113 protein-coding genes and 1 riboswitch (1 of these 114 cut by a window edge) are annotated in these 115,343 nt (G+C 38.3%); of the genes, 12 read left to right on the top strand and 101 right to left on the bottom strand.

The genetic code is table 11. The annotated features are described in order from the left end of the window. Positions 1-174 precede the first annotated feature (174 nt). Positions 175-1,116, bottom strand: coding sequence for an RNA polymerase sigma factor (locus tag HNR27_RS09880; protein ID WP_212921432.1), 942 nt, complete (start codon positions 1,114-1,116; stop codon positions 175-177). Between the two features lie 246 nt (positions 1,117-1,362). On the opposite strand from HNR27_RS09880, the gene HNR27_RS09875 reads away from it, so the two are divergent. Continuing rightward, entirely contained in the window at positions 1,363-2,628 is a 1,266-nt protein-coding gene (locus tag HNR27_RS09875) for a DUF418 domain-containing protein (RefSeq protein WP_212921433.1), read from the top strand. Positions 2,629-2,761: 133 nt separating this feature from the next. On the opposite strand, the gene HNR27_RS09870 is transcribed toward HNR27_RS09875, so the two are convergent. Genes HNR27_RS09870 through HNR27_RS09855 form a run of 4 tightly spaced genes read right to left on the bottom strand, consistent with a single transcriptional unit; the run spans position 2,762 to position 6,542 of the window. Continuing rightward, on the bottom strand, positions 2,762-3,961 hold the full coding sequence (locus HNR27_RS09870) for a M20 family metallopeptidase (protein WP_212921434.1): 1,200 nt from the start codon (positions 3,959-3,961) through the stop codon (positions 2,762-2,764). Between the two features lie 15 nt (positions 3,962-3,976). Beyond that, entirely contained in the window at positions 3,977-4,834 is an 858-nt protein-coding gene (locus HNR27_RS09865; protein ID WP_212921435.1) for a MetQ/NlpA family ABC transporter substrate-binding protein, read from the bottom strand. A gap of 30 nt (positions 4,835-4,864) precedes the next feature. Beyond that, positions 4,865-5,527, bottom strand: a complete 663-nt coding sequence (locus tag HNR27_RS09860; RefSeq protein WP_212921588.1) for a methionine ABC transporter permease — start codon at positions 5,525-5,527, stop codon at positions 4,865-4,867. After that, positions 5,517-6,542 carry a methionine ABC transporter ATP-binding protein gene (locus HNR27_RS09855; protein ID WP_212921436.1) on the bottom strand — a complete coding sequence of 342 codons (1,026 nt, stop codon included), beginning with the start codon at positions 6,540-6,542 and terminating at the stop codon, positions 5,517-5,519. The genes HNR27_RS09860 and HNR27_RS09855 overlap by 11 nt, the downstream gene beginning before the upstream one ends. Positions 6,543-6,687: 145 nt before the next feature. After that, positions 6,688-6,805: riboswitch (SAM riboswitch) on the bottom strand. Positions 6,806-7,070: 265 nt separating this feature from the next. Here HNR27_RS09855 and HNR27_RS09850 point away from each other — a divergent pair. After that, on the top strand, positions 7,071-7,688 hold the full coding sequence (locus HNR27_RS09850) for a hypothetical protein (RefSeq protein ID WP_212921437.1): 618 nt from the start codon (positions 7,071-7,073) through the stop codon (positions 7,686-7,688). A gap of 50 nt (positions 7,689-7,738) precedes the next feature. Then, positions 7,739-8,302: a DUF4256 domain-containing protein gene (locus tag HNR27_RS09845; RefSeq protein ID WP_212921438.1), complete on the top strand. Its 564-nt coding sequence runs from the start codon at positions 7,739-7,741 to the stop codon at positions 8,300-8,302. Positions 8,303-8,455: 153 nt separating this feature from the next. On the opposite strand, the gene HNR27_RS09840 is transcribed toward HNR27_RS09845, so the two are convergent. The 12 genes from HNR27_RS09840 to HNR27_RS09785 all read right to left on the bottom strand — a co-directional run bounded on the left by HNR27_RS09840 (position 8,456) and on the right by HNR27_RS09785 (position 18,470). Continuing rightward, positions 8,456-9,316 (bottom strand): hypothetical protein, encoded by an 861-nt coding sequence (locus HNR27_RS09840; protein WP_212921439.1) that lies wholly within the window; start codon positions 9,314-9,316, stop codon positions 8,456-8,458. Beyond that, positions 9,306-10,220 (bottom strand): WD40/YVTN/BNR-like repeat-containing protein, encoded by a 915-nt coding sequence (locus HNR27_RS09835; protein ID WP_212921440.1) that lies wholly within the window; start codon positions 10,218-10,220, stop codon positions 9,306-9,308. The genes HNR27_RS09840 and HNR27_RS09835 overlap by 11 nt, the downstream gene beginning before the upstream one ends. A 290-nt stretch (positions 10,221-10,510) precedes the next feature. Continuing rightward, complete coding sequence (locus HNR27_RS09830; RefSeq protein ID WP_212921441.1) at positions 10,511-11,500, bottom strand: tRNA dihydrouridine synthase; 990 nt, start codon at positions 11,498-11,500, stop codon at positions 10,511-10,513. A 570-nt stretch (positions 11,501-12,070) separates the two neighbouring features. Continuing rightward, positions 12,071-12,550 carry a GyrI-like domain-containing protein gene (locus tag HNR27_RS09825; protein ID WP_212921442.1) on the bottom strand — a complete coding sequence of 160 codons (480 nt, stop codon included), beginning with the start codon at positions 12,548-12,550 and terminating at the stop codon, positions 12,071-12,073. A 61-nt stretch (positions 12,551-12,611) separates the two neighbouring features. Then, positions 12,612-13,196: a GyrI-like domain-containing protein gene (locus HNR27_RS09820; protein WP_212921443.1), complete on the bottom strand. Its 585-nt coding sequence runs from the start codon at positions 13,194-13,196 to the stop codon at positions 12,612-12,614. Next, positions 13,189-14,544: a helix-turn-helix domain-containing protein gene (locus HNR27_RS09815; RefSeq protein WP_429339631.1), complete on the bottom strand. Its 1,356-nt coding sequence runs from the start codon at positions 14,542-14,544 to the stop codon at positions 13,189-13,191. Before HNR27_RS09815 ends, HNR27_RS09820 begins: the two co-directional genes overlap by 8 nt. Positions 14,545-14,890: 346 nt before the next feature. Further along, a complete protein-coding gene (locus tag HNR27_RS09810) occupies positions 14,891-15,265 on the bottom strand; it encodes a VOC family protein (protein WP_212921445.1) in 375 nt (124 codons plus the stop codon). Between the two features lie 90 nt (positions 15,266-15,355). Further along, positions 15,356-16,384: an RNA polymerase sigma factor gene (locus HNR27_RS09805; RefSeq protein WP_212921446.1), complete on the bottom strand. Its 1,029-nt coding sequence runs from the start codon at positions 16,382-16,384 to the stop codon at positions 15,356-15,358. A gap of 343 nt (positions 16,385-16,727) precedes the next feature. Then, positions 16,728-16,910, bottom strand: coding sequence for a hypothetical protein (locus HNR27_RS09800; RefSeq protein ID WP_429339630.1), 183 nt, complete (start codon positions 16,908-16,910; stop codon positions 16,728-16,730). A 268-nt stretch (positions 16,911-17,178) separates the two neighbouring features. Continuing rightward, positions 17,179-17,574 carry a hypothetical protein gene (locus HNR27_RS09795; protein ID WP_429339629.1) on the bottom strand — a complete coding sequence of 132 codons (396 nt, stop codon included), beginning with the start codon at positions 17,572-17,574 and terminating at the stop codon, positions 17,179-17,181. A gap of 144 nt (positions 17,575-17,718) precedes the next feature. Beyond that, positions 17,719-17,859 carry a hypothetical protein gene (locus HNR27_RS09790; protein ID WP_429339628.1) on the bottom strand — a complete coding sequence of 47 codons (141 nt, stop codon included), beginning with the start codon at positions 17,857-17,859 and terminating at the stop codon, positions 17,719-17,721. A 317-nt stretch (positions 17,860-18,176) separates the two neighbouring features. Then, a complete protein-coding gene (locus tag HNR27_RS09785) occupies positions 18,177-18,470 on the bottom strand; it encodes a hypothetical protein (RefSeq protein WP_429339627.1) in 294 nt (97 codons plus the stop codon). Between the two features lie 296 nt (positions 18,471-18,766). Here HNR27_RS09785 and HNR27_RS09780 point away from each other — a divergent pair, with 296 nt between their 5' ends. From HNR27_RS09780 to HNR27_RS09765, 4 genes are all read left to right on the top strand, one after another. Further along, positions 18,767-19,270 carry a helix-turn-helix domain-containing protein gene (locus tag HNR27_RS09780; protein ID WP_429339626.1) on the top strand — a complete coding sequence of 168 codons (504 nt, stop codon included), beginning with the start codon at positions 18,767-18,769 and terminating at the stop codon, positions 19,268-19,270. Between the two features lie 118 nt (positions 19,271-19,388). Then, positions 19,389-19,643 carry a hypothetical protein gene (locus tag HNR27_RS09775; protein WP_429339625.1) on the top strand — a complete coding sequence of 85 codons (255 nt, stop codon included), beginning with the start codon at positions 19,389-19,391 and terminating at the stop codon, positions 19,641-19,643. Between the two features lie 721 nt (positions 19,644-20,364). Beyond that, positions 20,365-20,970: a helix-turn-helix transcriptional regulator gene (locus HNR27_RS09770; protein WP_429339624.1), complete on the top strand. Its 606-nt coding sequence runs from the start codon at positions 20,365-20,367 to the stop codon at positions 20,968-20,970. Positions 20,971-21,372: 402 nt separating this feature from the next. After that, complete coding sequence (locus HNR27_RS09765) at positions 21,373-21,597, top strand: DUF2188 domain-containing protein (RefSeq protein ID WP_429339623.1); 225 nt, start codon at positions 21,373-21,375, stop codon at positions 21,595-21,597. Positions 21,598-21,719: 122 nt separating this feature from the next. On the opposite strand, the gene HNR27_RS09760 is transcribed toward HNR27_RS09765, so the two are convergent. The 42 genes from HNR27_RS09760 to HNR27_RS09555 form a co-directional block, all read right to left on the bottom strand. Further along, a complete protein-coding gene (locus HNR27_RS09760; RefSeq protein ID WP_429339622.1) occupies positions 21,720-21,857 on the bottom strand; it encodes a hypothetical protein in 138 nt (45 codons plus the stop codon). A gap of 116 nt (positions 21,858-21,973) precedes the next feature. Further along, positions 21,974-23,512 carry a zinc-ribbon domain-containing protein gene (locus tag HNR27_RS09755; RefSeq protein ID WP_429339621.1) on the bottom strand — a complete coding sequence of 513 codons (1,539 nt, stop codon included), beginning with the start codon at positions 23,510-23,512 and terminating at the stop codon, positions 21,974-21,976. Between the two features lie 12 nt (positions 23,513-23,524). After that, entirely contained in the window at positions 23,525-24,352 is an 828-nt protein-coding gene (locus HNR27_RS09750) for a hypothetical protein (protein WP_429339620.1), read from the bottom strand. A 544-nt stretch (positions 24,353-24,896) separates the two neighbouring features. Further along, complete coding sequence (locus HNR27_RS09745; RefSeq protein ID WP_429339619.1) at positions 24,897-25,625, bottom strand: hypothetical protein; 729 nt, start codon at positions 25,623-25,625, stop codon at positions 24,897-24,899. 112 nt (positions 25,626-25,737) lie between these two features. After that, on the bottom strand, positions 25,738-26,316 hold the full coding sequence (locus tag HNR27_RS09740) for a superinfection exclusion B family protein (RefSeq protein WP_053071878.1): 579 nt from the start codon (positions 26,314-26,316) through the stop codon (positions 25,738-25,740). Between the two features lie 902 nt (positions 26,317-27,218). After that, positions 27,219-27,725 (bottom strand): hypothetical protein, encoded by a 507-nt coding sequence (locus HNR27_RS09735; RefSeq protein ID WP_078110013.1) that lies wholly within the window; start codon positions 27,723-27,725, stop codon positions 27,219-27,221. Positions 27,726-27,858: 133 nt separating this feature from the next. After that, the gene (locus tag HNR27_RS09730; protein ID WP_262447305.1) at positions 27,859-29,646 is read right to left on the bottom strand and encodes a DUF262 domain-containing protein; all 1,788 of its coding nucleotides are present in this window, start codon (positions 29,644-29,646) and stop codon (positions 27,859-27,861) included. 3 nt (positions 29,647-29,649) lie between these two features. After that, positions 29,650-30,948, bottom strand: coding sequence for a DUF262 domain-containing protein (locus tag HNR27_RS09725; protein ID WP_262447306.1), 1,299 nt, complete (start codon positions 30,946-30,948; stop codon positions 29,650-29,652). 23 nt (positions 30,949-30,971) lie between these two features. After that, complete coding sequence (locus HNR27_RS09720) at positions 30,972-31,565, bottom strand: hypothetical protein (RefSeq protein ID WP_429339618.1); 594 nt, start codon at positions 31,563-31,565, stop codon at positions 30,972-30,974. 51 nt (positions 31,566-31,616) lie between these two features. Then, positions 31,617-32,822: a nucleotide exchange factor GrpE gene (locus tag HNR27_RS09715; RefSeq protein ID WP_429339617.1), complete on the bottom strand. Its 1,206-nt coding sequence runs from the start codon at positions 32,820-32,822 to the stop codon at positions 31,617-31,619. A gap of 114 nt (positions 32,823-32,936) precedes the next feature. Further along, positions 32,937-34,508 carry a recombinase family protein gene (locus HNR27_RS09710; protein ID WP_078110009.1) on the bottom strand — a complete coding sequence of 524 codons (1,572 nt, stop codon included), beginning with the start codon at positions 34,506-34,508 and terminating at the stop codon, positions 32,937-32,939. Between the two features lie 3 nt (positions 34,509-34,511). After that, positions 34,512-34,925, bottom strand: a complete 414-nt coding sequence (locus tag HNR27_RS09705) for a recombinase family protein (RefSeq protein ID WP_027625356.1) — start codon at positions 34,923-34,925, stop codon at positions 34,512-34,514. After that, positions 34,926-36,488: a recombinase family protein gene (locus tag HNR27_RS09700; protein WP_429339616.1), complete on the bottom strand. Its 1,563-nt coding sequence runs from the start codon at positions 36,486-36,488 to the stop codon at positions 34,926-34,928. Positions 36,489-36,549: 61 nt separating this feature from the next. Beyond that, on the bottom strand, positions 36,550-36,789 hold the full coding sequence (locus HNR27_RS09695) for an SHOCT domain-containing protein (protein WP_078110007.1): 240 nt from the start codon (positions 36,787-36,789) through the stop codon (positions 36,550-36,552). A gap of 178 nt (positions 36,790-36,967) precedes the next feature. After that, positions 36,968-37,669, bottom strand: a complete 702-nt coding sequence (locus HNR27_RS09690; RefSeq protein ID WP_429339615.1) for an N-acetylmuramoyl-L-alanine amidase — start codon at positions 37,667-37,669, stop codon at positions 36,968-36,970. A gap of 31 nt (positions 37,670-37,700) precedes the next feature. Further along, the gene (locus HNR27_RS09685) at positions 37,701-38,141 is read right to left on the bottom strand and encodes a phage holin family protein (RefSeq protein WP_027625352.1); all 441 of its coding nucleotides are present in this window, start codon (positions 38,139-38,141) and stop codon (positions 37,701-37,703) included. A gap of 75 nt (positions 38,142-38,216) precedes the next feature. After that, complete coding sequence (locus tag HNR27_RS09680) at positions 38,217-40,571, bottom strand: phage tail protein (RefSeq protein ID WP_429339614.1); 2,355 nt, start codon at positions 40,569-40,571, stop codon at positions 38,217-38,219. Positions 40,572-40,584: 13 nt separating this feature from the next. Then, complete coding sequence (locus HNR27_RS09675) at positions 40,585-41,088, bottom strand: hypothetical protein (protein WP_019155104.1); 504 nt, start codon at positions 41,086-41,088, stop codon at positions 40,585-40,587. Between the two features lie 15 nt (positions 41,089-41,103). Continuing rightward, positions 41,104-43,041: a siphovirus ReqiPepy6 Gp37-like family protein gene (locus HNR27_RS09670; RefSeq protein WP_100330410.1), complete on the bottom strand. Its 1,938-nt coding sequence runs from the start codon at positions 43,039-43,041 to the stop codon at positions 41,104-41,106. Between the two features lie 2 nt (positions 43,042-43,043). Next, on the bottom strand, positions 43,044-43,895 hold the full coding sequence (locus HNR27_RS09665; RefSeq protein WP_429339613.1) for a phage tail family protein: 852 nt from the start codon (positions 43,893-43,895) through the stop codon (positions 43,044-43,046). A 13-nt stretch (positions 43,896-43,908) separates the two neighbouring features. Further along, positions 43,909-46,329: a phage tail protein gene (locus HNR27_RS09660; protein WP_429339612.1), complete on the bottom strand. Its 2,421-nt coding sequence runs from the start codon at positions 46,327-46,329 to the stop codon at positions 43,909-43,911. Positions 46,330-46,343: 14 nt separating this feature from the next. After that, on the bottom strand, positions 46,344-46,484 hold the full coding sequence (locus HNR27_RS09655; RefSeq protein WP_000525096.1) for a hypothetical protein: 141 nt from the start codon (positions 46,482-46,484) through the stop codon (positions 46,344-46,346). A 47-nt stretch (positions 46,485-46,531) separates the two neighbouring features. Then, the gene (locus tag HNR27_RS09650; RefSeq protein WP_340773325.1) at positions 46,532-46,918 is read right to left on the bottom strand and encodes a hypothetical protein; all 387 of its coding nucleotides are present in this window, start codon (positions 46,916-46,918) and stop codon (positions 46,532-46,534) included. Positions 46,919-46,929: 11 nt separating this feature from the next. Further along, entirely contained in the window at positions 46,930-47,520 is a 591-nt protein-coding gene (locus HNR27_RS09645) for a major tail protein (protein WP_018664396.1), read from the bottom strand. Positions 47,521-47,523: 3 nt separating this feature from the next. Beyond that, complete coding sequence (locus HNR27_RS09640) at positions 47,524-47,790, bottom strand: hypothetical protein (RefSeq protein ID WP_429339611.1); 267 nt, start codon at positions 47,788-47,790, stop codon at positions 47,524-47,526. 53 nt (positions 47,791-47,843) lie between these two features. Then, positions 47,844-48,290, bottom strand: coding sequence for a major tail protein (locus tag HNR27_RS09635; protein ID WP_429339610.1), 447 nt, complete (start codon positions 48,288-48,290; stop codon positions 47,844-47,846). A gap of 3 nt (positions 48,291-48,293) precedes the next feature. Next, positions 48,294-48,635, bottom strand: coding sequence for a hypothetical protein (locus HNR27_RS09630; protein WP_042357479.1), 342 nt, complete (start codon positions 48,633-48,635; stop codon positions 48,294-48,296). After that, on the bottom strand, positions 48,632-49,063 hold the full coding sequence (locus HNR27_RS09625) for an HK97-gp10 family putative phage morphogenesis protein (RefSeq protein ID WP_036175034.1): 432 nt from the start codon (positions 49,061-49,063) through the stop codon (positions 48,632-48,634). Before HNR27_RS09625 ends, HNR27_RS09630 begins: the two co-directional genes overlap by 4 nt. 5 nt (positions 49,064-49,068) lie before the next feature. After that, positions 49,069-49,404: a phage head closure protein gene (locus tag HNR27_RS09620; protein ID WP_042357481.1), complete on the bottom strand. Its 336-nt coding sequence runs from the start codon at positions 49,402-49,404 to the stop codon at positions 49,069-49,071. A gap of 1 nt (position 49,405) precedes the next feature. Next, on the bottom strand, positions 49,406-49,705 hold the full coding sequence (locus HNR27_RS09615) for a head-tail connector protein (protein ID WP_425456156.1): 300 nt from the start codon (positions 49,703-49,705) through the stop codon (positions 49,406-49,408). Between the two features lie 47 nt (positions 49,706-49,752). Continuing rightward, positions 49,753-49,965, bottom strand: coding sequence for a head fiber protein (locus HNR27_RS09610; protein ID WP_027625342.1), 213 nt, complete (start codon positions 49,963-49,965; stop codon positions 49,753-49,755). Between the two features lie 12 nt (positions 49,966-49,977). Further along, the gene (locus HNR27_RS09605; RefSeq protein ID WP_042357485.1) at positions 49,978-51,171 is read right to left on the bottom strand and encodes a phage major capsid protein; all 1,194 of its coding nucleotides are present in this window, start codon (positions 51,169-51,171) and stop codon (positions 49,978-49,980) included. Between the two features lie 19 nt (positions 51,172-51,190). Further along, on the bottom strand, positions 51,191-51,880 hold the full coding sequence (locus tag HNR27_RS09600) for a head maturation protease, ClpP-related (RefSeq protein WP_429339609.1): 690 nt from the start codon (positions 51,878-51,880) through the stop codon (positions 51,191-51,193). After that, the gene (locus tag HNR27_RS09595) at positions 51,881-53,125 is read right to left on the bottom strand and encodes a phage portal protein (protein WP_429339608.1); all 1,245 of its coding nucleotides are present in this window, start codon (positions 53,123-53,125) and stop codon (positions 51,881-51,883) included. Between the two features lie 44 nt (positions 53,126-53,169). Then, positions 53,170-54,774, bottom strand: coding sequence for a terminase large subunit (locus HNR27_RS09590; RefSeq protein WP_147716704.1), 1,605 nt, complete (start codon positions 54,772-54,774; stop codon positions 53,170-53,172). Positions 54,775-54,863: 89 nt separating this feature from the next. Beyond that, entirely contained in the window at positions 54,864-55,052 is a 189-nt protein-coding gene (locus HNR27_RS09585) for a DUF5049 domain-containing protein (protein WP_015926203.1), read from the bottom strand. A gap of 23 nt (positions 55,053-55,075) precedes the next feature. Beyond that, entirely contained in the window at positions 55,076-55,303 is a 228-nt protein-coding gene (locus HNR27_RS09580) for a DUF4314 domain-containing protein (RefSeq protein ID WP_055742201.1), read from the bottom strand. After that, positions 55,300-55,992 carry a hypothetical protein gene (locus HNR27_RS09575; protein ID WP_015926205.1) on the bottom strand — a complete coding sequence of 231 codons (693 nt, stop codon included), beginning with the start codon at positions 55,990-55,992 and terminating at the stop codon, positions 55,300-55,302. Before HNR27_RS09575 ends, HNR27_RS09580 begins: the two co-directional genes overlap by 4 nt. An 89-nt stretch (positions 55,993-56,081) precedes the next feature. Beyond that, positions 56,082-57,338, bottom strand: coding sequence for a site-specific DNA-methyltransferase (locus HNR27_RS09570; RefSeq protein ID WP_429339607.1), 1,257 nt, complete (start codon positions 57,336-57,338; stop codon positions 56,082-56,084). Further along, the gene (gene metK / locus HNR27_RS09565; protein ID WP_148347959.1) at positions 57,319-58,494 is read right to left on the bottom strand and encodes a methionine adenosyltransferase; all 1,176 of its coding nucleotides are present in this window, start codon (positions 58,492-58,494) and stop codon (positions 57,319-57,321) included. Before metK ends, HNR27_RS09570 begins: the two co-directional genes overlap by 20 nt. 20 nt (positions 58,495-58,514) lie before the next feature. Further along, complete coding sequence (locus tag HNR27_RS09560; protein ID WP_042357509.1) at positions 58,515-59,066, bottom strand: P27 family phage terminase small subunit; 552 nt, start codon at positions 59,064-59,066, stop codon at positions 58,515-58,517. A gap of 111 nt (positions 59,067-59,177) precedes the next feature. Then, the gene (locus tag HNR27_RS09555; protein WP_027625333.1) at positions 59,178-59,537 is read right to left on the bottom strand and encodes an HNH endonuclease; all 360 of its coding nucleotides are present in this window, start codon (positions 59,535-59,537) and stop codon (positions 59,178-59,180) included. 284 nt (positions 59,538-59,821) lie between these two features. Here HNR27_RS09555 and HNR27_RS09550 point away from each other — a divergent pair, with 284 nt between their 5' ends. Further along, entirely contained in the window at positions 59,822-60,013 is a 192-nt protein-coding gene (locus HNR27_RS09550) for a helix-turn-helix transcriptional regulator (protein WP_027625332.1), read from the top strand. Further along, positions 60,006-60,581, top strand: coding sequence for a peptide deformylase (def, locus tag HNR27_RS09545; RefSeq protein WP_027625331.1), 576 nt, complete (start codon positions 60,006-60,008; stop codon positions 60,579-60,581). Before HNR27_RS09550 ends, def begins: the two co-directional genes overlap by 8 nt. Positions 60,582-60,772: 191 nt before the next feature. On the opposite strand, the gene HNR27_RS09540 is transcribed toward def, so the two are convergent. From HNR27_RS09540 to pcrB, 33 genes are all read right to left on the bottom strand, one after another. Then, on the bottom strand, positions 60,773-61,186 hold the full coding sequence (locus tag HNR27_RS09540) for a DUF1492 domain-containing protein (RefSeq protein WP_033826692.1): 414 nt from the start codon (positions 61,184-61,186) through the stop codon (positions 60,773-60,775). Next, entirely contained in the window at positions 61,183-61,404 is a 222-nt protein-coding gene (locus HNR27_RS09535) for a hypothetical protein (protein WP_239541324.1), read from the bottom strand. The genes HNR27_RS09540 and HNR27_RS09535 overlap by 4 nt, the downstream gene beginning before the upstream one ends. Continuing rightward, positions 61,401-62,762: an SNF2-related protein gene (locus tag HNR27_RS09530; protein ID WP_429339606.1), complete on the bottom strand. Its 1,362-nt coding sequence runs from the start codon at positions 62,760-62,762 to the stop codon at positions 61,401-61,403. Before HNR27_RS09530 ends, HNR27_RS09535 begins: the two co-directional genes overlap by 4 nt. Beyond that, a complete protein-coding gene (locus tag HNR27_RS09525; RefSeq protein WP_061129976.1) occupies positions 62,743-63,024 on the bottom strand; it encodes a VRR-NUC domain-containing protein in 282 nt (93 codons plus the stop codon). The genes HNR27_RS09530 and HNR27_RS09525 overlap by 20 nt, the downstream gene beginning before the upstream one ends. 219 nt (positions 63,025-63,243) lie before the next feature. Beyond that, on the bottom strand, positions 63,244-65,610 hold the full coding sequence (locus HNR27_RS09520) for a virulence-associated E family protein (RefSeq protein ID WP_429339605.1): 2,367 nt from the start codon (positions 65,608-65,610) through the stop codon (positions 63,244-63,246). Next, the gene (locus HNR27_RS09515; protein ID WP_429339604.1) at positions 65,607-66,041 is read right to left on the bottom strand and encodes a DUF7768 domain-containing protein; all 435 of its coding nucleotides are present in this window, start codon (positions 66,039-66,041) and stop codon (positions 65,607-65,609) included. The genes HNR27_RS09520 and HNR27_RS09515 overlap by 4 nt, the downstream gene beginning before the upstream one ends. Further along, positions 66,041-66,793 (bottom strand): phage antirepressor KilAC domain-containing protein, encoded by a 753-nt coding sequence (locus HNR27_RS09510; RefSeq protein ID WP_429339603.1) that lies wholly within the window; start codon positions 66,791-66,793, stop codon positions 66,041-66,043. The genes HNR27_RS09515 and HNR27_RS09510 overlap by 1 nt, the downstream gene beginning before the upstream one ends. A 92-nt stretch (positions 66,794-66,885) precedes the next feature. Next, positions 66,886-68,820, bottom strand: a complete 1,935-nt coding sequence (locus tag HNR27_RS09505) for a DNA polymerase (RefSeq protein WP_429339602.1) — start codon at positions 68,818-68,820, stop codon at positions 66,886-66,888. Positions 68,821-68,892: 72 nt separating this feature from the next. Further along, on the bottom strand, positions 68,893-69,441 hold the full coding sequence (locus HNR27_RS09500; RefSeq protein WP_429339601.1) for a DUF2815 family protein: 549 nt from the start codon (positions 69,439-69,441) through the stop codon (positions 68,893-68,895). Then, positions 69,434-70,582, bottom strand: a complete 1,149-nt coding sequence (locus HNR27_RS09495; RefSeq protein WP_429339600.1) for a DUF2800 domain-containing protein — start codon at positions 70,580-70,582, stop codon at positions 69,434-69,436. The genes HNR27_RS09500 and HNR27_RS09495 overlap by 8 nt, the downstream gene beginning before the upstream one ends. Continuing rightward, a complete protein-coding gene (locus tag HNR27_RS09490; RefSeq protein ID WP_429339599.1) occupies positions 70,575-70,898 on the bottom strand; it encodes an rRNA biogenesis protein rrp5 in 324 nt (107 codons plus the stop codon). Before HNR27_RS09490 ends, HNR27_RS09495 begins: the two co-directional genes overlap by 8 nt. Next, on the bottom strand, positions 70,873-71,091 hold the full coding sequence (locus HNR27_RS09485; protein ID WP_429339598.1) for a hypothetical protein: 219 nt from the start codon (positions 71,089-71,091) through the stop codon (positions 70,873-70,875). Before HNR27_RS09485 ends, HNR27_RS09490 begins: the two co-directional genes overlap by 26 nt. 47 nt (positions 71,092-71,138) lie before the next feature. Next, positions 71,139-71,663, bottom strand: coding sequence for an RNA polymerase sigma factor (locus tag HNR27_RS09480; protein ID WP_429339597.1), 525 nt, complete (start codon positions 71,661-71,663; stop codon positions 71,139-71,141). Between the two features lie 369 nt (positions 71,664-72,032). Beyond that, a complete protein-coding gene (locus HNR27_RS09475) occupies positions 72,033-73,619 on the bottom strand; it encodes an ImmA/IrrE family metallo-endopeptidase (RefSeq protein WP_429339596.1) in 1,587 nt (528 codons plus the stop codon). Further along, a complete protein-coding gene (locus HNR27_RS09470; protein WP_429339595.1) occupies positions 73,594-74,346 on the bottom strand; it encodes a M48 family metallopeptidase in 753 nt (250 codons plus the stop codon). Before HNR27_RS09470 ends, HNR27_RS09475 begins: the two co-directional genes overlap by 26 nt. Continuing rightward, the gene (locus HNR27_RS09465; RefSeq protein ID WP_429339594.1) at positions 74,339-77,464 is read right to left on the bottom strand and encodes a type I restriction endonuclease subunit R; all 3,126 of its coding nucleotides are present in this window, start codon (positions 77,462-77,464) and stop codon (positions 74,339-74,341) included. The genes HNR27_RS09470 and HNR27_RS09465 overlap by 8 nt, the downstream gene beginning before the upstream one ends. Before the next feature lie 13 nt (positions 77,465-77,477). Continuing rightward, positions 77,478-78,623 carry a restriction endonuclease subunit S gene (locus tag HNR27_RS09460; RefSeq protein WP_429339593.1) on the bottom strand — a complete coding sequence of 382 codons (1,146 nt, stop codon included), beginning with the start codon at positions 78,621-78,623 and terminating at the stop codon, positions 77,478-77,480. Beyond that, a complete protein-coding gene (locus tag HNR27_RS09455; protein ID WP_429339592.1) occupies positions 78,617-81,307 on the bottom strand; it encodes an N-6 DNA methylase in 2,691 nt (896 codons plus the stop codon). The genes HNR27_RS09460 and HNR27_RS09455 overlap by 7 nt, the downstream gene beginning before the upstream one ends. 20 nt (positions 81,308-81,327) lie before the next feature. After that, positions 81,328-81,540 carry a type II toxin-antitoxin system Phd/YefM family antitoxin gene (locus tag HNR27_RS09450; protein ID WP_220155756.1) on the bottom strand — a complete coding sequence of 71 codons (213 nt, stop codon included), beginning with the start codon at positions 81,538-81,540 and terminating at the stop codon, positions 81,328-81,330. Positions 81,541-81,892: 352 nt separating this feature from the next. Continuing rightward, positions 81,893-83,275, bottom strand: coding sequence for a 23S rRNA (uracil(1939)-C(5))-methyltransferase RlmD (gene rlmD, locus HNR27_RS09445; protein ID WP_429339591.1), 1,383 nt, complete (start codon positions 83,273-83,275; stop codon positions 81,893-81,895). Between the two features lie 90 nt (positions 83,276-83,365). After that, positions 83,366-84,277 carry a diacylglycerol kinase gene (locus HNR27_RS09440; RefSeq protein WP_212921456.1) on the bottom strand — a complete coding sequence of 304 codons (912 nt, stop codon included), beginning with the start codon at positions 84,275-84,277 and terminating at the stop codon, positions 83,366-83,368. Between the two features lie 314 nt (positions 84,278-84,591). Next, positions 84,592-86,604: a methyl-accepting chemotaxis protein gene (locus HNR27_RS09435; protein ID WP_244853602.1), complete on the bottom strand. Its 2,013-nt coding sequence runs from the start codon at positions 86,602-86,604 to the stop codon at positions 84,592-84,594. Positions 86,605-86,798: 194 nt separating this feature from the next. Then, a complete protein-coding gene (gatB, locus tag HNR27_RS09430) occupies positions 86,799-88,229 on the bottom strand; it encodes an Asp-tRNA(Asn)/Glu-tRNA(Gln) amidotransferase subunit GatB (protein WP_429339590.1) in 1,431 nt (476 codons plus the stop codon). Then, positions 88,229-89,695, bottom strand: a complete 1,467-nt coding sequence (gatA, locus tag HNR27_RS09425; RefSeq protein WP_212921459.1) for an Asp-tRNA(Asn)/Glu-tRNA(Gln) amidotransferase subunit GatA — start codon at positions 89,693-89,695, stop codon at positions 88,229-88,231. Before gatA ends, gatB begins: the two co-directional genes overlap by 1 nt. Before the next feature lie 12 nt (positions 89,696-89,707). Then, positions 89,708-89,998 carry an Asp-tRNA(Asn)/Glu-tRNA(Gln) amidotransferase subunit GatC gene (gene gatC, locus HNR27_RS09420; RefSeq protein ID WP_212921460.1) on the bottom strand — a complete coding sequence of 97 codons (291 nt, stop codon included), beginning with the start codon at positions 89,996-89,998 and terminating at the stop codon, positions 89,708-89,710. A 173-nt stretch (positions 89,999-90,171) separates the two neighbouring features. Continuing rightward, positions 90,172-91,710, bottom strand: coding sequence for a sodium/proline symporter PutP (gene putP, locus HNR27_RS09415; protein WP_429339589.1), 1,539 nt, complete (start codon positions 91,708-91,710; stop codon positions 90,172-90,174). Between the two features lie 324 nt (positions 91,711-92,034). Next, positions 92,035-92,187: a hypothetical protein gene (locus HNR27_RS09410; RefSeq protein ID WP_212921462.1), complete on the bottom strand. Its 153-nt coding sequence runs from the start codon at positions 92,185-92,187 to the stop codon at positions 92,035-92,037. Between the two features lie 13 nt (positions 92,188-92,200). Beyond that, a complete protein-coding gene (locus HNR27_RS09405) occupies positions 92,201-93,466 on the bottom strand; it encodes a helix-turn-helix domain-containing protein (RefSeq protein ID WP_212921463.1) in 1,266 nt (421 codons plus the stop codon). A 294-nt stretch (positions 93,467-93,760) separates the two neighbouring features. Continuing rightward, positions 93,761-95,308, bottom strand: coding sequence for an L-glutamate gamma-semialdehyde dehydrogenase (gene pruA, locus HNR27_RS09400; protein ID WP_212921464.1), 1,548 nt, complete (start codon positions 95,306-95,308; stop codon positions 93,761-93,763). Between the two features lie 240 nt (positions 95,309-95,548). After that, positions 95,549-96,667: a CamS family sex pheromone protein gene (locus HNR27_RS09395; RefSeq protein WP_212921465.1), complete on the bottom strand. Its 1,119-nt coding sequence runs from the start codon at positions 96,665-96,667 to the stop codon at positions 95,549-95,551. An 11-nt stretch (positions 96,668-96,678) separates the two neighbouring features. Then, positions 96,679-98,685: an NAD-dependent DNA ligase LigA gene (ligA, locus tag HNR27_RS09390; RefSeq protein ID WP_212921466.1), complete on the bottom strand. Its 2,007-nt coding sequence runs from the start codon at positions 98,683-98,685 to the stop codon at positions 96,679-96,681. Between the two features lie 13 nt (positions 98,686-98,698). Beyond that, positions 98,699-100,975 (bottom strand): DNA helicase PcrA, encoded by a 2,277-nt coding sequence (gene pcrA, locus HNR27_RS09385; protein WP_212921467.1) that lies wholly within the window; start codon positions 100,973-100,975, stop codon positions 98,699-98,701. 21 nt (positions 100,976-100,996) lie between these two features. After that, positions 100,997-101,674, bottom strand: a complete 678-nt coding sequence (gene pcrB / locus HNR27_RS09380; protein WP_212921590.1) for a heptaprenylglyceryl phosphate synthase — start codon at positions 101,672-101,674, stop codon at positions 100,997-100,999. Between the two features lie 425 nt (positions 101,675-102,099). Between pcrB and HNR27_RS09375 the strand changes: the two genes are divergently transcribed. Together HNR27_RS09375 and HNR27_RS09370 are read left to right on the top strand one after the other, a co-directional pair. Next, positions 102,100-102,972 (top strand): alpha-amylase family protein, encoded by an 873-nt coding sequence (locus HNR27_RS09375; protein WP_212921468.1) that lies wholly within the window; start codon positions 102,100-102,102, stop codon positions 102,970-102,972. A 25-nt stretch (positions 102,973-102,997) separates the two neighbouring features. Continuing rightward, positions 102,998-103,864: a DUF3307 domain-containing protein gene (locus HNR27_RS09370; RefSeq protein WP_212921469.1), complete on the top strand. Its 867-nt coding sequence runs from the start codon at positions 102,998-103,000 to the stop codon at positions 103,862-103,864. Between the two features lie 62 nt (positions 103,865-103,926). Here HNR27_RS09370 and HNR27_RS09365 read toward each other — a convergent pair whose 3' ends face one another. Genes HNR27_RS09365 through HNR27_RS09355 form a run of 3 tightly spaced genes read right to left on the bottom strand, consistent with a single transcriptional unit; the run spans position 103,927 to position 107,068 of the window. Next, the gene (locus HNR27_RS09365; protein ID WP_212921470.1) at positions 103,927-104,229 is read right to left on the bottom strand and encodes a YerC/YecD family TrpR-related protein; all 303 of its coding nucleotides are present in this window, start codon (positions 104,227-104,229) and stop codon (positions 103,927-103,929) included. Positions 104,230-104,247: 18 nt separating this feature from the next. Beyond that, the gene (locus HNR27_RS09360) at positions 104,248-105,288 is read right to left on the bottom strand and encodes a DUF3048 domain-containing protein (protein WP_212921471.1); all 1,041 of its coding nucleotides are present in this window, start codon (positions 105,286-105,288) and stop codon (positions 104,248-104,250) included. Between the two features lie 40 nt (positions 105,289-105,328). Further along, positions 105,329-107,068 carry an adenine deaminase C-terminal domain-containing protein gene (locus tag HNR27_RS09355; protein ID WP_429339588.1) on the bottom strand — a complete coding sequence of 580 codons (1,740 nt, stop codon included), beginning with the start codon at positions 107,066-107,068 and terminating at the stop codon, positions 105,329-105,331. A gap of 277 nt (positions 107,069-107,345) precedes the next feature. On the opposite strand from HNR27_RS09355, the gene HNR27_RS09350 reads away from it, so the two are divergent. Then, positions 107,346-107,810 (top strand): glycine zipper domain-containing protein, encoded by a 465-nt coding sequence (locus tag HNR27_RS09350; RefSeq protein ID WP_429339587.1) that lies wholly within the window; start codon positions 107,346-107,348, stop codon positions 107,808-107,810. A gap of 452 nt (positions 107,811-108,262) precedes the next feature. Here HNR27_RS09350 and purD read toward each other — a convergent pair whose 3' ends face one another. The 6 genes from purD to purL form a co-directional block, all read right to left on the bottom strand. Next, complete coding sequence (purD, locus tag HNR27_RS09345; RefSeq protein WP_429339586.1) at positions 108,263-109,522, bottom strand: phosphoribosylamine--glycine ligase; 1,260 nt, start codon at positions 109,520-109,522, stop codon at positions 108,263-108,265. An 11-nt stretch (positions 109,523-109,533) separates the two neighbouring features. Then, on the bottom strand, positions 109,534-111,066 hold the full coding sequence (gene purH / locus HNR27_RS09340) for a bifunctional phosphoribosylaminoimidazolecarboxamide formyltransferase/IMP cyclohydrolase (protein WP_429339585.1): 1,533 nt from the start codon (positions 111,064-111,066) through the stop codon (positions 109,534-109,536). A 68-nt stretch (positions 111,067-111,134) separates the two neighbouring features. Continuing rightward, positions 111,135-111,698: a phosphoribosylglycinamide formyltransferase gene (gene purN, locus HNR27_RS09335; RefSeq protein WP_429339584.1), complete on the bottom strand. Its 564-nt coding sequence runs from the start codon at positions 111,696-111,698 to the stop codon at positions 111,135-111,137. Continuing rightward, on the bottom strand, positions 111,691-112,713 hold the full coding sequence (gene purM / locus HNR27_RS09330) for a phosphoribosylformylglycinamidine cyclo-ligase (protein WP_429339583.1): 1,023 nt from the start codon (positions 112,711-112,713) through the stop codon (positions 111,691-111,693). Before purM ends, purN begins: the two co-directional genes overlap by 8 nt. Positions 112,714-112,726: 13 nt before the next feature. After that, positions 112,727-114,136, bottom strand: a complete 1,410-nt coding sequence (gene purF / locus HNR27_RS09325; RefSeq protein ID WP_429339582.1) for an amidophosphoribosyltransferase — start codon at positions 114,134-114,136, stop codon at positions 112,727-112,729. Continuing rightward, positions 114,121-115,343, bottom strand: partial view of a phosphoribosylformylglycinamidine synthase subunit PurL gene (purL, locus tag HNR27_RS09320; protein ID WP_429339645.1) — the 3' portion only. The gene runs 997 nt beyond the window's last position; 1,223 of the gene's 2,220 nt are visible here — the last part of the coding sequence; its start codon lies off the right edge, out of view; it ends in the stop codon at positions 114,121-114,123. Before purL ends, purF begins: the two co-directional genes overlap by 16 nt.

The raw sequence follows: 115,343 nt of genomic DNA, 5'->3' as shown, positions 1-115,343 counted from the left end.
AAGTAAATTGACCAAACTAAAAAACTGCACCAAAAATTTATTACTAACATTTTGGTGCAGTTAAAGACTTTGTTGTCGATTATTAAAAACGATATCAATTTAACAATATTTGAAACAATTAACTACAGCCTTATATAAGCAAGATGCTTCAGGGATTGAAATACCCCAAATCCTTTAAAAATCCTCTACCGGTTCTAAAGGCAGCCCTAGTTCTTTCGCCACATATTGCATAAACTCCCTACAGAAATAATAGCAATTCCATCTTGCAATTTTGTTCAATTCCCATTCCATTGTATTAACATCATACAGTATAGGACCTTGCTCTGTTTGCCTAATAAAAATAATGGCATGTTTACCAAATAGATTACAAGATTTCGCGTAAATATCATGTGATTTTGATACGTTGTTAGGATTAAGTGAGTATTTTATAATCGTCTCTTTTCCATACTCTTTACTGTTCATCTCAACAAAGCTAAATGTCGCTTGATCCAGTAACATATTAACAAGCCCAATATAATCCTTACGATTATAAGCATCTATAAATGCCTGAACAGATTCTGCATGAACATTAATAACATGTTCTTTCTTAAGCTCTGTGCCACTCTCTCTTGCCTCGTAAAGTCCCTTTCTAGCACGGTTTAGCAACCCATTTACAGCTCCTTCAGTACTTGCCAATAATTCTGCAACCTCTTTGGCTGTGAAGCGAAATGATTCCATAAGGATAAAGACAACTGCTTGTCGTGGGGTTAGATGATTTAATAAGGAATAAATTGCTTCATTTATTTCCAATGGATCTGCATATTCCTCACTCCATATTTCATCATTTAATTCCTCGTGCTTAAAACGCCCAGTTCTCCTACATTGATCCAGCCAATGGTTAGTAGCTACTCGAAATAGATATGCTTTTGTATTTAACTGTTGCTGGCGGTGAGATAGTGCTGATAGGGATGCAAATGCTTTTAATACCGTATCCTGAAGCAAATCCTCTGCATCCCATGGTGATCCAGTTAGCCGTAAACAATAGTTCCACAACTGTTTTCTATATGGCTGAACCAACTTCCAATACTTTCCCCATACATCAAGTGACTCTTCCCCAATTACTTGTAAATCCGTCATTACATCCACCTCCTACTTATATAACGAATGATAATGGCAAAATCATACGCAATCTGTACTTTTTTTAAAACACTCTATATCTTGCATTTTCCCAATTACAGTATTTATAAGTCAATAGAATGTCCTCTTTTCGTTTAAATAACACTAATTGAAACCTTTTCAATGCCTAAACGTATCTATTTATAGTACTAAATTGAACGATATAACAATCTACTAAAACATGAAAGAATAGAAGGTGTAAGTACATTGCAAGTAAATAATGCTAATAAAATTTCGCATCAACAAGATTTACAGAACAAACATTTATCTCCTATTGGATTAGGAAGCAGACTCAACCATATTGATAGTTTAAGAGGCTTTGCACTGCTAGGTATCCTGCTAGTTAATATGATTGCATTTCAATATGGCGTGGCTGGAATAGAAACAATCAAGACTGAATTATCGTCATTTGAAAGAGTGATTTATGACATTATCGAATGGTTATTCCAAGGTAGTTTTTATCCGGTCTTTTCCATTCTATTTGGGTTTGGTGCAGTTATCATGTGGGAAAGGGCCGAGGCGACTGGGCGCCCATTTAAACGAATCTTTTTCAGGAGAACCCTAATATTACTAGCAATTGGATATATACATTTACACTTTATCTGGGATGGAGATATTCTACTAACCTATGCGATAGCTGGTTTAGTTTTCACATTCTTCATTAAGAGACAGGCAATAACTGTTTTAATCTGGGCACTAGTCCTAGCATTTCTTATTAATGCACCTGGGCTAATACCAGCTGGAGATGAAGGAAACGAAATTAATCTATCATTATATAGTGAGTATGAGAAAGCTGTCTTAAGCGACGGATCCTATGCAGAAATCACAGCACATCGTTTTACGTCTAATCCATACGAAAAGGTTGATCTAGGATTTGAAATGGGATCACTTGAGCATCAGTTTTTTGCTAGCTTTCTTTCCATCCTTGATACGATCATGGTAACAACACAAGCCTTTATGTTGTTCCTCATAGGTGCTTTTATTGCCAAGAAAAAATGGCTGCACCATCTCACGGAAAACCGTCAGCTACTAAAACGTATCACGCTTATTTTCGTATTAGTTGGTTTAACGTTAAAGGGTAGCATGATTGTGACAGATAACTTAATGTTGGATTATTTCGGATATCTCCTTGGTGGGCCACTTGCAGCGATTGGGTATATCACGGGGTTCTCGTTACTATTTGCTAAGTATAAATCTAGCACCTTCATTCAAGGCTTCAATTCCATTGGAAGAATGGCATTAACCAACTATTTAACACATTCAATCGTGATGACAACGATCTTTTATGGATATGGTCTTGGCTTATTTGGGAAGCTTGGCATTTTAGTTGGAACATTAATGGCAATTGCTCTTATTGTAATTCAAATGTTCTTCAGTAGATGGTGGCTTTCACGTTTCCGTTTTGGTCCAATGGAATGGCTATGGCGTTCAGGAACGTATTTGAAGTTTCAGCCGATGAGGAAGAAAGCCTAATAGAAAAGAATTAAAGGTGGGTGCTAAGGAACAATTTCTTCAGTACAAAATAATAATCATTAATTTTAAGTCTACCGATATAAGGTATATGCTTCATATCGGTAGACTTAACCGTTTCTTGACCAATAATTACTTAGCTTTTCTCAGACAAGGATTTTTCGTATTCCTTTCTCACTCTGTGTAAGAGTTCGGCGTCTTTTAAGAGACGATAACCGGTTGATGCGAGAGCCTTTGCTCCCTTAATTAAAGCCTCGTCTCCAAGTGGTGACTTCGCCGCTTCTCTGAATTCGTTCGTATGTGCAATAAGATCATCTGGTCCAATTTTAATATGTGGGTGAGCAGTAGGAACCTCATAGCTTATATTCCCTGCATCGGTAGAACCTTTGCCACTTCGTTTTTCCGTATGAACAATTTCTCCAACCGCTTCTAATTCTTCTTTTATTACTGCATCTAATACGGAATTTAGGACGAAATCCTTCACCTCGTTTTGGAATCGCTCAATTTCTACTCTAGCTCCAGTTGCAAGTGCAGCCCCCTCTGCAATTGAGCGCACCTTTTCAGCTACTTCCTCTGTTTTACTCCAAGATTCAGCTCTTATGTAAAATCGAGCAGATGCATAGTCAGGAATGATGTTTGGAGCATCTCCACCATTGGTAATTATTCCATGGATACGTACATCTGTTGGAAGCTGCTGACGAAGTGCATTTATTCCATTAAACAATAGAATTACTGCGTCTAGTGCATTAATTCCTTGTTCCGGTGAACCTGAGGCATGTGCAGCTCTTCCAAAGAAATGAAAATCTAGTGGATCGACTGCTAGTGATTCAGTTGTTAAGGCTGTTTTTCCAGACGGGTGTATCATAAGCGCCACATCGATATCCTTTAAGTAGCCATGTTTAACAAAGCTTCCCTTAGCACTTCCATTCGGTCCTCCTTCTTCAGCTGGTGTTCCTAAGACAACGACACGTCCGCCTACTTCAGGAAGTGCTTTAGAAAGTGCAATTCCAGCAGCAACACTAGTTGTTCCAATAATGTTATGACCACATGCATGACCTAGACCTGGGAGTGCATCGTACTCAGCGAGGTATGCGACGGATGGACCAGGGATGCCACTATCCTTTACCGCATAAAAGGATGTCTCATGCCCTGCAACTGCCGTTTCAACCACAAAGCCTTCACTTTCTAAAAGTGCTACATGCTGTTCACAGGCAAAAAACTCTTGATTCCCTATTTCAGGTCTAGCGTGTATCGCCTGGCTAGTTTCAATATACTTCTGTCTGTTCGAATCAATCGATTCAACGATTAAATTAACACTACTTACACGTTTGCTCATCTTAACTACTCCTCCTTATAACCCTTCAAAAATTTTTAATAATTCTTCCTTGGTAATATCAATAACAATTGAGCCACCATTTGTGTCTATTTCTACGGCCTTTTCCACATCTTCCTCATGATATAATTCAACAATGCGCTGGAAAGTCTCATTGTCTTTATCCTCAGCTCGAGCAGCAAAAATGTTTACATATGGTATTGCATTTTCAGATGTACCATCTTCTAGAAAAATTGGATCTTTTACCGGATCAAAACCAGCTTGACCCGCTACCCCATTATTAATTACAGAAGCTGTAACATCAGGAAGAACCCTTGGTGTTTGTTGGGCTACGATTGGAAAAATATCTAAGTTCTTAGGATTCTCCACAATTTTTGATGGATCTCCAAACAGTCCAAAGTCAGCTGATAATTTAATTAATCCTGCAGATTCAAGTAGCTTCAATGCCCGTGCTTGGTTGGATGGGTCATCTGGAATTGCTATGCGTGCACCTTCTTCAATTTCGTTAATATCTTTAATTTTCTCTGAATAAATTCCCATTGGTGCAATAATAGTTGGACCAATCGGTAATAAGTCTACATTGTTTTCTTTATTAAATTGACTTAAGAATGCAATATGCTGGAAGGAATTAATATCAATATCTCCATCCGCCAATGCTTGGTTTGGAAGTGTGTAATCTGAGAACTCCACAAGCTCAATCTCAATCCCTTCTGCCTTTGCCTTCTTCTGAATCAGTGGCCATACTTCCCCATCTGTTCCTGTAACACCAATCTTAACAACTTTTGTTTTCTCGCCTTTTCCAGATGTATCACTACTACAAGCAGCTAGTGATACTACTGTGATAATCGCTAGTAAAAAAATGATTAATTTTTTCATCTTTTGTTCTCCTCGCTTTCTACCTGTTCCCTAACGTCTCATAATCTTTCTAGAAATAGTGTTACCAAGCCATTGTGCCAGCTGTACCAGTATGATTAGGATAATAACCGTAACAAGCATGACACTTCCATCAAAGCGCTGATAGCCATAGGTCATTGCAACATGGCCAAGACCTCCACCGCCAACTGTTCCCGCCATAGCTGAGAAGTCTATTAAACTAACTGTCACAAATGTTAAACCTAGAATTAGTGGGCCAAGTGCCTCTGGTATCAACACGGTATAAATAATTTGGAATGGACTTGCTCCCATCGCTTTGGCGGCTTCCACAACACCAGGGTCAATACTTACCAAGTTATTCTCTACAATCCGAGCAATCCCAAAAGAGGCGGCTATTGTCATCGGGAAAATCGCAGCCCAGGTTCCAATTGTTGTACCTACTACCAATCTAGTTAATGGGCTAATCGCGACTAAAAATATAATGAATGGAATTGGTCGAATGATATTTATGAAAATGTTCATGATTTGAAATACAAGCTGATTTTCTAAAATGTTCCCTTTTCGTGTTACGTATAGTAATAATCCAAAACCTATTCCTAGAATGGAGCCAAAGATTAGTGTCAAGATAACCATAAAGATTGTTTCACCTGTTGATTCCAAAATCCTTGGCCAAAATGTTGTCCAATCAACCCGCATCAAGTTCTACCTCCTCTACATCTACGATAGATTGCAGTTCTATCATTGCTGATTCAATCGCATCCGCATTGCCTTCAAAAGAAATTAGCAAATTACCAAATAACCTTTCCTGTAATTCACGTATGTAGCCATGTACAATATTGAAGTCGACACTGTATTTTTGCGTTATTTGTGAAAGGACGGGGGCATTTGTAATCTCTCCCTTGAAAGTGACACGATAAAGCCTCTTGCCACCCTTTTCCCTCCATTCCCTTAGTAATTTAGCAGAAGGTAAATCATTCTCTACGGATTTGATGAACCGCTTCGTTGTTGGGTGTTTGGGATTTGTAAATGTATCAAAGACAGAACCGACTTCAATGACTTCCCCTTCTTCCATGACGGCGACCCGGTCACAAATAGATTGAATAACATGCATTTCATGTGTAATTAATAAAACCGTTATTCCAAGTTCATGATTTACCTTTTTTAAAAGACGAAGAATATCACTTGTTGTATCCGGATCCAGTGCTGATGTTGCTTCATCACATATTAATATATCTGGTGACGTAGCAAGTGCCCGAGCAATCCCCACACGTTGCTTTTGACCACCAGAGAGCTGCTCTGGATAATCATTTGCTTTATCGGTAAGCCCAACAAAACTCAGTAGCTCCGAAACTCGCTCATTTATTTCTTTTTTAGGGATTCCGGCTAGCTTCAACGGATAAGCCACATTTCCCGCTACAGTACGTGAGGAAAACAAATTGAAGTTCTGAAAGATCATTCCTATTTTTCGCCGTAGCTTTCGTAGTTCTTTCTTAGGTAGTGTAGCAAGATCTACACCTTGGATCTGAATAGCCCCAGATGTTGGTTGCTCAAGCAGATTGACTAGCCGAAGTAATGTACTCTTTCCGGCACCACTAAAGCCAATAATGCCAAATATTTCTCCCTGCTCAATTGCAAGCGACACTCCTTTTACCGCATTCACCTCCCGCTTTCCGAGCCGGAATGTCTTAGAAGCGTTTTTAAATTCGATCATAGTCTGCTCCTCCTCGCAAATAGTTAATTCTCTGCAGCCAATAGTCGCAACCATCTAACTTCCCAGTATTCGAACGAAAAAAGCCTTCTAATTTCTCATCAAAAATAGAGAAATTAGAAGGCTTTATAAATTAAAACCATCTCCGTTCTCATCTTTCAAATGCAATATGGGTTGCATTTGTAGGATTTGGCACAGTGTTCATTTTCATGAATCTGTTGCCGAGACTTCATTGGGCCTATTCCCTCAATCTCTCTTGATAAGAAGTGATGTTACTATTTAATTGTTTGCAAGAATTATATATCACTATATTCCCAATTTGAAATACTGTCAATACCTTTTATTATTTTCTATACAATTAATTTTATTTTCATGATTATGACAGATTGAATTAATGTTATTCGAGCTTTATGTTAAAATTAATAAATAAACCCTACCAACCTTCCACTATAGTAGAAGGTTGGTAGGTAAATTTAAGATAAACAACTAGACCTTAAAAGGTTTAAACATCATGGAGGAATGATTTAACAAATGAAAAAACGAACTAAAATTCTATTATTCAACGCCACTTTCATTATTCTAGTAGGATGTGCAAATAATCCAACTAAAAACGAAACCGTTCATACAGAGGAAAGTATTCCATCAAGTACGGTAGGGGAAGCATACGGTAATGATTCTTCTGACACCTCCAATGTAGCGTCGATTGGTACAGATAGCAATACTTCTGAAAATGGGGACGTAAGTGGAGGTCATACGGAAGAAAACAACCCACTATCCGAATACTCTAATGAACAAATCGAATATGCAAGAGTTTGGTTACAGCTTGGTCCAAATCAAGAAATAGACAATTTATATGTCCAACATATACCAGCTGGAACACCTCTCAATCCTGATGATGAGACTAGTGCTAATTATCCTGTGGATGTTATTCAGTTGGCTGGTTCTCGATTAGTCGATGGTTCTGTAACGTATAGTGGGAATGGCGATGGAACGATCAATATTTACAATGTACCAATTCGCTGGGATGGCCAATATCCTGCTGGTGAAGACTTCTACACAGATATTATTAACAATACAAAGCTTGTTTATATTGATCCAGCTGAAGATGATAACATCGTTGAGCTAATAAGAAAGCAAATTATTAATTAAACCAAATATAAGCATACATAGATCAAATAGGTGATAAGGAGGAAGCGAATATGAGTAATAAAAAGATGTTGTCACTAGAACAGCAGGAAGGATTATTTAGAGTATTGAATGCTCGTTTTGAGAAACATAGGAATCGCCATGAAGATATAGAGTGGGAAAAAGTCCAAGCAAAGCTAGAAGCGAATCCTAGTAAAATGTGGTCCCTATTTGAAATGGAAAGAACTGGCGGTGAACCTGATGTTGTTGGTTATGATCAGGATAAGGACGAATACATTTTTTATGATTGTTCTGCTGAAAGTCCTAAAGGTCGCAGAAGTATTTGCTACGACAGAGAAGCACTGGAGGCTAGAAAAAAACATAAACCGGAAAACAGCGCTATGGACATGGCAACAGAAATGGGAATTGAACTCTTAACGGAAGACCAATATAGAAAGCTACAGAAACTTGGAAACTTCGATATGAAAACATCTAGCTGGATAAAAACACCTGCTGAAATTAGAAAGCTTGGCGGCGCACTTTTTTGTGATTATCGCTATGAACATGTCTTTGTCTATCACAATGGTGCGGATTCATACTATGGTGCTAGAGGGTTCCGTGGTTCATTAACCGTATAATTTAATAGATAGTCATATAAAGAAGAAACACTACAGGTGAGCTTAATTTCATTGTTTAGCTATCAAAGTTTTAGAGAAAGAATGAAATTCACAGTTGTATAAAGGGGGATGATTTAAGTTTAGCAATAGCTAAATAAATCATCCCCCTTGTACTTAATTGGAGTCAATATAATTAAGAATTATCGGCTGATTCTCCTCCATTGTCGCTTTGTATAAACTAATATTTCCAACAGTAGGTTTTGAAGCATCAGAGTGAACCTCAAAGTTTTCTTTTAATGCGATTGTCCATACTGCTTCATTATCTTTCTTTAGAACGATTGCTAGTGTACCAAATTGCTCCAAATTCTCCCATGAGAACAATTCAGATTCATTACCTACCGTAACATTTATTCCATCTGGACCACTTGTCACTGTGACATTATCTCCTTGCCAAACACCGTGTATCTCTGCTCCTACGTAATAATAGGATAATCCGCCCTTACGATCGCCATACGTCCCTACAAATTGTTGAATGTCACCATTTTTATCCTTATAGGTTAGAACTGCTATATCCTTAGCCAGCCACTTTACTTTATTGTTTCCATTTATCTTATTTTCCAAGACTTCTTTAGGACGAGCGAGAATACCATAATACGGGCGATAATAGATTGCTTCCCCACTTTGGACATTTTCCTTTACCGAGAATATTTTACTCAAGCTTGGTGATATGCTTGTTATATTTCTAATTTGTTGATTGCTATTTTCAAGTAGGACAATATTCGTAAGAAAGAAGATAACTCCAATACTAGCAATAATAACTTGATGGCTATTTTTCAGTTTAAGTAAAACTAGCAGCGCTACCGCTAAAAAAACGACAAATAAAAGATTAATCATATAAAATATACGGTTATCAATATACTCCACTTGATAGCGCACATGTAAAAAGAGGAATCCCATTTGTAAGCAAAAAAATCCGATTGCAATTAGAAAAAGCGTCCAGCCGACTATTTTTTTCCATTTTGCCCTATCCTTCATCCGGTTCTACCTCCTGCAAAAACTCCCATGTTAGACCATTATCCTTTGAAATAAATTTTCCTTTTACTAATCCACCTTCATAATCACCATTTGGCCCTTGATTTACTAGAACAGCCAGGTGGTCTTCCTCAATAAATGGAGCTTCCGCTTGAACAAACACTTTTCCGTACGGAGCGGGAATACTTAAACGAGCATGCCTCCAAACCTTTCCTCCATCCTGTGTCACATAGACATCTGGTGCTTCTGGATTAATGGTTCCATAGGATAGAAACCCTGTCTTCTCATCCACAAAGCTACCGAATGCAATCATCCTAGTAGTTGGAGGATCTTCAGTTTTCGTCCAGGTTTTACCACTATCGAAGGTTAGGAATACTGTTGAATACTCTTGAGACATTGTACGATCACCTGATACGATTACATATCCAAAGCTATCATTTAGAAACGCAATCTTTCGAAAACGAAGCTCTGGAAATTCCTCAGCTATTACACTATCTTGCCATGTATTCCCCTGATCAGTAGTATATTTCATGTTTAGCCCAACTTGCTTATATAGAAATGCTAAACGCTCTTCCGATAAAACATAGCTACCTTCAATCAATTCCTGTTTGTTCCCTTGATACTCTCCATTGAACAATAAATTTTTATCCACTGGGACTTTTATCCAATCCTTCCCCTTATTGTATGTAATAGTTAGTTCATCATTTTGTAAACTATAACTAATTGGGTCATCATTAACAGGTTGTAATGGCGTATTTTCTATCTCATTAGGTGTCTCTTCTTGGAGGTTATTTCGTAGATTTAGTTGTGGAAGCGTGTAGTTGTGTTCTAGATTCTGATAATAATATGTTCCTACGATGATTGCAGTTACCATAAGAACTGATAGTATTAAAAGGTAATTTCTCATGAATGGAACTCCTTTTTATTTCTATTTTCCTATATTTTGCTGGCTCTCTACAAATCTATAAAGTAACCATACTGGATTTATCTATCGATGATCCTAAGTGTCTTGCTCCCATCCATGTCAGATAACTATAGGATACTTTTTATTAACATTAATGTTATCACAAGCAGAAATAAGTTTACACACTTAATAAGAGAAATTCACAATGCTACAGCCCTTCAAAACAAATAGAAAAAGGGATTCAATTGAATCCCTTTTTCTAATACCTTTTTCAATTTTATACTAGCATTGAATTAAGAAATTTCCCCTGTTTCATGATTATTTTTAATCATAAAATTAGTAAGCATCTCACGAACTTCATCCGTTGACTCTGTCGCCATTAAATCATTTCGTAATTCACTTGCCCCTCTAAATCCCCGGACATATATCTTAAAGAAGCGACGTAGAGGTCTAAATGGACGTGGTTCATATTCTTTGGAATATTTATCATGTAAATCAAGCTGCAATCTTAAGAGATCTAGTAATTCCTCACTACTATGTTCTTTCTTCTCTTTTTCAAAGGCAAACGGATTTTTAAATACACCACGCCCAATCATAACACCATCTACACCATATTGATCAACAAGTTTTAGGCCAGTTTGACGGTCAGGAATATCGCCATTGATTGTCAAAAGTGTATCAGGTGCCACCTCATCCCGAAGCTTCTTAATCTCTGGAATGAGCTCCCAATGAGCATCAACATTACTCATTTCCTTTTTTGTACGCAAATGTATGGAAAGATTTACGATGTCTTGCTTCAATACATGTGTTAACCAGTCACGCCATTCGTCTACTTCCGTATAACCAAGTCTTGTCTTAACACTAACAGGCAATCCTCCCGCTTTTGCTGCTTGGATTAATTCTGCGGCAACCTCTGGACGCCGTATAAGACCACATCCCTTTCCTTTTGGTGCCACGTTTGGTGCAGGGCAGCCCATATTGATATCCAAACCCTTAAACCCTAATTCTGCCATCCCAATACTCATTTGGCGAAAATATTCGGGCTTGTCTCCCCAAATATGGGCAACAATCGGTTGTTCATCCTCTGTAAATGTTAAGCGCCCACGTACACTTTGCTGGCCATCTGGGTGACAATAGCTCTCCGTGTTTGTAAACTCTGTAAAAAACACATCTGGTCTCGCTGCTTCGCTAATTACATGACGAAAAACAACATCCGTCACATCTTCCATTGGTGCAAGTATAAAAAACGGTCGTGGTAAATCACGCCAAAAATTATCTGTCATAATTAAATTCCAATCCTCTCATTATGGGAATTATTACTTTTCCCAAAAATAAAAAAGCAAAGATATCTCTGCCTCTTACACTTATACCATGCTTAAGCACTTTTTATCAACTATCGTAAATTTGGAACATTTTACTTTTTAATAGAAAGAATGAAATGTTCCAAAGAAAATTGATAGTTAATGAAGGTAGATTGGAAAGAAAGGTTATATGGAAATGGTGATTATCTTAAATCTTGTCTCGCCTATTTCGTTACGATAATTAAGTCCATCTCATGCTATGGCTTATAGCTTTGGTTTTCCATACGTTGTTTTATGAAATATTTAAGGAGAGTATTCAGAATTTATAGTGGATAAACAAATATAAGAACTGATATTAATTACAAATGGAGAAGAACATTGTTAAACTATTGGCGCGATTGTGGAGTAAACGTAAATAACTATATTAAACAAATACTATCGCTATGCCTTCATGATTTGAAAGCAAAGAACTTTTTGAATAAGCCGCATTTCTCTACGGAAGAATGCGGCTTCGTGGCATCAATAATTAACATTTTTTTTACTCAGTACCGATTAGTAAATAGAATCACATAATTCCACTTGAACATCTTCAGGTGCATTTTCTAATCGATGATAAAATTCTAAACTCCAATTTTCACGTGCACGCTGTAAACCTTTGTCAGCTATCCATTGATGTAACTTCTCATAACTATTCATGATTGAGTAAATTGGTCCATTGTGCATGGTAGTAGCGTATCTTTGTGGTGGAACAGTAAGGGTAACCATATCATTAGGGATATCGCTATATTCAGATACTTGTACACAAACCCAGTAGCCATCTTGATCATCAGTTGATGCATCAACTACAAAAGCACCTACTTGCCTACCTGAATGTAATACGTTTTTAATTTCCGTAGTTCTTTCCTTAAGTAAAGCTGCTGCTTTTGAGATTTCTTCTTGATATTTATTTCCTTCACAAACGACACGAAATCCTACTAATCGGATTTCTCCTAATTCCTTAATTGCCTTTTCGTCAATACTATTCTTTGACATATAATAGACATCCCTTCTTCTTAATTTCTGTTATTTTTACTATTAAGCATACGTGCAACAGTTAATAAATCGAATTGTACAATACTACTTCAAGATCATCAGGGACGTTTTCATTGATTTCGAATTGTTGATAGAATTCAAGATTCCAACAATCATTGGCACTTTTTATTCTTTTACGAATCAACCATTCCTGCAACCTTTCGTGACTTTTCCTTATTAAGTGTTTATGTCCTTGGTGTAATGTAATTGCGTATTTTTGTGGAGGTACTGTTAATGAGACCATATCTTTAGGAATATCTTCGTATTTAGATACTTGAACACTAACCCAATAACCGTCTTTTTCCGATGGAAACTCCTCTACTATAAAAGCACCTATTTGCTTTCCAGAATTCAATACATGCTTAATCTCATCAGTTCTTCTATGTAGCAAATTGGCTGCTTTCGGTATTTCTTCTTGATATTTATCTCCTTCACATAAAACACGAAAACCTACTAATCGTATTTCTTCTAAATCCTTAATAAAATAGTTATGTTCGGTTTTCCTGTTTTCGCTTTTACCTAATAGAACCTTTAATGAACGTGGTTTTGGTTGGGGTTTAAAATCTTCAATAGGTAAGAGATTTTCAAGAGGTATCGCTTCACTCATACCATTTGCTCCTTTCTATTATAGGTATATAGCAACGAACTGTAATCTCTTTGTTTATGGAAGTGTGATATAGTGCAAACCACTGTCTTGAATCATCAATGATATATTTTTCTTCTGATACAATCCAACGATGGATGATTTCCAAAACTCCCATTAATGATCCGTAGGACTTCGTTTCAATTGTAGCGAATAATCCACCGCCCAACATCTTTTTATCAATAGTAGAATCGCTAATGCTATCAAGCCTTGACAAGGTGGTTATACCATATTCACACCAGTTTTCACGATCGTTTTCGTTTCCATAATTGTAGGATAAATATAACTGACAATTAGCAAAGTCAATTGGTAAATCTGTTTCTAACCATTTTGATAGAGTATTATCAGCATCCGCTTGGGCACTTTCCCCATAACTTTTACTATAAGCAACCCAAAATGGCTCTACCTCTTCTACTTTAGCCATCTCTGGTTTCAGCTGACGTTCTATTGGCAGATATAATTTCATACGTACAAGCTTTTTGTTAAAAGTAATGTACTCTTCTAGATAGGTGTGCGCCCCTTCTGTAAACTGACTTTTCGGTAGCCATTCAGAATACAGTCGATTCCATAATGAAATTATATTTTGTTCACATTCTGCTGATATTGATCCAACCGCATACAGCCCACCTTGAATATTTTTTATTTCCATTCCTTCTATTGAATCATAAATAGATTCTTCCACAGGAACCAGCATTTCATAGGCGAAAACCTCGGTGGAATATTCTGAATTCCCATGGTACTCCGAGTCTATATTCCGTCCAAAATATCTAATTTTCTTATTGTTCATATGCGATTTTTGTATTAAACTTTGAACAATATTAAATGCATCCTTTTCAATTCCTTCGATACAATTGGCTTTATGTTTATAGCTGAATACAGTCATATCCTTTAGACGGAGTACCTTGACATCCGGATATCTATCAAACAAATCGCGCCCCTCGAGGTAATTTACCTTTTCGAATAGATTAATATATTCAAAGCAATAATACATATCCGATTCTTTATATACCTTTGGCGTAACACCTACTATTTTTTTGAATGACTTCGAAAAAGATGCTTGTGATTCAAAACCACAGGCCAAAGCAATATCTAGGACTGTATTGTTAGAGTTTTTCAGATACTCTGAAGCAATGCTAATTCTTCTTTTACGCATGTAGTCTTTGACTGGAAGGCCAGTAAGAGAATAAAACATCCGATATAAATGTGGGAGTGACATTGAGGCTACCTTTGCTACTTCTTCTAATTCCACTTTGTCCTCCATATGTTCTTCTATAAAATCAATTGCTGCCTGAACACTTTCTATGTAATTCATTATTCACCGCCTTTCTAGAAAAAACATACGTTGGATAGATGATTAAGGAATTATTTCCTTACTGTTACTATAACAAACAATTAAATTATACTTTTGTCCATTTTTATCAAATTATAGTACACTCGTTCACGAATTTTAACAAAGATATCTAAATATTATTTTCCTCAGAGATTAACTCAGAAGAATTGTAAAATAATAAATCACAGTAAAGTAACCACCTTAAAAATATCCTCTGTTCCGATCATCGAACAAAGAAGGTACTCTCCTTAGTAAGAAAAGTACCTTCTAGTTAAAGAGATAATAGATAATGCCTTATTTTAAAATATCCACCTTTTCCATAAAGTAACTAACCATTACAAATCATTACAACATTTTTATCAGGATCACTAATATTAAAGAAAGCAAAATCATCAAATTCAATAATATCGGATTCTATTTGATAGCCTAACCCTATTATATATTCAAAGGACTTTTGAATGTCATCCGTATAAAAGTTAAACAGTGGATGTGGTGACGGACTTATTTTTTTAGTTGCGTCTAAAGGACCTGCATCCAAAGTAAGTCCAGTGTATTGATTCATTTGTAAATTATGAACTGGTCTTGAAACTTTTGTTAAGTCTATCTCTTGATTGAGCAATCGACTGTACCATTTGACAGACCTTTCTAAATCACTTACATGGACAAAAACTGTGTTCATCTTATTTCTAATTGGGCTATTCATCTTTTATCTCTCCTTGTATAGTTTATTAATCCCTTTTACGGAATCTATACTTATACAACGAATGAATTAATGAAAACCTTACATATGTTATTAAAAAATATGATAAAAATATTCTGCATTTAAATTTACCTTTAACTCTTTAGCAACCAATCTCATAATATCCCAAGAAAAACAGTAAAATTTCCAATATGTTATTTTATCATCTGCTGTCTCTATGTAATGAACGTTATTCAAGTAAAGCTGATTATCGTGTTTCATTTCTAATTCAATAACTACTGGGCGACCCCATAGCATTTTGTATTCAGATACAATAATATGTTGATTTTTTACAATCTCGTGCCAATCCTTTAGAGAGTTTTTCTTCGTTTCATCAGATCCCAATTCAATGCCAGAGTGAGTAATGTCAGTAACTATATTTTCATCTAATATAGATGAAATTAATTTTGGATCTTTTCTTCTAAACCCTTCCAGTAAAATTTCTATTGCTTTATTAAACGCAATATCCTTTGTGTTCGTTTTAACCTTTTGTGTTTCATTTTTCTCTCCTTTCCGCAGTTTTTCTCTTGCTCTACTTAAATTTGTGTGTATTGCTCCTTCAGTCGTTCCAATAATCTCTGCAACTTCTTTTCCTTTATATTTAAAAGCATCTGATAATATCAGTACAACATACTGCATAGGAGTAAGATTTGACACCAAGAAATCAATGTTTTCGAACAGTTGGAACTCACCTTCATAAGGCACATTCTTTAAAGATTCTTCATTACCTGAGAAACTTATGATTCTTTCTCTTCTTCTTTGATCTATATATAGGTTTGTTGCAATTTTAAATAAATATGATTTCGTTTTTACTGGCTGATATAATTTTGCTATTACTGAAAAGGACTTCAACAATGTATCTTGAACTAAATCTTCTGCATCCCAAGGATTACGCGTTAAACTATAACAATATCTCCACAAATCTGACCGATATGGTTCAATTTTTTCTTTAAAGTCCTTTTCTAAATTTCTTAAATTATCACTTAGATTATTTAGGTTATCGATTCTCAAATTTCTCACCTGCTTAGATATTAATTTTGTATCTCCATCTTTGAAAAAACTGCCCTGTTCGATTACGTACATGGTTTCACAACTCTTTTATATTAACATAAGAGTCTAAGTAAACTGATACTGATATAAAATCCAACCCGAATAGCTTACTATCAAAGATAAATACTTACTTTCATATAATACTACTTATAGTTCCTTTCAAAAAAAATTGATAAGAAAAAAGAACCGAGGAAGCATACCTGTGATACGTCCACGGTTCTTGATTGATTTCAGTAATGAAACAACTATTGAAAAGATATTGATTTATATTGTTAAAGCATAATTGAAAGAAAAACGATAAAGGTTACACTGTATCGGACTATTAATTAAGGTCATATTAAAACTAACAATAGATTTACAAAGGATTCTTTTTCGCTTATCTGTCCTTGTTCTTTGTTGATAGGACAAAAGCTATCAATGCAAAGCCACTAAAAATCGATGTTGGGATTCCATATCCTAATAGATATTCAGAGGTATAACCAGAGGTTAAAACGAAAATAAACATACCTATACTAATAAGAAAAATTATTAAAACAAACATAGAAATTCTATTAAGCATACTATTCCCCCATATCTTTTTATTTAGCATACACTGAATAATGTTTTATAGCAGGTACACTTTTCCCAATATAAGACTTTTTCCCCCATGCATACTAAAACAGTAATAAGGCCTTATTATTTTACTTAATTTTAAACAAGGTGGATTTACCCACAACATTAAATAAATATCTACATATAACGAAAGTTTGGTTGACAGATAAAACTTTTGTTGGAAGAAAAACAACTCATATTATAGAGTTGTTCTAAAAGATAGATGGTTTAAAAAGCTATTCATTCGTTAGCTCAAAAAACTCTCCATTAATTGTTAGATAAGCATCTTTATTTTCCATTAAATCCACTGCAGAATCCTTAGATATAAATACAACCGTTACTGACTTATCTTCATTTATTTCAACCGGAAAACTTAACCTCTTGCTCGTCTTCCAACCTTCTGGGGCTTGTATCATAGTATATTCCATCACTTCCACTTCAACATCTTGATAGACTGGCAATTCAACTAATTCAAGTGTCATAGAATCTTTTGGATGGATATTTAACACGAAATAGGATGTATCTCCTTCTTTATAAGTACCTGTTGAATACGAAAGTCGATCGAAGTCGATGTTATTGTTGCATCCTGCCAACATAGTTAACAACAAAACGAGAAAAATACTTTTACTCATTACCTTTCCCACCACTTCTTCTCACCCTCTTTTTCTTAGTCATAAACTCCCCCGTTAGCACTGCTCTTCATAGTTAGATATTAACATAATATTCAAAATAGAATAAACAAAAATAAAGACCATCACATTTGATGGTCCTTCATTTCACTTAAAACCAGCACTTCCTCGGTCCATTCCCGTTTCAACTTGAACCTTTCGTACAGCTTTAGCTTTATCCATTTTGTTTTGAAACACCTTCTCACCATAAAGACAACAATTACCTATCATTTCCTTAGTTATTTTCATCACTATAACCCCTTTTCTTAATATTCTACCTTTATGGTATCACAGAAACATGCAGCTGGATTTAGCAATTTAAAATGCTAAACACTGTGTTTAACTTCCCATAATCAAGGTTTACTGCGGAAAAACTTTAGATAATAAAGAAAAAAGTAGTTTGGTTAAGACCTTCGAGAGGTGCTATAGTTAGGATACTAACTAAATAAGAATGAACAATTTATGAATACCATTCAAAAGAAAAAGGAACGAAATTTAATAGATCCGTTCCTTTGTAAAAGTCAGCAAAGTAACTATTTTGGCTTAAAACTTCCCTATTTATCCCTTTATTCGAATTCTTTTCTTAGCTCTAACATCGCCTTTGTAACTGCACTAAAATCCTGTTCAAGGATATGGCATGGATAGCTTTCCTTTATCTCTTTATTCCTTCTGGCTTCTTCAAAGTTCCCATTTTCCCCATATTGCACAAATACTGTACAGGCCCTATGAATGTTATTTGGATCAGCCGTGTGCCAATGGACTGTCCCATAAAACACTCGATAGTATCTATTTTTTCCGTGTAATTCTCCATAACTTGAAGGTATTAATTTGTACCCCCATTCTTGTAATGCTTTTGTCATTTTTATCACCTCATCATCTAATTGGTTGGGTTAATCTTACATTGGAGAATACTATTATGTAAAACGGCATAACGACGCATTTTTCCTATTATATTCCTATTACGGTTATATTAATAACTCAGTTATTCTTCCATATTCATACGATTTCATTTTTCGGCTGTTATAAACCATGGAACTAATATTTGGACTTTAATCCCTCGCTAATTTGTTTATATTGAAAAGCTGAATTGAATAATGTCATAATCAAAGTAACAAATTTACAGGAGCTTTTATTCAAAAGGAGGGAAGTGTAGTACATGTATCTAACAGTCAATGAAGTGTGTAAGAAATTAGGGCTAGAAAGACAAACAGTACAAAACATGTGTAAAAAAGGAAGGTTTCAAGGGGCTTATCAAACTGAGAAAGGTATTTGGCTTATTCCGGAAGAAATTTTCGTTACCACAAGAGAACAGGATGAAAAAGCAGAAGAAATCCTTCAGCATATTGATAAAAAGAACCATGAAGTAATGAAAGAGTCGAACGTGGAATATATTGATGCAAAATTAATTGGTGACTTTTATGGGGTTACATTAGAAACTGTGGTGAGTTGGATAAAGCAAGGGCACCTTTCTGGAAAACAAAATGGAAGGACTGGAAAGTATATACTTGGTTCCTATGAGGAGTTTGTATATCTTAAATCAAAAATAGAAAATGATACAACAGAGAAAGCAATCCAAAAGCTACTTGGTTTTGATTTTTTTCCGATGATTGGAACGTGGAACTTGACGAATAAAGTGAGAGGCATTTATCAAAAATACTGACTCTATACTGTGTGAAAACCAACTGGAAAGAATTTAGATTCTACCTGTCCTTCACTAAAGAATATTATCATAAATACAAACATACATATTTATCTATTTGAAAAGAGGGGAAACTTCCATGCAATATAAAAATATGAGGCTAATCCATATCGACTGGGATGGTCCATTTATACTAGCAGAACTTAACACAATAACTGATAATGAAATTGATTATGGTATATATCAGGTTTACGGAAGTCACAATGTATATGGTAGCAATACATTACTTTATATTGGAAAAGCAGACAGACAAACAATCGGTAAGAGAATTTCACAGGAACAATGGTGGTGGAATTACAAGCGATCCAAACAACCTACAAATTTATTGTGGTAGATTAGCAGGTGAGGTCACTCCAACTGAAACTCAATGGTCGAAGGAAATTGACTTAGCAGAAAAATTATTGATTAATGTACATAAGCCCGCATATAATACTCAAAATCTTATTACTATACCTGATGAAAGACTTCAAAACATCCACATTTTGAATTGGGGATATTATCGTGATCTATTGCCAGAAGTGTCAGGTTTAAGATGGACAAGTACGTTAGACAATATGGATTATGATATCTATAGATATAAATAGCCGGTAGGAAAGGAATGATACCCTTTACTTCCGACTTTTTTTCACTCTGACAATATTAATCTATTGCTTCATGGAATATGCTTAATTCCGTTCTGATTTAGGAGATTAATTAACCGTTTATTTTGACTTGAAATCTCAGATTTTATAACTCTCACGAATTCCCCCCCATTTATACAATAAGTAATTAACAAGTTTCTGTATTTTTTCATAATAAAAGTCTATTAGTATGTATCTTAAAACATACATTCATTATATTACCACCTTTCTTGTAGGTTTATTATTTGAAATGAAAGGCACACAATTCCATCCCATTTCAGGCATTTTACTAATTCTTAATTATTTTTTACAGAATTCCAGTTTGATGAATATCGTTTTCCTATAGATGTCCTAATATTGACCTGTTCCTGTCCTTAAATACTTGTAAGTTTAGCTATATAATTAAATCAAATAACAGGTAAGGAGATGTGGTAAATGTACATTGGTCAAAAAATCAGAGAACTTAGAAACCTAAAGTTATGGACGCAAGTACAATTAGCAGAAATTGCTGGGGTTAGTGAAAGAACAATCCGCAGGTTGGAAGCTGGTGAAAATACTGAGAAGGAAACATTATTATTAGTATTAAATGCATTAGGAACAAATTTAGAGGAAATTGGGAATATGTTTAACGATGATGATACGATTAAGGAAGAAAGCAAGGAGAAATTCACAGACATTAGATTTCTTAAACGAATTGAATATGGAAGAGAACTTGTTAGAATTATTGCCTCTGCACATCAATATGGATATGATTATCACGATTGCAAAACAGAAGAGCAAATTAATAAATCCCAGGAGTTCTTGGCCTTTGTAGCAGATGTATTAGATATCTGGGATATGATCGAAATAGGACAAAGATTTGATTTAGAAAATGACCTTTCCAAATTAATAAAAGAATTAGAAGAAATTGGCCTATGGGTTTTTGGTGATCGACAAGTCGATAATAACAACTGGGTTACTGCAATAGTTGAGATTTATTCTAAAGATAACCCACTAATTCAGAAAGTCAAGTTTGATAAAGATTTGATGCAAAAAAAATAAATAATACTTCATCATAAACTAACAACAAATAACCATATATAGTATTTATGTTTTTTTAGACCGCTATATATTGATAGATTAATAACAACAAGATATACTTTAAAGAGAAGGGAGGGTTATCTAAATTAGTGTTATGACCGAGGGTGGTGAGACTATGCGTCGGCTAAGCAAAGCAAGAATCCAAAGTCAGATAAGACAAGCTCAGAGGAAAGTAGAAAGAGAGGTTAAAAGAAGTAAAGAAATTAGAAAGAAACCTTTACAGGAAATTAAAATAAAAAACTCCTATTTGTTTTGCCGAACAAATAAGAGCCAAAGTAAAATTTATGTATTGTTATAATAACGCACATTTCCATTAAAGCAAAGAGGATAATATGTTCGATAAGTCAGAAGGGATGATTTTAAGTGGGAAAAAACCAACACGTAACACCTCATAAAGATGGCGGTTGGCAAGTAAAAGGGGCAGGAAACTCTAAAGCTACTAAAGTTACAAAAACACAAACTGAGGCAATATCAATAGCTAAAGGCATAGCAAAGAATAATAAATCAGAATTACTAATTCACAATAAAGGTGGAAGAATTCGTCAAAAGAACAGTTATGGAAATGATTCCTTTCCACCAAGAGGATAATAAATAAGTATAATGACTCTCGCTAATTATCTTGGGAGAGTCATTTTTTGTTTTTTTCATTTCTGTCAACTTTCTAATTGAAATTGAACGTTCAAGCCATTTAGCGTATTCAGCTGAGTAATCTACTCTTTAATCTTTTTATATATCCCCTTCTTGATCAATGCCCATTTTCCACTTCTTTTAACTGCATACCAAATAGACTTGTTAATCGCATTATGATAGTAAGTATTAAAAACAGGTTTATGGTACGTAGATTTCATGAACAACTCCACCAATTTCCTATTTGAATACTCTTTACCAATCGGTACAGTTTATTCAAACTCTATTACGTATTTAAGAGTTTCAGCATTTAAAGAATATTTTTCTCTCATTATATCTATCTCCACCCTCTAGCATTAACTTTACTTTTACAAGACTTGCATTTAAGACTTCTTCTACTATTTGGACTCGCTTCCCATTCATGCCCACATTTCTCACATAACCACCAGTATTCTTTTCTTGCATAGGCACCTACTTCAAATGGACTTTTACCGTTTTTAGTTGGATGCCACTGCTTCGCTACTTCAGGCTTTTTCATTGCTAATGAGTTCTCTCGTTTCACCCTTCTTCGAGAACTACGACCATATAATTCATAGCAGGTTGGACATCCCGTACCGTTCTCTCCTGCCCGTCTATAAATATAAGCAGAGTAACTATGCCCTTTTTCACAGATCCAAAAAACCTTTTTATGCTCCCCTTTCGTTACTTTTTCGGGAGTTAAATTACCATTTTCTTTATAATGCCACTCTTTCGCAAGCTCTGGATGTGTAGTAGAAAGACAGTTGGTATCATTCACTCTTTTACCTGAACAATATGGACAGTTCTCACCATTTCCTGTTCGCTCATTGATCATTTTATCGTAAGTTGATTTACATTTAGGGCAATCCCAATATACCTTCTTATTTGAGAAAGGCAAATAAAAATCGGGACTATCCTTATTTAGATCTGCGTTCCATTCTCTTGCTATTTCAGGGAACAGTAGTTCTAAGTTATAATCTTCTCTTGCTACTTGTCCTTGGCAAACCCTACAACCATGACCTTGCATCTTGCTACCAATTTGAACTAAAGAATTATGTTCCTGTTCACATGTAAACCATACTTTGAAATTAGAATATTTCTTAAAATGTTCAGGTCTTAGAGGGTAGTTTCTATCATAATCCCATATTTGTTCTACCTCTGGAAAGTCTTCGAGCAAATTATCTTTTTCGATAATTGGTGGAATCTGAGCAAGTATAGGAATAGTATCAACACCTACATTAATCACTTCAATTACTTTTTTAATATTTTTTGTTAATCCTTTATATTGCTTATCAATTATTAGCAATACTTGCTTTATCATTTCCCCGACCGTTTCATTGGAATCTCTGCGTTCATATAAATATTCCCACACTCCATCAATCTTTAACGGAGCCAATCCATTATCTCTAACACGTATCAAGTCATATCCATTTTCAATAATTAAACAACTTTTTTCACGATCCATTTCAAATTTTTCTCTATGCGTATGTCCACCATCGTATTCTATTACAAGATTAAGAGATTCAATTAGAACATCAACTGACTTATACTTACCTAATCTCTCAATATCAGTATTTAGTTGTGCATCATTAAATACTTGTTTTATGTAATAATAAATAGCAAGTTCTGGGAAACTGACATTATACCGTTCATGGCATTTAGGGCAACCAGTATTCTTCAACGCCCTACTTTTTGCCTGGTTTTCCCAAATATGTCCACATTCATTGCAACACCATATAATGAATTTATCTGAACCAACCCTTACATTATCAGGGGTATTTCCTTCATTTGCAGTTGTGTGCCATTCTTCAACCAAATCTGGTCTATCTTCAGCAATAAATCCCCTTGTATTTCTCATCTTATCTCACCCCTACAACTTTAATACCTTTGTCAAATACTTCTCCCAATAATCTGCCTGTGAATGATCAATTTCGTTAATCCAAAAATACATCAGTAATATTTCAAGGTACTGTTTCTTACCTCTAAGGAATGGTTTATTAGACACCTTTTTATAAAAGAGATTAACATTAAACAGATTGGACTTCTGCTTAATATCATATTCATACTTAATCCAGGTATCATCACTTTTTATTCGATGTTTAATGGGCCATTTATCTTTATTATCATAAAAGCGATTCACCCAATCCGAAGCAAACGTAAATAAATTTACCTTATATTTTAGCCATGCTTTTTCTACCCACTCATTTATTTCTTCTGCAATAAAAATAGAATTGATATCAGTATCAGGTTGGCTTATTATATGATGATAATCCTTTATAAAAATATATAACATTTCTGTTTGCCCTTTTAAAAACGTATTCTTTTTTAAAAGCCCTGCATAACAATCATATGATAAAGCCCTAAATTCACTATCCGTATGGTACAAAAGAAAAAGCTCCTCTTTTTTTAACAGACTAATAATGGAACGTTGCAGTTGCTTATCATATTCATTATAAATGTTTACTAACCAGTCTTGTATATCAGGTGCATATTTACGTAGTTGATTCCTAAACTTCAGTAGACGTTCATTATTTAATACGGTATACGATTCAATCTCTAACTCTTCTAAATATTGATTAAAGAATTCAAATACGTAATTTACTGATATCTGCATATTTTCATTTCTTGAATCCAAATCAAATTCATTAATATTGTCTTCTCTTTTTCTTTTGGCAATGTATTCTTCAAGGGTGAGCATTATATCCACTCCCATTATTAAAATAAGCCACCCAAGAACTAGACAAAATTCTGGTGACTTCTAGCTTCCTTACTATCATTTACTATCCATTATAACAATATTTTTCAACATCAACCCAGCAAGTCCCAATTACTTACATCTCCCTTCCCAATTTATCCTTAGAAAAAACAGTATTTATTCCTCCCCCTTGATTCTTGTCCTTCAAGGCAATGTTAATAAGCCCTTCCCCATAGTAGATGAAAAAGGAAAAGAAAGAGCTATCGAATTTGAGATAGTTGTACAGTTGGGAAACACACTGAATAGAGATTGAAAATCTGTTGGATGGATAGAGTAAGGATGATGACTTGAAAGGAAATTAAAAACAGCTTGAACATGCTATTGGTAAATAATTGAAGGAATATTGAGCACAAATAAAGAGACTGAATCACTGCTAGATCCAGTCCGAAAAATATTGAATTTGGCTTAAATATCTCTATTGAATGTTAATTGACAAAGAAAGAAGATAGAAAAGAGGATAAAACGAGTCCCTTAAAGAAAGGTACTATTATTTCCTAGGATCTTTGAGTCTGTATTTCCTTCTCCATCGGTCCATATCGACATTCCCATTCAAATGGTCATCATATAATTCTTTATATGCTTGAATAGTTCTTTTAGATCCATGAATTTCTGGATATTTCTCATCCTCTACTAAGAAGATATGCTTTAGCAAAGCGTAATAAACAACAGTTGTAAAAACTTCACCCTCATCCCAGTCAACTTCTATTTCGTAATCAACCTGATTTGCTAGAGTAATCTGATATACATCCAAGTCTTCAGAACAATTTTGTTGAATTTCCTGTAGGCTCTTCCAATGTGAATCTAAACCCTTTGCTAAATCGTCTTGAATAAGAGGTAGAAAGAGTTCTTCAAAGGAAGGATTCCAAATATGAATATTTCCTCTCTCTTCGTAGAGTAATGCAATTAGCTTAACGGAGTACCCACTCTTGTCATCAAAAATATTCTCCGCCACAAAAAAACTATGAAAATAGTCACCTTCACTAAATATTGCATCTAACAATACAAATCTTCCTAATTCATGGTAGTCTACATATTCTTTTCTTTTTGCAGTTACCAGAACATAATCATCTTCACTTAAAAACATAGGAATATGTCTCTCAGTAAAATCTGGAGTAGCATAGATATCAATGGTTACTATATCAAAACAATTGCTCAAGTGTTTACTAAATCCCCTCGGCATTGCTGCATAGCCAAAATCGATCATTTTAGTTGCCAAATTTTCTCCCCCCTAAAATATCTTCTTGGTAAACTGCTGATTAGCCAGTTTCAGGTCTTCTCAACTACCTGAAAATCTGCGGGCCAGAAACTAACTTCGTATAGCAAGATTTTCAATAATAGTGATTTTCTGTTCTCTCATTAAACTCCTTTTTATACTGAATTTCAAAAGCAGTTGCAAATTCTGATAATAAATTGGACTTGTTACTTAGTTCATCTGATACCCATGGTTGTAATAAATATGGAAATAGTGCATTGTTTAAATCACTAACCATGTACTGTGAGGTTGCCTTCCCAATCATGTAATTTTGTTCAAGCTCTAGTACGGCACCATCATGTAACGGTAATGGTAAGGTACGATTATCTTCCTGATATAGAGCGAAAATTATTGACTTTTGATAGTTATTAAGTTTTTGTAACCTTTTTTCAGCAGTTGCATAAAAATACTTTTTTGCTTTTGCATTATAAACGGACTTAGCTGTCTGGTATACCAAGTTAACAATTAAAATACATATGGAAACAATGAAAACTATGCCTATAATAAATCCATATTTATCTCTAAAATTCAGCATGAACATTTGATCTAACAAAGATGTTGGTGAAAAAAGAAGTATACCACTCGCTAATGATAGTGCAGCCATTATAGTGGTTGGCAAAGTAAGTATTTCTTTAATATTGAAATCTATTTTCATAAAAACCTCCAAAAATAGCATTTTCTTTTATTATACTACACCTCCGCCTTCCCAACTTCTTCAAGTTCAGCCAAAGCCTTCATTTTCATTTTAAAGCATATACAATTTCATCTAACTCCTCCCCATACCAAGAAGTATGGAAAGGACTGGATGAAACGATTGAGAAACACACTGAACACTGATTAAACCTGAAAAAACGTTAGATAGATAGGATTAGGTAGATAACTGGAAGGAGATTAAACACCGCCTGAATCGGCTATTGGTAAGGTTCGGAGGGATATTAAGTAATAACTCTAATATATTTACATACATACAATCAATTATTTATTACTTTACTCTTACTTCATATTTCTAAAATGTTGATTAAATATTACAAACTCAACTTAGTTTCTTTTCTCTACTATGTACAACCATAATAAACCCCTCCGAAATCACCCACCTCAAACCCGCATTCCACCGTTGGAGTTAAAATAAAGATTACCGACAGAACCCCCATTTTGGCCCTTTTTTGATTCAAAAATGACCGTATTTCTCCTGTTTTTCCACCTGCTTTTTCACCTTTTTTCCCGTTTTAAAATAAAGTTCTCCGAGTATTGCATGAAGGAAACACGGAAAGACCGAGACAGGACAAGGGATGAACACGAAAAAGACCCGGAAATCGGAAAAGTTTATTTTCACGAAAACCGGATCTTAATCAGTAATGATAATTTTGACTAGGAGATGTTTATTTTAGTTAGACAACCTTCTCTCCAACCAAACCACACTCTCAATATGGCTCGAGAGGACAGAATTGATGTCATTTGAGTATGTCTGTTCTCGGAAACATATCCACTGTGTTTTTAGGGCTATCGGTAGGCGGGAACATATCAATGATTTTATAGTTCTAGGAAGCGTATCTGTAGCTATTTTTTCAAAGTCGGAATCTTAGTACCCTTTACATTCACACCTAAGATTGTAGCCCCCAATACAAGCGCGCCTCCTATGATAGGAACGCCGTACTTAATTATTCCGTTGAGAAATTCTTTGTTTTCAGTATCCTTTGCTGAAATTCGATCTGCAACAGTTATCATCTGTTCTGTTATTTGCATTCTTTCTTCAGCAGTAATTGTATCCTTTTTTAAGAGTTCACCAAGGTCATCGAGAATTTTTTTATAGGCCTCAATTGCTTCCTTCTGACTTTCACCATTTTCCTTCATTGCGTTATTGCACATGGCATTTAACTGTGCAAGCATATTATTTGCTGATTCAGTGTAAGCGGGAAACTGTTCAATAATTTTAATTGCAACATCTTTATCCATATTCGGAATTGCAGAAACGAACTCCATGATTTTGTCTTTAGACATATTTCTGAAGCTGTCAATATCTAGTGCTTCCTTAACCTCATTTTCAGTAACCATATACTTTGCCATAAACATTTTCCCCTTGTCTCAAGTATGTTTTTTATTAACCTCATGTACTAAACTTGAGAATCCCAATAATTTCCTGTGTTTCAGAAAGCCTCTCGTTTTAGAGGTTCATGCAATCATATCCATTTATTTTGTCCTACCCTTTATTTTTCAAAATATCAAACATTTCATCTTTATGAATACTTGACTTTTCTTCTGTCCACTTCCCATCACCTAGTCTTGTCATTTTTTCCATGACTTTTAATTTCAAACTTTGATTGATAATACTCGGATATGAATTGATTTTTCCAGCTGGTGGCAAATTTGAAAACTTAGAGTTCCCAGAAACCGTTATTAATGCTAGGTTACCGAATCCGTTCAGCTCGTCTTCTTCCCAATATTCTCCTTCGACCGGATGTTGTGGATGGAAATGCTCGATGGAACTTCTAAACTGGAATTGCCAATCTTCTTGCATTGGTGATATGATTTCTTTTCCATCATATGAATAGCCATCCCTATAAATTAAATAATCAAGATAAGAAAATACAATTCGTTCAATTTTAAAACCACTTCTGTTTTGGTAATCGGATTCAACAATCTTCTTCCTACAATAGTTCTCTAACAAGGCAATAATGTTAGTTCCTTCATCTTCTAACAAGTTAGATAAAACAACCGTAATCCAGTGCATTGTTTTAGGTGATGTATAAGTAATACGTAAACAAGATTGAAGCGTTCTTAGTTTCTTATTATCATTACCTTCATCACCGAGTGTACCAACGTATTTAGGTTTATCACTATTTTTCTTTTTATCACGATATTTTTCTAAACGTTGCAGGGACCATTTACCCGTTTCTTTGTAATCCCTAGCAAACTCGCGTTTTAATACATACTTGTCAAATAGCACCCGACACTTCAATAGGTGAAACAAGAAATCTTTGGCTTTTTCAGGTGTTGACCATGCCCATGATAGATTATTAAGGAAGTGTTTGTCATCAAGGCTTGCATCTTCTTCTCCAAGTTTTCTCATGACAGCATTGACTTGTAGTAAGAAGTTTGGAAATGAAATAGTTGATTCAAACCGTTCATTCTCATCTTCCGATTGTGTGATTGTTATATTAAGCATTTTATTATCTCTTAAGATATCAATCAAAGATTTTTTATCCACTGATTTATCCACTATCGAAATTTTTCTTTTTATCGAATCAAAATCCTTAATAGATTGACATAGACTGCTCCAGTTCTGAGTAAAGATATTTCTTCGCACATTCACATCAAAATTCATCTGAACATACGAATTCATATCAGAACATTTTTCCCAAATCAGTGCTGCTATATTTTTGTCATGATCATTTTCAAGTACTTCCAACAACTTAGATTTAGCGATTTCATGAAGTTCCAATTGCTCTCCACGGGTATTCATTATTTCAAAGTAATGGTTTAAATCAATGTTCTGCGGGACTTGGACCCGGATAAGAAAAACTTGATTCAACTTTTGAACAAAGCTACTTTTATTGATATTTTTATTCTTGAAATAGTTATCAATGATTTGAAAACCATACAAGATTTCTGGTGATGATAATTCTTCAATCAAATCTGGATTACTGCTGTCGCTGATATAAGAAAGGGTACGATTTGATTTTTCACGTGCTTCAAATCGCAATGCTTCCTTCGCAAATGCAAGCCCCAAATACTTCTCAAGAAGATATAAAGTTGTTAATCGCTGCTGCCCATCAATCACTTCGTAAACATTGTTATCTGTTTGATTGACAATCAAATTCCCTAAGAAGTAGTTTTTATTAGAATCATCAATAGAACTTTCAATATCCTCAATCAATTGTTCTATTTGCGTTTCAGTCCAAGCATAATTACGTTGATAAATCGGCACAAGATAATTGATGTTTTCAAAAACATGAGATACCGGTATTATTTTTAAATCACTAGTCATCTCCTACCACCCATTCCATTCACAAAGCAATTCATACACTGCTTTATATTTTTCTTGATTATTGTCATCAATATCTGGCTGTTTAAGTGCAAGCAACTTCAATCCTTCTGGATCCTCCATTTCGCTAATTGCGGAAAACATATCAATTCCAAAGTTTGCTCGTTCATGCAGACCCTTTGCATATTTATTGATAGTCTGCGGATACACCGCAGTCATTGCCAACCGTAATGAATAACTCCATGAATAAAGTTGTTGCATCACAGATTGGGTTAAGCTCTCAAAACCAAACCTATCTGCAAAGAATAATAACGAGCATTCATACAACTGCTTAATGTAAATATCACCAGAACGCTTGCTTGGAATTTGATCATGGTCATGAAAGTGACTAATTAGTTTTTGTATTTTTTCTAATAATTTTCCGTAATGAAGAGTGTAATTAAAGAATCGTTTACCAGCTATCAAGGGCTGTGTCAATTGAAATTGATTTAATAATTTTGAGGAAAGCAATTCATTACTACCATTGGTATTAAATTGTTCCACATATAGATTACTTGCTTTATGATAAATTGCATAATTATAGATATTTGCTCCCTTAATTCCTTTGAATGAATCTATTTTACTTGAAGAATAACCTAATCCTTCTTTCCCCTTATACCATTGAGTAAGCGGGTACAAATAGATTTTAAATAAATCTTCTAAATTATCTTGGTTTATGTTTTCCCAGCTATTTATAATTTTAACTTTTTGATTCTCATCTTCACTATTCATTTCTCGCAAATGGTATGATTTCAACAAATCATGAGGTTTTAACTCTTTGCCACGGGAATTTTGTGAATCAAAGAACTGAAAAGCTTCTTGCTCGCTATCTGTGACAATTTGAACTGCACTACAATGTTCGAGTAGATATTCTTTATATTTGCTTTGCACATCTTCCGAAAGTTCATTTATTCGCTTAGATAAAATACTAAAATTAGTCACTATTGCATCATTAGACAGCTGATTATACTTTTCCCGTAACAGCCCCTGATCCTCATAACCTAAACAGTATAGAAGAATCGAAAGGGTTGTAAGTCGCTGTTGGCCATCCACAACGTTGTATCTTCCATTGTCCTTATGTAAAATTACAGAGCCAATCCTATATTCTTGTACACCTTCTTGATAAGCGTTAAAAGTATCAAGAAAAAGCGTATTTGTAGATTTCACACCCCAACTATATGGACGTTGATATGATGGTAAAGCTAACTTCATTTTAAGTAATTCACGAATCTTTTTTATTTTTAATTCATCTTGAAGTAGAGCCATCCTTAAATCTCCCCCTAACCACTTCAAATCTCGATTATGTAATATTTTCGACCCTCGCTTAAGTCTTGCCAGCTAAAATCATATCTGCCTGATAAGGTAATATAATCTTTGTTTTTCCCTACACCGGTAGGTTTAAAAATACTTCCGTAAACAGAATACTCTTCTCTAAAAAATTTATAAATGCCTTCGTTATTGCGCCCTTCGTAGAAAGGCCTGTCTGAAACAAAGGCAACAGCAACCGTTTTAGTAAATCCTCTACTTCTAAGTTCTTCCATGAATTTAATATCCTTCACGAATGAATACATCTGCTCTGGATACTGGCCATTTAATGGACACTTTAGTTCAATAGCATACCTTTCAGATTTTTCTTCATTAAATATAGTAATATCAATTTCCTTTTTAATGGTTTTGGTGTCTGTTGTGAAGTATGACACATTCCTTTCAAATTGAATCCGATACCCTGAAATTCTTTCACGCAGGAATATCCCTAGCTCATGCTGAAGGCTAAATTCATTATAAATTTCAACTGCATTAACCTGTACGTACAGGAAAAAGTCCTCTACCAATTCCCTTAAATCAAGCAAATCATTCACCTCTGCCACATTTATAGAAGTCACATTTCTTCACTGCCATTCAAAAATCTTTGAACTGTTACTATTAATCTTTTTTCATAAAAAATATTTACTCGTCGTTTTTATGTTGAATAATTCTTCTTTGTCTTTTTCTGTTAACAAATCATCCAGATGTTTACTAGAATCCTGAATCCAATTAGCCTTATCCATAGCCCATTCATATTCATCTGTTGTTTCATCCAGCTCGGCAGAAATGTATTCCTTTATTAGTTTCGAGTAAAAATAGTTTATCGAGTTAATCAACAAATCCTCAGTTTTTTTACGCTCTTTTTCTCTCCGTTCTCTAAGTAATTCCCTCTCCCGTTCTTCTATCAATCTTTTTTCTTCCTCTAGGATATGCGCCTTTTCTTCTTCATCCATAATTGGCGGAAGCGAAAATATGTATAAGAACACCTTTCTTAATAAATCTTCAGTTGTCATAGTTTGCGTTTGTTTTATTAATTTTTCATGCTTGCCCCATTTACGCCAATACAACTTATAACCTACTTCAACATTTATTTTCCCTATTGTTTCATATTTAAATGTGTTGTAACGTGAATAGTCTTTATCCTCTGGGGATAATGTGACTTTTTTACAAGGAAGTCTAAATTTCAAACTGAATGTATACTTTTTATACAATACTTGTGTTTCATCATATTTACTAACGATTTTTGCTCCAGCCATTTCAAGCGCTTTAAATAAGCTATCAATGAAAGGTAAAACTTCTGGAATGATCTCACCCGAAGCAGAATTAATTCTTAATTTATCCTCTCTATATGATTGCGTTTTTCTACGGTATCCCACTATTTCTTTATGGGGTTTATTGGATAAAGTCTTATTAACCTTTAATGCGTTGTATATTTTAGTTAATTTTTCTTGGTCAGATTCTAGGTCAGGAAAATAGGACGGTTTTTCCTTTTCTATCTTCTTTGTAGGTGAAGCGACGCTCTTTTCTGTAGGAGGGCTACTGGACTTTTCTTTATTTACTGCAACTGTTATTTTTTTAGGTACCTTTGCAATTTGTTTTTTAGCTGTTTCAATGACAACTATTCGGTTATCATTTGGATTTGGTAGTGGTGGTTGGACTGGCTTCTCATTCCCCATATGTAAACTGCTCCAATAAGATGCTGTAGGTAATGGAATATCATTGCTAGTACATGTATTTTTCAATTTATTATAGGGTACATTTAACTCTTTAGCTGTTTTAGTGGTACCAATAGTCCATAGCTTTTCATATAAATCTTTTCTCGAGATTGATAGCATGATTTTCCCTCTCTTTATCCTTTGCTTCATTTTATATCTACAAAAGTTTTCAGTCAATTTGATACTCAAATAAGCCCATGTATGCATTAACATGGGCTTGGGTAGATTTATATTTCACATTTCTATTTGTCTCTCAATTCCTGATTTAAATTCAATAGTTAAATCGCTGTTGTAAATTGTTACTTTCTCAATAAGCCGTCTTACTAACTGCTCATCATATTCCTCCAGCTCGCAGGATTGCTCATTCAAGAAATCAGTCATTTCAGCGATTCGTTGCCTTTTTCCTTCTCGCTCTGCATTTTCAACTAGTGCATTTTGCTTTAATTCTCGAAGGCGGTAAATTTCATCAGCAACATCTTCATAGTCATTCTTGGACTTTGCTTGGATAAGAAGCTGTTGTTGCAATTCTTCCAATTTGCTGTCAAGGTCATCAGTGGCATTATCATTTTCTTCATTAAATATAGTAGCTATGTTTTTCTGCAAGGTTGAGAGGAAGGGTTCTTTGTTAGCCAAAAGTTCGTTAATAGCCTTGACCACTGCAGTCTGCAATGTTTCCTCATTTATGGTAGGGGCAGTGCATTCAGATCCCTTCTCCTCCAAACGGCTGACGCATCGCCAAACAATTGACTTGTATCCTCGGTTATTCCAATGTACCCGTCTGTAAATATCACCGCACTGTCCGCAGTAAACGATACTCGATAAAGCATACTTACTGCTGTAAACTCGCTTTTTACCGCCCTTGCCGCCGCGAAGATTTGCTCTTCGAACCATCTCTTCTTGAACCTGCATAAAAAGCTCACGCGGAATGATAGGATCGTGGCTATTTTCTACATAATACTGGGGAACGATGCCGTTATTCTTGACTCGCTTTTTAGAAAGGAAATCAACCGTATATGTTTTTTGTAGAAGGGCATCACCGATGTACTTTTCATTTTGTAGTATTTTTTTCAGCGTTTCTGGCCTCCATTTTGATTTACCTGCCGCTGTTAGAATACCGTCTGCTTCTAGTCCTCTTGCTATCTGTAAAAGGCTGGCTCCCTCTAGGTACTCCCTATAAATCCGTTTAACAACCTCAGCACCCTCTGGGTCAATCACTAGTTGCTTGTTTTCATCCTTGGTGTATCCAAGGAAACGCTTGTGGTTGACCTGAACTTCACCTTGCTGATATCGATACTGAATTCCCAGCTTAACGTTCTGGCTTAAGGATTGGCTTTCCTGTTGGGCAAGGGATGCCATGATGGTTAACAACACTTCACCCTTTGAATCCATGGTGTTGATATTCTCTTTCTCGAAGAACACAGCAATGTTTTTATCCTTTAACTGACGGATGTATTTAAGGCAGTCTAACGTATTTCTGGCAAATCGACTGATGGATTTTGTGATAATCATGTCAATTTTTCCTGCCATACATTCTTCAATCATGCGGTTGAACTCTTCACGCTTCTTGGTATTTGTACCTGTGATGCCGTCATCTGCAAAAATACCTGCCAGTTCCCATTCCTTGTTCTTCTTAATATATTTTGTATAATGCTCGATCTGAATTTCATAACTTGAAGCCTGCTCTTCACTATCCGTTGAAACACGACAGTAAGCAGCCACTCGTATTTTGGGTTTGCTTTCACTATTTTTATTATTTCCAACCCGTTTAATTGCCGGAATCACTGTTACATTCCTACTTACCGCCACTTGTTACACCTCACTTTCTATCAGACTGTAAGCATATTCCGCCTGCTTGTATGGATCTTCATATTTTTGCACCAGAGGTTTTACTTTGAACTTTACAGGGTAATCCCTTACCGGTTCATCTTTAGGCTCCCATATCCTTCCGAGCTTTTCTGCTCGTTTTCGTTTTTCTACTCTGGCTTTTTCAAAGGTCTCTTCATCAATAATTGGAGGGTAGAATTCATCGCCCAAGTAATGCTTGTTCTGCAACATCTTACTTGCTGTGGCATGGTAGCAGTCTATCCCAGCTTTTTTAGTAGCACCCTTCAAAGAAAGTCCTGCCAAGTATCCTGAAAATAATTCTTTTACTTGTTCTGCTGCTATTTCATCTACAACAGCCTTTCCATCTTCAATTCTATATCCATAGGGTGTGTGACCCATCTAATTCACCAACCTTTCCTTCAATTCGATTCCACATTTTAATTCAAATCCCACTTCCTCTCGTGAAAAGACCATAATCTTTTCTACGTAATTTTCAAACAGCTCATCCTCATAGGCTGTAAGCATTTGGGACTTAGTTGCAAACTTAAGCAGACGGTCAACCTCTTCAACTTTTGTAAAATTCCCATTGACGGAACGAGTAAGTTGATCCTTTTCGACAAGAAGCCTTTCTCTTTCTGCTTCCAGTGAATTCTTTTCTTTATTAAACAGAGCAGGTTCCAGATATCCTTTGGCCATTAAACCCGTCAGCATCTGACTCTGCTCCATGTTGTTTTCAATCTTAGTTTCCAACTCTTCAATTCTACGAAAACTCGCTACATTATTCTGGTTACGTAACCCATTCAAAAGTGGTCTTAATATGAACTTCTGACCGTAAATGAGTTTATTCATCATCGTAACAAATGCAGTCTTTATATCGTCATCCCGTATGAACTGCATGGAACATTCCGTTATCTGGCTTATATGCTTACTGCAGCACCAAGCGATGTATTTCCTTCCAGATGAATGAATCCTTCTTTTAAAGGTACTGCCACATTCCGAGCAGATAATTTTGCTAGAGAAAGCATATCGGTTTAGATATTTGCTGTTGCGCTTTTCGATGCTTTTTTCCTTTGCTCTCTGATTGAGAACGGCATCTACAGCTTTAAAATCTTCATGGCTGATAATTGCCTCATGATGGTTTTCTACTAGATACATATCTTTCTCACCATAATTGGTGTGCCTATTAAAATGGCTGTCCGTATAAGTCTTTTGCAAAATAACATCACCAGTATATTTTTCATTAGTCAGAATCCCTCTAATCGTAGTAGCTGTCCAACGACCACCTCTTTTTGATGGGATACCCTTTTGATTAAGATCATTTGCAACTTTCTGTGTGCCTTTGCCCGATAATACCTCTGCAAAAATATACTTCACAACTTCAGCCTGCTTGGGGTTTACTATCATTTGACCGTCATTATTTTGATAACCATATGGCGGGTAGGAAATTTTAAAGATTCCGTTTTGAAATCGTCTTTGAATGGCCCACTTCGTATTTTCTGAAATGGAAATTGACTCACTTTCTGCAAGCCCACTTAAAATGGAGAGCATCAACTCGCTTTCCATTGAACCCGTATTGATATTTTCCTTCTCAAAATAGATATGAACCCCAAGGCCTATCAGTTTTCGAACCATCTCCAAGCAGTCTGCAGTATTTCTCGCAAATCGGCTGATGGACTTTGTAATAATTAAGTCAATCCTTCCAGTTTCACAGTCTGATAACATTCTAAGCAGGTCAGAGCGGTTTTCCTTTTTCGTGCCACTGATTCCCTCGTCATAATATAAGCCTGCATATTCCCATTCTGGATTCGCCTTTATATAAGTCTCATAATGAGCCTTTTGCGCTTGCAAGCTGACTAGCTGTTCATTACTATCTGTTGAAACTCGGCAGTAGGCAACCACTCGTGTTTTTGGCTTAATAAAAGAGTTGGCTAGATTCCCTTCTATTTTCGTTATCTTTTTCATCCTCTCACCTCCTTCTTGGTAGGTCACATATTACCTCTGAAACCCTTATATATCAACGGCTTCAGGGCATTATCTCAGCTAAAAAGGGGTAGAATGTTTGGCGGTTTAATGCGTCTATTTTGTTGAATTCCGCTTCAGTTATTAAGCCTTTTTCGAGCATCTTTCTCAGCAATTTTTCTGCTTGGATATAATCAAACTCACGTTGTAACTGTTCCTGTGATACTCTCTTAAGTACGGTGGTGCTTTTGTCTACAACCTCATCCGAGATCTTAGTAACTTTTTTATCCTCGTGCTGATTCACTAAGAATCACCTCCTACCTAATAGCCGTGGGAACAGGTCGAAGTTGAGGATTTGTAAAATTTAATTTGAATCAGAGCATAAAAAAGAGCCTGCAAGGGAAGAACCCCTACAGGCTAGATAATCTAACGGTTTAATATTTTATTTAGGAATCTCGATGATTTTTAACTCGCCCCATTTGTTAATCATACTTAATAAATGCATCCGTAAAGCCTGCCTTTTTAGCTTTAGCAAGCTGTGCCTCAGCATTTGCACTGTCAGAATAAGCACCGATCTGCACACGGTAATATTTCTTTTTCACAGAGTCTACTGGTTTATTTTCAGCACTTAATAGTTTCTTCACATCCGCTCGAAAGGTGTCCATGCTCTTCCCATGTTTAGGGAACCAGTGCATCACATCGCCATGGTTACTGGCAATGCCTCGTTTATAACCTTCGCTGTGACAAATGATATCTTTTTCACTTAACCCATAGAGTTTGCAAAGATATACACAAAGCTCCAAGGCTTCCTTGTAAACAGCAGAAAAATACGAGGCATCGGTCAAACCGTCCTCGCAAATTTCAAATCCAATATGAGAATTGTTTGCAGTTCCTCCAGCATGCCAACCTCGGTGATTCCAAGGCAATGTTTGATAGGTTGCAATGGAACCATCTGCTAATTTACCAATAAAGGCATGGACACATACTTGACGGCCTCCAGGTTTGTCTTGATTCCAATGGTTGTTATATTGGTTCTTTCCTAGCAAGCCATCGTCAGGGCCAACATATCGTTTGAGCCACGGGTTGTTAGCTCCAGTTGAGTGAACCATAATACCCTTTGGCGTTATGATTTTACCCGCTTTATAGCAGGCATTGTTCGTAAGTAATAGTTTGCGTAACTTCATTAAAATCACCTCTAATCAAATATTAAGTCAATCATCTTCCACCACCAGGCTTAGGCGGTTCCCCATCACGTCCATGTAGTTGCTGTAAAACCGATTTTAGGTTTTCTGGAATAGGCAGTCCAATATGTCCAGCGTTCTCTAAAATGGATACTCCTTCATTACTTAGGTAGAAAAAGATTACTGCTGTTCGTAAAATGCCACTATTTTCTCCAATACTAACCAAAATTTGTGTATCGATAATATGAGCGATGCCTACCATTATAAAGATGAGTACCTTTTTGAAAATCCCCTTAGCACCGATTTCGCTACACAGTTTTTTGTTTGCAATTGCACAAAAGACACCTGTCAGGTAGTCAATGATCACAAAGGCTACCAGTGCATAGAGAAATCCGTCATAACCGCCGAGAAACCACCCAAGAAATCCACCGACTGCGGCAATAGCCAGCTGTATCCAATTCCAAATTTCTTTCATTAAAGACACCTCCGTTTCGTGTATTTCCATATAGAAAAGCGCCCCTGCAAATGACAAGAGCGCTGAATTTTATTTTTACATTATTTTTATTAGGTCATGAATTTGTTGCATCACATCTGCCCTAGGCCTTCCTGTACCAATAGGTAGCCATGTGACAGATGGTATATCGAACGCATGGGAAGAATCAAAACTATTAATTATCATAATAATCGCATCAATAGCTTTACGCATTTCAACGATATGGAATGGCCAATTCTTAACAGTGGTCTTTCTTGCGATGATCTCCTCTTTCCAAGTTGCAGGGGACATATTGTAATAGCTACGTACCCTGTTTATAGCAGTTCGAAGCGTCTTAATATGCGCTGCCTTTACATGTGTCACATTAGCGGTGATGATTTCAAAAGGTAATGCTAAAATCGTGAAGGTACGAACAACTTCTGTGCTTGCTGACTCGATATCACTGTCAAGGCAACGAAAAGTAACCGTATGATTTCCTACAGAAAGAGGTTCTGCTTGGTAAACCGTCTTGACACCATTACCAAGATAGCCGCTTACAGAAAACCGCTCAGGATTGTCCACGCTATTTTGCCATGGACCAGAGTCAATCCTTACCTCCACTATTTGTGTTTGTCCATCTGGTTCAATTCCTGTTGTAATCATAAAACGTGGTGTAGCATTATAAGTAAAATTGCCAGACATTGGACAGTCCACTATCGGTGCTACAGGCGGGCTGTTTTTCTTTACCGCGTTACTAACAACATAGGCAGACACTGCATCAAGTGCATCTGTGACGCTGATTCGATAACGAGTATATCTACCGGCAACCTGTGAGGCATTTACCTGAAGAGTGCCTGAAGTCGCATTGGAAATAACTGTCGTCAGTGCTTCATAAGCAGACCAATTTAGTCCATCTATCGAAGTGGCCTGTTGAATAACATATTGCTTGATGGAGCTGGTTCCAGGTACCGTTCCACTCCACGAAAGGTTTATTGTATTTACTTCATAGATAGGAGGGTTTGCGGTAAAAGAAGTCGGCGGTATTGGTAGTATGTTTTTACGAACAGTATTACTGGTAATAGTCCAGCCTGAGTAAAAATCCTCTCCAGCTGTACCACGGGTTCTTATTCGGAACCGACGATAATGACCACGTGTAGCAGGTGGACTGACATTTAAAATACTGCTTGTTGCAGAAGTATTGACTATCGCCAATGCCAACCAAGCACCCCAATTGCTATTATCTGGCGAATCACTATATTGTATTTCGTAGGAAGTGATGGGATTACCTGCGCCACCAGCTGCTCCACTCCAAGAAAGAGTAACGTTTCCTTCAGATAATGTTGCACTTACCGTGCAGGCAGTCGGTGCTGCACAGGCAGTGATGTTGCAATAAATGCTATTACTGATTTTCTCTATTGAGTAAACATCAAATGTGTCAATTGTCCAAATACCAAATTGTGTATATGTTCCTGGGGTCCTCGATACAATTGGATTATAGCTACCACCGCTTGCTGCCAATGTCAACATGGTCAACACATTCCACGCACTCCATGTGCTGTTATCCGTGGATGTGCGACTGGCAATTTGATACCCCTTAATTGGACTGGTACCGCTAGACGCTCCGCTCCAAGTAAGTGTGATAGTCTCATTACTATATGCCGCAGGGGAGGCAACAGCAGTCGTTGCTGGCTTTGGTACCGTATTCCTGCGGACGCTGTTTGTGGATACTTTCCAGCTAGAGTAATAACTAGCTCCTGCTGTACCACGGGTTCGTACACGAAATCTTCGGTAATTACCTCGCGTTGAGGGCGGTGCTACTGATACACTGCCACTTGATGCTGTGGTGGTCACAGTTGTCAGAGCAGTCCATGCTCCCCATGTGATGTTATCGGCAGAATCACTATATTGAATCTCATAACTAGAAATCGTATTATTGATGCCCCCAGAAGCACCACTCCAAGAAAGAGTCACATCCCCTTCCGCAAGTGTCGGGGAAACCGTACAAGATGTCGGGGCTCCACAAGCCGTAGTAAGCAATGGAGCACTTAGTACCGTATAGCTTGAATTGGTAATCACACCAGAGGATAATGGTAATCGTCCATCAGATACCACTTTGAATGTGACTGGCTGGGTTGCATTACCTGTAGTAGAAGCACAGGTCACCGAAACATATCTAATCCTTGGTGTGGTCCCTTCCCAGTTATCTCCGTCTGCCGCTTTAATACGCACTTGTGAAGAAGATCCATTTACAGTCATAGTGCAAAGCAATGCATAACCACTACGAATAAAGGAACCTGATGAACCTAACGCAGCGGATATGGTGAAGTTGTATGTCATCTGACTATTATTAGGTCGGCTTTTAGTATAAGTAATCGTGTAATGAACGGTCGGGCTAGAACCCGCCTGCAAAGTTATACCGTTAATATCCGCCACTTATATTCACCTCCTATTCATAAACCGCAGAAACTAGCGAGTTTACCAACCCGCAAAGACTAGTATTCAACCGAGTATCAATAATGTTATTTGCTGAAATCGATGTAGCAGCTGAAGGTACTAGAACATCAGCAATACCTAGTTCATAGACATCGCTTGTTCTTGTCAACTCCGGAGCTATGGGCGATGCCGTTGGAGTACCAGTAACAATGGCGAGCTGAATGCTTCTCGTGATTTGACTTAAACGAACCACAACCCTGTCTATGCGAGGATTGCTCCCATCTGCTGTAGCAAGGGGTTTATTTAAAACATCCGTATTTTCATATCTATAACCATTAATCCATGCACTGCCCGGTGCTATGGTTACTGCTAATCCAATCCCAGGAGATACCAGTAAGTTTGTTGGTGTCGCATAAAACACACCATTCGAGACAAGGCTTCCAAAGTATGCAGCGAAGTCCGTTGCATCATAGACTCTATCACCATCGGATGAATTGAAAAATCCGCTTTTTTCCATCAATCACTCCTCCTTCTATTCCGTTTTTGTATACTCTATTACTACATAGCCTGTATACGCAGTTCTATCATTGCCTGGTTCGACTACAATGTCGGTCTTATTTGCGAAGAGTCCGATTTGCGATGCGAAGTTGTTGTACCGGGCAAGGGGCAGTGGCAAGAATACGGTCCCATTTGTCGCAAAGCCTGTTAAACTGACAATAGTGCTGAGGTTTGATATGCCGTGAGCTACGCTTTTCGGTGTCGTATTTGTAAGTGTCCCAAGATTCACTTGCTTGCGATAAATTGTCTTACCATCTATCCATAGTCGCCCAGTGTTTTGTTCTGTAGTTGAATAGTCGCTAAAAGAAGAAACCATTTTAGTAGCTGTAATTGTACGGTCTGCAATTTTTAAACCTGTAACTGCTCCATTGGCAATTCTTGCAGTAGTTACAGGTTCATTATTGATATTAAGCCAGTTTGCTTGTCCAGAAGGGTTATTAAATACGAAAACAGAAATCACATAGAAAGTCAGCGTATTGCGAGAAATAAAGAAACCCATTGCCCGCTGATATCCATTTCCCGTATTGTCCCCGCTATGTTTTATCAAAAAGACATGGCCGTCGTCACTTGGCTGGTCACTAAACTTATTGCCACTCCATGAGGTGAAATAAAAGGCATCTCCAGGTTTCATATAATACAACGCATATTGTCCAATCGATATAGTTCCTCCGCCAACATTGATTTCGAGCGCAGGTAGTTTTCCATACAGATTGTTGATAGTAGATGCTACGTTGTCTCCTTGAATCTTTGAATCTACCTCCGTCAAGTCGCCTAAGGTTTCCTCAACTGCTACTAGCGTATCCTCCACTGCTCCTAAAGCCTGTGCAATTTCAGATATGCCAGTTGGAGCCGATATTGCTGTTTTCACCTCGCTCAAGTCGGAGTGTAATTTTTGGGCTATTGTCAATTCAGCTTTTCCGAATACTACACTGATACTCCGGCCATCTGCGTCATAAGTTTCTTCAACTTCGGTGATACGTGTCGTCATGGATACACCCCATGCTTTGGAAATAACTTTGACGGTCTGCCCAAGATCGAAGTCTATCTTATATGACAAATTACCGTGTGGATTGACCGATGTATCAAATGAATAGCGTATGGCTTGCTCACTCAGCTTACTTTGACCTCGAAAGATTAATGTATCAATGTAATCTAAACCAAAGTCTTCTGCCCGTAAGTCCTTAGCATCCACAAAAATTTCGTGCCTTGTCTCACCAGAGCCACTTGTAATTGCAACAAAAGTTCTGTCTGGACCTTCTCCTTCACCACCAACAAGGGCGGTGTTGGCATAATCTCCAGCACTTATTGTATAAATCTGTTCTGTAAGGTTTTCATATTCCTTAGAAAATACAGCTTGTGATTCCGTTCCCATATATAACGCTACGGTAAAAACCCCTGTAGTAGGAGTGAACACAGTCTTAATGCCAACATCCGATGCAACACATAGTTCCGTCACAGCATCCATCAAATTTCGATACGATACCTGTGTGCTGATAGGAACATTAAAGTTTGGAGCAGAAAAGGATATGTTCGCAATCTTCCTTGCTACATCAGAAGGATTGATAAGATTATTATTTAAAAGTTGCTCTACACAAGTAGAAATATCACCAGACAATTTCTCCGTTTGCCAAACAATGCGGCGGGAGAGGAAGGAAGTTGCAAACCGACCACTTGCAGTAATAATTTCATGCTCGGTTTGAGAAAGTTCCAGATGTTCGATGATCCCGACTTCCTCATCATCATTTTTCCAGATGATATTCCCTTCCTTTAATAGTTCTGTATTTTCCAAAGTTGCAATCGCTTTTAACTCAAATGAGCCACACTGGGAATAGCGTCTCGTCCAGCGTAAGTACTCGAAGGACTCCACAATGCCCACAAGCTCTCGGTTTGAATTGTAGATATACAGTTCCATCTTTACACCCCCAGAAACTGCGGACGAAAGTAAATACTAACCTCTAGCAGTTCCATATTGACTGAAGCATCGTATCGTAGTGTATTAAGACCTGCCGCGAGTTGAAAGAACACCGAATTGGTATCCAACAGTGAAAAAGCATTTGTAATCGTTGACCCATTAATCTGGACCACACGCTTACCAGCGAAGTGGGTGTATACGCGAAGTTCATCCCCAGCGCTCATTGTAGTGAGAAGTCGGATATATTCTCCCATGTCTATGTTTAATAGTTCAGGGTTCGACACAGTACCTAAGGCTCGGAATACAATCTCACATCCACAAGATACATCCCCGATATTTTCCACTGTAATGATTTGGCTAGGTTGACGCATTCCGAACTCCATCCCGCTCATAGGAATTTCCAATTCAAACTCAAATAGCGGTATCCATGATGCCAGTTCCTCTCGCACCTCATTTAATGTCTCGAAGAAAGGGGATGGGCAGAGTAGACTGACAAAGAAGTTTGGTATTCGTTGCCGATTAGAAACACTAAAGCCTGCCTCCTCCACCACACAGGATATCTGTCGGTCACGGTATTGAAGGGTCCCTAGTAGCTTTGGGCTGAATATTTGAAGGAATCGTTGTCTCCTTTTAAAGGCTTCATCGGGAGTATCAGCAACAACCGTACCTTCAATCGTTATGTTTCGCATATCTAGTGTGGAGGAAATATAAAAAGCGCCATCCTGATCCGGCGCCTTGAAAGTGTTGACGGTTTGACGAATATTTCCAGTACCGTCTACCTTCGTAAGAAAGTACGGTCGGCTTTGCTTAAGCGTAATACTCTCTCCATCTCTATTGGTGTATGTTAGCTCCATTTCCGTACCTCCTTTACAATTCAAGTGCCAGTTTACGGGATAGGTTCTTAAACTCCCGTGCTAATTCTTTTTCTGATAGAGCTTTAGGTGTCACAACTGAAATATTTTGAGTGATACTTGAACCCGTGGCATTACCTTGTCCAGATACACCTCTGTAATTAAAATCAAAGCTGGTTGGTACTGCATTTTGCATATCCCTTGAAACTGCTGTCATTGCATCCTCAAAACCTACACCGATACCTTCACCCATGTTGTGGCCAATTCCAGCAAATAGAGTTGAAGGGGAGCGGATACCGAAAAAGTCTTTTATCCTCGATACAACATTTCCGAAAAACCCGGATATTTTACCCCATAACCATGCACCTGCGTCTGATATACCCTTCCACAACCCTTTAATCAAATTGCCGCCCACTTGTGCCATTTGACCGATATAGCCAGTAAAGGCCCTAACCAGTCCAGAGATAATCTGCGGTACGGCTTTTACGATCTCCACGATTATCCTTGGCAGATTTGCAATCAGTGCCACAAACAGTTGTACACCCGCTAAGATAATCTTATCGATGTTACCAATAATGGCATTGACCAGCGAGTTAACAATCTTGGGAATAGCACCGACAACAGTAGTAATAATCTGTGGCAATGCCTGTATGAGTGATATTAGAAGCCGGATACCTGCATCAATAATCAATGGAATCGACCCAATAACAGCACTGATGATACTATCGATAATTTGCGGAATTGCTTCCACAACTGCTGTAATAATGGTAGGCAAAGCTGTGACCAGTGAGGTCAATAATTGAATACCCGCATCAATAATCTGTGGAATAGATGCAATGATAAAATCCACTATTGCTTTGATGATGACCGGTAAGGCAGAAGTAAGCTGAGGTATTGCCTCTACCAATCCCTGTGCTAACCCTTTAATCAACTGCAAAGCGGCATCCAAAATGAGTGGTAGGTTATCCATCAATCCTTGGACAATCTGCATAACTGCAGAAACTGCCGCAGGGATGAGTTGTGGTAACGCTATGCCGATTCCCTCCACAAGTGCTGTTACTAATTCAATTGCTGCATTTATTAGCAGTGGAAGGTTATCAATTAATGCACCGACAATCGTCATTAGAGCACTTACCGTCGCTGGAATAAGTTCGGGTAAAAGGCTCAAAATTGTTTCCAGTACTTGCGCGAATATATTTGTAACCAATTCAAGAAGCATTGGTAGCAAGTCTGCAACCGCCGCTAATATTGCGCCTGTCGCTGTTGGCAAGGCGGCTACGATATTTTCTAAAACCGGTACAATATTAGTGACAACCGCCTCGAAAGCATCAACAAGATTCTCAGTCAGATTCGTCATATCAGCATTGGCATTACCGAGTCCAGCTGTAAATGAACCAAGTGCGGCCTGTAGTAACCCAATAGAACCGGAGATTGTCTCGGTTGATTCTTTTGCAAAGTTACCTGCATACTGCTCTGTGTTCTCAAAGAACATTTGCATTGCTACTTCGGCTTTTTCCGCTTGTGTTGCAGTATTCCAAGTGAAATCCAGACCCTTTGCGAGAGCATAGGCTTCGATGTTTGTAGCGTTCATCGCAACACCTAAGTTATCCATCATATCAAAGTTACCCTTTGCCGCCCCAGTGACTGCCTCCAATGCCGAGGACATATCAATACCCATAACAGATGCCATGTCTGCCGCACGTTGCATGGCCTTTTCAGTTAGCTCAAGACTTCTCTGTTGCTGTATACCAGAACCTTGGAATAACGCGCCCATTTTGTTAGCAGTTGCAAGGTACTCACTTTGGGAAACACCTAGATTTTTATAGGCTTCCTCACCAGTTTTCTGAATCGATGCAGCATATGCTCCAAAAACCGCCTCCGATCCACCTAGGTTTTGTTCTAATTCTCCAAACTGAGTAACTACCTCTTTACCTAACTTAATAGCCGCGGCTCCAGCGGCAACGGCAACCGCACCCATCGCCACACCAATTCCCTTGAGTACACCGCCAAGCTTTTCAAACCTGCCACCAGCATCCTCTGCACTTTTACCGGAATTCTCTAACTCTTCACCGAGATTATCCGCTTCAATTGTAGACTCCTCAAGTTCACGTTCCATAAGGTTCAGTTCTGCCTGAGCCCTGTTTAATTGTATCTGCCAGTTTTGGGTACGACGGTCATTTTCACCGAAAGAGGAGGAGGCATTATCAAGGGCAGCCTTAAGGGTAGAAATCTTTTCTTTCTGTGCGTCAATTTCTTTATTTAAAACGGCATTTCGAGCCGTGATCGATTGAATGGATTTATCGTTTTTATCAAATTGACTGGTTACAAGGGCCATTTCACTACCTAGTACCTTAAATGATTGATTGATTTCGGAGAGTGCCTTCTTAAATTCTCGCTCACCCTCGACACCTATTTTTAATCCAAAATTATCCGCCATCCCTTCACCTCCTCCTATATGCCTAGTGGGATAATATCGTCAATGGTCTGAGTTTTCTTTGGCTTTTCAATGCCATGCCACTGCTTATGGCAAGCCCATAAATCAAAAAACAGTCCAATTGGCAGAAGCCAGAATTCCTCTGCCTCCATGCCCATCTGGACTGTTCCATAATAAAGAAGCCGGGTAAAGACCTCAGCGTCCGTTACCCGACTTCCACGTTTTTTGGAGTTTCCTCCTCACTTTCCACATTTCTCTTTGTACCTTTGAACATTGCCTCGGTAATTGCAGTTTTATATGCCGCTAAGTCAAGCGGTGAAGTAAGAAGCTCCACTTCTTCCTCTGTAAGCAATTCTTCTGGTGCGTTCTTATTCTTAAGATTACGAATCAAAATGGACTGGTTTGCAAGCAATGTAATTAGCCAAACAATCTCGTCCAGTGCCATCTCGAAGTTTTCTGATTTCATCAGCTTTTCTCCAAGGTTTTCAAGACCACCGTAACGACCCGCAATGGCCTTTGTTGCACGTGTAGTTAAAACCAGTTCATACTCTTTGTCACCTATGTTGATTAAGGCACTTCTATCATTATCCATGATTTCCCCTCCTATGGTTCAGGTGTATATACAGGTTCATAGACTTCAGTGAACCAGCCTGTTATGGTGGTCGATGAAACACCAGGATCACCTTCTGTAACTTCCGCTTTCCATGGGTGCTTGCCCAATCCATCTAGCTTATTCCTACGCATAACGGTTCCTTCGATGGTGGGTGTAGAAAAGGTAATGGAATCAGCCTTTGTCTGTAAGTTGGTAGCTGGTAGTCCAAACTTAACGCGATACAGCCAAAAATAGCGGTATGTTCCATTAGCTCTTTGTGCACGAAACCCTACTGCAACTGGTGTACCCACATTTTCACTGGCTGAGATTAATACTCCGTTGTCATCTGTAGAAGCACCAGTTAAATCCGCTGCAACTGTCGGACCAATGTCGTCAACACCGAGAGTGAGAGTACCACTGTTAAAGTCTTTCACAACCTCAGCCGCACCATCGTCAGCATACAGAATTGCTTCCACCAGTTCTACCGAGAGTTCAGCAGTGATGGCTTTTGCAAGTACAGAAGGTTGGGCATAAGTTTCCTCACCGTTAGCGTCCTCGGTTATTTTTGAATAGTACAGTCTATCAAGACCGATCGTTGCCATGTGTTATTCCTCCAATCTATAGTTTTTAGCCACATCGATGGCGTAATGATGATATCCAGTATCATCCTCGTGACCGATATATCTTCGTTCTGTCACAGTAAACTCTGCATTTATTAAAGAAGTTGTGAGCTGTCTTTTCCGCCTTAGATAGTTATTTTTAGAGAACAGTGATATCCTCGCTTCCTGCACATCAAAGCCTGGACGGTTATCAGCATGAACTTCAAAAATATCCGAAAGAGGGAGAATCACGGCATACTCATCTGGTGCCAAACCTGAAAAAACCCCGGTTTCCACGGGGAGCGGTATAGCGGTCACAAGTGTATTCAATTTTCAATGGTGGGTGTAGAAAAGGTAATAGAATCAGCCTTTGTCTGCAAGTTGGTTGCTGGTAGTCCAAACTTAACGCGATACAACCAAAAATAGCGGTATGTTCCATTAGCTCTTTGCGCACGAAACCCAACTGCAACGGGTGTACCCACGTTTTCACTGGCTGAGATTAATACTCCGTTGTCATCTGTAGAAGCACCAGTTAAATCCGCTGCGACTGTCGGACCAATGTCGTCTACACCGAGAGTGAGAGTACCACTGTTAAAATCTTTCACAACCTCAGCCGCACCGTCGTCAGCATATAGAATTGCTTCCACCAGTTCTACCGAAAGTTCAGCAGTGATGGCTTTTGCCAGCACAGAAGGTTGGGCATATGTTTCCTCACCATTAGCGTCCTCGGTTATTTTTGAATAGTACAGTCTATCAAGACCGATCGTTGCCATGTGTTATTCCTCCAATCTATAGTTTTTCGCCACATCGATGGCGTAATGATGATATCCAGTATCATCCTCGTGACCGATATATCTTCGTTCGGTCAAAGTAAAATCTGCATTTATTAAAGCCGTTGTGAGCTGTCTTTTCCGCTCTAGGTAGTTATTTTTTGAGAACAGTGATATCCTCGCTTCCTGCACATCAAAGCTTGGACGGTTATCCGCATGAACTTCAAAAATATCCGAAAGAGGGAGAATCACGGCATACTCATCTGGTGCCAAACCTGAAAAAACCCCGGTTTCCACGGGGAGCGGTATAGCGGTCACAAGTGTATTCAATTCCTCTAAGATATTCATATCTTCTCGATTTCCTCCTCCAGCTTGGCGACCATTGCATTGATGCAAGGTTTCCTAGATGCATTCCTCGCAGGCTTTAGGAAGGGTTTTGCAGGCTGACCATGTTTGCCATATTCGATAATGCTGGCAAGTTTAGCATTGCTCTCACCATCAGAGCGAGGCTCAGCAAAGCCAACTTTTACATTGAAATTGCCGTTTCTATCTTGCTTTGCACCAGAAAGGCCCAGTGAAGATAACAACTCGCCAGTGCTCTTGGATGGATATTTCGTGCCCTTGCCAACCACCTTACTTAGATTTCCTTTGACTTTATCCAGCACCACTTCACCGCCAACTTCCAAAACCTTAGGAAGAATCACATCGGTCTGGTCAGCTAATCGGGATACCTTTAAAAGGAATTCTTCTGGCATCTTTATATTCGCTTTTGCCATATCCATCACCTCACAGTTGGTTCTAGCTTTTCGGCTAAAACCTCGACATACATCCCTCGGTTTCTTACATCCTCAACACTTAAAATCTGATATCTGCCATCATCACAGACGATAACCATTTCATTGGTCACCTTAAGTCCATAAATTTTCCTAAACCGAAACAAGGAAGTTGCAGATGAAAATGATGCCATATTCGTCCACTGCTCACTGCCATGACGATCTTCCTTGTAAGCAAGTACACTAGCGAGTATGTTGTCACCTTTTGTAGCGAAACCTTCCTCATCCTTTATTGGTACCGTGCTAATGATATCGATGAAGGTATTCATCTTTCCAAAGCTCATGCTAAACACCCCACTCACGGTCAAGTCGCAATAGTAAGTTCACCGTGTTCCATACTTGTTGCCCCGCCTGTACGCTATCAGCAAAGAAACCTGCCGTCGAGCCATCTCTACTTTCATAGAAATGACTCGATAACATAATCACTGCTTGTTCTGTTGTTGGAGGCATAGCATGGGTTTCATAATAGTCTTCAGGAACGTGCTGATAGCTCTGTGCATAGGAGACTGCAGCAGTGATAAATCCAATGAGGAGAGCATCATCCTGATCATGTGCTAAAATTAAGTTCGCTTTAACTTTAGGCAAGAGATTATCTGCCACTGCCATACCACCAACCTCCTTTACATTCCACCTTAGTCAGCCTCCATAAGCCCCGCTGCTTTTAGTTTGGCCAGCAGGGCATTGAAGTCCGTAACTAGACCAGCAACATCGGTGGCGGTGCTGTCTGCCTGGTTTTCAGCAACAGGAAGCCCCGTAACCGAGGCCCCTTCTTTAATTTCTAAAACACCGCCGATGACAGTTTTTTCTCCGCCTTGTTCGGTATAATTCTTCGTGTTATAACTCATAAGGCACCTCCGTTAGGCTTTCTGTTGGAGTACCTTAACGGCCTCCGGTAAGATAAGCTTTCCATCAACTCGTTGAGTCGCAATAAATCCTACTTGACCTGTAACAGCATAGAGTTCATTTAATCGTTTGAATACTCGTCCTTGACGGTCTGCCACCCAGTAATAACTAAAATCACCGAATACCACAGTCTTTGCACCTGCTTCAATAGTAGGTACATAGGATGAGGTGTACAGCGGACGGTTAAGAATAGTATCAGGTGTTCCCGCTTGGATGGAAGGTTGCCATAGGTACTGGCCATTACCGTCTTTTAATTTACGGATAGCTTTTATAGTGGCATCATTCATTACGAATACTGCCTTATTACGATAAGGTGCTTTCAAGCTGTAGAATAAATCTAAAACCTCATCCAAAGTAATGGCAGTGGCACTTGCCGCAGTAACACCAACTTGACCGCCGCCTGTGGCATTTAAAATCCCTGTTGGCTTACCTGTGCCATCACCTACAAAGAAGGCTTCCTCCTCCTTGTTACCAATGCGACGGGCAAATTCTCTTGTGATGTAGCTTTCGAGATTAAACACGGAATCGTTTAGTAGCTCCTCAGAGACTTTAATCATTGTCGCTAGTTTATAGGCCCCGATGGATACTTGACCGAAGCTGTCATCACTTTCTGGGATAGCTCCTTCTTCATCTATCCAGCTTGCTGTACCTTTGCTTGCAACAACAGGAATCTTACGGTCACCAGAAGATGTAGTGATCACATTAGCCAATCTACGGAAAATATTTTCTTCCTCTAGAGCTTCTACTAGAGTACGTTCAAACTCATCTGGCACAAGGAATCCGCCTTCAGAATCAGTGCCAATCTTTAGAGCGTTTCTTACTTCATAGCTAACATTGTCACGCATCGCATTCCAGAAAGCTCTTTTGTATTCAGCACTTGCACGACCGGTCTTTTCCTCTCCAGTTCTAGTAGGTTCGTTCGTAATTGGGTTACTGGTTGCTTTCGACAGTTCCAAGTCGATAGATGCTTGGCGTTCTAAACGTTCAATTTCCTTACCAAGAGCCACCACATCGGCTTCCATTTTTTCATAGGTTGTCGTGTCCTCAGCGGATAACAGTCCATCACCGCCACGTTTTGAATCAAGGAATGCCTTTGCTGCGTCCCATGCTTTAGCGCGTTTCTCGCGCAATTCGAGAATTTTACTCATTGTTATTTCCTCCTTTAAATTAGTGCGAAATTAAAGAAAGCCGCTTATCCAGCGACTCAATGGGTGTACCTGTTTTCTGTTTTGGTTGTTTTGGCAGTTTGCTGATAAGCGAGTTAGTAACCGCCATCCTGCTAAAGATAAGACTATCCGTCAAATCTGGTGTTTCACTTTCCATGAACATGATCTTGTCTGCAAAACCAAGTTCAATGGCTTTATTTGCATTCATCCATGATTCTGCATCCATCAGATGGGAGAGTTTTGTTCGGGAAAGACCCGTTTTTAACTCATAGGCATTAATAATACTTTCCTTAACCTCATCTAATAGTGCTTTTGCTCGTAGCATTTCCTCACTGTCACCGATAGCAATAGTTGACGGGTTATGAATCATAAGCATGGAAACCGGGGACATATATACATCTCCACCTGCCATTGCAATAACGGATGCCGCACTTGCCGCAAGCCCATCAATCTTTACATTGACTTTTCCGGTATACTCCATCAGCATGTTATAAATCTGAGCTGCTGCGAACACATCACCACCAGGAGAATTAATCCACACCGTAATATCGCCGGTGCCTACCAGCAATTCATCTTTAAACATCTTAGGTGTGACCTCATCGCCCCACCACGTTTCTTCGGATATCACTCCATTTAAATAGAGGGTACGTTCTTCATCAGAATCTCGTACCCAGTTCCAAAACTTCCTCATTTACTGACCTCCTTCGGTTTTGGCAAACGCACCTGCGTCAGCCAGTTTTGTCATATTTCCGTTAACCAGATATAAGTCGCCACCTTCCTCAGCCGGTATGCGGTTCATATCCTCCAGTTCACGGATATCGTTGGCTGACATCCAGCCATTCTGTCGACCTGTAGCGTAACCATTCATACGACTTTGATAATCTCCACGAAGCAGACCATCTAAATTGAACTTGATAAACAATGAAGTTTTCTCAGAAGGCAAAATAAGCGATTGCTGAAGACTTTGTTCCCATCGCACCACCCACGGATCGAGGGTGTATTTTACAAACTCTAAAGACTGCTGCTCAATATTGGAGAAACTAGACTTCTCAAGATCACCCACCATATGGGGTGGCACTCGGAAAATCCTCGCAATCTCATTAATTTGGAATTTCCGTGTTTCAAGAAATTGTGCCTGTTCCGGTGGGATACCAATGGCTTGGAACTTCATGCCCTCTTCCAACACAGCAATTTTGTGAGCATTGCCTGTGCCTTGATAGGCACTATTCCAACTATCCTTGACCCTCTTTATATCTTTGATTACCCCTGGGTGTTCCAGCACACCTCCCGGATTAGCACCATTGGCAAAGAATGCCGCACCGTACTCTTCAGTAGCAAGTGACATACCGATTGCATTTTTAGCCATGGCAATAGGGCTATAACCAATGAGTCCATCAAAACCTAAGCCAGGAATGTGAAGAACTTCATCTTTACGGAGTGTGACATAGCCGCCTTTTGGGTTTAGGCCACTTTCATCCGTATCACGGTAATAGGTATAGACCAGCTCACCATTTGTTGCTCGACTAACCTCCATCTTGTTGGGGAGTAGGGGATAAAGCGCCACTGCCTGCCCACGACCGTTTCTGACCACCTGTGCATAGGCATTTCCCCAAAGCAAAAGATGACTCATCAGTGTTTCTCGAAACACGAATGAAGTCATCTCTGGATTTGGTTCATCATGAAGAAGGTAATACAGCGGGTGGAAGGGAATCTTTTCTTTACCTCCATCAGAACGATATCTATATACATGTAGTGGCAGTCCTGCAATTGCTTCAGCTAGTATCCTTACGCAAGCATACACCGCAGTTGCCTGCATTGCAGTACGCTCGTTCACTGTTTTGCCAGATGACGTACCACCAAACAGGAAGGAAAATGCACTACCCACACGGTTTTGCGGTTTGTCCCTTGACCGAAACAGTCCTTTTATTAGATTCATAGGCGTCACCTCCGAATATAAACATTGTTGTTAACCATTAAGGTTTAAAAGACAATCAAACCTCTCTCGTCATACACTGAATCTCCGCTATTACCTGAGCCACAACGGATAGCACGATCAAGTGCCATGATGGTCGCTACCGCACCATCTATCTTTTCTGTACTTTTTTCCTTATCCGGTTTCACGTTACCTGCCGGATCAGTTTTTATAAAGATGTTGTCCATCATCCAACGAAGCACTGGATGCCCACCGTGGGCTATTCTTTCTTCTAATGTCAATTTCATCAGTTCTTTGGTTGATGGTGACATATCTTTAAAGCCTTGACCGAAAGGAACGACAGTAAAGCCTAATCCTTCAAGGTTCTGAACCATTTGAACAGCTCCCCAACGGTCAAACGCAATTTCTCGAATGTTATACTTTTCGCCCAGTTCTTCAATAAACCGCTCAATGTAGCCGTAATGCACTACATTGCCTTCTGTGGTTAGAATATACCCTTGCTTCTCCCAAAGATCGTATTGCACATGGTCTCTTCGGACTCGGAGGTCAATGTTGTCCTCTGGCATCCAAAAATACGGAAGAACAATGTATTTATCTGTTTCATCCTCTGGTGGGAACACCAACACAAAGGCTGTAATGTCTGTTGTAGAAGATAGGTCAAGACCTCCATAACATACCCGCCCTTCAAGACTTTCTGGTATAACTGGAAATGCACAGGCATCCCACTTTGCCATTGGCATCCAACGGACAGACTGTTTAACCCACTGATTCAATCTTAACTGCCTGAAGCTGTTCTCTTCAGCAGGGTTTTGCTTTGCACTTTCACAAGCTGCCCTTACCTTGTCAATTCCCACCGTAATTCCTAAGCTTGGATTTGCTTTCTTCCACACTTTTGGATCTGTCCAATCATCCTCTTCTTTAGCACCATAGATTACGGGGTAAAAGGTAGGATCGTATTTTCTGCCCTCAATAATATCAACCGCTTTTTGGTGTGTTTCGTAGCAGATACTTTGAGTATCCGTTCCCGCTGTGGTGATAAGAAAATACAGCGGTTGGGTCCTTGCATCCCCAGATCCCTTCGTCATAACATCAAATAGTTTCCGGTTTGGCTGAGTATGAAGTTCATCGAAAACAACACCATGTATATTGAAGCCGTGTTTGGAGTAGGCTTCAGCCGACAATACCTGATAGAAGCTGTTGGTCGGCAGGTACACCAATCGCTTAGTTGAAGCCAGCAACTTTACTCGTTTATTCAGTGCCGGACACATCCGCACCATATCGGCTGCTACTTCAAATACAATTGATGCCTGCTGGCGATCGGCGGCACAACCATACACCTCCGCCCGTTCTTCACCATCACCGCAAGTGAGGAGAAGTGCAATTGCTGCGGCAAGCTCGCTTTTTCCCATCTTTTTAGGTATCTCTACATAAGCAGTATTAAACTGCCGATATCCATCTGGCTTTAAAATTCCAAATAAATCACGGATTATTTGCTCCTGCCAATCGATAAGTTCAAAAGGCTTACCTGCCCATAAACCTTTCGTATGGGAGAGTGCTTCGATAAAAGCTACAGCGTAATCAGCAGCATCCTTATCGTAATATGACCCATCAGCTATAAAGGCGGTCGGCTTATATTTCTTCAGTTTCCGCATAAACACCGCCCCTTTTATGAAAAAGGACAAAAGAAAAGAGCCTCAATCCTATAGATGAAGCCCTTCTCCTTATCCTAGTTAAATTTTATTTACTTCTTTTCATCCACTTCCCCCGTCAGTATGAAATGAGCATATTCCGTTTTATGGTCTATTAAATAGACTACCAATTCATAAAACCCTCGTTCATTTGCTTCATACTGGACTCGGTTTGCATCAAACATATTTGTGACTCCACTTTCTCGGATGGAAAGGATTTGTTCTTTGATTATCTCATTCATTTATTACCTCCTCCGATTCATGTTTACTCTTCGATTCTCTTGCATAAATCCTCACCAAAGGCTACTCCAAGGGAACCACCCGAATCCCAACTGACATGAATCGTTCCTATGTCATCAACACTAGTAACCGTACCTTTAGATCCAGGCTGAAGTTTAGTATAAGGGTCGTTCATTTTAAGTAGCATCACACGTGTTCCTGGAGTGTAATAGCTTCTAAGTTGCTTTAGCATTTCTGGGTGAATGATATTCATTGTTCACTCACCTCCTGCTTGGCCGTTCCGCTTTTGAAAGCGGAGCTACCTGAAAGCTTGGAAAGGAGAATCTTTCGTTCCATCTTATATTCTGGTCCGATAAAACCAAGCCTTAGCAGGAAGCAACGGAAAGCATATTTTTCATTCTCTACTGATTTCTCGGTGGAGTTGACACGGGTCTGTTTTTTCGCCATTTCGCAAAGTGCCGTGACAAAATGGGTGTATGCCTTAACCTCCTCTGAGGAGCACTCACCTTGAAACCAAGGGAATGCTACAAATTCCTCATATACAATGATGGGAATGGAATCCGTATCAATTGCTTTCTTTATTAGAGTTGCTTTGCTCTCTACCAATCCTTTTAGGTTCTCGATTGCCGTGTCGGTAAAATCTGCCCGTGGCATTTGAATTATCAGATTGATAGATTCTTCCGTTTCATTTGCTTCTGCTTTCGGAGGTGGTGCGTCAAATTCTTCTGAAATTGCTTTGAAGTCGTGAAGTCCCAATAGATCATCGACCAGTTCCTTTTTATCTGGTCCGCTTAGAACTCCGTTTTTGTTAACATTGTAGTCTGCCACCTCATATGCAAATGTAGGTGCTCCGAGATATTTTACAGGGGCGTTTAGTTGTTGGCTGATTGCGTTAACCAGTGCTTTTCTTTTTGGTCCCGTAACATTATAGTTAATCTTCATTTTCATACCGCCTTTCTATTTTCGGTACGTACATATATCACTCTAAAAGCTGTTAATATCAAGTCATTTAGAGCATCTTTCTGATTCTATTAATCGGCGGTATTTTGTGTAGATAAATCAACATTTGGCAGGTCACAATATCTGAATTTCGAACCATCTCTTAAAAGAAACACACCATCAGAATTTCCGACTTGCTCAATATACCTTTTCACGATGACATCGCAGTACTTTTCATCCAGTTCAATGGTGTAACAAATTCTATCTGTCTGCTCACAGGCAATCAGTGTACTTCCTGAACCTCCAAAGGGATCAAGCACAATACAGTTACTAAGGCTCGAATTCATAATGGGGTATGCCACAAGTGCCACTGGTTTCATGGTTGGGTGGTCGCTATTTTTCTTTGGTTTCTCAAACTCCCAGATGGTGGTCTGCTTGCGGTCTGAATACCAGAGATGCTTGCCTTTCTTTTTCCATCCAAAGAGTACCGGTTCATGTTGCCATTGATAAGGAGAGCGACCGAGAACAAGGGACTGCTTTTTCCATATACAAGTACCAGAAAGATAAAATCCTGCATCGGAGAATGCTCTTCTAAAATTGAGTCCTTCCGTATCAGCATGGAATACATAAATAGAAGCATCCTTTGCCATCGCTTCCTCGGTGTTTTGAAATGCCGCAAGCAGGAAATCATAGAACGCTTCATTAGCCATGTTGTCATTTTTGATTTTTCCAGCAGTGCCTTCATAGTTGACGTTATATGGAGGGTCCGTAACTACCAGATTGGCAGCTTTCCCATCCATTAAGACATCAAAGGTGTCTTTCTTTGTACTGTCTCCGCAGACTAATCGATGCTGTCCAAGTATCCAAACATCCCCTAAATGCGAAACAGCGGGCTTTTTCAGCTCGCTGTCTACATCGAAATCATCTTCTTTTATATTATCCTTAAGGGAATCTTTGAAAAGATCCTCCAACTCTCCTGGGTCAAATCCTGTAAGAGAAACATCAAAATCAGAGGCATTTAGGTCTGTAATGAGAAGTGCCAATTTATCTTTATCCCAATCGCCACTTATTTTATTTAGTGCAATGTTCAGGGCCTTTTCCTTTTGCTCATCCATTTCGACAACTACGCATTCTATTTCATCCATGCCCATACTCAGCAGGACTTTCAAGCGTTGATGCCCTCCGATAACTCTGCCTGTGGTCTTATTCCATATAACGGGTTCTACATATCCAAACTCCTCAAGTGAGCGTTTAAGTTTCTCATATTCCGGATCACCAGGTTTTAAATCCTTCCTTGGGTTATATTCAGCGGGGATGAGTTGTTTCGTTTTAATCTTCTCTATCAACATACTTTTCCACCGCCTTTCTAAATTCACTGTATTTATTTACATCCTCCCAAGGGAAAAGACAACTATTAAAATGACCATAAGCCGCTGTGTCAGAATAAATCACATTTCTAAGACGTAGTTTTTCAATGATGGCCGCAGGTCTTAAGTTGAAAGTCTCCTGAGAAGCAAGAGTTAATATTTCATCAGAAACAGTTCCAGTGCCAAGGGTATTTACAGTAAAGGCTACTGGATTTGCCTTACCAATGGCATAGGAAATACTCACTTCACACTTCTTTGCATAACCACACCAAACAATATGCTTGGCAATATACCGAGCCATGTAAGCACCACTTCGGTCAACTTTAGTTGGGTCTTTACCACAAAGGGCACCTCCTCCGTGAGATGCAAGTCCACCATAGGTGTCGACCATGATTTTTCTTCCAGTCAAACCCGTGTCGGCAGCGGGTCCACCAAGAACAAACTGACCAGATGGATTGACGAGAAGTTCTGTTTCATCATCAAAAGGGAAATCCTCAAAGCATTGCCATAAGACATTGTTAAGAATATCTGCCTTAAGTTCTTCCTGCGTTTTATTCTTATCATGCTGCACAGAAATCACAATCGTCTTTATTCTTACTGGAGTGTCATCTTCATACTCCACTGTTACCTGTGCTTTACCATCAGGAAGAATCCCTTTTATCAGTTTTCCTTTGCGACAATCATCCAGTCTCTTTACGATTCTGTGGGAAAGCACAAGAGGTAGGGGAAGCATTTCTCTTGTTTCCTTTGTAGCATAACCATACATAGTTCCCTGGTCTCCAGCACCGATGGAACCGTACTGTTCGTTTATCCCATTTCGTGCTTCTAGTGCGATGTTCACACCAGCCGCAATATCTACACTTTGATTATGTACATATACATAAATCAAAAATTTTAGAGGGTTGTATCCCACATCCTTCAGTACAGTTTTTACAATGTCTCTAATATTCACTTTCTCGCTGCAGGAGATCTCGCCCGCCACGATAATTTTTCCCTTGGTTGCCATTACCTCACAAGCGACACGTGATGCCTTATCCTTACGTAGGCATGCTTCTAAAATGCTATCTGCAATGATGTCGCATAGTTTATCAGGATGTCCAGCACATACACTTTCTGCTGTTAAATATCTCTTACTCATTACATCATATCTCCTCATCTTTATTTTCCTCTGCGGGCAGATAGCAATCGCTCCATCACATCGTCCTGTGGGTTTAAACCAGAGTACTCTGTAGCACAGTTCTCCCTAACGATTTGATATATCTCCATCCATAGCCTGTTTGTCTGACTCATAAAGCTCTGGCTCATCGCTACATAAGGACTTTGAATTGCATTGCCGGTAGTTGGATGCTTTGCTAGAAAACCAAACTCGGTTACCGCTTCCTCACACTGTATCCATCTGGCCGCACTCATGGCATACCGTTCTAGAAGCTGTGGAAGTACCAAATGGGCACATTCTCGCTCCTCAAGCCATTTCCATGTAATTTCATAGATTTCACTCGCTACTAGGGTTTTCCCATCCTTTTGCACTGCGGAGAGCATGGCCCTTGGCTTTGGCATTTCCTGCCCCTTCAGGTCAGCAGTATTCTTGAACTCGACAACTTCAAGCTTTCTTTTACCGGGATTTCCCTCTGCAATTTTGTCAGCAAGTGGTTTTTTCTTTTGACCGGAGCCTATACGGGCGCCGCCTCGATTTGTTCCATCTTTGGCCATTCACTCACCTCTTTTCATCGATGGGCCTATTACCCCGTTTGAAACCGCGAATTTTCACGCGTTGCCCCACGCCCGTTACACAAATGAAAAGCTGTGGAGATTTGACTCCCCCTATCGGGTTCCCCAACGGTCTCCATCTCTTGCCGTGATTGCAGAGTGGCAAGGAGTACAAAGAGCCATCAGATTACTTCTATCGTGAGTCCCTCCTCTTGCAAGAGGGAGAATATGATGCACTTCGGTTGCTGGGGTCAGCTTTCCTTGTCGTTTACATTCCTCACAAAGAGGATGAGCTGCAATGTAACGGTCACGTATCCTTTTCCAAGCACGACCATAACGCTTACGGGTTGATGGGTCACGATCATACTTTTCATACCGTGCAGCTTCCTTCTTACTATGCTCTTCACAAAAGCGCTTGTCGGTTAGTTCTGGGCAACCAGGGTAAGAGCACGGTCGCTTAGGTTTCTTTGGCATACTGCACCTCCTTTTGCCCATAGAAAAAGCCCTCGCAGGAGTGGTTCTCCCGTGAAGGCTTCTGTTTATTAATATTCCATACTACCATTATATAACTTTCACTACAGACAAACAGTGTCATCGTATGCCAAACTGTGCCAAAGTGTGCCAACCTTTTGCGAGCATTCAGATTACTGCGTACAAAAACCACCAATAGATATTTTCAAAAATATCCAAAGTTATTGACATGTTTATTGTAATTGTTATAATAACAATGTCCAATATCTTTGACATAGGTGATACTGTTGAAAAATAAAATTAAAGCAATACGGAACAAATTGGGGATAACACAAGAGCAACTTGCTAAGAAGTGTGGAGTTGTTAGACAAACAATAAATTGTATAGAGAATGATAAATATGATCCCACACTGGAACTGGCTTTCAAATTATCAAAAACGTTAAAAGTAAAGGTAGATGAATTGTTTATTTATGAATAAATTTCATTCAAATTATATAATAACAATGAAAGATATTGTAAGGGAAGGTAATGATATCTTACATCGACCAACACTGGAAGTGATGGTACCTCCCCCTGAGGAAGATAAGGAAACATTAACTAGTATGATGAATTTCTTAAAAAATAGTCAAGACCCCATTCTATCCAAAAAATATAAATTACGTGGAGGAGTTGGATTATCCGCGAATCAGATTGGCTTGAATAAGCGAATGTTTGTAGCGTATTTCACTGACGAGATGGGGAAAGAACATGAATATACCCTTATTAATCCAAAAATTATTAGCCATTCCGTTTCTATGATTTACTTACCACCAAGTGAAGGGTGCCTATCTGTTGATCGAGATATAAATGGGTTCGTACCAAGATATGAGAGAATTAAAGTGAAAGGGTTTAATTTAGAAGGAGAAGAAATAATATTAAAACTCAATGGCTATTCCTCTATTGTTATTCAACATGAAATAGATCACCTAAATGGAATTATGTTTTATGAGCGTATCAATAAAGAAAATCCTTTCAAACTACCAGAAAACTGTAAAAGTTTATACTGAGATCATGCATTAGGTCGGTATTCAAAGTGGGTAAGCAATGAGTTGTTGTTTTGACAGCTCATTTTAATTTAATAATCATTAAAAAGGAGAAACTAATTATTTAAATCACTGTAATTTTCATACAATGACTAAGGTAATGGTGAAGAGGGCCTTTTAACCCTCTTCCTGCACTATTTTCCGGTTACTCCTTTTTATTTTGGAACCTTTAAATGTTGCAAAGCGGATGAGTGGAGTCTGTGTACGGTTCTCATAGAAACATTAAGGTTGACACAGATTTCTTCCCAGTTAAGAAAGTTAATGTATCGGTAGCGAAGAAGTAGCTTCTCATCCACGTTTTCCATCTGGTTAATCGCTTCACGGATATCTGATTTCAGCTTTACTAATCGTTCAACTTCTTGCTGTATTTGTTGCTCCAAATCTATTATTCTAATCACATATTTTTCAAAGGGTGGGTCAGTACTCTTGGTTCGACTGACTTTTTCCTCAAGAATGGGGGATGAAATACTTCTTGATAGATTTCTTAAGTTTTGCAACTCTTCAAGGTCGGAATTAATCAATTCATTCAGGCGATAAGCCTGCTTTAAGAATTCCTTAGCTGTCATCATCGCACCACCTCCTCTTGTAGCTGTTGAATTAACATGTCAGGGTTTAGGGAGGTGAGAACATTGAACAATCCAGAATGAAAGAAGCGCTCAACCTCACGTTTTGTATATAAAGCAGAATCATTGCGAGGGTGTTTTGCTAATCTTTTCAGTGCAAAACGATAATCCTTGACTGCCTGTAGAATAATGGCATTTGCCAGTTTTTCAAAAGCGTCCATCATACAACTTCCCTCGCTTTCCCAAGATTTGCTTTGACTGCATTGATAAGATCGGATTGTGTCTTTTCCTTTTGTTTCAAGGCTCTCATCACATCTTCATCAATCGTGCCTTTAGTAATAATGTGGTGGATTACCACGGTCTCATTTTGACCTTGTCTCCAAAGTCTCGCATTTGTTTGCTGATAGAGTTCTAGACTCCAAGTAAGTCCAAACCAGATAAGCGTTGAACCACCACTTTGTAAGTTAAGGCCGTGTCCCGCAGATGCAGGATGGATAACCGCTACAGAAATATCGCCGTTGTTCCAATCCTTGATATCCTTGGAAGTTTTAATTTCTCTGACATTGAATTTTGCCTTAATACGCTCTAAATCGTGATTGTACCAATAGGCAATAAGCACAGGTTTGCCGTTAGCACCTTCAATTAAATCCTCAAGAGCATCTAGCTTGCGGTTGTGAATAATATGGGTTTTTTTATCATCATCATAGATAGCACCGTTTGCCATTTGCAGAAGTTTACCTGAAAGGACGGCTGCATTCATGGCATCAATCTCCTCATCAGCAAATTCAAGAACCATCTCTTCACGAAAGTGATCATATACGGATTGTTCTTTGTCATTTAGATAAACAGGCACTTCATTGATCACACATTCTGGCATTTTAAGAAAATCGACCGACTTCATGGAAATGGTAATATCCGAAATGAGCCGATATATGGCATCTTCGGCACCTGGCAATGGTTTATATGAAAATACGATTTGCTGATTACGTTTATCCGGTGTAAAGAAGGAATTGCGGTAGTGAGTGATGTACCTCCCGAGTCTTTTACCCATGTCGAGAATACGAAACTCTGCCCACAAATCCATTAACCCATTGCTGGAAGGTGTACCCGTAAGACCCACAATCCGTTTTGCCCTGGGTCTAACTTTTAGTAAACTTTTAAATCTTTTTGCACCATAGGACTTAAAGGATGACAGCTCATCGATTACCACCATGTCATAATCAAAAGGGATGCCACTTTTGTTTACCAACCAGTCAACATTTTCTCTGTTTATAAGATAGACACTTGCAGGTTTCCTAAGAGCTACCAACCGCTCCTGTTCTGTTCCGATGGCTACCGAAAACTCCAGTCCTTTTAAATGCTCCCACTTATTTATCTCAGCTGGCCAAGTATCCCTCGCTACCCGAAGTGGAGCAATGACCAGAACCTTTCCAATTTCAAAACGATCAAGACATAAGTCAAATATAGCCGTTAGAGTAATGACGCTTTTGCCAAGACCCATTTCTAAAAACACCGCAGCGATAGGATGCTCAAGTATGAAGTTCGTTGCATAGGTCTGATATTTATGAGGATTGTATTTCACCAAGTATCCCTCCAATCTGCTTAACATCATCAATGACATAGCAGGTAAAGCCTAACTTCTGTAATTGCTTTATTCTTCTAATCTGTAACAGGCGAGGTTTCTTTCCGGGAGCCTTTAATTCCACAAAAGCCATCTTCCCATATGGTAAAAGCACTAGGCGGTCTGGCATCCCATCTAAACCCGGACTAACAAACTTCGCCGCAATGCCTCCCATCTTTTTTACCTCAGCCACCAGTTTCTTTTCTATATATTTTTCAAGCATAAATACCTCCCATATAAAAAGGCTCGGAACAAGAAAACAACTTTGACCCCATTTTCCTATACGCGCGCGTATGCGTGTATGCACAGGCTACTATTACTTCTTTTTACTATTTATAAATAAATAGGATACTTCTTGTTCCACTTGTTCCGAACCGTTGATTTTCCTTATCATTACTAGCTTTAGGGAAAGAACTAGTATGGGAACAAGGTAAGGTACAACTTAGCTTTGTTCCTCGACTCGGGAATAAGCTCGTTGCTTTCCGTAGACAGGAAACGTCACAACACCATTCTTGTTCCCAGTGTACTTGTTCCACTCACTGATCTTTCTCATAATGGCACCTATGGCATAGGAATCTGATGGTTTTAGCATTGATGCCTCTTTACCGAAACACTCACACCAAATTTCCATATTGCAGACAAGGGTCCTTTTTACTGTTCCAACACGGGTGCCGCCGCCAAATTCGCTACCGCCGAGGAAATTTCTACGCTCGTACAAAGACATTGTGTCCCAATCATCCGGTAAGAGCGTATCCAAGTAGGTACGAACCAGTCCTTCTCGTTCATCTGTTTCCATGGCATCTGCCTGTTCACTAGTTGCCATGGTTACATCATCACCTTCAAGGTAGAGTTTTTCGCCCTTCTCATAAATAACTAGAGCCTCTGCCCAAATCTGCTGTACTTCCTCTTTGGTCATCTGCCAAGCTTTCTTTTTACTGTTTCCGCTAATGCGGACTGGCCAAAATCTGCGGTTACCTGTAATATCCCGAAGAAATCCGCTTTCTGCATTGGTAGAACCTACAATTACGCATTGACGGGGATGGCTTTCCACGTTGACCCCATAACTGGCACGGTACTTATCATCCGCCCTCGAGATAAAGGACTTCACAATCTCCACATCCGTCTTACGCATTCCAGCAAGCTCACCCAGTTCCAACAACCAATATCCTTGAAGTTTTTCAGCACCTGATTTATCTTTCATGTCCGTAATGGTCAAACTGTCTGAAAACCAATCTCCGGCAAGCTTAGCAAAGAAGGTTGATTTACCGATGCCTTGAGGACCGTTTAAGATAAGAACACTATCAAACTTTGTGCCTGGCCTATAAATACGGGCTACCGCCGCAACCATCGTTTTGCGAATAATTGCCTTTGTGTAGGAATTATCTGTTGCACCGAAATAATCAATTAGTAGATTTTCTACTCGACTAATACCATCCCATTTTGGAAGTGAGTCAAGATACTCCTTAACAGGATGGTAGGCTCGTTCAGTCGCTACCGCTACCACAGCATCCTTGGTCTTGGTAGGAGAATAGACCCCGTATTTGCTGCTTAAGTACACCTTAAGAAGTGCGTTATCCGAATCATTCCAACCCGCCTTAATCTGGTCCCAAGGCAGACCACCTTTGGCATCAATACCATCACGATGGCAGTTGAAAGCGATATGCTGTAAATCTTCATCATGCCGAATAATCAGAACGATGTTATCCAGTGTGTCTTTTATCCGACCTTGCTTATCTAGTTCCAAACCTGTCTGCCAATCCTCAGCACTAAACTCTTCTTCAGCCTGAGCCTGCCTTTCCTTTGCAAACTCAGCTTTTACCGCTTCATCTTTTATAGCAAACTCGCACATTGCCACAAAAGACGGCATCCTGCCAGGAGCCGTAGTCGTGGAAGCTCTATCATCTAAAGAGCCGAATTTATGAATACGAACAAGGTCAAAAGCATTGAGGAGCAGACCGCTTGCTGGGTCGGTGGCATGATGGCTGTATGCGAATTTATCATCATAGATAATCACACCAGCACTACTATCAGCGGGAATATAATCGTATCGTCCTTCCATAGCAGATGGTGCATAAACTGCACCTAAAAATTTATCAATTGCTTCACGAACGGAATAGGCTCGACAGAAAGTTCCTACCACACCTTCCTTTAAAAGCGGATCGGCTTGTTCTTTTAGACTGCGATTCATCACTTCAGACTGCCTGCTTGATACGGGCCAAGTTGACGTATCTCGCCAATTTTCATATTTTGCAAGATAAATATCCGGGTCAAGTAATGCTCCATCCTGCTCTTCGTAGACAAATTGACCATTAGAGGAAGTGGATGGCCAATACATAAGGCGATGGGCTTCATATGTCGTATCATCGAAAAGATCAATATCAATTTCTTTTGCCACCATACGTCCAACAGCTGCATATTCTTCTTCGCTGATCTCACGAGCAAGGGGAACGATAAGTCTGAGTCTCGGATTTTCTGGTGTGTGCTTATGAGTGGAGTAAACGCAACATTTGAAATCGAAAAGCATACTGATTTGCTCCCAAATATCTGGTCTACCATAATCCATATCAAGGGTGAGCAAAGAACTGCAGAGAACATTGCCCTTCTTTCGCCTTCCTTCTCTTAAATGTCCTCCGACAAAGCCGCCCACATCTTTGATATCATCTTGCTGCCCTTTTTTAAGTTTCCGATATTCTTCTACTGTTTCCGTAGTGCGTTGCGTCGTCTTTACACGGGAGCAAAAATCCTCCCAGGAGATATCTTTATTTTTCCATTTCCTATCCATCCGGCTATTGCCTACTGCAATTTTCATAAACTTTCAACCTCCTCATGCTCTGGACTATAATATCTGACCGTTTGTCTGCGTTTCTTGGCTACTTCAATTTTCCTCGCCATACCGCTTGAGATGGTATTGCCCAGCACCCACACCTCGGAGCATTTACCCATAAGCACAATGTCCATAAATATGGCACGTTCTCGTTCCTCTGGGTTTTCATCATCCATAAACTGCGGAAACATAAGGTGGGGAGCAATCGGTATACAGCTTTGATCCAAGGCAAACCTGCAAAAACTGCGAGCCTTTTTAATGTTTCCTTCTACATCACCGGAATAGGGAGAACAGATATATACAAGCGGCTTAAAGGCAGATTTTTTCTCTGCCTTTTCCTTTCTTATTATGTTAGTCAGTGCTTCATGGGGAGTTGGGTCATGGTATCCTTCATGGTTAAATTTGTTGATTCCCATTACACACCCTCCATTTCTATCTGAGGCAAAATACCGTCCGCCTTCATCAGTTCGTAAATGAAGAGTCTGCCTTTTTGAGTCCAGTATGTATGGACCTTTGTATGCTGCTGCCCGTTACTGCCTAGGTAGCTATGTGTCTTAGTGCTGGTGTAGCCTTTTTCCGCATGCTTCTGATATAAAAGCCAAATGCCGCCTTGTTTAAATTGGATGCCCTTTTTATTAAGATAGCGGTTCATCCAAATAGCTGACTTGCCGTAATCTTTGGCAATTGCTGATGTGGAAATGAGGTCTTTGCAATTTAAAACCACATCGTAATAAGAGACTTTCGGTTTCATTTCTGCAATTTGCTGATTCTGAACAGCAACTGTACCTTCAAGCACTTTATTTTGTTTCCTTACTTGTGTTAGCTGTTGATTGGCAATCTGAAGTGCCCTTGCCATGATTGCCTCTGGGGAATTCCATCGTCTTTCTATTTCAAGAAAGTATTGGCGGCACTCTTTCCCTTTTGGAGTTCGCTGTATCATGCATAGCTCTTTTGCCATGTCGATTGTTAACTGATGGTCTATGCTCGGTCTGCCTCCAGTACTTTCGCTCAAAAATGAGCTAAAGTCTGACCCTTCTTCAAATCCGTACTCACACATTCTTGGAAACCAGTCTTTATAAGCGGTCTTTACTTCCAAGGCTTCATGTAAATCACGACCGAACACGGTTGGTCGTTGATTTTCATAGTTGATTTTTACTAATTCGTCCATACGAATTACCTCCTGCAATATAGTCAGAGGAAAGTTCCTCTACCTAATAGCCACAGGAGGTAATGAATGTTGAGGATTTTGAAAAAATAAATTTAATCTTTTTGATAAAACTGACACTCATAGCCGTCAGCACTAAGTAATAGACCATTTGCCCATGTTGGTGTTCTAGCCATCTGCTCACAGACAGCAGAAAGTGACATCCCCATATCACCCTCGATAATAATTTCATCGTGTACATGAGCCACAATTGAACAATTCTTTAATGTCTGCATGGCATGACACAAAATGTCACGACTGATTGCCTGAACAATATTCTCTACAAATTTGGGTCCATAACTTTCGATTCTTTCCCATTTCTTTGTTCCACCGACACCTTCGTAAGTAACCGACTCACCGCCGAACACGTTCTCTCCCATACGAGGTTTCACATAGGCAAGCCGTCTACCAGAGGGGAGGACAATAAAGAACATCCCACTTTGATAGATAAATTTAATGCCGTGTGTCTCTGTAGGGTTTTTTTGCTTAACACAGGTTTTTACTGCTCGGTCAACATCCCACCAAAGTTTTGTAATATTAGGGTTAGACTGTCTCCAAGCCGTTACAAGAGGCTGAAGTTCTTCTTCTTCAATTCCCATCTCCAAAGCGCCCATTGATTTTAATGCTCCAACAGACCCACCATAACCGAGGGCAAGTTCGGCAATTTTGCCTTTTTGGCGAAGGTGACCATTCACACCATGCTTTTCAACGGGTACATTAAACATCTGAGATGCACTTGCACAGTATATGTCACCGCCATTTTGGAAAACTTCTATTCTCCATTTTTCGCCTGCAAGCCAAGCAATAACGCGAGCCTCAATCGCTGAAAAATCTGCCACAATGAACTTCATACCTTCTTGTGGTATAAAAGCTGTACGGATAAGTTCCGACAGTACCTCTGGGATTGAATCATATAGTAAAGTAAGAGCATCAAAGTTTCCGCTTCGAACTAAAGCACGAGCCTGTTCCAAATCGGACATATGGTTTTGAGGGAGATTTTGTAACTGAATCAGCCTGCCAGAGAATCTGCCGGTTCTGTTGGCTCCGTAAAACTGGAACATTCCTCTTGCACGACTGTCATTACATACCGCATTCTCCATTGCCGTGTATTTTTTCACCGATGATTTTGCAAGCTGCTGTCGAAGTTCCAAAACAGTGCCTAGTGGTTCTGGTGCTTTCTTTAACATCTCAGCAACCGCTTTTTTACCAAGGGAATCTGTTTCTAGACCGTTATCGGCAAGCCAGTCTTTCATTTGTTGCACAGAGTTTGGATTCTCTAAATTGGTTATATCCTGCATTAAAGCCATTAGCTTTTCACGAGATTGTTCATCCATCACAACAGCCCTTTTTACGAAAGACATGTCAATGGCAATGCCACGATCATTGATTTCCTGGTCGAGATGATATTCTTCCCAGATGTTCTCAGGCATCGGAAACTTAGATAATCTCTGTTGTATAGACATCTCGGCTTCCACATCACGAAGGTTATATGCTTTAAACCGCTCCCATTTATCCATGTCATGTTCCGGCAGATTACGAACTCGGCCGCCATTTGATTTAGTAGGGGAGCAAGATGTACAGAAATATTTTATGAGGTCTTTACCCTCATTCAATTTTTGCTTTTCTAAACCTAAAACTGCACCGACACCCTCCAGAGAGAGCGGAAGTCCCATATATGCCGACCATATCATGGAGCATTTCCAGGATGTAGGGTTAAGATATTCTGTAAGGTTAAGCCATTTTGATAGACACACACGCTCAAACATTGCATTGAAAGCCCACTTGGTAACGGAATTATCCATAAGCGCGTTTATAATTTCATCGGGGATTTCCTCCCCACTGGCAAGGTCAACAACTTGTACTTCGCCGCCATCCACCGAATAGCCAAATAGTAGAATTTCAAAATCATCACTCTCGGCATAACGGTAAACTCCAGACTTTTGAAGATTAGCACTACTAAATGTTTCGATATCAATAGAAATAGAATTCATGTATTATCACCCTTTCCAATGCAAACGAGGTGGCAGAAAAACAACCTCCACCACCTCGTCTGTATTTATTCTTTATGCTAGAAAATCATCATCTTCAATAGTGGTGAAATCATCAGCTGCATTGGTTCTTCCACCTAAAGGCTCTCCATCTCTTATTTTCTGTATATTACCAAGTCCGCAGGCCACACCCTTGTTTCCATTAGAATTGAAAGTAAAGAAATTAAGTGACACTCTCGCATAGCAACCGCTGTAAACCTCGTTGCGATCCAAGATAGGTCTTACCGCTTTATCTACTATTTGAGGTGGAGTCTTACTATTGGCATTTACAAAATAATGCCCTTTATAAGCTTCATCATCACGTTCTATATCACCATCTCGAAGGGGCAGCTTGATGGCAGCCTTATTCGGCTTTTTACCACCAAACTTTGCAATCCCCTCTTCAATGGCTGCATCTACTGCTGCATTGATAGCATTGATGGTTTCCTTATCTGTTTTAGGAATCAATACGGAAACGCTATACTTTTCCGCCCCGCCATTGATTGATACTGGCTCCCAGCCGTGAAAGTAGCTGATACGTGTGTTGACACTTGTAACAACCTTCGTTCTGTTTTGATTATTCATATTCCAATTCCTCCGTTATCTCATTAAATTCGCTTTTTACGTTTGATATATTAATAGCTGGCCGCTTATCCGAAAGTGGAACCAGCGTTGGCTTACCTGGTGGTTTATGTATGAGACCACCGAGGATTTCCTCAAATTTCGTTTTGCCCATCAGTTTCTGCATTTCCGTAAGGGTAATGAGGCTCTGACGATATAAATCTTTATAGCCGTTTGCTTTGGCTACTTCAGCCACAGCTTTTTCGTCCTTATATTTGCGGACCGATCTGCCCTGGACCACCTTAAAACCGTTCCACTCTTTACCGTGATTTACAGCAGCATCCGTGGCATAAGCTATAATTTCATTGGCCCACTTTGTAAGGTCGGACAGTTTAGAAAGTACTCCCTCAATTTCAGTATCCGTAAGTAGAGGTGGTAACTTAAACTCCATCTGTGCTAATTTCAATTTTTCTTCAGCCCTTGCACGGCATTTAACGGCCGCTCTGCAGAAAGTACACCATTCACCAGGAAGGTAGTCGCCTTCGCCCTCATAAGCTTTTTTAGCCTTTGGTTTCAGTTCATTTGCCGCCCAGTCTTTTAATTCCTTTACAGGGATTGTCCATGTGCTGACATTCTCCCTACGTGGTTGGAAGATGGTCATGGAAACATCCTCGATGTCATACAAACTATCGTAGATTTCCAAAGCACCAAGGGCGTATAATTTCATCTGTGGGTTTTCCACTGCATCTACCAATACACCCATGCCATACTTAAGATCAATAATATGAAGCTTTTTATCACCAATGATGATACAATCGCCAGTTCCAAACCCCTGTGGTACATAGCAGGAAAAATCTAGACGTTGCTCAATAAGTATTAACGGGTCCGTACAGCTTTGCCTCGCCAGTTCAAACTGCTCCATTACAAAATCCACATAGGCATCGCTGTGTTCTTCCATTTCATCAGAGTTATATGCCGAGACAGGCCGCTTACTTCTCATGTGAAGTGCTTTTTTAAGTTTATGTTCACAAAGAGCATGAGCAGCGGTGCCTTCAGCAGCTGCATTGGATTCTCTATTTTCAAATTCCAGTTCCAATCTTGCAGACGGAAGGCAATTCAGCCATCTATGGGACCCCGATGCGGAAAGTACCGCGTGATCACTCATTACCTAGTACCTCCGCATCTTTCAACATATCTTCATAATGTTTTGGGTCAACTTCGCTTAATTTAGAGCCACTGTACTTTTTGATGATTTCTCTCACTTGGGCAGTAAGACCGACTTGACTCTTTTCAGCGAGTTTTGCTCTGACTTCCTCCAGAGTGATTTCCTTTTTCTTTGGCTCAGCCTCTTTTACAGTTGTAGGCGGTTCTTGTGTTTCGATAGGTTCATTGCCCGCCATTACATCTGCAACCGCTTGTATGCTATCAGCCAAAGAGCGCATATCGGAAACCACATCAAGAAGTAGTTTGATTTTGCTCATGGTTGAATCCTCCCTCCTTAATCTCACTGATGGCGAGTTCCTGTATGGTGTCACCTGGAACAAGAATAGTCAGTTTCTGCTTATCACCAAGTAAGAAACGAAGGAAATGCTCCCTTATGGTGACATTACGACAGGAAACAATCCCGCCAGACTGTGGAGTTTTTGAAACACTGATTTTCAAGTTGTGTTTCATGTTCTTCACCTCTTTCTCGAGAGCGTTTATGTGCTGCCCTCTACCTATTAGCCGTGGCAAGAGGGGAAAGTTGAGGATTCAGGAAAAACTTTTTTTAAATTCTTCTTAGCTGTGTCCAAACGGTGTGATATGGCACTTTTACTAACACCTTCACGTTTTGCATACTCAGTCATTGACATGCCATCAAGATATACAGCAATAAAAGGTTCTGAATGTTTTGGCTTAAGAATGGCACGAATAATCTCACAGTAGTATTCATACTCTTCTTTTTTATCCCGAGCCATTTCATGGGTGTTATCAGGGAAATAGTCCATATGATCCGTTGCATCCTCGGATTCTTCATCTTTGCGGAATGGCCTCTTTGATATACCTCTGTTTCTATCAAACTTGTGCCAATTGTTGTAATCTGGCTTGTTAAATTCTTCATTAAAGGTATCTTGGATTAGATGCTCTTTATCTGATTTGAAAAGTTCTTCACCTTCGAGGGACAGGCTAACCCACATTTGCTCAGTTTCTTTATCGTTAAGCTCTATGGTTTGAAATTTTTCTTCATACCTTACTGACAATCTCATTAGATTCTCCTTTTCCGTCTTGCAAGACGGCGGAGTACTAATGAGTCCTAAAAAAGAATGACCAACAGAGTTACTTCCTGAAAATGTGCATAGGAAATAAAACGGAGGAGCATAAATTTTCCCAATAGCCCGTCATTGACTATCTTCGATTCATTTATGTATCCACCGTCTTCTGCTGGCCAGCTTTAGACGTATTTAAATTTTTGTAAGACTTGTCCCTTACACTTATAAACATAAAGGATTTTAAAACTCCACGACCAACTCATCGAGTTGGCTTTTGTTTGCTTATGTATGGGGATTTCTTAAATTTGAGCAAAAAAAAAGAACCCCAAAAGGGGTTCAAAACCAACTCAACGAGTTAATGAATTTTTAAATTTTTATTTCGCTACCTAATTCAGGTATCCCAAACTGCCCTAAGACTCCATTGAAATCGCCAAGCGAGAGTCCTGGCATAGTCTCCATTATACGAATATAGATTTTATCAGGATTAGTATAATAATTTAATTTGTTCTTCGATTTATCGAATAATTTTTGCGTTATTCTCGAACTTAATCGCATACCTACACAAATTGCCATTAAAACATTAGTAGTCATGTTATTATAGTTATTTTTCTTAACTTTACCATGATAGTTTACGTGAAGTCCTGTCTCTTCGTTAAATTTCTCAGGATAGTCCCATTTTCTATTCTCCATCAAAAACCATAGGCACTCGCATAGAGATTTTGTTGGATCCCCTATCATCTTCATGAGTTCAATTTCTTCTTGCTCATCATAGGTAGTTAACTGTTTGTAAAATGCTTGGTAAGCCTCTTCCGGTTCATACATTAAAGAGGACTGATATTTTGGATGGAATGTAAGAAGTCTATTATCAACCCCTTCAACCCTTCCAAGTATCGCATAACCAAGAAAATCCTTACTAACATTTGCATATGTAGTGAAATTTTGCTCACGAATATTAATAACACATTTTGCAAGATTTTTCTTTGCTTTAGCAGTTAAATGAAGTACTCCATCTTTTTGTTTTACATACTGGATGTCAGCGAGAACAAAGTACCCGTCAGCATAAACAAATCGTCCATCGCTTATCCATCCTTTAAGAACTGAATCTGTGTCAACAATCTTTAATGCTTCTACAGGAGTTAATTTGACAAAATCTTTATTGCTATTGATTTCTTCATAAACATCTTCATAATCTGAAAACCTTGAAATTGTATCTTTAAGACCAACCTCAATCAATCTATATTTTACTGATAAACGTGACGTTTTAAAAAAGATACTTAAATCTTCAATCAAAGTGTCACACGATAATATAACATTTTCTCCAGCCTCTTTATATTGTTGAATAAACTCCAGTGCCTTCTTTTTAAAGCTGTTTTTTGGCATAAGGACCCTTGGTGCTAATCTATGTGCCTGCCATTCCAACCACCTTACTTCATTTTCTTTTGTGTTCTTTCCCTCAGGTGGAGTATAGAAAGTCTCAGATTGACGGCATAAAATAGGGTATAGCTTTTCAGATGCGTTTTTATTTTTTATCTCAAGGATTTCAAAATATCTTTTATCTTTTTCCCAATGCAGTGCCTCATGGATTAGTGTGTTTCTTCTCGAACCTTCACCAAATACAGCTTCAGATAATGGATCAATCAATACAGTTCCAGCATTAAAAGCAGTTGATGTATATTGCCTTGTTTCTTGGTCATAAACATCTATATGTGCATCTAATAGCAAACAGCAACCAAAAACATCTAAATTGCTAGATAAGGAAACTTCTTGTACTGTAAGTCCCATATCCTGAAGAATCTCCTCAACTGGAAGAGGCATTGGATCAACCAATGCCTGCTTACAATATTTTGTTAGAAATTTAGTTGCATAATCATCAAGTCGATTCTTTCCAAGTATCAATGCGCCCGATTTTTTATTAATATCAAAAATATCACTCGATGTTATTTTGCTCTTCATTCTCTACCCACTCCCCTTTTTCAATATAATCTAAGGGCAGCTCTGCTAATAGCTTTCTTGCCTCTTTCCAGGTAGGGTAGAACTCCTCAACAAGAGCATGGAATCTATGGGTGTGATTCTTTTCTATCAAGTGTACTAGTTCATGTATAACCACGTACTCAAGACATTCGACTGGCTTTTTAGCAAGCTGCAAATTAATCCATATTCTTTTTTTATCAATATTACAAGTACCCCATTTTGTCCTCATGTTTTTTATTTTGTATTCATTAGCATAAAGATTTGTCTTTGCCTCGCACCTCGATACCACACCATTCAATACTCGTTTAAGTTCTTCTCTGTACCATTCGTTAAAAGCCCTCTCCCTAGATTCCTTGGTTGACCTTTCTGGGGCAGTTAAAATTATTTTATTTGGTAGTTTATTAATTTCGTATTTGTTTCCTTCATAAACGACCTGCAACCGATAAGGCTTTCCCCATAAATAATGTGATTCGCCAGACACATATTCACGTTCAGTTTGACGTGGTTGTGACAACATCCTATCTCTCACCTTGGTAATCTCCGGCATTTTCTTTAAAACAAAAAGCCTTATTTCTTCATCAGGATAATCACTAGGAGTGCTGACGGTTACATTTCCTTCTGGGGGATTAACCCTTATATAAAGATTTTTAAGATTTTGCTTTTTGATAATCTCTATTGGCATACCGCCAATTATTTCTTCGTTACACATCGTATTCTCCCTGTCTTTCAGCTATTTCGAAGACGGCATTGGTTTTTTCAGTTGCTACATCTTCGTCATAACCATATACCAATAAATTTTGATATATAGCAAGTCTTATATTTTGTTGTTTCTGGAAATTTCGCTTCCAATCAGGACGTATTGCATTACGGATAGCCTTGTCACTTTTTATAGCCAGTTTTTCATCTCTATCAAAGTAATCAAAGAAAGCTCTTCTGGCCTCGCTATTCTTAACAGCATCCGGATAATCAGAATTTTCTTCTGGATGTAAAATCGCTTGTGCTAGTTCTACAACTTGACGTAGATACTCCTCATAGCTCATAGCCTCAATTCGCCTTTGGTCAATAATAATTTGGAGCATTTCTGATAGCTTGCCATAGTAAACTTTATTTGAAGACATCTTTTTAACGATTTCATGTTGCAAGTTATTTTCAATGGTCTCAGCCTTCGCATTATCACTTCCCGGAAGTTCTTTCACTAATGCATCTATTGGTGTTGTAGTTGTATTATTTAATAGCAACTCAACCAAGGGCATATTGGCAAGTTCGCTTACAACCTTAGAATCGTCGGCACGAATGTAGGTGTCGAGGATATAGCGCATATCCGCCTCATAAGGCTTTAAATCAATATAATCACAACTTGCAAGTTTAATCATTTCTTTTATTTTGTTATATCCAGAGATATCACTTCTAAGCTGGTTAACTTGATTATCTGAATAACCATAGTTGCTCACAAGTTTATCGCAGCAATTTGCAAAGGAACGAGTCAGGGATGCAGTTAGAGCGTACAAAATATCCCTGCGACCTGTTCTCTCATCATCCTCACTATTTTCACCACAGAAATACTCAATATAATCAATATCCTCTTTTGGATCATTTACGTTTTCAAGCAAATCCTTAAGAGATGCAATTGCACCCACCATTTCAGATTTGGCTTCATCATAACGATTCTTAATAAGTCCTTCAACATCTTCTTTATCAAAGTTATCGAAAGCTTCGGTTGTATAATCAGCAACTGCCAACTGTACATTACGGAACAAATCCATATAATCTACAATGTAACCATAGTCTTTATCCTCACCATCTGGTCTATTAACTCGACAAATCGCTTGGAACAAGTCATGATCACGCATAGATTTATCAATATATAGATAAGTGGCACTTGGTGCATCAAAACCAGTTAATAGTTTGTCCACCACAATAAGAAGCTTCATTTTAGCCGGGTCTTTTTTAAAGCGTTCCTTTACTTCTTTTTCAAACTCAGCTAATTTTTTACCTTTAAGCATACGCTCATAAATAGACTTCTTATATTCTTCTTCACCTTCTTGATTTAAGTCGCTCGTAGCAGTTCTAACACTTGCGGTTGAAGGTTCGTAAGAGGTGACAACAGCACATTTATTAAAGCCATTGCTAGTAAAGATATCCCAATATCTACAAGCTTCGTATATACTGTTGGCGACAAGCATAGCCGTTCCACGTTCATTTTTAAGGCGCGGTTTTAAATTCATATCAAAGATAATATCACCCGCAATTTTCTCAAGTCTTTGTCTTGAACTATATAATTTATTGATTGAAGTCCAGCTTTGTTTTAACTGTGTCTTTGCTTTTTCAGTAAGACCTAAGGTTTTATTATCAAACCACAAATCTACCTTTTCCTTATTGGATAAATCTTGGTCAACATCTCTTGCTTCATAACGCAAATCAAGAACAACACCATCTTCAACACCCTCATTAAATTTATAGGTGTGGATATACGATCCAAATGTTTCAAGGCTGGTTTTCTTGTCTTTTTTAAGTAGCGGTGTTCCTGTAAAACCGATAAGCACTGCTTCAGGCATCAAAACTTTAACAGCCTCGTGTAGTTTCCCCGAGTTTGTACGGTGGCATTCATCAATAAAGGCGATAATGTTTCCTTTTGCCTTAAAGTCAGCAGGCAAGTCCTTTAATAACTCTTTACGATACTGATCTACATCGGATTGTTTACCTGCATTGTGTCCATACTTATGAATCAAAGAGCATATAATAGAATCATCATTTTTATTTAGTATTTCTCTTAAATCAGAGCAACTCTTTGCTCTTTTAACTTTCTCATCAACGTCAATAAATAGGCTCTCTATTTGGTCATCAAGCTCGTCACGGTCTGTAATGATAACTACACGGCTATCTGCCACATTTTCAATAATCCACTTAGCCAGCCAAACCATTATCAATGACTTACCTGAACCTTGTGTATTCCAAATGATGCCACCCTCATTTGCAATAATCCTTTTTCTTGCAGCAATATTTGCAAAGTATTGATTATGTCTTGTAACCTTCTTCACTCCAGCATCAAAGATAATGAAGTCATGAATCAACGAGAGAAAACGTTCTTTTTGACAAAGAGAGACTATAGCATCTCTTAACTTATTCTTTTCTTTAGATTGAATATCCTTGACAGTTGCAGAAAGGTCATCGGTAGCTTTGATATCTTCTTTCCATTTAAGAAAATACTTTTCAGCCGTTTCGGTAGTACCATACTTAAGCCCCTCTGCCTCATTACCTGCAAAAATTAATTGAACGGTGCTAAAAAAAGGTTGAATATACTCCTTTTTTTGATTTGTAAGATTTTGACGAATACCTTCGCCAATACTCACGCATGAACGCTTTAACTCAAATACGCCAAGAGCGATGCCGTTTATATACAGCACCACATCAGGACGTTTTCTTTCTATTTGATTAAAACAAAGTACGCTTACTTCTTCAGCAACATAAAAATCATTATTCTCTACATTATCCCAGTCGATATAATGCACAGTTTGACGATTTTTATTATCGTCCTTTACGCCTTGCTTTCCGTAACGAAGTAGGGAATAGACCTCTTTATTGGTCTGATATAGGCTATCCACTTGATTGCTTGCCTTAGTAACAAGTTCATTTACTGCTTTTGAAATTTGTTCTTTCGTATAACCGCGCTTTTCTAGATTCTTCTTTAGCAAATCCTCTTTAACTGGTGTGTTGTCTTCATCTTCAAGGTTGCCAAGATATGTGTAGCCTAAGCCACCATCTTTCTCTCCATCTATTAACCAGTGGAGAACCTTATTTTGTAATTTTCGTTCTAAATCAACAGACATAAACTTAACCCCCTTATACTTTAAGACGCACACGGCCAGTTAAAAGGTCGTCCATTGCACCTTCTCTAATTTGAATCATCTTTGCTCTTTCAATTTCTAAGGCTTCAATCTCTTCATCCATTACTGTTAAAACTTCAGCAATTGCTTGTTGTTCTTCGATATCAACTGGGATCCGTAAAATAATCTTCTTCAAAGCTCCTAAATAAATTCCGCCTTGTGCACTTGCATTCATTGAACTTAATAATTGCGATTGAACAGATGCGCCTTGTAAGACATATAATAGAAAGTGGTTATATAACGATTGACTTCTTATAAAAGCAACACTTCGTTGAAAAGCAACTCCGTCTATATCACAAATGCAACATCTACCGATTGTACCAACGCAACTCATCAATATATCACCTATCTTAGGAAATCCATTTGATGTAATTTGTTCGAAATCATAATCGGATACTTTGCTTTCATCATCCGTAATAATTAACTTGTTATTGAAAACATTTTTTGCACTTAATAAATAATGTCCTGCATTCGTTCTTTTAAATGTTCCGTGTGTCCCATCTCGAATATTTGAGACCTCCCCAAGTTCGACTTCTTCCCACTCGCCATCAAACCCTTTAAGCCTTGTCCTACCACTAACCAAATCCTCTAAAGCACCATCACGGATAGCTTTTTTCTTTTCAATTAGTTCAGTTAGATTGTCAATATGCTCATCAAAATCTAACAATGCTTGTACAATTTCCTTTTGCTCAGGTAAAGGAGGATATGGAAACTCCATTTCAGCTATCATATCCCGTCGTACTGAATCAACTGATGATTTAGCTGTATATTTTTCAACTTCTTTTCCGAAGTTGTTTGAGAAATAATAGTAAAAGTACTTTCCATCAACATCTTGGAAATTGCTCATAACATAAACACGCTGATGTGCTGCAAATTTACCGTTAATATAGTGAAATACCTTTCCTGTTCCTACCCCATCTCCTGCAGTCAACACAGCTTCACAATCAAAGTCCGCCACATCTATACGTTCAACGAGAGGTGAACGTACAAAAAACGGATACCTTCCGTTAACCTTGTTATCTTGAGTATCTCTACAACCAGTTGTGATATCTGCAATATTTGTAATTGTATCGCATTTCCAACCTTCTGGATAAGTTACCATGTGTACCCCATCCTTTTCAGAGCAGACTTTACCTTAATCTTTGACTGAGCTGTCTTTTCTTCAATCTCACCTAGAGTATGCTCATAGCGTTTTGCGATTAACACCACTTTTGAGGCTAATTCATTTAATACTTGATCAATTGCACCAGCAATGTCACCTTCAAGTCTTGCTATCCACTTCTTATTAAAAAGCAAGTGCTTAATTTCATCAATTGATAACTCGCCATATTTAGCAAGCACTAGTTCATCAAGTATCCTTTGTGCCTCTTTGATAGCCTTATCAGCTTCTTCTTTTTCCCAAACCTTAGCTTGATATGCAAGTAGAGCGTTATATTCATCTTCATAAATTTCAGGGATAACCGCATTTTCGTTTGCCTCTTTTAATGCGGCTTTTAGCTTGGACTTACCAAATGATCCATTCTTATTTCTAAGTTCGAAGCCCTTTAGCTCACTGTTAGCTTTAACGATTTTCTCCATATCAATTGTATTGCCTTCATCTAACAATTCAATCAACTTTGTAATATCGCTCATTACAGGTGAGGTCTTTTTACTTTCGAGTTCCCTAATCCGTTTATTAAGATTTGCCTTTGGAATGCTGTCACCTTTTTCATTTAAGGCATTTACAAGCAAACCTTCATCGCCAGATTCTTCTTCACGCATTTCATCAAGTTCAGATTCAAGCAATATGGATTTTTCTATCAACTCATTAAGTGCTAATAATTCAGTTTCAAAATACTCACGCTCGATAATATCTCTTGAAATTAATGCACCATCAAACGACTTCATTTTAGAAGTGTCATCAACTTTTATTTCTTCTCCATTTTCATCTCTGGCTTTCTTTTGAGCGTATACATATTCAATCTCGCGGCCGGCCTCATATCCACTAGCCTTAATTACATACACATCATCTTGCATTTTCTCATTCCAATAATTTAGCAAGAAGTCGTACACATCGTAATTGTCTAAAAGCTGTGCCGATTCGAAATCGTGCAGGATTTCAAGGCCAATGTTACGAATTAACTCCATTGGATTTGTATCTGCATTAATGTTTAGCAGCACATTTTTTACTGCAATTCTCCATGTCCCGAATAGTTCACCACACTCGGTTTCCTTTTCACTCTTTATATTTTCGTCTTCAGAGATAACCTTTTCTATCTCGTTTGGTGACGTAGCAAGGTTATATACGTTATGCTTTTCATCAACACAGGTAAATATTTCTTGTTTTAAATTTGGCGAAACCTTCCATAACTTTTCTATTGAATTAATATCGACTTCCGGAATTCCACCCTTTAGATGTGATGCAATATTTTGCGGCAATGTATCATCAATCTTTTGGATATATCGAGGGACATTCAGGTTACCATCGTTTTCTTCTAATATTTCTTTATAGGTAACAAAACGAGAATAGCCTTTAATTTGTTCTTTATTTATGCATGTTTGTACTATCTTCTCAATATCTTGTTCACGAAGGCGATTCTTGTTACCATCTTTCTTAAATCCACGGCTTGCGTCTACCATAAAGATGCCTTCACGATTATCGGCATTTTCTTTATCGATAATTATGATGCAAGCAGGAATACCTGTACCATAGAACAAATTAGCAGGCAAACCAACTATGCCCTTGATGTATCGCTTATCAAGAATTGCTTTTCTAATGGTCTCTTCTATATTCCCTCTGAATAGTACACCGTGTGGCAGAATAATTCCTGCCTTACCATTACTATCTAACGCCTTTAAAACATGTAAAAACCAAGCATAGTCACCATTCTTCTCTGGTGGAATGCCATAACCTTCAAATCTTTTATATTTATCTTCTGATGGTTTAATTCCATCAGTCCAATCCTTATCTGAGAAGGGTGGATTCATGACAATAAAGTCGAATTTTCTAAGCCCACCGAAATCATCCGTATATGCTGGGTTTGCTAACGTATTACCACTCTTGATTTCACCTGTACCTTTGTTATGTAGGATAAAGTTCATCTTTGCTAAACCTGCAGTATCTGGATATTTTTCTTGACCATATATTGTAACTATAGAGTCACCGTTTTCATCCATAGGGGCTTCATCTGCTGCACGGATTAGTAGAGAACCACTACCCGCAGCAGGATCATGAAGTGTCCATTTCTTACCAGTTTCTTGCTTGATATCACCAATACCAATAAGTCTAGCAATGATACGTGACACTTCACTAGGCGTATAAAATTGACCCTTGCTCTTACCAGATTCTTGAGCAAATTTCATCATGAAGTACTCATAAGCATCTCCGATGATGTCATCGCCACTAGCTCTATTACTTTTGAAGTCAATAGCAGGATTTTGGAATATAGCAATAAGTCCAGAAACTTTATCAACTAGTTCCTTGCCAGAACCCAATTCATCCGGGTTATTAAAACTAACATCAGGAAGAGAACCTTGAAGACGGTTTTCCTCTAGGAACTTTTGGATAATCTTATCTACTCGTTCACCGACATCACTCTTGCCCTTTGCAGCAATTAAGTCATCAAATGATGCACCTTCGCTTACAGTAAACTCAGCAAATCGTTGTCCTTTGTATCTATCTGATACGTATTTAAAAAACAACAATACAAGTACGTAGTCTTTGTATCTTGACGGCTCTACGCCACCCCTTAATTTATTACACGCTTCCCATAGTAGGGAATATAGTTCTGATTTTTTCACAGCCATTCATTTTACCTCGCTCATCTTTAATATTCTGTTATATCAATACCTGATTTCAAAAGCCTTTCATAGCGTTCATTAGACAGTAGAACAGCAATAGGCTTTCCATTTTTTAAAACGAAAGCAGTCCTATCCTCATCAGATAATTTAGTTATTAATTTCGAGGATTGTCCTCTTAAAAAATCTGACATATTATAAAAGTCCATAGGCTGTTTTTGCACTTTATCTTCACTTTCCATATCCACACCTGCTTTTTCTTTTTATTATACCAAGAAAACCAGTCTATAGAAATGATTATTTACACTTGAAATGTAATTACTTTTTCAACTCAAATATTAAGATTTGTATATCTATAATATAGAGATAGGGATATCCCTTCATTTCAAAATTAGGGAATATTTCATCTTTCCTATCTCCACAACCTCATGAAGTTATCTAATCTGTCTCCACAACCCTACGAACATTTTTGCGGTAGATATGTTTCCTAAAAAAAAAAAATAAGGATCTTCAAGGCTAAAAGGTACCGCCAGATGTTAGGCAGAAAATCCTCCAATCTTGAAAATCCTTTATTTATCAGTGTTTTGAATAGTCCTATTTCTCCACCCTTGACATCAATACAACACACTCAACATGCATGCTCTGTGGGAACATATCTACTGGCTGGACTTCTTTTGTTTCATATCCACCATCTTCTAAAATACGTAAGTCACGTGCTAATGTTGATGGATTACAAGATACATACACAATCCGCTTCGGCCCCATTTCAATCATGGCATTAAGCAATCCTTCATCACAGCCCTTTCGTGGAGGATCTACTACAATGACGTCCGGCCTTAATCCCTCTTCCTTCCATCTTGGCATAACTTCCTCGGCAGTTCCTACTGCAAATTCCACATTATTCATTCCATTTAGCTTCGCATTCACCTTGGCATCTGCAATCGCCTCTGGAACAACCTCGACACCATAAACCTTTTTAGCTTTTTGTGCTAAGAAAAGCGAAATCGTTCCAATTCCACAATATGCATCAATGACCGTATCATCCTCATTAATTGCAGCATATTCCAATGCTTTTTCATAAAGCCGTTTCGTTTGTGTCGGATTCACCTGGTAGAAGGATTTAGCCGAGATTGCAAAGCGAACCTGCCCAATTGAATCATAAATATATTCTTGTCCCCAAAGTACCTTTGTTTGATTTCCTAATATCACGTTGGTACGGGCAGGGTTAATATTGTGGATAATGGACTTCACGTTCGGATATGTCTCGGTCAACTCACGAATAAACTCATTAACATGAGATAGGTTCTTAGTACGCGTAATTAATACAATCATCGTTTCCTTTGTTTCTTGCCCAGTTCGGACCATAATATGGCGTAGGACGCCAGTATGACTTTTCTCGTCATAGGCTTCAATCCCTACCCGATTTGCAATTCGTCTTACAGCTTCTACCATCCGATCATTCAAGTCCTCCTGAACGACACATGTGTCCATATCATCAATGATTTGATGGCTCCGCATTTGATAGAATCCCGTAATAAGCTCTCCATCCTTCTCTCCAACTGGAATGGAGACCTTATTTCGGTATCGCCACGGATCCTCCATCCCAATCGTTGGGTGTACCGGAACATGGTCCAGATGTGCAATTTTATGCATCACATTTTTGACCTGTTGCTGTTTCATCGCTAGCTGGAGATTGTAGCTCATATGCTGAATTTGGCAGCCTCCACATTTGTAGAAGACATCACAAGGAGGCTCGACCCTCTCTGGACTCGGATTTTTCACCTCAAGAAGCTTCCCAAAGCCGAAGTTTTTATTTACTTTTACTACCTTAACGGTTGCTTCCTCACCAGGAAGTCCATACGGTACAAATAATGGATAGCCATCTATTTTTCCAACGCCGTTCCCTTCATGGGTTAGATCCTCGAAACGAAGGGTGATGGTATCATTCTTTTTCACTGGTATAGCTTGTTTTGCCATTTATGTATCTTCCTTCACGAACTTATTTACTGCTCTTTATCTTATCATACCTTTTGGAAAAAATTATATGATATGAAAGGAGACTACCGATTAATTAGTAGTCTCCCTATTTAAATAGGACTCAGGCACAAAAAACTCAATATGCTGCTGTAAATTGCGGAATTCTCCTGGCAAAAGTCCACCATATTCTCCGTCTATATTAAGCTGCATCTTGTCCTCTGGGGTTACGATAATATGCTTTGCTTTCGTATAGATAACATGCTTATCGTCTAAATGAGCTCCTCTTAAGGCTAAGGTGACGATACGAATAAACTCTGCTAGATTCGTTTTCCGTAATATTAATAAATCAAAATACCCATCATCCAAACAAGCATCCGGAGCTAATTTCTCGAATCCACCAACAGAATTTGTATTGGATATTAAAAATAACATAATATCTTCTTCTAGAACGGTTCCATCATACTCTATTTTGACATGAGCTGGCTTTAATGATGGTAGCATTTCAATTCCTTTTACATAATAGGCAAGCTGACCAAGCATCGTTTTTAGCTTACTTGGAACATCATAGGTTAGTTCCGTAAGCTTCCCACCGCCAGCAATATTAATAAAATAATGTTCATTTACTTTCCCTATATCTAGAAGCATCGAATGATCTTCTAAAATAACATCTACTGCCTTCTGAATATCCCGAGGAATCGTTAATGCCCTAGCAAAGTCATTCGTTGTTCCTACTGGAATGACTCCTAGTCTTGGCCGATAATCCTGCTCAGCTATGCCATTTATTACCTCATTGATCGTTCCATCTCCACCAGCAGCGATAACAACATCATATCTCCGCTCTACTGCTATTCGTGCAGCCTCGGTTGCATCGCCTTCACCAGTAGTAGCATGTGCCGATGTTTCATATCCAGCTTTTTCCAATTTTTCAAGTACTGCTGGTAATTCCTTTTTAAATGCCTCTCGGCCAGAAGTAGGATTATAAATTATACGGGCCCTTTTCATCTTACTTGTCCCCTCTCCAATGCTACATTATGCTAGAAACATATATAATAGTCTTTCTTTTAAATAAGTAGATAATTTTTCATGCATTATTATCATAGCCATATTTTTGGGTTTTGAAAAGCATTACGAAAAAAATTAACTTTAATTGCTTTTACTATCACTTTTTCTAGTATTTCTTAGAAAAGGTCTGTAAATTTATCCCCAGTATCCTTTTACCAGCTTTCTGAAAAACTATGAAAATAGAAAAAAAACAGGCTGTCGAGATTAATCGACAGCCTGTAGTGACGGTACACTACTTTTCAGTGTGCTTAATTTTATTTGTTTGTAAGCTTAAAGTTCTCAACTAATTGGTGCAGTTCTTCTGCAACCGTAGTTAATGAAGCAGCAGAACCTGCAATTTCTTCCATCGATGCAAGCTGTTGTTGTGTAGACGCTGAAACATTTTGTGTTTCGTCTGAAATTGTGTTCCCTATTAACGCTACCTCTTGGAATGTATTGTTAAATTGCTCTGTAGCCGAGGAAATTTCTTTTATTTCCGTAGTAATGCGCATAATCTGATTACTAATAGTGTCTACATAACCAGTTATATTTTTAAACGACAGACCGGCATTATTGGCAATATCTATTCCTTTTTCTACTTCTGCAGTTGCTGTTTCCATTGATTTAACTGTATTGATTGTTTCTGTTTGGATTGTTCCTATTACATCTTTTATTTGTTCAGCCGAGTGTGAAGATTGTTCAGCGAGCTTACGAACCTCATCTGCTACGACAGCAAAGCCTTTGCCGTGTTCTCCAGCTCTTGCTGCTTCTATCGCTGCATTTAATGCTAGTAAATTCGTTTGTTCAGAGATATCGGTAATAACATCAACAATATTACTAATTTGTTCAGATAGCTTACCGAGCCCTTCAATATTACTAGAAAGCTCATGAGTATTTTGCTTAATATATTCCATCTGCGTAATTGTTGTACCCAGAGCGTTGTTTCCTTCAGTTACTGCTGACTTTGCATTCGTAGCTGTACTAGAAACTTCATCAGAGCTTAATGCAATTTGATTTATCGACTCTGCCATTTCTTGTGCTAATTTAGAGCTTTGTGAAATACTACTATTTTGATTATCCATGCTCATTGCAACTTCTTGAACCGATGTAGAGATTTGTTCGGTTGCTGAAGTATTTTGATCTGTACTTGCATTTAATTCTTCCGCAGCTCCCGCTAGGCTTATCGATTTATCTCGAACCTGAAGAATAACTTGATTTAGGTTTTCACGCATCGTATTAAATGCCTGAGCCAATGTTCCTAATTCATCATTTCGTTTTAAGTCGATAGCAACACTTAGATCACCTTGACTCATCGTATTACTTGCATCCATCAATTCCTTGATTGGCTTTGAAATAGAACGAGTAATGAACACGATTAATATCCCACCAAGTAATAAAGATGCCACAATGACAATTAAAGTAGTATTCAGTATCGGTCTTACTCCTTGTTTGATTTCATCATCATACATCGTACCAACAATTTTCCAACCAGTTAATTCACTTGTATCAAATGCTGATTGCATTTGTTCGCCTTCTATTTGATAGCTGAGTTCCCCTTCGGTTGTCTTATATAGTTCTTCTAAAAATGATTCTGTTGCTTCTGTTCCTGCTTCATTAGTAGGATGGCTAATATATTTCTTTGTTCCGTCTAATAAGAACATATATCCCCCCTCACCAATAGTTACAGAGTTAATAATTTCAGTTAGGTTTCCTAATTCTAAATTCACCCCAACTACACCCTTATTATCTGCAGTCACCTTAGCAATTGTAACAACAATCTCACCAGAGGATGACGAAACATATGGATCCGTTACTACCACATTTCCTCTATCGGCAATTGCCTGCTCGTACCACGGGCGTTTTCTTGGATCATAATCTGGTGGATTCACAAAAGATGAAGGAGCATTCATAAATTCCCCTGTTTCTGTACCAACATAAATTTGTTCGTATACAGCATCTTTGGACTTCTGTATTTCGTCTAATATGTCCCTTGTTCTATCATCATGATCATCTTTTATATCGGTAGTATTAATTGTGTTAGCTAAATAATTAACAATATCCATCTGATTTAGAACAAATTGATCTACCGTTTGTCTCATGATACTGACATTCTTTTGTGCAGAATCTATCATACTTTTTTCCATATTTGAACTGGAGCTCTGATAAGAAATCGCTCCAATTGCGATAGTTGGAATTAATAAGACGATCAAGAAAGAAACGACAAGCCTATTTCTTAAACTTATTGATTTAGTCCTTTTTTTCTCTTTGTTTGTTTTACCCTTCAACACAACATTTCCTCCTAACATTATGTAAATATTTTCACAAAGTCTATATCGGACTAAACTCCTAATTTGTTTATCTTTTTTAAGATAATAAAACTACTATGAAAAATTCGATAATTACATCAACTTTTTATAAAAGAGAAGTTGTATAATAAAAAAGCCTGCAGAATGTGTATTCTGCAGGCTTTGATTTTTAATGGCTATCGTTTATCCATTTCCTCTATCAAAATCTTGTTAACCATTGGTGGGTTAGCTTGTCCTTTGGTTGCTTTCATTACTTGTCCTACAAGGAAACCAAGTGCACGGTCTTTACCATTTTTATAATCAATAATAGATTGTTCATTTTCATTTAAAATTCCTGTAATCACTTCACGTAATTGACCTTCATCTGAAATCTGAACTAGACCTTTTGCTTTAACGATTTCTTCTGGATCGCCACCCTTTTCAACTAATTCAGCAAAGACTTTCTTCGCTATCTTAGATGAAATAGTACCTTCCTCAATAAGTTTAATCATTTTTCCTAAACCTTCTGGAGTTAATGCAAGGTCATGAAGTTCTTTTAAATGCTTGTTCATGTATCCAGATACTTCACCCATTAACCAGTTAGATGCAAGCTTAATGTCAGCACCATTTTTGACGGTTTCTTCAAAGAAATCAGCCATTTCCTTTGAGCTTGTTAGGTTTGTTGCATCATACTCCGATAATCCCAATTCCTCGATATAGCGCTGTTTACGGGCATCCGGTAGTTCTGGAATTTCCTTACGAATTCTTTCCTTCCAGGCATCATCGATATAAAGCGGAACTAAGTCTGGTTCTGGGAAGTAACGGTAATCATCTGATCCTTCTTTAACACGCATCAGAATTGTTTCTTTTGTTTTCTCATCAAAACGACGTGTTTCCTGTAGGATTTCACCACCAGATAATAAAACTTTCTCTTGACGTTTTTCTTCAAACTCAAGACCCTTTTGAACAAAAGCAAAGGAGTTTAAGTTCTTTAATTCTGTTTTCGTTCCAAATTCCTTTTGTCCATATGGACGAAGAGAAATGTTCGCATCACAGCGAAGTGACCCTTCCTGCATTTTCACATCGGAAACACCAGTGTATTGAATAATTGTTTTTAACTTCTCTAAATAAGCATATGCCTCTTCAGGTGTACGCATATCTGGTTCAGATACGATTTCAATTAACGGTGTTCCTTGACGGTTAAAATCAACATAAGAATATCCATCTTCACCATGTGTTAATTTACCTGCATCCTCTTCTAGGTGAACTCTAGTAATACCGATTTTTTTCTTTTTACCGCCTACTTCAATTTCAATCCAGCCATGTTCGCCAATTGGTTGATCAAATTGTGAGATTTGATATGCCTTTGGATTGTCTGGGTAGAAGTAGTTTTTTCGGTCAAATTTCGTATCTGTTGCGATTTCGCAATTTAATGCCATAGCCGCCTTCATTGCAAAGTTTAAAGCTTCTTCGTTTAGAACTGGTAGTACACCTGGATATCCTAAGTCAATTGGGTTCACGTTTGTATTTGGTTCAGCACCAAAGGCATTTGGGCTTGGACTGAATATTTTTGACTTCGTTTTTAATTCCACGTGCACTTCAAGACCAATAATCGTTTCAAAATTCATTAGTTTGCACCTCCGATTTGAGGTCGTTTTGTATGATGATCAGTTGCCTGCTCAAATGCATGTGCTGCACGGTATACCGTAGCTTCATCAAAATGCTTTCCAATAATCTGTAATCCAATTGGTAGGCCATCTGGTGAGAAGCCACATGGAATGGAAATACCTGGAACTCCAGCAAGGTTAACTGGAATCGTTAAAATATCATTTGCATACATGGTTAATGGATCATCGATTTTTTCTCCTACCTTAAAAGCAGGAGTTGGTGTAGTTGGCCCAATTACCACATCATATGTTTCAAAAATTTTATCGAAATCATTTTTGATTAAGGTACGAACCTTCTGCGCTTTCTTATAGTAAGCATCATAATAACCTGAGCTTAATGCAAAGGTACCTAGCATAATACGACGCTTAACCTCTTCACCAAAGCCTTCACTACGAGACTTTTTAAACATATCAATCATATTCTCTGCTTTTTCTGAGCGAACTCCATACCGAACACCATCAAATCGTGCAAGATTTGCAGAAGCCTCAGATGAAGAAATTAAATAATATGCTGCCACAGCATATTTAGAATGAGGTAGAGAGACCTCTTCCCATGTTGCACCAAGTGATTCATAAACCCTTAGCGCCTCTAATACTGCCTCTTTCACCTCAGGATTTACACCCTCTGCCAAATATTCTTTCGGTACAGCAATCTTCAATCCTTTTACATCACCAGTTAAAGACTCAGTATACGTAGGAATATCAATATTAGCACTTGTGGCATCCATCTTGTCATGACCAGCAATAACTTCTAATACTCTTGCATTATCTTCTACTGTACGGGTTAACGGACCAATTTGATCAAGTGATGATGCAAATGCAACTAATCCAAAACGAGATACAAGACCATATGTAGGCTTTAATCCAACCACTCCACAAAATGCAGCTGGTTGACGAATAGAACCACCTGTATCAGAGCCAAGAGAAAATAACACTTCCCCTGCAGCTACTGCTGCTGCTGAGCCACCACTAGATCCTCCTGGAACATAATCCGTATTCCAAGGGTTACGTGTTGGTGTGAAGCTTGAGTTTTCATTAGAAGAACCCATCGCAAACTCATCCATATTTAATTTTCCAATGGTTATCGATTTCTCAGCATTCAATTTTTCAACAACAGTTGCATCATAAAGGGGATCATTAAAGTTTCGTAAGAACTGACTGGCACATGTTGTACGTAATCCCTTCGTTACGATATTATCTTTAATTCCAGCAGGGATACCGAATAATTTTGCTATAGTATCCTCAAGTGAATCCAATTCCTTCGCTTTCGAACGAGCATTTTCTTCATCTAATGTTAAGAATGCATGCACCTTATCGTCTACTTCTTTGATTCGTTTATAAGAAGTGTCCACAAGATCACTAACGGTAATCTCTTTATTATGTAATTTCGCTTCTAATTCTTTTATACTATGATCAAACAATGACATTGTGTTCCCTCCTTATTCCAGAATTGATGGTACTCGGAATTGTCCATCCTTGTGATCAGGAGCATTTTTTAATGCCTCTTCTCGTGTAATCCAATGTCTAGGCTCGTCCTTACGCATCACATTTTTAAGGTCTAATACGTGAGTTGTAGGCTCAATCCCATCTGTATCGATTTCGTTTAATTGCTCTGCAAACGAAATAATCGCACTTAGATGGTCTGTAAACATTTCAGCTTCTTCTTCTGTTATTTCAAGGCGAGCAAGATTCGCAACATGCTTCACTTGTTCCTTTGTAATACTAGCCATTTTTTTGCACCTCCACCAATATATTGTATACTATCCAATTGATATAAAAAATCATCTACAATACTATTGATAATAGCAGAATTCCCTAGGCTTAGGCAAATTTTAGGGGAATACGTACATACGAAAAGAGGACACTTCTAGTACCGAAGTGTCCAGCCTGTTTGTAACTCATTTCATTTTGATTGTGCTCTTGCCTGATCAAATTCTGTCTTCATTTCAATTGTTGGTCTACCTAGTAAACTGACGAATACCGTAAATAATAGGTTTAGGATAAAGCCTGGGACAATTTCATATAAATCAAATATTCCACCCTTTAAGAAACCTCCCCATATTACTACGGTTAACGCACCTGCAATGATACCTGCTAATGCACCATTTCTTGTGATGCCTTTCCAAAACAATGACAACAAAATAGTCGGCCCAAATGCTGCACCAAAGCCAGCCCACGCATAGCCAACAAGTTCGAGAACAGAGCTTTCTGGATTCAATGCTATGATAGTCGCTATTAGTGCGATAACTACGGTTGCTATTCTACCTACCCAAACTAGTTCTTTATCAGATGCCTTTCTTCTAAAGATAGCTTTATAAAAATCCTCTGCAACAGCTGATGAAGATACTAGTAATTGAGAATCAATGGTGCTCATAATAGCAGACAAAATAGCTGCAAGTAGGATTCCTGCTATAACTGGGTGGAATAAAATTTGCGAGAAGGCGATAAAGATTGTTTCTTCATTATCCAATACTTGAATACCACCTTGTTCGATAACCTTAATACCGATATCACTTAATACACCTACATCCTGTGTACTGATAAATGCAATCCCTGCAAACCCAGTAAAAATTGCACCATATAGTCCTAGAATCATCCACGTTGTACCAATAACTTTTGCTTTTGGTACATCTTTATGGGACCGTAATGCCATAAAACGCACTAAAATATGTGGCTGGCCGAAATACCCAAGCCCCCAAGCTGCACCAGAAATGATAGCTATCCCACCAGCAAATGTGCCAAATCCTGCCATAATATCTAAAGCTGACGGATTTAACTTTCCTACCGCTTGAATAGTCGCATCCCAGCCACCGACATGGTTAATTGCCACAATTGGGACAACAATTAATGCAAACAGCATTAACAGCCCCTGGAAGAAGTCCGTCCAAACAACAGCCAAAAAGCCCCCTAAGAAAGTATATGAGACCACAACAAGTGCACCAATCCATAGTGCCAAATGATAGGGTAATCCAAAAGATGCCTCGAACAATGTTGCTCCAGCAACCATGCCAGAGGATGTGTAAAAGGTAAAAAACAAAAGGATGACTAGTGCAGAGCTAACACGAAGAATATGTGTATTATCTTTAAAACGATTTTCCAAAAAGTCCGGAATTGTAATCGAATTATTGGAAACCTCTGTATATACTCGAAGTCTTTTCGCGACAAATTGCCAGTTTAAATAAGCACCAACAGCAAGACCAATGGCCATCCACCCACCATAGGCACCACCAAAGCCAGAAACATAAATAGCTCCCGGCAGACCTAAAAGCAGCCAGCCACTCATATCTGAGGCCCCTGCACTAAGCGCCGCTAGGCTTGGACTTAAGGAGCGCCCACCTAATACATAGTCTGATAGATTATTGGTTCGATAATACATGATAATACCAATAATCAGCATTCCAATTAAATATACAATAAAGGTTATTAAAATCGTGATATCCACTTATTTCCTCCCCCTATTAGCTGTTATTAACGAATAGATAGATAAAATAATCAACAGTGGCATAGGGACAAACATCCAAAACCATGTTGCACCTGTTAATGCATACTCCTCCAATGCAATACCCTCCTCATTTTGTTTTTTCCTTCCTTATGAAAAGTGTATGCGAGTGGTCTTTTGCTTTACTACTATTTTTAGTGCAAAACCTCTTTTAAATAAAAAAAGACCTGAAATAGCTTCTAGACTACTTCAGGTAAAAATCTATCATATAGTAATAGGGTAAAAACAAAGATTACTGACAAGCTTAAAAAATTGATTGCTTAGAAATTAAAGGTTAACGCTAAAAGATGTTGCCTTTTGGAAAATAGGTGGATGTGCTTCGCCACCATGAACTAAATCGCTTTGCTGATTCTCTTGTAAGAACAAGAATCCTCCCATTAAAATCACTCCTAATGCTACTGATGCAATCATTTTTTTCATGAACTATCCTCCTTTACAAATTAACTACTTCCTCAAATGTGAGGTTAGCTAGTTTATAGTATTTTACAGAGTCCTTATACCTTCCAACATCTTCAAAATGCTTTGCTAACATTTTTGAAAATAGAATTAAATTAGCATGGTCCTTATGTTTTTTGAGATAAGGGATAAGATCCTCTGTTACTAACGTTGTAAATTTCTCATAGTCACCATTTATTGCATGAATATAAGAGTGAATAATATAGTAATATAAATCGTAGAACACACTATTTCTAGCCTGACTTAGGATGACTTTTGCTTGTTCAATTATCTCTAATGCTTTATCAAAGTTTTGTAGCTTATAATATTCCTTAATAAGGTTTGTAATTGCTATTAATCTTTCATTTATGCCGACTGAATCATCGTCTATTGCTTGAAGATAGTATTTAATTGCTTGCTTTGATTCACCCATAACAGCATATAAATAACCTAAGTTTTGATTTGTTAGCTGAATTACATTATTATTCTTGTTCAATTCACCTAAATGTCTTGCAAGATTATAATGTTTAATTGCTTTTTGATACATTTTAATTCTCCGATAAGAAATACCTAAAATAATATGGCATTGTGCACAGCGGAGAAAATTATATTCTTTTTGAAATATCTCAATCGCTTTATCCGCATATTCGATGGCTTCTAATGTATGTAATAACGTACTGTGTGTGACAGAGATTACATAATATAAATCAGCAATTTCACTGTCTGGTAAATTTAAATAGCTTATCTTTCCCTCTGCTAAATTATACATTCTCAATGATTGATTGTACTCATTGCTAGTGGTAGCATAATTCCCTTTAAATTTGTACCAGTAGTACATTTGTAAGTTATCAAAGTTACCAGAAAGTTCATTTAGGCTGTTAATCTGTTCTAATGCATTATCAAATTCTCCTAAGATTAAAAAATACCGAATCTTATGAATTTCAAATAACATAAGACTATCAGATCGAACAACAGCAAGTAACTCATTTAATTCATTATACTTATCAATCATTTCATTTTTATCACTAGCATCGAAAAGCATATTAAACCACTCTTCACATTTCTCTTTAATGGTTATCGTTTGATCTCCATCAAGATCAATGCCAAGGCGTGTACAAAGCATACTAACGACTTCTGGGCTTGCCTCTGCTCGGAGGTTTTCTATCTTTGACAAATAGGACATAGAAACAATTCCTTCTGCTAGTTCTTCCTGTGTCATACCTTTTTTGACACGTTGCAATTTGATAAAGGAGCCTATTTCCATGTTACTTTCCTCCTAATTTTTGTCTCTATTTCTATTTGTTATCTATATAATAACATAATTCAAACTAATTGATATTGGGAAAGTTGGGGGTAAAAAGTACTAATAAAGCCCAAAAAACTTTCCTACTTTCCTAAAATGAGGAAAGTAGGAAAGTTTTTAGACAAAAAGATAAAAATTCATGTCGAAAAGTGTAAAAAATAGTCGAAAATCTAAATCATTTTACTTTTTATTTCCTAACTTTCTTGAAGGCGTAAAAAGACCTCTTTCGATTAAAATTGAAAGAGGTCTTTTTGATTATAGCATTTCGGAAGTTGTTTTACCTTGCATATGCTGAATCAAATAGTCAGGTCCTCCAGCTTTTGAATCTGTTCCTGACATATTGAAGCCACCAAATGGTTGGTAACCAACAATAGCAGCGGTACATCCACGGTTGAAGTACAGATTACCAACATGGAAGTCTCTACGTGCTTGTTCTAAGTGCTCACGATTATTCGTAATAACGGCACCAGTTAATCCATATTCTGTATTATTAGCAATTTCAATTGCTTCATCAAAATCTTTTGCCTTTGCTAATGCAACAACAGGACCGAAGATTTCTTCTTGCATTATACGTGCATTCGGATCTAGGTCAGCAAATACAGTTGGATTTACAAACCATCCTTTTGAGTCATCACCTGTGCCACCAACTAGTAACTGACCTTCTTCTTTTCCGATCTCGATATATTCCATAATTTTATCATACGATGCTTGGTCAATAACTGGACCCATATAATAATTTTCTGTAGGGTTTCCAACCATTAGCTCTTTTGTTAACTCAACAATACGTTCCTTTACCTGATCATAAACCTCTTCATGAATAACGGCACGTGAACAAGCAGAACATTTTTGTCCAGAAAAACCAAATGCAGATTGTACAATAGATTGAGCTGCCAATTCTAAATCTGCTTGATTATCTACCACAATAGTATCTTTTCCGCCCATTTCCAGGATAGTACGTTTTAACCACTTTTGACCTGGATGAACTTTAGCTGCACGTTCAAAAATTCGTAATCCTACCTCACGAGATCCAGTGAAGCTTATGAAACGAGTGCGTGGATGATCAACTAAGAAGTCACCAACTTCACCACCAGGACCAGGAATATAGTTAATCACTCCAGCAGGTAGACCAGCTTCCTCTAGAACCTCCATGAACTTATAAGCGATAACAGGTGTTACACTTGCAGGCTTCAATAATACGGTATTACCAGTCACCATAGCTGCAACTGCTGTTCCTGCCATAATTGCAAATGAAAAATTCCAAGGGGAAATAACTAGTCCTACTCCTAATGGAATATAATCAAAGCGGTTAATTTCAATCGGACGACTATTTACTGGTATACCATCTTTAAGTTGAAGCATTTGTCGTCCATAAAATTCCATGAAGTCAATTGCTTCTGCAGTTTCTCCGTCTGCTTCCTTCCAAGGCTTACCTGCTTCTTTTACAAGCAGTGCAGAGAATTCATGCTTACGACGGCGAACAATAGCAGCGGCACGGAACAAAATATCTGCGCGAAACTTTGGATCAGACGTTCTCCAGTAAGACTTAAATGTTTCATCTGCTACTTTCATTGCTTTTTCAGCAAGTTCTTTATTAGATTTTGATACATAACCGATAACTTCCTCTTTGTTACTAGGATTAACGGAAGTAATTTTATCCTCAGTGGTAATTCTTTCACCACCTATAATAAGTGGGTATTCTTTACCAAGGTCTGCTTCAACCTTTTTGATAGCATCTAGCATTAATAGTTTATTTTCTTCCACTGTATAATCAGTAAAAGGTTCATGCTTGTAAGGTATTACCATGTTTAAAACCTCCCAATAATAGAATCCGATTTTTCCAATGCTCGCTCCGTTCTCGAATATAAAATAAAACTACCATTCATTGATTCATGTTATGAATCTACATGTCTGCTTACACTTGAATCAAAAGCCTTCATTGTGCTTATGTCCATACATGTATTGTGAATGTCAAAAAAACGGAGTGGAAAAATATCCACTCCTATTCTAACGCAAACTCTACTACTCTTCAAACAATCTATACATCTAATGGAATATATGGACAGTAGGATCTTCCTTTCCAGCCTCCCGATAAATATATCCTTCCAGCCTTTGACTAGAGCTAATTTTAATTTCTATATCATATTTATTAGGAAATTTATCCTTTACTAATCCATACGTGTACTGTGCAAAGCCAATTATCTCTGCCTTTCCATTAAACTCAATAGGAACCTCTATTTCTAGCTTTTGCAGCTCATCATTGACATAAAAGCCCTTTCCAATGTATCCCACATAATTAGGGAAAAAATCTGAGATTTCAACACCAAATGTATTTACGATTTGTGCATCATCAAAGTGTTTATCTTCTGCTTCATTTGATGGAAATAGAATATAATCTTCCTTTATTGCATCCCATCCGTCTATACTCATATCATTTTCTTCCACATAAGTTTTTGCCACAAAGTTACCAGGAACAGCAGATCCACTTTTTTCTTCTCTGTATAGAGCAATCATGATAGGAACCTTTTCTAAACCTTCAACCTTTCGCAAACGCTCCAATACAGCCTGTGCTATTTCTTCACCCTTCGCAAGCATCTTTTTTTCTGAGATATCCTCATAATAATATGGGCCACCAACCTCTGTTTGAAAACGATATTGTGATTTTAGAGCAATTCCTATGGAAGCACCAACAAGCTCTACCGTATTATTTTCCGTTCTTCTTAGATAATTCTGCTCCAAAATATGGGATAAATAACGAGGGTTTTTTCGATAGGTCTCCTCACTCGAACCTTTTTCAACAATGGGATTGAGGTCATCAATCCAGCTAAATACTGTATCTGAATCCAAATATTGGCCCTCTTCAAAGTAATATTTGTTAGGATCAAAATATTCCTTTGAATGTCTCATCAAGCCCTCTTCTAGCTCATCAATATCTAATCGGTTACCCGCCATTTGATTTGTAATAACCCCTCTTGCTCCACTTGTACGATATGGCAAGATAACACGATAATCCTCATCAGACAATTTATAGGTTGGAACAATCGATGTCTGACCAGTCTTTTCTTCTTCCTTTTGAACGACATCGTCCTTTTTATCATTTATCTTAGGTCCACAGCTCGCTAAAAAGAGAAGCAAACTTAGAAGTATAATAGTTAGTTTTTTCACGCTACCCCTCCTTAGCCTTCCAGCATTTGTAAAAATTGTTCTTCATCCCAGATTGTAATTCCAAGCTCAACTGCTTTATCATATTTAGAACCAGCATCTTCTCCAGCTATAACGATATCTGTTTTCTTACTTACACTTCCAGTAACCTTTCCACCTAACGCCTCAATTCGTTCCTTTGCTTCTGGGCGAGGCATTTTCTCCATTTTACCCGTTAATACGACAGTCTTTCCAGCAAATGGACTAGAGCCACCTTCAACTTCGACACGTTTTGGTCCTTTATACGCCATATTTAATTGGAGTTCCTTTAATTCAGCAATTAAATCAGCGACTTCCTCTTCAGAAAAATATTGCACTACTGAATCTGCCATCTTGTCGCCAATCTCATCTACAGCAATCAACTCATCAAAGGTTGCCTGTTGTAATCGGTCCATTGTTTCAAATTCTGCGGCAATTGTTTTAGCAGCCTTTGCTCCAATAAATCGAATTCCTAAACCAAACAGTAATCGCTCCAACGAATTTTCTTTTGAAGCTTCAATTGCTTGGAGTAAATTATCAACTGATTTTTCTCCCATACGCTCTAGCTTTAGTAATTCATCCCGTTCTAGACGATAAATATCTGCTATCGTATGAATCAAGCCTTCCTGAAAAAGCTGATGAATAACCTTTTCACCGAGTCCATCTATGTTCATGGCATTTCTAGAAACAAAGTGGATTAATCCTTCCTTTAGCTGTGCTGGACAGCTTGGATTAATACAGCGTAGTGCTACTTCTTCCCCCAAACGCACTAATTCACTTCCACATGCAGGACATTCTTTTGGCATAGAGAACGGCTGTTCTTCACCGTTTCTATTTTCTGGAATAGCCCGAACGACCTCTGGAATGATATCTCCTGCTTTCTTTATAACGACAGTATCACCGATTCGAATATCTTTTGCACGAATGAGATCCTCATTGTGTAAGGAAGCACGTTGCACTGTAGTACCTGCTACTCGAACTGGATCTAATATTGCAGTTGGCGTAATGACTCCAGTACGTCCTACACTTAACTCAATATCTCTTAATTTGGTAACAACCTCTTCAGCAGGAAACTTATAGGCAATAGCCCAGCGTGGACTTTTAACAGTAAAACCTAATTCTTCCTGAACGGCTAAATCATCAACCTTGATCACAATACCATCAATTTCATAGGAAAGATTTGGCCGCTCTTTTGTCCAAAATTCCACATATTCAAGTATTTCTTCTATCGAATGACACTTTTTCCATTCAGGATTTATTTTGAACCCAAGTTCCTTTAATTGCTTTAGTCGTTCACTATGGGAGGATACTGGGTCTGCTTCCCATTCACCTATTGCATACAAGAATACATCTAGATTACGAGATGCGGCGATTTTCGGATCCAGTTGTCTTAAGGAACCCGCCGCTGCATTTCTTGGGTTAGCAAAAAGCTCTTCCCCATTTTCCTCACGCTGCTTATTTAACGCAATAAACGATTGATGTGGCATATAGCATTCCCCACGAACCTCAATCCTTCGCTTCTCTTTGATAGAAAGTGGGATACTTTTAATAGTACGTAAATTGCTAGTGATATCTTCCCCAGTCGTTCCGTCTCCACGTGTCGCACCACGGACAAATTTCCCATCCTCATAAATAAGCGAAATAGCTAGCCCATCAATCTTTAATTCACATACATAGGATAAATCTTTATTGGTTCCTTGGCTTGCTCGACGTGCAAAATCACGAAGATCCTGCTCATCGAATGCATTACCTAAGCTCAGCATAGGTATTGTATGCTGTACCTTTGTAAATCCCTCAAGAGGAGCTCCTCCTACTCGTTGTGTAGGAGAATCTGCCGTGATAAGCTCAGGAAATTCCTCTTCCAGCTTAAGAAGTTCATGTAGCTTCTGGTCATATTCCGAATCTGGAACTGTCGGATTATCCAAAACGTAGTACTCATATGCATATTGATTTAACATTTCCTTTAAGGAATCAATTTTTTCTTGTGCTTGGGCTTTATCCATGCGACAAGACCTCCTACTGTTTCGTAATTGGGGCAAATTTAGCTAGGAGACGCTTAATTCCAGTTGGTGCTGGAAAGGCTACATCTAGCTCCATCTTATCTCCTTCACCCTGAACCTTAACCACTGTACCGATGCCCCATTTTTTATGCTCGGCTTTATCTCCAGGCTTCCAGGTCTCATTTTCAGCACCAGTTGTCGTTTGAAGTCGTTCTGCTCGGCGTCTTAGTTGTGGTTGTTCCGAAGGTTTGTTAATTTTAGAATCGCCACCAAATGGACTTCTAGAATGGCTACCAAAGCGATTTTCAAAAGATGGTGATGTACCAAACATCGATTCGCGAGCCTGCTCTATTCCTTCAATTAATTCTTCTGGTATCTCATTAATAAATCGACTGATTGGATTCATATTTGTGCGGCCATATAGTGTTCGCATCTTCGCATTTGTTAGGTAAAGCTGCTTCTCAGCTCTAGTAATCCCTACATATGCTAAACGTCTCTCTTCTTCCATTTCCTCATCATCAAACATTGCACGACTATGTGGGAATACGTTCTCTTCCATTCCGATTAGAAAAACAATCGGAAATTCAAGACCTTTTGCTGAATGCAGTGTCATTAACGTTACTTTATCCTGTGAATCTGGATCTTCCTCATCTACCCGATCAATATCAGCAATTAATGCTAGTTCTGTTAAAAAGGTTATCAATGATTTATCTTCACTTGTTTCTTCAAAGTTCTTTGTAACGGTCATAAATTCCTCTAGGTTTTCCAAGCGACTTTGTGCTTCAATGGAGCGTTCATTTTTCAACATTTCTTCATAGCCAGATCGTTCTAGAACTTGTTCAACCATATCTGTTGCAGTTAGGAATTCCTGCTGCTGATTCAATGTTTTAATGAGGTTACCAAATTCAGCTAGAGCAATTGCTGCCTTTTTAGATACCCCTGTAAAATCGACTTCTTCAACCGCTTGATAAAATGACAATCCGTTTTCAGTGGCATAATTTCTCAATTTTTCAATAGATGTTTTTCCTATCCCACGCTTTGGCTCATTTACGACACGTTCAAAGCTTAAATCATCGTCCGGATTCGTGATTAATCGTAAATATGCTACCATATCTTTAATTTCTTTTCGATCGTAGAATCGCATTCCCCCAACCATTTGGTAGGAAAGTCCTGATTTCATAAAAATATCCTCGACCGCTCGTGACTGTGCATTGGTGCGATAAAGAATGGCAATATCACTAGGAGAAACGCCTTCTTTACGAACTAACTCTTGTATTTTATCTGTAATGTATAAGGCTTCATCCTGCTCAGTCACACCTTGATAGTACATTAGCTTTTTGCCATCAGGATTCTCAGTCCATAGGTTTTTAGGCTTGCGTCCAGGATTATTAGCAATAACCGTATTAGCTGCTTCCAAGATTGATTTGGTGGATCGATAATTTTGTTCTAGAAACACTGTCTTTGCTGTTGGATAATCCTTTTCAAATGAGAGGATATTCGAAATATCTGCTCCTCGCCAACGATAAATGGACTGATCCGAATCTCCAACTACACATAAATTTTGAAAACGATTGGCTAATTGCTTTACTAAAATATATTGTGCATGGTTGGTATCCTGATACTCATCGACATGGATATATTGAAATCTGCGTTGATAATACTCTAGCACTTCTGGAACACGCTTGAACAAATGGATTGTTTGCATAATTAAATCATCAAAATCTAGTGATTGGTTTTTTCGAAGAATTTTCTCATACCCTTCATATACCCTAGCAACCTGGCGATCATAAAAGTTAGCGGCATTATTAGCGTATTCCTCTGCAGTGACAAGTTCATTCTTTGCACTACTAATTTGACCTTGCATCGCACGAGGGTCGAATTGTTTTGTATCAATATTTAATTCCTTCAACACCTGTTTTACCACAGATAGTTGGTCACCACTGTCTAAAATAGTAAAGCTCCGGCTATAACCAATACGATCAATGTCTCTCCTTAATATACGGACACACATAGAGTGGAAGGTTGAAACCCACATATCCACACCCTCTGGTCCAACAAGTTTACTGACACGCTCCTTCATTTCACGTGCGGCTTTATTCGTAAACGTTATTGCCAGGATATTTCGTGGCGAAACCCCTTTTTCCTCCATTAAGTACGCGATTCTGTGTGTTAGCACACGAGTCTTACCACTACCAGCGCCGGCCATAATTAATAATGGTCCTTCTGTATGTTTAACAGCTTCCTGTTGCTGCTTATTCAATCCTTGAATTAAGTCATCGATTGTTCGACTCATGTCAAAACACCTTCCTAAACATCAATTATCTTTTACTGCTTGTACGGTCTTCAATGCTTCTTTTATATTTGTGTAAATACAATTGCCAACAACAATGACATCTGCATATTCTTTCATTTCTTTTGCCTGTATAGCAGTCTCAATACCACCACCATAAAACAGCTGTGTGTTCTTAAGTTCAGACTTAACCTTCCTTACTAACTCAGGATTACCATATTTCCCGCTATACTCCATATAAAAAATTGGTAGATGAAAAATATTCTCCACCATGTAAGCATACGCTACAATATCTTCTTCACTAGGAAGCTTGCAATTAGTCTGTTGGAATGCCTTTGCTTCTTCATTCAAGATACAGTAACCCTCTACATATATTTCATCCCAGTTCATAATATCCTTATATTCCTTTATTGCTTCATGCTGTATGTCCATCATCCATTTTTTTTCATGACTATTTAGCACCATCGGAATATAGTAATAGTCAAATCCTGGAGTGATGGCCTCCATAGATGATATTTCTAATACTACAGGCACTGTATAACGACGAATACTGGAAAGTAAATCCAAGACACCATCAAGTGTTACATTATCTGTACCACCAACAATAATGGCATCCGTTCCAGATTCACATACTAATTCTAAATCTTCATCCGAAATTTCCTTAGCCGGATCTAGCTTAAAAACATGCTTCCATTCTTTCATATTCGTATACAAAGATTTAATCCCCCATCATTCATATTCCATTAATTCATTATAGCAAAAATAACGGGAACGATTTAGTAATTTGGAGGTAAATTTCATGAACTGGAGTAATGAAAAAGTAGTATACCGTATAAATTCGATAAAATAATCGAATTTATTACACATTCTATTATATAATCAAATTTATCTATAGTATTACAGTATAGTTGAACCTTTAGTAATTACTATACTTTCATCAAATATACTTGTGATATAATAAAAGTAAAATTTATGATAAATGACACACCTTACTTGTATCATTTACCGATTATATTACGTATAGACTCATTATATATTCGACTTTTAAGATTTCACTTAGTAATTAGTTACTTTAACCGATAGAATGTTTATATTCTCCTGTCGGCGAGAAAAGGAGGAGAAGCATAGTGAATAAACAAATTTCTATTTTTATAATGGATGTAAGTGGTAGCTCAAATGATCCCAAATTTGGAGAAGAACTAGAAACATATTTACAAGATCTTACTAGTTGGGTCCAAAGTTGGTCAAAGAATATTTTGAACCTGAAGATTACAACACGCATGGGGGATGAAGTCATGCTTATGAGCGAAAACTATGCTGCTGCTTATATGATTGCCTCCTACATCAGTCGTATATGGAAGTTCAAGAATCACAAACCATACTTCGGTTTAAGCTTCGGAAATATTAACAAAGACATAGAGGATATCAATTTAGATACTTGGATTCACCCTCTCGTGAAACAAGCTAGAATTGCTAATAATGAAATAAAAAAAATAAAGGATAATCGACCTTTATTCCGATTTAAATTAGACAATAACGTTAGTAATACTACGTTAATGAACTTACTGAAAACAGAGCCTAGCGGTAATTTATTTTCTGTGTTCGAAACATTAATTAATACCCTAATTGAAACACAAAACCTGTACTTTATTAGGCAAACAAAATTACAGGAATTGATTACGACCCTCCAATTAATTTTAGAGAAGCAGAGAGATATTGCCAGACTATTGAAAAAGTCCCCTTCAACCATTTCAAGCCATTTAAACAAAGCGGATGGATTTGAAGTAATCAAGTCATTCCAAAGAACAATTGAAGCACTTACATCTTTTCAAGTAACTACATTACGATTAGAGAGTATTACTTCTAGTCAGGCGGATTCAGAGATTGAATACGTATTAAAGCAACACAATCCTTACAAGACTATAGAGCAGCTAGATAAACAAATAAAAGCGCATATTAAAAAAAATATCCATAACTTCTTTGACCTGACAATTAGTTGAATGGGAAAAGAAATGGGGAAATTCTATGATACTCCTTAGCCTTATATTGGCACACTTAGTGGGTGACTTCTATTTACAGACAGATGAAATGGCAAAGACCAAGGAAAAATCTTTAAGGAAACATATCTTTCATCATTTTATTTGTCTCCTCTTCGTCACCATGGCGTACTGGTTTTCACAATCCGAAACGAAGGACTTCTTTCATCACGTCTGTTTTCCACTTTTATTTATTTTATTTTTTCATTACCTCATAGACTGCTTAAAGATTATCTCTTCTAAAGCGAATAACATCAGAAAAATGATAGGGGAGTATGTTGAAGCAAAATTGTTACTACTAGACCAAGCATTGCATGTGGTAGTAATCATTATTGCCTGTTCCTTTTTTTATAACATTCCAATCGATGTTCTTTTAAAGAAATTAAACATGTTGATTCGAACGGACACCACTTTAGGTACCCTCAATATTCTATTATTCTTAATGATCATTTTAATCCTAGCAACAACCTTTAGTGGACTTGTCATTAAAAAGGTAGTCGGTAATCTCCCAAACCATATTTCAACCTTTGAAGGAAAGCTTTCCTTTAAAATGGCTGAAAACAATAAGGAGACATCAAGAAAACCAAAAATGACAGAGGAGTATCATTATACTCTATATAATATTAATAGTTATAATCGCGGGGAGATAATTGGATATATTGAAAGGATTATCGTTATCATATTAACCTATTATTCTGCTTATCCAGCTATTGGTTTTATTATAGCAGCAAAGTCGATAGCAAGATTTAAGTTAATGGAGGAAAGAGCTTGGGCAGAATATTTCTTATTAGGCACCTTATTATCCATGTTGATAGGAATTTCCTTAGGAGTTATTACAAGAATAGTTTTAACATAGATGACAACATAAAAAGGAGAAGACCTGTTTCGGTCTCTCCTTATTTAATACACAGTTACCATCTAATCGGCATCCTGTTCCAAGATCCGCCCTAAAACTATTTTATAGCCATCACTTCCGTAATCGATACAACGTCTCACCCTGGAGATGGTTGCAGTGGATGCTTTTGTTTCCTGCTCAATTACTTTGTAGGTAAAACCTTCTGTAAGCATTTTAGCTACTTGAAGACGTTGGGCAAGGGACTGGATTTCTCCCATAGTTGCTATATCATCGAAAAATCGATAGCACTCTTCGCGATCTTTTAATGATAAAATAGCGTCAAATAGTCGATCAAGTTCTTCCCCACGTAATTTATCAATTTGCATGTCGATTCCCCCTACTCCCTATTCACCAGTAATTGTAACAGACTTTTCTATTCCCGGTGTCGTCGGAACAACATTAATCCAAGTCTTACCTGGAACAAAGCCAATGACCTTCCCGTCTTTAACAGGAATAATTCTTCCTCCCTGATTCTCCCACTGTACTTTATTAACTTTTCCGTTTTGAATCAAGTAAGCATTTCCGCCAGCATAGAAATCAATCTCACGACGTCCTGCATTATCGACTACCTCATGATGTGTCTCAACGATAAAAATATTATCAACCTGTAGTGGTTCACCTGAATCTACAGTCATTTCTCTATCATTGTATCTCGTATATTTTCCAGTGGTCTCATCATAAGCAAATTCAACAATTTCCATAGGGTTTTCCGAATAAACAATCTCAACGTGTTTGGCAACATCTCCAGTTAACGTCTTTACCTCATCTTCGTTTAAGAAGGGCAATGATTCTATACTTGCTGTAACTTCATATCCAAGACTCTCTGCGAAATCATTTACATGATTGAGTAAGAAATAGGAATTATGTGGTGCTTTTCGACTGGAATCTCGTTTGAATATTATTCCGTCATTATCATAATCCATTCCATCAATATGGTCTATCCCTCCACTTGACAACATTTCATAGACTTTCGGTGATCCACCGTGGAAGACAAACATTGCTCCATACCGATTTGCCAGATCATAATAGTACTCACGTGCACTACGAACTGGACCAACTACTTCCGGTAGTTCACTCTGGTATAACGCAAGAAAACGAGTAATCATACCCTCTGCTAAGATTTCAAATACAACATCTGCTTTAGAAAGTCCTGTTTGTGGTCTTGCGTTACTATGATTGTTTATCATGACGCCAATAATACGCTGATCAACGGATTCATTTGTTCCTAAGCCAGTTAGTGGATAGAATTTTTCAAAAACAGCTTCTGGCTGTTCTGCTTGATTTTTTTCAGTTTCTGACCCTTTTTCACTATTGGTAAGGTCAGAATCCTTTGAGCATGCAACTAATAGAATGGGTAATAGTAGAAATACCATAATTCTTCTCATGTTCCCAACACCTTTATTTTTATTTCTCTATTATTTTATACTAACGCATCGTTGCTGGGAAGATTACTTCTCGTTTTTTAATATCAATAACCCCTTCTTGCGTTATGCGTATATAAGGTAAATGTGTAGATGATAAGAAAAGGATGCTGTAAATTGGATCATTAAATTTATAGCCATATTCCAACAGCTTTTCCTTGAGTAGCTTCTCCTTCGCTATCAGTTCCTCCATGTGACCAGCAAATAGCTTTCCTCCTAATACTAAAGGGAGCTCTACGACAATCTCACCATTTTGTACAACAACAATTCCTCCACCTAATTCTTTCAGTCGTTTCCACGCAAGCAGCATATCTTGTTTATTTTTACCAATAAAAATTAAATCTCCAGTTTGAGAAAATGAACTAACAAGTCCTCCTAGGCTTGTGGTAAAGCCACGGATAGTCGTATTAACACGCCATTTCCCATTTTTATCAATTAATAAAAGAAAGGCATCATCGCGTTTTTCTGGAAGCTTCTCGACTGTGATATCCGTTTGTATTGGGTAAGGCTTTATAATGACATCGTTTACCATGTCTAGGCCAATAGGAATGGAGAACTGTAAATCCTTTATACTCATATCCCATTCAAACGCAATCGGTTTAATATGGTACTTTTCCCAATTTATTAAAGATGGTTGTTCTAGCACTTCACCATCCTTTACCAGCCACTTTCCTTTGGCTATGACACTAAGTGGATGCGGATTATCTTTTGCTTGCAAGATATTAATATTAGCTATCCGACCAGGGGCAATACATCCTAGTTGTTCCTCTAAATGGAAGTGCTTTGCTACGTTAAAAGTTGCCATTCGATAAGCTTCTTCAATAGGGACACCTTTTTGTATCGCAATATCAATACAGACATTCATTACTCCATTTTCATAAAAACCAGGTGTTGCTCCATCCGTTGTCATTGTTATTTGATCAAAATTAGTTATTCCCGCTGCTAAAATCTCTTCTAAAAGTTGTGGTAAATCTGGACGGATGGAAGAGTATCGTAGCCCTACTTGGTAGCCTAGCTTTAATCGATTAATAACATCTTCACCACTGATTGATTCATGGTCTGATGTAACACCAAGAAGCTTTAGCTTTGTAAGTGTGTTCTCCGATGCACCAGGAAGATGTCCCTCGACAGGCTTTCCCTTCCGTCTAGTCTCTTGAATCCAATATAATAAACGATCATCACCTAATAGTAAGCTCGGCCATCCCGTTAACTCCCCTCCTTGAATAACAGATGGGTGGGATAACCAATCCATGAGGTCTTCCGTGTTAAATAACTCCTCTTCATTCAATAGCGCAGTCTGCGGATCATATCGGCACCACCAGTACATAGAAACTGGTAATTTATTAAACTCCGCCAATATAGAAAACGCTTTCTTTTTGTCAGATAAAAAAAGCCATGACAAATTATCATTGATTAACGTAGTTGTACCAAACTTTGCCGCATGGTTTGCTAAAGTCTCCGGATTGTACAGTTGAAATGGGTGGGCATGAGGCTCCATATACCCAGGAACAACAAAGAACCCCTTATAATCTACCACTTCTGTTCCATTCATTAAATTAGGTAGCTTTTCTCCAACATATACAATTCTATCCTTATAGATCCAAATATTAGCAGTTAACCATTTTTTTAAATACATATTTAAATAGGTTGCATTTTTCAGCACAAGTGTAGGGGCAATTTCCCCCTCTATTACCTTTACATGTTTACGTAGCTCAAAATTTCTCCAAAAGCCGTTCTCAAGCATTTTCAACTCTCCAAAATTTTCATTTTTTTAATTGTACCATAATTCATGCTTTATTACTGTAAAGTTTTTGTGAAGTGGAGTGAACTTTTTGTGACAGGATTGGATTTGAATGGATGATTTGTAGAGAAGCTTGTAATTAGGGTTTCTCTACCATATCAGGAATTAAGCATGTGGTATTCAGAATATTTGTGTTAAGATTATGACGTAGATCGCGAGGGAATTATTATTTATACGTTGAAAAAGTTTATATTTGCTTAAGTAAAATGGGGGTTAAACGATGGAAAGTCAACGCGTTGATATATTGGTAGAAAAGCTAAAAGAATTAAGAAATAAAATTGATAATGAGGTTGCAATTAGACTTCAACTGGATAAGTACCAGAAAGTAATTCAAAAGTTAGGCTCCTTTGCATCTAAATGCGAAAGATGCTATCAATACTTTATTGATTTGGAAAACTATATACAACAACTAATAGATAGCTTAGATCACATAGAAGAATATGACTTTAGACATCACAAGCAAAAATTGAATCACATTAGTACACATTTATTAAAAAAACACAAATTAGTATCAAGCGGATTTTATCTGAGTATATTTATGTCCATAGGAACCAGTTTAGGTGTGGTATACGGACTGCTTATAGTTGATAATATCGCTCTAGGGATACCACTTGGTGCTGGAATTGGCGTAGCAATTGGTGTAGCTTTAGATGCAGATGCTAAGAAAAAAGGTAAGACCTTATAATAGAACAGAAATAAATTAGCCATTATTAAGATTTACGCTGAAATTCTTTTCTAATCGAATACTTTTTATCGGAATCAAAAAGCACTGCGTTTTCACAGTGCTTTCTCTGCTTATAAATAGATTTAGATTGTCAACTACTTCAAAAATACTTATTGATTTTATCTCCATAATTTCCACCGTTATTGAAATCATTTTCGTGATAATGCATCATTGCATAGTAATTAATAATCCTAAAGGAGGTTGGAAATATGTCCGTGTTCAACCTACAGAAAATTAAATCAAATACATCAGAGAGAACGTGAGCTTTATGTGTTATGTATAATGCTTGTAATAAAGAAACTGTGCTCCTTAAACATTAAAATGTTAAAATGATAAAACCATTTTTATCACAAAGAATCTGATAATGGTTTTATATTTTTTGTGGATTCGGGACTATAGCTCTTTTATACAGTTTATCTTACACTTCCTATCTTACCTATATCAGTCCTGTAGAATAATCCTTCCAGCCTATGGTTATGAGGTAAAATGCTATATACATATCGCCCTGCTTCAGCAAGAGAAGTCCCTTTCGCTCCGACTAATAAAACTCTCCCTCCATTGGAAACAAACCCGGCATCCGTTTTTTCAATACCAGCATAAGCAATAAAAGTCTCACTGCTTTTTTTAAAGCTTGGTATTTTAGTGCCTTTAATATAATTTGAAGGATACCCTTCTGAAGCAAGCACCACACCCAAACAGGTCTTCTTTTCCCATACCAAATTAGGATTTTTTCCATCTAATACATCTAGCACGACTTGTAACAAATCATTCTTCAGCAGTGGTAGTACAACTTGTGTTTCCGGATCACCAAATCTAGCATTAAACTCAATCACTTTCGGTCCCTGATCAGTCAACATTAGCCCTGCATAAAGAATTCCAGTAAAAGAGCGTCCTTCCTTTACAAGGGCAGTTGCTGTCTTTTCTAGGATTTCTCGAGTTGAAATGGTAATTATTTCCTTGGGAATTTCAAATACTGGTGCATAGGCTCCCATTCCACCTGTATTTGGTCCCAGATCATCGTCATATACTCGTTTATGGTCTTTGGCAGGAATGAGCGGAAAAACATTCTCACCATTCACAAATGCCATTAATGAGAATTCACTCCCTTCAAGGAATTCCTCAATTACAATTTGCGCCCCTGCCTCTCTAAATGAATTGGAAACTAGCATATCATCAATTACTTGGAAAGCCACGTCTATTGTTTCTGCTATTACGACCCCTTTTCCTGCAGCTAATCCATCTGCTTTTATTACGATAGGGACTCCTTTTGCTTCTACATATTCTTTTGCAGTGCTTGGATCGGTAAAGGTCTCGTATTCTGCGGTAGGAATCTGATACTTTTTCATTACTTCTTTAGCAAAGCTTTTACTACCCTCTATTAATGCCGCTTCTTTTCGAGGAGCAAAAATACGCAGGCCTGCAGCTTGAAACTCATTGACAATCCCAGTCATTAAGGGGGCTTCTGGTCCAACAATTGTCAGGTCGATTTGCTGCTGTTTGGCAAAGTCTACTAGTTTTGCTATCTCCATTTCTTCTATTGGGATATATGTGACGAAATCTCCCATTCCGGGGTTTCCAGGTGCTACATAAAGACTAGAAATCTCTTCACTTTGTGCAAGCTTCATAATAATACTATGTTCACGTCCTCCACGACCAATCACTAGAACGTTCATCCGACACCCTCCTAATGTTTAAAATGACGCATACCAGTAAATACCATCGCAATACCATGCTGATTACATACATCTATCGAATCCTGGTCACGCTTTGAACCACCTGGCTGAATAATAGCAGTAACCCCTGCTCTAGTTGCCTCTTCTACCGTATCTGGCATTGGAAAGAATGCATCCGATGCCATAACAGAACCACTGGCTTTCTCAGCAGCTTGTTCTATAGCAATTTTAGCTGCACCTACACGATTCATCTGGCCAGCACCGATACCAATGGTCTGTTTACCCTTTGCTAAAACAATGGCATTCGATTTCACATGCTTCACTGCCTTCCAAGCAAATAATAGATCCTGTAGTTCTTTTTCAGAGGGTAGCCTTGTTGTGACAACCTCAAGCTCTCCTTCTTTAATAAACCCATTATCCTTGCTTTGAATTAGTGCTCCACCATGTACAGTTGTAAGCTTGTAGCTAGTGACATCCGTTGAAGACATCTCTAACGCTAATAATCGGATATTTTTTTTCTGTGTTAGAACAGCAAGTGCCTCTTCCGTAAAACTCGGTGCTAGAACAATTTCTAGAAATATATCTGTAAGCATTGCAACAGTCTGAGAATCTACTTCACGATTTAGAGCAACAATTCCACCAAAAATGGAGATTGGATCTGCATCATAAGCGAGTTGAAATGCTTCAGCAATTGTTTCTCCCATACCAATTCCACATGGATTCATATGCTTAACCGCAACAGCAGTTGGTTCATTGTACTCTGCTAATATTTCCAGTGCTGCATTTGCATCTTGTATATTATTATAGGAAAGCTCCTTGCCATGTAATTGTTTTGCTGTACCGAGACTCATCCCATTTTGTAGAGGACTTTTGTAAAAAGCAGCTTCCTGATGAGGGTTCTCACCATAGCGTAGTGTTTGTGCTTTTTCATATGTAACTGTGAAGCTCTCCGGGAACTTTTCCCCTGTTTCTGTTAAAAAATAATTCGCAATCATGGCATCGTAATTAGCTGTATGACGGAACACCTTAGCAGCGAGACGTTGGCGAAATTTAAATGTAATTGACTCGTTTCTTAAGCTCTTTAGAGCTAAATCATAATCCCCTGGATCTACCACAACCATTACATCATTAAAATTCTTTGCTGCTGATCGAAGCATTGTTGGCCCACCAATATCTATATTCTCAATGATTTCTTCTGCGGACACCCCTTCTTTTTCAAGTGTTTGCTTAAATGGGTAAAGATTAACAACTACCAAATCAATTGGTTCGATATGATTTTCTCTCAACTGTTTCATATGATCTTGATCCACTCGCTTTGCAAGTAATCCACCATGTACATTTGGATGAAGTGTCTTCACCCTACCATTCAAAATCTCTGGAAACCCTGTCACTTGTTCAACCGCTACGGCAGGTACATTAGCATCCATGAGGGTTTTTAACGTTCCACCAGTTGAAATAATCTCATAATCTAGTTCTACTAATCCTTTGGCAAAAGCTACGATATTCTGCTTATTAGAAACACTAATTAACGCACGCTTTTTCATGATTACACTCCTTGGTTTTATGTAGTTTATCGTCTAGGGTTATTATTGAAACACAATAGAAAGAGCATTTATCCTCGTACTAATCTATTAATTACCTCTGGATACAGCTCATGTTCTACATCCTGAATACGTACTTTCAATGTGGCCTCTGTATCATCTTCTAAAACCTCTAATGCCCTCTGTGCAATAATTGGTCCGGTGTCCATTCCTTCATCAACAAAATGAATGGTCACTCCTGTTACCTTTACACCAGCTTGGATCGCTTGACTAATTGCGTCTTTCCCTGGAAATGCTGGTAGAAGGGAGGGATGAGTGTTAATAATTCTACCTTCATATGCAGCAAGTAAAGTTGGGCCAATTAACCGCATATAGCCAGCTAGGAAGATCCACTCGACATCCATTTTTCGCAAAAAATGAAGAATCTTCGTCTCGTATTCTTGCTTTGCCACGAACGCTTTTGGGTTTAAAACTAATGTTTGAATCCCACTGCGGATTGCCTTTTTTATCACAGGTGCACCAGGCTTATCACAGATTAAAACTGCAATTTCACAAGCTAGATTACTACGTCCGATGATGGCATCAAAGTTGCTTCCTGTTCCCGAGGCAAAAACTGCTGCCTTAACTTTATTCATAACGAATATGAACTCCTTTTTCAGTTCTAACACGACCAATGACAGTAGCCTTTTCTCCGTTCTCAGCCAACAAGTCGATTGCCGTCTGTGCTTCCTCTGAGGAAACTACAATTGCCATACCAATCCCCATATTAAAAATGCCGAACATCTCACCTAGAGAGAGATGACCTATTTCTTGTAAGAACAGAAAAATTTCTGGAATGTCCCAGCTATCGAAGAAAACTTCTACTCCAAGCTCATCTGGTAACATCCTTGGTATATTTTCATAGAATCCTCCACCAGTTATATGTGAGATCCCTTTCACCAAAATCTCATCCTGAAGTCGCTTAACAGATTGAGCATAAATCCTTGTCGGTGCCATTAGCCACTCACCTAATGGCTTTGATAATCCATCAGGAACCTTATGAAAATCCATCCCATGTACAAGTTTTCGTACTAACGAGTAGCCATTGGAATGAATTCCACTTGATGCTAGCCCGATGACTACATCCCCTGGCTGAATTGATTTACCGGTGACTAACTTCGATTTCTCTGCAATACCAACAACAAAACCAGCTAAGTCGTATTCATCGTCTTGATACATCCCTGGCATTTCCGCCGTTTCTCCGCCTATAAGAGCTGCCCCAGCAAGAGCACAGCCATCAGCAATACCGGACACAATCTGTTCAATTTTGGACGGTTCGTTCTTTCCACAGGCTATATAATCTAAAAAAAACAATGCCTGTGCCCCTTGTGCAACAATGTCATTAACACACATAGCTACCAAATCAATGCCAACCGTGTCATGTTTATCTAACTCAAATGCAAGCTTTAGCTTAGTACCTACACCGTCTGTTCCGGAAACTAAGACAGGCTCTTTATAGCGAAAAGAGGTTAGCTCGAACAATCCAGCAAATGCACCAACCTCGCCTAGCACTTCCGGTCTTGAAGTTCTCAAAATATGCTTCTTAATTCTATCTACTGCTTCATAGCCTGCCTCCACATCGACCCCTGCAGCTTTATACAGCTGTGACATGTACACACTCTCCTTAACATTTTGTATAGGCTATTTCTAATTGCCCATTTTTCAAAACCGGATATTTTCCTGTCATGCAAGCCATGCATATTCCTTGTTCAAGCGAATCATCTGATACAATAGCTCGTTCTAATCCTGTGCTTGAAAGATATGCTAAGCTATCGGCACCAATCATTTCCGTTATTTCTTCAAGTGAGTAATTTGCTGCAATCAATTCTTTTTTAGTAGACATATCAATCCCGTAATAGCATGGGTTCATAATAGATGGTGATGCAATTCGAACATGTACCTCTTTTGCTCCAGCGCTTTTTAGCATATGGACAATCCGCTTACATGTTGTTCCCCGAACGATAGAATCATCAACCATAATGACTCGTTTTCCCTCCACTATCCTTCTAACAGGGGATAGCTTCATCTTAACTCCCTGCTCTCTTAACTCTTGGGATGGCTGTATAAATGTTCTTCCAATATAGCGGTTCTTAATTAATCCAATTTCATAAGGTATTCCACTTGCTTCTGCATAGCCAATAGCAGCAGATATACTAGAATCAGGTACTCCCGTAACCACATCCGCTTCGACTGATGCTTCCTTAAAGAGCTCCATTCCCATCCGCTTTCTTGAGGCATGAACATTTACCTTATTTAAGTCACTGTCAGGACGGGAGAAATATACATACTCCATTGCACATAGGGCACGTTTTTCCTCACTAGCGAAGCGAGTAGTTTCCATGCCATCATTAGAAATGGTAATCAATTCTCCCGGTAACACTTCACGCTCATAGTGAGCACCAATGATATCAAAAGCAGACGTTTCAGAGGCAACCACATAAGCATCTCCTAATTTACCAATAGAGAGCGGTCTTAGTCCTTTAGGATCTAGTGCAATATGCATTCGATCTTCCTGTAGAATAAGAAAGGCATATGCTCCCATTAGCTGTCTTAGTGCATCCTTTAAACCAGAGATAGAATCCATTCTCCCATTACGCTTTATTAAATGAGCCAGCACTTCCGTATCAGAGGATGTTTGTAATATACTCCCTGCTTCCTCAAGCTCACCGCGAAGCTCATAAGCATTCATGATATTGCCATTATGGGCAAGTGCCATGCTTCCAGTTTGCGAACGAAAAAGAAGTGGCTGAACATTATCAATCGTACTTTCTCCCTGAGTAGCATAGCGAACATGACCAATTGCTGCACAGCCTCCCAGCTTGGAAAAGTCAAATCGTTTGAAGACATCATTTACTAAGCCCTGACCTTTATGGAGCTTTAACTCCTTCCCATTAGAAGTTACTATCCCTGCACCTTCCTGTCCGCGATGTTGAAGGGCATGAAGTCCATAGTAGGTTAACTCAGCTGCTTTTTCATGGCCCCATATTCCAAATACACCACACTCTTCCTGTAACCCTCTTACTTCAGCAAGCATGGGATTGCCCCTTTCCAAAGTCTACGCAATTCCGCAACTTTCTCAGATAAAACTATGCCCGCCTCATTATGAATGGTTAACATTCTGTCCGCCGTAATCACACCTATTGGTATGGCATCCGTTAAGACTTTTTCCACGGCATCCTTATTTTCCTTTTTAACACTAATAAGGAAGCGAGATTGTGTTTCACTAAATAGAGCAACAGTCTCATCTCCCCTTATTTGGATACTTGCACCTAAGGCGTCATCCGCAAATAGACTTTCCGCCAATGCAACCCCTAATCCACCCTCAGAAAGATCATGAGCAGAAACAATGAGCCCTTTATGAATGGCATCTAATAATTGTGTCTGACGCTTTGCCTCAACCTCTAGGTCAATCGCTGGTGCTTTACCTTGATAGGTTCCTTCTAAAATATTTTGTAGTTCACTACCACCAAATTCAGGCTTTGTCTCTCCTATCAGATAAATAACATCACCTGCCTCTTGGAAAAAGCTCGGCGTAATATGTTCAAGTGACTCGAACAGCCCTACCATGCCAACAATTGGTGTTGGAAAAATCGCTTTTCCTTTAGATTGGTTATATAACGACACATTCCCACTAATAACAGGAGTTCCAAGTGTCTCACAGGCTTTACTCATTCCTTCAACACTTTTTTCCATTTGCCAAAACACCTCTGGATTTGTTGGATTACCAAAGTTTAACCCATCTGTTAGTGCTAGTGGACGCGCCCCTGAGCAGACGATATTTCTAGCTGCTTCTGCTCCTGCAATCTTTCCACCTGTTTCAGGATCCAAATAAATATAACGGGAATTACAATCGGTTGTAATTGCTAGTGCTTTATCTGTTCCTTTAATACGAATAACTGCTGCATCAGATCCTGGCCCTAGAATGGTATTCGTTTGCACCATCGAATCATATTGATCAAAAATCCATTCCTTACTCGCTATTGTTGGTTGTTGCAATAAGCGTTTTAGCATATCACCAAAATTACCGACTGAAGGAACTTTATTTCCAATCTTCTGAAACTCTTGAAAATACTTCGCCTCTATTGCTGGTAAATGATAGACTGGAGCATTTTCCGCTAACGCATCTACAGGAATTTCAGCTTGAATCTCTCCATGTTGGATGATACGGAAAACCTTATCCTCTATTACTCGACCAACCACTACTGCGTGAAGACTATAACGATTAAATATATCTATTATTT

It is taken from the genome of Ornithinibacillus bavariensis (assembly GCF_050433565.1).
GTDB classification, from domain to species: domain Bacteria; phylum Bacillota; class Bacilli; order Bacillales; family Amphibacillaceae; genus Ornithinibacillus; species Ornithinibacillus bavariensis.
The sequence above is the reverse complement of the archived record's forward strand: the minus strand, read 5'-3'. Positions and strand labels throughout refer to the sequence as shown.

Excerpts from the sequence above, each read along its gene's own strand:
- rlmD (WP_429339591.1), bottom strand. The coding sequence starts at position 83,275 with ATGGCAAAACAAGCTATACCAGTGAAAAAGAATGATACCATCACCCTT.
- HNR27_RS09460 (WP_429339593.1), bottom strand. The coding sequence starts at position 78,623 with ATGGTAACTTATCCAGAAGGTTGGAAATGCGATACAATTACAAATATT.
- metK (WP_148347959.1), bottom strand. The coding sequence starts at position 58,494 with ATGAGTAAGAGATATTTAACAGCAGAAAGTGTATGTGCTGGACATCCT.
- HNR27_RS09850 (WP_212921437.1), top strand. The coding sequence starts at position 7,071 with ATGAAAAAACGAACTAAAATTCTATTATTCAACGCCACTTTCATTATT.
- HNR27_RS09515 (WP_429339604.1), bottom strand. The coding sequence starts at position 66,041 with ATGGGAATCAACAAATTTAACCATGAAGGATACCATGACCCAACTCCC.
- HNR27_RS09760 (WP_429339622.1), bottom strand. The coding sequence starts at position 21,857 with ATGAAATCTACGTACCATAAACCTGTTTTTAATACTTACTATCATAAT.
- HNR27_RS09880 (WP_212921432.1), bottom strand. The coding sequence starts at position 1,116 with ATGACGGATTTACAAGTAATTGGGGAAGAGTCACTTGATGTATGGGGA.
- HNR27_RS09580 (WP_055742201.1), bottom strand. The coding sequence starts at position 55,303 with ATGAATATCATTCACCCAGAAATGCTAAAGCAACTTAGAAGCTATTAC.
- HNR27_RS09785 (WP_429339627.1), bottom strand. The coding sequence starts at position 18,470 with ATGACAAAAGCATTACAAGAATGGGGGTACAAATTAATACCTTCAAGT.
- HNR27_RS09520 (WP_429339605.1), bottom strand. The coding sequence starts at position 65,610 with ATGAAAATTGCAGTAGGCAATAGCCGGATGGATAGGAAATGGAAAAAT.
- HNR27_RS09790 (WP_429339628.1), bottom strand. The coding sequence starts at position 17,859 with ATGAAAATAACTAAGGAAATGATAGGTAATTGTTGTCTTTATGGTGAG.
- HNR27_RS09860 (WP_212921588.1), bottom strand. The coding sequence starts at position 5,527 with ATGCGGGTTGATTGGACAACATTTTGGCCAAGGATTTTGGAATCAACA.
- gatA (WP_212921459.1), bottom strand. The coding sequence starts at position 89,695 with ATGTCATTGTTTGATCATAGTATAAAAGAATTAGAAGCGAAATTACAT.
- HNR27_RS09510 (WP_429339603.1), bottom strand. The coding sequence starts at position 66,793 with ATGGACGAATTAGTAAAAATCAACTATGAAAATCAACGACCAACCGTG.
- HNR27_RS09820 (WP_212921443.1), bottom strand. The coding sequence starts at position 13,196 with ATGAGTGAAGCGATACCTCTTGAAAATCTCTTACCTATTGAAGATTTT.
- HNR27_RS09755 (WP_429339621.1), bottom strand. The coding sequence starts at position 23,512 with ATGAGAAATACAAGGGGATTTATTGCTGAAGATAGACCAGATTTGGTT.
- HNR27_RS09595 (WP_429339608.1), bottom strand. The coding sequence starts at position 53,125 with ATGAATCTAATAAAAGGACTGTTTCGGTCAAGGGACAAACCGCAAAAC.
- HNR27_RS09700 (WP_429339616.1), bottom strand. The coding sequence starts at position 36,488 with ATGAAAAAGATAACGAAAATAGAAGGGAATCTAGCCAACTCTTTTATT.
- purD (WP_429339586.1), bottom strand. The coding sequence starts at position 109,522 with ATGAACGTTCTAGTGATTGGTCGTGGAGGACGTGAACATAGTATTATT.
- HNR27_RS09410 (WP_212921462.1), bottom strand. The coding sequence starts at position 92,187 with ATGAAAAAAATGATTGCATCAGTAGCATTAGGAGTGATTTTAATGGGA.
- HNR27_RS09540 (WP_033826692.1), bottom strand. The coding sequence starts at position 61,186 with ATGATGACAGCTAAGGAATTCTTAAAGCAGGCTTATCGCCTGAATGAA.
- HNR27_RS09360 (WP_212921471.1), bottom strand. The coding sequence starts at position 105,288 with ATGAGAAGAATTATGGTATTTCTACTATTACCCATTCTATTAGTTGCA.
- HNR27_RS09650 (WP_340773325.1), bottom strand. The coding sequence starts at position 46,918 with ATGGATAATGATAGAAGTGCCTTAATCAACATAGGTGACAAAGAGTAT.
- HNR27_RS09810 (WP_212921445.1), bottom strand. The coding sequence starts at position 15,265 with ATGAATAGCCCAATTAGAAATAAGATGAACACAGTTTTTGTCCATGTA.
- HNR27_RS09840 (WP_212921439.1), bottom strand. The coding sequence starts at position 9,316 with ATGAAGGATAGGGCAAAATGGAAAAAAATAGTCGGCTGGACGCTTTTT.
- HNR27_RS09625 (WP_036175034.1), bottom strand. The coding sequence starts at position 49,063 with ATGGCAAAAGCGAATATAAAGATGCCAGAAGAATTCCTTTTAAAGGTA.
- HNR27_RS09815 (WP_429339631.1), bottom strand. The coding sequence starts at position 14,544 with ATGAATTACATAGAAAGTGTTCAGGCAGCAATTGATTTTATAGAAGAA.
- HNR27_RS09845 (WP_212921438.1), top strand. The coding sequence starts at position 7,739 with ATGAGTAATAAAAAGATGTTGTCACTAGAACAGCAGGAAGGATTATTT.
- purF (WP_429339582.1), bottom strand. The coding sequence starts at position 114,136 with ATGCTTGCTGAAGTAAGAGGGTTACAGGAAGAGTGTGGTGTATTTGGA.
- HNR27_RS09830 (WP_212921441.1), bottom strand. The coding sequence starts at position 11,500 with ATGACAGATAATTTTTGGCGTGATTTACCACGACCGTTTTTTATACTT.
- gatB (WP_429339590.1), bottom strand. The coding sequence starts at position 88,229 with ATGAATTTTGAAACGATTATTGGTCTTGAAGTGCACGTGGAATTAAAA.
- HNR27_RS09485 (WP_429339598.1), bottom strand. The coding sequence starts at position 71,091 with ATGAAACACAACTTGAAAATCAGTGTTTCAAAAACTCCACAGTCTGGC.
- HNR27_RS09805 (WP_212921446.1), bottom strand. The coding sequence starts at position 16,384 with ATGTACGTAATCGAACAGGGCAGTTTTTTCAAAGATGGAGATACAAAA.
- HNR27_RS09525 (WP_061129976.1), bottom strand. The coding sequence starts at position 63,024 with ATGCTTGAAAAATATATAGAAAAGAAACTGGTGGCTGAGGTAAAAAAG.
- HNR27_RS09350 (WP_429339587.1), top strand. The coding sequence starts at position 107,346 with ATGGAAAGTCAACGCGTTGATATATTGGTAGAAAAGCTAAAAGAATTA.
- pruA (WP_212921464.1), bottom strand. The coding sequence starts at position 95,308 with ATGGTAATACCTTACAAGCATGAACCTTTTACTGATTATACAGTGGAA.
- HNR27_RS09475 (WP_429339596.1), bottom strand. The coding sequence starts at position 73,619 with ATGAAGAGCAAAATAACATCGAGTGATATTTTTGATATTAATAAAAAA.
- HNR27_RS09775 (WP_429339625.1), top strand. The coding sequence starts at position 19,389 with ATGCAATATAAAAATATGAGGCTAATCCATATCGACTGGGATGGTCCA.
- HNR27_RS09370 (WP_212921469.1), top strand. The coding sequence starts at position 102,998 with ATGATACTCCTTAGCCTTATATTGGCACACTTAGTGGGTGACTTCTAT.
- HNR27_RS09490 (WP_429339599.1), bottom strand. The coding sequence starts at position 70,898 with ATGAGCAAAATCAAACTACTTCTTGATGTGGTTTCCGATATGCGCTCT.
- gatC (WP_212921460.1), bottom strand. The coding sequence starts at position 89,998 with ATGGCTAGTATTACAAAGGAACAAGTGAAGCATGTTGCGAATCTTGCT.
- HNR27_RS09715 (WP_429339617.1), bottom strand. The coding sequence starts at position 32,822 with ATGCTATCAATCTCGAGAAAAGATTTATATGAAAAGCTATGGACTATT.
- HNR27_RS09590 (WP_147716704.1), bottom strand. The coding sequence starts at position 54,774 with ATGCGGAAACTGAAGAAATATAAGCCGACCGCCTTTATAGCTGATGGG.
- HNR27_RS09870 (WP_212921434.1), bottom strand. The coding sequence starts at position 3,961 with ATGAGCAAACGTGTAAGTAGTGTTAATTTAATCGTTGAATCGATTGAT.
- HNR27_RS09555 (WP_027625333.1), bottom strand. The coding sequence starts at position 59,537 with ATGCCAAAGAAACCTAAGCGACCGTGCTCTTACCCTGGTTGCCCAGAA.
- HNR27_RS09675 (WP_019155104.1), bottom strand. The coding sequence starts at position 41,088 with ATGGAAAAAAGCGGATTTTTCAATTCATCCGATGGTGATAGAGTCTAT.
- HNR27_RS09770 (WP_429339624.1), top strand. The coding sequence starts at position 20,365 with ATGTACATTGGTCAAAAAATCAGAGAACTTAGAAACCTAAAGTTATGG.
- HNR27_RS09835 (WP_212921440.1), bottom strand. The coding sequence starts at position 10,220 with ATGAGAAATTACCTTTTAATACTATCAGTTCTTATGGTAACTGCAATC.
- HNR27_RS09440 (WP_212921456.1), bottom strand. The coding sequence starts at position 84,277 with ATGAAAAGGGCCCGTATAATTTATAATCCTACTTCTGGCCGAGAGGCA.
- HNR27_RS09575 (WP_015926205.1), bottom strand. The coding sequence starts at position 55,992 with ATGAAGATTAACTATAATGTTACGGGACCAAAAAGAAAAGCACTGGTT.
- HNR27_RS09725 (WP_262447306.1), bottom strand. The coding sequence starts at position 30,948 with ATGGCTCTACTTCAAGATGAATTAAAAATAAAAAAGATTCGTGAATTA.
- HNR27_RS09705 (WP_027625356.1), bottom strand. The coding sequence starts at position 34,925 with ATGGGTCACACACCCTATGGATATAGAATTGAAGATGGAAAGGCTGTT.
- HNR27_RS09655 (WP_000525096.1), bottom strand. The coding sequence starts at position 46,484 with ATGGGCATGGAGGCAGAGGAATTCTGGCTTCTGCCAATTGGACTGTTT.
- HNR27_RS09825 (WP_212921442.1), bottom strand. The coding sequence starts at position 12,550 with ATGTCAAAGAATAGTATTGACGAAAAGGCAATTAAGGAATTAGGAGAA.
- HNR27_RS09735 (WP_078110013.1), bottom strand. The coding sequence starts at position 27,725 with ATGGCAAAGTATATGGTTACTGAAAATGAGGTTAAGGAAGCACTAGAT.
- HNR27_RS09800 (WP_429339630.1), bottom strand. The coding sequence starts at position 16,910 with ATGCTTAATAGAATTTCTATGTTTGTTTTAATAATTTTTCTTATTAGT.
- HNR27_RS09685 (WP_027625352.1), bottom strand. The coding sequence starts at position 38,141 with ATGAAAGAAATTTGGAATTGGATACAGCTGGCTATTGCCGCAGTCGGT.
- HNR27_RS09500 (WP_429339601.1), bottom strand. The coding sequence starts at position 69,441 with ATGAATAATCAAAACAGAACGAAGGTTGTTACAAGTGTCAACACACGT.
- HNR27_RS09795 (WP_429339629.1), bottom strand. The coding sequence starts at position 17,574 with ATGAGTAAAAGTATTTTTCTCGTTTTGTTGTTAACTATGTTGGCAGGA.
- HNR27_RS09535 (WP_239541324.1), bottom strand. The coding sequence starts at position 61,404 with ATGATGGACGCTTTTGAAAAACTGGCAAATGCCATTATTCTACAGGCA.
- HNR27_RS09470 (WP_429339595.1), bottom strand. The coding sequence starts at position 74,346 with ATGTGTAACGAAGAAATAATTGGCGGTATGCCAATAGAGATTATCAAA.
- HNR27_RS09780 (WP_429339626.1), top strand. The coding sequence starts at position 18,767 with ATGTATCTAACAGTCAATGAAGTGTGTAAGAAATTAGGGCTAGAAAGA.
- ligA (WP_212921466.1), bottom strand. The coding sequence starts at position 98,685 with ATGGATAAAGCCCAAGCACAAGAAAAAATTGATTCCTTAAAGGAAATG.
- purN (WP_429339584.1), bottom strand. The coding sequence starts at position 111,698 with ATGAATAAAGTTAAGGCAGCAGTTTTTGCCTCGGGAACAGGAAGCAAC.
- HNR27_RS09505 (WP_429339602.1), bottom strand. The coding sequence starts at position 68,820 with ATGAATTCTATTTCTATTGATATCGAAACATTTAGTAGTGCTAATCTT.
- pcrA (WP_212921467.1), bottom strand. The coding sequence starts at position 100,975 with ATGAGTCGAACAATCGATGACTTAATTCAAGGATTGAATAAGCAGCAA.
- HNR27_RS09585 (WP_015926203.1), bottom strand. The coding sequence starts at position 55,052 with ATGAATGAGATAATCAAAGAACAAATCCTTTCCATCCGAGAAAGTGGA.
- HNR27_RS09465 (WP_429339594.1), bottom strand. The coding sequence starts at position 77,464 with ATGTCTGTTGATTTAGAACGAAAATTACAAAATAAGGTTCTCCACTGG.
- HNR27_RS09355 (WP_429339588.1), bottom strand. The coding sequence starts at position 107,068 with ATGCTTGAGAACGGCTTTTGGAGAAATTTTGAGCTACGTAAACATGTA.
- HNR27_RS09450 (WP_220155756.1), bottom strand. The coding sequence starts at position 81,540 with ATGGAAAGTGAAGATAAAGTGCAAAAACAGCCTATGGACTTTTATAAT.
- HNR27_RS09560 (WP_042357509.1), bottom strand. The coding sequence starts at position 59,066 with ATGGCCAAAGATGGAACAAATCGAGGCGGCGCCCGTATAGGCTCCGGT.
- HNR27_RS09865 (WP_212921435.1), bottom strand. The coding sequence starts at position 4,834 with ATGAAAAAATTAATCATTTTTTTACTAGCGATTATCACAGTAGTATCA.
- HNR27_RS09495 (WP_429339600.1), bottom strand. The coding sequence starts at position 70,582 with ATGAGTGATCACGCGGTACTTTCCGCATCGGGGTCCCATAGATGGCTG.
- HNR27_RS09405 (WP_212921463.1), bottom strand. The coding sequence starts at position 93,466 with ATGGAAATAGGCTCCTTTATCAAATTGCAACGTGTCAAAAAAGGTATG.
- HNR27_RS09480 (WP_429339597.1), bottom strand. The coding sequence starts at position 71,663 with ATGAGATTGTCAGTAAGGTATGAAGAAAAATTTCAAACCATAGAGCTT.
- HNR27_RS09855 (WP_212921436.1), bottom strand. The coding sequence starts at position 6,542 with ATGATCGAATTTAAAAACGCTTCTAAGACATTCCGGCTCGGAAAGCGG.
- HNR27_RS09365 (WP_212921470.1), bottom strand. The coding sequence starts at position 104,229 with ATGCAAATTGATAAATTACGTGGGGAAGAACTTGATCGACTATTTGAC.
- pcrB (WP_212921590.1), bottom strand. The coding sequence starts at position 101,674 with ATGAAAGAATGGAAGCATGTTTTTAAGCTAGATCCGGCTAAGGAAATT.
- HNR27_RS09660 (WP_429339612.1), bottom strand. The coding sequence starts at position 46,329 with ATGGCGGATAATTTTGGATTAAAAATAGGTGTCGAGGGTGAGCGAGAA.
- HNR27_RS09610 (WP_027625342.1), bottom strand. The coding sequence starts at position 49,965 with ATGAGTTATAACACGAAGAATTATACCGAACAAGGCGGAGAAAAAACT.
- HNR27_RS09570 (WP_429339607.1), bottom strand. The coding sequence starts at position 57,338 with ATGTTGATAGAGAAGATTAAAACGAAACAACTCATCCCCGCTGAATAT.
- def (WP_027625331.1), top strand. The coding sequence starts at position 60,006 with ATGAATAAATTTCATTCAAATTATATAATAACAATGAAAGATATTGTA.
- HNR27_RS09730 (WP_262447305.1), bottom strand. The coding sequence starts at position 29,646 with ATGACTAGTGATTTAAAAATAATACCGGTATCTCATGTTTTTGAAAAC.
- HNR27_RS09750 (WP_429339620.1), bottom strand. The coding sequence starts at position 24,352 with ATGCTCACCCTTGAAGAATACATTGCCAAAAGAAAAAGAGAAGACAAT.
- HNR27_RS09635 (WP_429339610.1), bottom strand. The coding sequence starts at position 48,290 with ATGGCAACGATCGGTCTTGATAGACTGTACTATTCAAAAATAACCGAG.
- HNR27_RS09455 (WP_429339592.1), bottom strand. The coding sequence starts at position 81,307 with ATGGCTGTGAAAAAATCAGAACTATATTCCCTACTATGGGAAGCGTGT.
- purH (WP_429339585.1), bottom strand. The coding sequence starts at position 111,066 with ATGAAAAAGCGTGCGTTAATTAGTGTTTCTAATAAGCAGAATATCGTA.
- HNR27_RS09620 (WP_042357481.1), bottom strand. The coding sequence starts at position 49,404 with ATGAGCTTTGGAAAGATGAATACCTTCATCGATATCATTAGCACGGTA.
- HNR27_RS09630 (WP_042357479.1), bottom strand. The coding sequence starts at position 48,635 with ATGAATATCTTAGAGGAATTGAATACACTTGTGACCGCTATACCGCTC.
- HNR27_RS09600 (WP_429339609.1), bottom strand. The coding sequence starts at position 51,880 with ATGAGGAAGTTTTGGAACTGGGTACGAGATTCTGATGAAGAACGTACC.
- HNR27_RS09690 (WP_429339615.1), bottom strand. The coding sequence starts at position 37,669 with ATGAAGTTACGCAAACTATTACTTACGAACAATGCCTGCTATAAAGCG.
- HNR27_RS09605 (WP_042357485.1), bottom strand. The coding sequence starts at position 51,171 with ATGAGTAAAATTCTCGAATTGCGCGAGAAACGCGCTAAAGCATGGGAC.
- HNR27_RS09670 (WP_100330410.1), bottom strand. The coding sequence starts at position 43,041 with ATGGAACTGTATATCTACAATTCAAACCGAGAGCTTGTGGGCATTGTG.
- HNR27_RS09665 (WP_429339613.1), bottom strand. The coding sequence starts at position 43,895 with ATGGAGCTAACATACACCAATAGAGATGGAGAGAGTATTACGCTTAAG.
- HNR27_RS09645 (WP_018664396.1), bottom strand. The coding sequence starts at position 47,520 with ATGGCAACGATCGGTCTTGATAGACTGTACTATTCAAAAATAACCGAG.
- purM (WP_429339583.1), bottom strand. The coding sequence starts at position 112,713 with ATGTCACAGCTGTATAAAGCTGCAGGGGTCGATGTGGAGGCAGGCTAT.
- HNR27_RS09740 (WP_053071878.1), bottom strand. The coding sequence starts at position 26,316 with ATGAAAATAGATTTCAATATTAAAGAAATACTTACTTTGCCAACCACT.